We start from the raw sequence: 113,403 nt of genomic DNA on the forward strand, positions 1-113,403 counted from the left end.
AGGCGGGCAAAGTGGTTGGGAGGTTCGACATGATGTGACTCTGAAAATGGCAACGGCGCGCAGGCCGGATGATATCCGATTGCGCGCCGTTGTGCCGGGCATTGAAGCTGCAATATTGGCTATGCTATAACTTCGGCCGGCTGGTTTTGCAACAATGCCATCAGGCGGGCGATTTCTTCGCGCATCTTGCGGCGGTCGACGATCATGTCGACGGCGCCCTTGGTGACCAGGAACTCGGAGCGCTGGAAACCTTCGGGCAGCTTCTCGCGCACGGTGTTTTCGATCACGCGCGGGCCGGCGAAGCCGATCAGCGCCTTCGGTTCGGCGATCACGACGTCGCCCATGAAGGCGAACGAGGCGGACACGCCGCCCATGGTCGGATCGGTCAGCACGCTGATGAACGGCAGCTTCTTCTCGGACAGCTTGGTCAGCATGGCGGTGGTTTTCGCCATTTGCATCAGCGACAGCAAGCCCTCTTGCATGCGGGCGCCGCCGGTGGCGGTGATGCAGATGAACGGCACTTTCTGTTCCAGGGCCACTTGCGCGCCGCGCACGAAGCGCTCGCCGACCACGGAGCCCATCGAGCCGCCCATGAATTCGAATTCGAAGCAGGCCACGACGACCGGCATGCTCATGATGGCGCCGCCCATGACGATCATGGCGTCGGTCTCGCCGGTGGCTTCCATCGCTTGTTTGAGGCGGTCGGGGTATTTCTTGCTGTCTTTGAACTTCAGCGTATCGACCGGCAAGGTATCCATGCCGATTTCATAACGTCCGCCGGCGTCGAACAGGCTGTCGAGGCGTTCGCGCGCGCGGATGCGCATGTGGTGGTCGCACTTGGGGCAAACATGCAGGTTCGATTCCAGATCGGTGCGGTACAGAACGGCTTCGCACGACGGGCATTTGACCCACAGGCCCTCCGGCATCGTCTTGCGGGCGGCAACGTCGGAACGCTGGATTCTTGGGGGCAGCAGTTTTTCCAACCAACTCATAAATTCTCCTTGCAGCTAACTTGTGGCCGAAGTGTAGCCGTTTCTTGTACGCCTGTCGAACATTGCAATACAATAATTTTTAGCTTTCGTCATGGAATTCGGCGGGATTTAGAGGGAATCCCCTACTGCCGTAACCCCGGTTTCGTCGGCGGCGGGCGTATGGATAGGGATCTTGCACTCGGTATCGGCAATGTGACGAAGGTAGATCTCCATGATACGTTCCGGCGGCAGGTCCAGTCGTTCGCCAATTCCACCGAAGTACTCGATGACCCGGTAGGACAACTTCAGCTGCACGTCCCTGCCTATCCCCTTTACCCAAGGCGCATCGACAACAACACAATTTTTCATGTCAAAATCTTCGTCGCACATGTCTGGCCTCATCTATAAAGTTTAGACTCGGATCTCGTCGCTTTCCGAGCTGAGAAGATACGAATACGGTCTGAGCCGCGACAACAATGACAAACGAGCAAAATCCTGGTCGAGGTGCTTTGTCCGAGCGCCCAAAATCTATCTTCACTACCAGAATGCGCCAAGTCAGCCATGACGACGACATGCGGGTCATCAAAAACGGTGCAGGCTTCCTCAAAACTAATCCCGTGCTTGCGGAGATTGTCTGTTGCCTTGCGTTGATCCCATTCAAAGCGCACGACCGCTCCCCTTCAACATAGTCAGTACTTAACTATGTATCAAGGTGAGCGGCCGGAATTTGATGGCGGCCAAGCGGCCGGTGAGGCATCTGCGGATCGTGCCGCTTCACTGCGGCGGCGCTTTTTCTTCGTTTTGCATCGACAACTGAATCCGCTGACGTTCTTCCAAGGTGGGTTCGTTGATATCCAGTGTAAAACCCGCTCCTGCGAGATACCTCAGATATCGATGGATCATCTCCTCTGCGGAGTAGCCGTATGGCTTGCCAAGGTTCTCGAAGTAATCGATGGTGTGAAAATCCAAGCGGAAATTTATCTCCCTGCTGAGCCGTTCAAAATAGGGATTCGGGATCGCTTTAGAAAAATCAAATTTACGCATAGTCCACCTTACGCATTTAGTTGATCATGAAACGACGCTTTGCGAGCGGAGATAATGCGCACAACCTCGCCGTACCGATAGCAATGCGAAACGCGCAGCAGTCTGACCTTCTCGCTATACCCCTCAAGTACGAATCTGTCTTCCGCTTCGGCATGCTCGGAGTCAAAGCTCAAGCTAGCGTTTGGATCATCGAAAACAGTGCATGCCTCTTCAAAGCTCACGCCGTGCTTGCGAAGGTTGGCCTTGGCCTTCCGGGCATCCCATTCAAAGCGCACGACCGCTCCCCTTCAACATAGTCAGTACTTAACTATGTATCAAGGTGAGCGGTCGGAATTTGATGGCGGCCAAGCGGCCGGAGGGAGCTACGGCCGCCTAAGACCGGTCAGGCGTCGAGGGCGCTGCGGATGTCGCTGACGAAGGCTTGCACGGCCGCGACCGAACCTTCCTTGCCGTGCTTTTCGATCTCCTGCACGATGCGGCTGCCGATGACGACCGCGTCGGCCACCTCGGCCACGGCGCGCGCGGTGGCGCCGTCGCGGATGCCGAAGCCCACGCCGATCGGCAACTGCACGTGCTTGCGGATCTCTTTCAACCGCTCGGCCACCTGCACCGTGTCGATGTTGCCCGCGCCGGTGACGCCCTTGAGCGAGACGTAATAGCTGAAGCCGCCACCGACCTTGGCCACCTGCTGGATGCGTTCCTCGGTCGAGGTCGGCGCCAGCAGGAAGATCAGATCGAGCTCGGCCGCGCGCATGGCGGCCGCGAACTCCTCGCACTCCTCCGGCGGATAGTCGACCACGATGGCGCCGTCGGCGCCCGCTTCCTTGGATTTGGCGATGAAGGCGGCAGCGCCGATGCGTTCGATCGGGTTCGCGTAACCCATCAGCACCACCGGCGTGGTCTGGTTGGTCTTGCGGAACTCGGCGACGTAGCCGAACACGTCGCGGATGCCGACGCCGAACGCCAGCGCCCGCTCGCAGGCGCGCTGGATGACCGGGCCCTCGGCCATCGGGTCGGAAAACGGTACGCCGAGTTCAAGGATGTCGGCGCCGCCCGCGACCAGCGCATGCATCAGTGGAACGGTCAGCTCGGGACCGGGATCGCCGGCGGTGATGAAGGTGACGAGCGCGGTTTTGTTGTTCGCCTTCAGGGCGGCGAAGGTTGGTGCGATTCTGGACATGGTTTTTCCTTGGTGGAGTTGTTGGATGGATTAGTTGAAGTTCAAACCCATCCGCTCCGCCACGGTGTGCATGTCCTTGTCGCCACGGCCCGACAGGTTGGCCAGAATGATCCGGTCCTTCGGCAAGGTCGCCGCCAGCTTCACCGCGTACGCCAGCGCGTGCGACGATTCCAGCGCCGGGATGATGCCTTCGATATGACAACAATCGTGGAAGGCCTTGAGCGCCTCCTCGTCCGTGATCGAAACATACTCGGCGCGGCCGATATCCTTCAGGTACGCGTGCTCCGGCCCCACGCCGGGATAGTCCAGGCCCGCCGAGACCGAATGCGTCTCGATGATCTGGCCGTTCTCGTCCTGCAGCAGGTAGGTGCGATTGCCGTGCAACACGCCCGGATACCCCTTGGTCAGCGAGGCCGCGTGCTTGACCCCGTCGAGCCCCTCGCCGGCCGCCTCGACGCCGATCAGGCGCACCTGCTTCTGGTCGATGTACGGGTAGAAAATGCCCATCGCGTTGGAGCCGCCGCCGATGCAGGCCATCACGTAATCCGGCTGGCGGCCGGTCATCTCCGGCATCTGCACCAGGCACTCCTCGCCGATCACCGACTGGAAGTCGCGCACCAGCATCGGGTAAGGATGCGGGCCGGCCACGGTGCCAATGATGTAGAAGGTGTTTTCGATGTTGGTGACCCAGTCGCGCATCGCCTCGTTGAGCGCGTCCTTGAGCGTCTTGGAGCCGGACTCGACAGGCACGACGGTCGCGCCGAGCAGCTTCATGCGGTAGACGTTCTGTGCCTGCCGCTTGACGTCCTCGCTACCCATGTAGACCACGCATTCGAGCCCGAAACGGGCGCAGATGGTGGCGGTGGCGACGCCGTGCTGGCCGGCGCCGGTCTCGGCGATGACGCGCGGCTTGCCCATGCGCTTGGCCAGCAAGGCCTGGCCGATGACGTTGTTGATCTTGTGGGCGCCGGTGTGGTTCAGGTCTTCGCGCTTGAAGTAGATCTGCGCGCCGCCGGCCATCTCGGACCAGCGCTTGGCGTGGTAGATCGGCGACGGACGGCCAACGAAGTGCTTGAGTTCATAGCGGAATTCCTCGAGGAATTCGGGGTCCTTGCTGTAGCGCGCGTAAGCCTCGTTCAGCTCGGCCAGCGCGTAGGTCAAGGTTTCGGCGACGAAGGAGCCGCCGTAGGGGCCGAAGTGGCCGCTGGCGTTGGGCAGTTCGTAGTCTTTGGCGTGGAACAGGGGCGCGGCTGCGCCGATCTCAGGTAGTGCTTTCATGGTGGGTTTCGCTTTCAATCATGTCATCTCCGGCCCGCACCGCCGCGACGAAGGCGGCGATCTTGCGGGCGTCCTTGATCCCCTTGGACGCTTCGACACCACTGCTGATGTCGACGGCGTAGGGGCGTACACCGACCACCGCGTCAGTCGCGTTGTGTACGCTCAAGCCACCACTTAAAACGACCCGAGGCGCGAGATCTTTTGGAATGAGAGACCAATCAAAACCCTTTCCTGCGCCACCGTAGGCATCCACATATGTATCCAGCAACAAACTGGTGAACAGGGGACTGGCGGCGCGGCATAGTTGTTCGTATTCTAGCAAATCGGACGGCGAGGTGTCGGGTTTGACGCGAAACACGCGCATGAACTGTCGCCCGCAGGCGGCGGCGATGGCGGCCGACTGTTCCACCGTCTCGTCGCCGTGCAGCTGGATCAGCGAAATCGGCGCCACCTTGACGATGGCGGCCACCTCCTCCGGCGTGGCGTTGACGAACAAGCCGGTGCAGGTGATGAACGGCGGCACGGCAGCGATCAGCGCGGCCGCTTGCTCCGGGGTGACGTAGCGCGGGCTTTTCGGATAGAACACGAAACCGATCGCATCGGCGCCGGCGGCCACCACGGCCTGCACGTCTTCCACGCGGGTCAGGCCGCAGATCTTGATACGGGTGCGTGGCATGCGATGTTCCTTTTTAGAACCAAGGTAAGGCGCTGGTCGTCTCCAGCGGCAATTCCCATTTGGGGTCGTAGTCGATTTTAGCCAGGTACAGTCCGTCCGGCATGAAAGTGGGCGCGGCGGCGTGGCGGTCCTTGGTTTCCAACAGCTGGCCCAGCCATTCCGGCTTTTCGCGCCCGGTGCCGATGTAGACCAACGAGCCGACCAGGTTGCGCACCATGTGGTGCAGGAAGGCGTTGGCGGTGATGGTGAACACCACCAGCTCGCCGACGCGCTTGATCTGGATGTCGTGCATCAGCTTGACCGGCGACTTCGCCTGGCATTGCGCGGCGCGGAAGGCGGTGAAGTCGTGCCAGCCGATCAGCGGCTGCACGGCTTGTTGCATCAGTTCGACGTCGAGCGGGCGGAAGCAGAAACCGGCGCGGCCTTCCAGCAACGGCGAGCGGGTCGGGTTGTTATACAGCACGTAGTGGTAGGTGCGGGCACGGGCGCTGAAGCGGGCGTGGAAGAAGTCGTCGACCGTCGGGTCGCCCGGCAGTTGTTTGGCCCAGCGCACGGCGATCGACGGCGGCAGGAAGGCGTTGACCCCGCGCACCCAGGAATGGGCGTCGCGGGTCAGGTCGGTGTCGAAGTGGACCACTTGTTCGAGCGCGTGCACGCCGGTGTCGGTGCGGCCGGCGCAGGTGGTGGCCAGGCGCACCGTGGCGAATTTTTCCAGCGCCTGTTCCAGCTTGTCCTGGACCGTGTGGCCGTCTTCCTGCTTCTGGTAGCCGTGCCAGGCGGTGCCGTCGTACTGGACGCCGATTGCTATCCGTTTCAATTGCTGCCCGAGGTGATGTTTGAGGCTGGCATTATATCGTAGGGACGGACGTGGGCTTCGGCGGGGCCATCGGCGGAGCGTGGCGGATTACGCTGCGCTAATCCGCCCTACGTGCCTCCGCGTTCATTTGGGCGCCGCGTCCCATGTTTTTCAGCGGCGGCGGCGTCGTGGGATCACGTAGGGCGGATTAGGCGGAACGCCGTAATCCGCCACGCCGTAACAGCCCGCCTACCCCAGCTGCGCTTTCATGGCGTTGGCTTTGGCGATCTGGTCGTCGCTGCCGCCGCGCAGCACTTCGTCCAGCAGCTCGCGCGCGCCTTCCTTGTCGCCGATTTCCTGGTAGGCGATGGCCAGGTCGAGCTTGGTGTCCATCTCCATGTGGTGCGCCGACATGGTGTCGTCGCGCGCCGGGGTCGCCGCCGGTTCCGCCGGCTCCGCCCCCGCCGCCGTGCCGGTGAATTCATTGTCCAGATCGAGGTTGATGTCCGACAGGTCGAACTCGCGCGCGGGCGCCGGGGCGGCCGTGATCGATTCGGCGTCTTCCGGCAACTCCAGCGGCTCGTCGAAGTCCATGGCCTTCGGATCGACCTTCGGCGGCTCGGTCAGGGCAGGCACCTCCGGAATGTCGAAGCCCATGATGTCCATGTCCAGCGGATCGGTGCTGGCCGCCGGCACGCGCTCCGCCGGCTTGGAGGTCTCGGCCGTGTCTTCCGGCAGATCCAGGCTGAAGTCCATGCTCGGGTCGTCGGCCGGCGCGGGCGCGGCCGCCGGTATGGACGCGGCGGGCGCATCGAAGGCCAGATCGAACGGATCGTCGGCCGGTTCCTCGCGGGCCGGCGCCGGCATCTCGATCGGCGCCTTGGCGCTGGCGACCGGTTCGAAGCTCATGTCGCCCAAATCGAAGTCCATCAGGTTGTCCGATTGCGCGGCCACCGACGCCGGCGACACCGACGCGTCGGCCGGTTGCGGCAGCGCCGTTTCCATGTCGTTCAGATCGCTGCCGAAGTCCATCGCGCCGTCGGCCTTGGCAGACGCCGCATCCAGGCCCAGATCCAGATCGAGGCCGCTTGGCGCGGCGACCGGCGGTTCGGCGCCGAAATCGTCGCCGGTGCCAAAATCATTGGACGAGTACGCCGAAGCGGCCGCGGCGGCGGCCACCGCGCCCGCCGCGACCGGCACGGCGGCGGCCGACATGGCCGCGCCGCCGGCGTCGGGCGCCGCCGAGTACAGCGGATTGGTCGGATCGATCGACTGGCCCATGGCGGACGCTTGCGCCCACTCGTCGCCCTGGCCGCGCGTCATCGAATACAGTTCGGACGCCTGGCTTTCGAAGGCGCGCGCGTCCTTGCGGGTGGCGTAGATTTCCAGCAGCTTCAGGCGCACGGGATGGCGCTCGGGATGCGTGCGCAGCGCTTCCTTGAGGATGTCCTCGGCCTGCGCGTCGCGGCCGTAGGCGATGTAGACGTCGGCCTCGGCCACCGGATCGACCTCGTTGGTGTCGAGCTGGCTGGCCGATGGCGCGAAGTTGGAGTTGAATACGCTGTTGTTGGTGTCGACGTTCTGGGCGCCAGCCTCGGTGATGAACGGCTGTATCGGGGTGGTCGGATCGGGCGGCATGACGATCTCGCCCGGCACCACGACGAATTTCTTGCTCTTGCGGCGGCGCGCGAGGATGATGCCGTAGACCAGTGCCAGCAAGGCGGCGACGCCCAGGCCGACCAGCTGGATGTTCTCCATCATCACTTCGTACCAGCTCGGTTCGACCGGCTTCCTCGGCGGCACGGCCAAGGTGCGCTTCGGCTTGGGCGGGGTTTGCTCGGCGACCGGGGCCGGCGTCGGCGCGGCGGCCGGCGGAGTAGCCGGGGCTGCAGCCACGGGCGGCTTTTCGGCGATCGTCTTGTTCTTTACCGCCATCAGCTTTTCAAGGTCGTTGACGTTCTTTTCCAGTTCCTTGACGCGGGCGGCCGCTTCATCCACCTGCTTTTGCTTGGCGATGTTCTCTTCGGCGGCCACGCCCGTCTTGCCCGCGACCGGCGCGGCGGCGGTCGATTTGGACAAGGTCAGCTTGTCCTTGGCCTCGTTGACGGCGTTCGGTTTTTCCTCGACCTTGGCGGTGATCTTGCCCTTGACGTTTTGCGTCGTCTCCGCTTCCTTGGCCGGCGTGCTGTTGGCGACCTGGCCGGCCAGCTTGGCGCGGTAGGCGTTGAAATCGACCGCGTGCGCGACCACCACGCCGCGCGCCTCGCCGTCGGGCACGATGGAGCGCACGGCGCCCGAATCGGGCACCTTCAGGATCTGGCCCGACTTCAGGCGGTTCATGTTATTGCCGGAAAACGCCTCCGGATTGGCGCGGTACAGCGCCACCAGCATCATGTCCAGCGAAATGTCGCCCGGCTTGACCTGGTTGGCAATGCGGCTCAGGTTGTCGCCTTTTTTCACGACGTATTGCTCGGTCGACTTTTTGGGGGGCTGCGGCCTGGCCGCCGCAGGGGCGGCCGGTGCCGGATTTGCGCTCGTGCTTGCGGCCGGCGCGGAGGCGACCGGGGCGTTCGGCGCCGTCGCGGCCGGGGCATTGGCCTGGCGGCTCAGATCGACCGGCGCGGCCACTTGCGGCGAATTGGCCGAGCGCATGTCCGGCGGGTCGAGCAGGAAGGTATATTCGCGCACCATGCGGCCGCCATTCCACTTCAGTTCCAGCAGCATGTCGACGAAGGGTTCGTTGACCGGCTGGGTGGACGAGACGCGGATCAGTTGACGGCCGTTGCGTTGTTCCACTTCGAAGCGCAGCGACGTCAGCGCCGGATTGAAATCGATGTTGGCGGTACGGAAGGCGTCGGCGGAGGCCAACTGGGCAACCAGGCCGTTGGCCTCCTCGGGGGTGACGGCGGTCAGTTCGATCTCCGCCCGCAACGGCTGGCCCAGCGAGGACAGGACGGTCAGCTTGCCGAGTCCGGCGGCGTTCGCGGCGGCGGACAACAACACCGCACCGGCGACCGCGCTGGTGAGTGTTTTCAACGCGAACGAAACGATGCTGGTGCGATTGGTGAAGGGCATAGTGGGCGGCAGTAGGTTATCAGAGGGAAAATGTTACTTTCCCGGATATATCAACATATCACCATGCACATGAGCATGCAAGCTTTGCACGCCGTTTCTCAAGTGATACATGAGGAGTTGTCAGCTCTGTGCCTAATTTAAACCAAAAAAGGGGTTTTCCCTATGAGAGCACATAGAGAAAACCCCTTCTGCTACCACGATGGCGTGGCGCTTATTTATCCAGCACGATGCGCAGCATGCGGCGCAGCGGTTCGGCCGCGCCCCACAGCAGCTGGTCGCCGACGGTGAAGGCCGACAGGTAATCGTCGCCCATGCTCATCTTGCGCAGGCGGCCGACCGGAATCGTCAAGCTGCCGGTGGCGGCGGCCGGCGACAGGTCCTTGACCGACGCTTCGCGCGTGTTCGGCACCACCTTGACCCACTGGTTGTTGGACGCGATGATGTCGTGGATCTCGTCGATCGGCACGTCCTTCTTCAGCTTGATGGTCAACGCCTGCGAGTGGCTGCGCATGGCGCCGATGCGCACGCACAGGCCGTCCACAGGGATGGCTTTCGAGCCGAAGTCCGCGCCCAGGCCGAGGATCTTGTTGGTCTCGGCGCCGCCCTTCCACTCTTCCTTCGACTGGCCGTTGCCCAGGTCCTTGTCGATCCAGGGGATCAGGTTGCCGGCCAGCGGCGCGCCGAACTGCTTGGTCTCTTCAGGGGACAGGCCGTGTTGCGTCGCCAGCACCTGGCGGTCGATCTCCAGGATCGCCGAAGCCGGATTGTCCAGCAGCGCCTTGACCGACGAATTGATCGTGCCGAACTGGGTCAGCAGCTCGCGCATGTGCTGCGCGCCGCCGCCCGAGGCCGCCTGGTAAGTCATCGACGTCATCCACTCGACCAGGTTGTGCTGGAACAGGCCACCCAGGCCCATCAGCATGCACGATACGGTGCAATTGCCGCCGATGTAGTTCTTCACGCCCTTGCCCAGCGCGTCCTTGATGACGTGCAGGTTGACCGGATCCAGCACGATGACGGCGTCTTTTTCCATGCGCAGCGTCGACGCGGCGTCGATCCAGTAGCCGTTCCAGCCGGCCGCGCGCAATTTCGGGAACACCTCGGTGGTGTAGTCGCCGCCCTGGCACGAGATGATGATCTCGCACTTTTTCAGTTCGTCGATGTCGGTCGCGCTTTTCAGTTTGGTTTCATTCTTCGCCATCTTCGGGGCGTCGCCGCCCGGGTTCGACGTCGTGAAGAACACCGGTTCGATGTGGGCGAAATCGCCCTCTTCCTGCATGCGCTGCATCAGGACCGAACCGACCATGCCGCGCCAACCTACCAAGCCTACGAGTTTCATTTTTTATCCTTTGAATAGTTTAAGCCAGAGCCTTGACGACCGCGTTGCCCATCTCCTCGGTGCCCACCTTGGTGGTGCCCGGTTCGAAGATGTCGGCGGTGCGCAAGCCCTGCGCCAGCACGGACTTGACGGCGGTCTCGATGCGGTCGGCCTGCTCGTTCTTGTTGAAGGTGTAGCGCAGCATCATCGCGGCCGACAGGATCGTCGCCAGCGGATTGGCGATGCCCTTGCCGGCGATGTCAGGCGCCGAACCGTGCGACGGCTCGTACAGGCCCTTGTTGTTGGCGTCGAGCGAGGCCGACGGCAGCATGCCGATCGAACCGGTCAGCATCGCCGCGCAATCGCTCAGGATGTCGCCGAACATGTTGCCGGTGACGATGACGTCGAACTTCTTCGGCGCGCGCACCAGTTGCATGGCGGCGTTGTCGACATACATGTGGTCGAGCGCGACGTCCGGATATTCCTTATGGACGTCGGTGACGATGTCCTTCCAGAACTGGAACGTTTCCAGCACGTTGGCCTTGTCGACGCTGGTCAGGCGCTTGCCGCGCTTTTGCGCGGCCTGGAACGCCACGTGGGCGATGCGGCGGATCTCGCCTTCGGCGTAGCGCATCGTGTCGTAGCCTTCGCGCTGGCCCTTGAACGGACCGTCCGGGCACTCGCGTACGCCGCGCGGCTGGCCGAAATAAATATCGCCGGTCAGTTCGCGCACGATCAGGATGTCCAGGCCCGAAACGACTTCAGGCTTCAGGGTCGAAGCGCCGGCCAGTTCCGGATACAAAATCGCCGGACGCAGGTTGCCGAACAGGCCCAGGTTCTTGCGCAGGCCGAGGATGGCCTGCTCCGGACGCAGCGCGCGTTCCAAGGTGTCGTACTGGTAGTCGCCGACGGCGCCGAACAGCACCGCGTCGGAGGCCTTGGCCAGCGCCAGGGTGCCTTCCGGCAGCGGGTGGCCGTGGGCCGCGTAGCCGGCGCCGCCGACGGGGGCGGTCTCCAGCTCGAACGATTCGCCCAGCACATTGAGGACCTTGACGGCTTGGGCGACGATTTCCGGGCCGATACCGTCGCCCGGGAGGATTGCGATTTTCATGTGAGTTTTCGAGATTAGATGACGTTAGCCAACCAGGGTTGGTTTGCCAGATGGCGCTCTTCGAATTCGCGGATGGTGTCGGCGTGGCGCAGGGTCAGGCCGATATCGTCGAGTCCGTTCATCAGGCAGTATTTGCGGAAGGCGTCGATCTCGAAGGGATAGGAGACGCTGCCATTGCTGGTGGAAATGCGCTGCTGCTCAAGGTCGACCACCAGACGGTAACCGGGGAAGGCCTTGACTTCGTTGAACAGATGATCGATCTGCGCTTCAGGAATCACGATGGGCAGCAAGCCGCTCTTGTAGCAGTTGTTGAAGAAAATGTCGGCGAACGACGGCGCGATGATGGCGCGGAAGCCGTACTGGTCGAGCGCCCACGGCGCGTGCTCGCGCGAGGAGCCGCAGCCGAAGTTCTTGCGGGTCAGCAGGATCGAGGCGCCCTGGTAGCGCGGCTCGTTGAGCACGAAGTCCGGGTTGAGCGGGCGTTTGCTGTTGTCCATGCCGGGCTCGCCGTGGTCGAGGTAGCGCCACTCGTCGAACAGGTTGGGGCCGAAGCCGGTGCGATGGATGGACTTCAGGAATTGCTTCGGAATGATGGCGTCGGTGTCGACGTTGGCGCGGTCGAGCGGGGCCACCAGGCCTTCGTATATCGTAAATTTATCCATGATCTCGTTCGGGTTGTGCGACGGCGGACCGTCGCGGCCCGCCGTACTGCGGTTATTTTTTGGTCGAAGCGCCTTCCAGCGACTCACCGACTTTTTTCACGTCCTTGCCGAAGCCGTTGACTGTGTTGCAGCCGGTCAGGATCAGCGCGATGATGGACAGGGCGAATAGTTTTTTCATGTTGGTGTACTCGTGGTATCAATCAAAAAAATTCAGCGCAGCGTGCGCACGTCGACGAAGTGGCCGGCGATACCGGCGGCGGCGGCCATCGCGGGCGACACCAGATGGGTGCGTCCGCCCTGTCCTTGGCGTCCTTCGAAATTACGGTTGGAGGTCGAGGCGCAGCGCTCGCCCGGTTCCAGGCGGTCGGCGTTCATCGCCAGGCACATCGAGCAGCCCGGCTCGCGCCATTCGAAGCCGGCGTCCTTGAAGATGCGGTCGAGGCCTTCGCGCTCGGCCTGGTCCTTGACCAGCCCGGAACCCGGCACCACCATCGCTAGCTTGACGTTGGAGGCGCGCTGCTTGCCGCGCACCACGGCGGCGGCCGCGCGCAAGTCCTCGATGCGCGAGTTGGTGCACGAGCCGATGAAGACCTTGTCGATGCGGATGTCCTCGATGGCCGTGTTCGGCTTGAGGTTCATATAGACCAGCGCCTTTTCCATCGCGTCGCGCTTGACGCTGTCCTTTTCCTGGTCCGGGTCCGGCACGCGGCCGTCGATCGACGTCACCATTTCCGGCGACGTGCCCCAGGTGACCTGCGGCTTGATCTCGGCGGCGTCGAGCGTGACAACCAGGTCGAATTTGGCGCCGGCGTCCGAGTGCAGGGTGCGCCAGTAGTCGACCGCGCGGTCCCAGTGCGGGCCGACAGGCGAGAACGGACGGCCCTTGACGTAGTTGATGGTGGTGTCGTCGACGCCGATGATGCCGGCGCGCGCGCCCGCCTCGATCGCCATGTTACAGACGGTCATGCGCCCTTCCATCGACAGCGCGCGGATGGTCGAGCCGCCGAACTCGATACAGTAGCCGGTGCCGCCGGCCGTGCCGATCTTGCCGATGATGGCCAGCACGACGTCCTTGGCGGTCACGCCCACCGGCAGCGGGCCGTCGACCTGCACCAGCATCGCCTTGGATTTTTTTTGCAGCAGGGTTTGGGTGGCCAGCACGTGCTCGACCTCGGAGGTGCCGATGCCGTGCGCCAGCGCGCCGAAGGCGCCGTGGGTCGACGTGTGCGAGTCGCCGCAGACGACCGTCATGCCCGGCAGAGTGGCACCCTGCTCCGGCCCGATCACGTGGACGATGCCCTGGCGCTTGTCGTTCATGTTGAAATAGGTCATGCCGTAGGATTTGGCATTGTTGTCCAAGGTTTCGACCTGCAGGCGCGAGACCGGGTCGGCGATGCCGTCGGCGCGCGAGGTGGTCGGCACGTTGTGGTCGGCCACGGCCAGGTTGGCCGACAGGCGCCACGGCTGGCGGTTGGCGGCGCGCAGGCCGTCGAAGGCCTGCGGACTGGTCACTTCGTGCACCAGGTGGCGGTCGATATAGAGGATGGTGGTGCCGTCTTCCTCGGCCTTGACCACGTGCGATTCCCAGAGTTTGTCGTAAAGCGTCTTCATCATGATGTGTGCTGACTGCGGCTGCCTGTGTGAGTGATCCACTTCGATTATGCCATATTGTGCAATGCGATAGCGACCGCCGCCATCGGGCCTCGTGAGCCGATGCGGTTCCGCCTACCGATACACGTTTTATGACTCCTTTAAAAATTCGGTGTTGCAAATAAAACTAAGAGCGAAAAAAAAGCCTGCGTGGACGCAGGCTTTTGTGTTGTTGGCTTAATCTTTCGACTAGGCCGCCATGCGTACACTTCCCCTGCATCCGTCCATCAGGAACGATAGGCCCACCACTAGCACCAGTTCGCCCTCGGCCGAGCGCGCGGTGCCGGTGATGCCCTCGACGGTAATCGCGGTCATCGGCTTGATGACCAGGTCGGCGGTGCCGTCGACCGCTTCCACCGCCAGAATATACGGCTGTGGCGCGGCGACAACAATACCGACCTTCTCGCGGCAGCTCTCGTAGCCGAGCGAATCGGCCAGCGAGCGCACCGGCAGCGGACGGCCCTGGTCCTTGAGGACCGGGGCGCCGCCCACTTCCATGAACACGTCCGGCAACTCGACCACGCGCTGCACCACGGCCATCGGCAGCGCCAGCGCGGCGCCCGAGGTCGACACCAGCATGGTCGGCACGATCGACAGCTCGATCGGCAGGCGGATGGCGAACTTGGTGCCCTTGCCCAGCGCCGATTCGATGTGGATGGCGCCGCGGTTCTTCTCCACGGCGGTCTTCACCACGTCCATGCCGACGCCGCGGCCGGACACGCTCGAGGCCACTTCCTTGGTCGAGAAGCCCGGCAGGAACACCAGCTGGAAGCACTCGTCGTTGGTCAAATTGGCCGACTCGCTGATCAACCCCTTCTGCTGGGCCTTGGTGCGCAACACCACCGGGTCCATGCCCTTGCCGTCATCCTGCAGCACGATCATCACGCTGTTGGCTTCCTGCCACGCCTTGAGCGAGATGAACGACTTGGCCGGCTTGCCCGCCGCCAGGCGGTCTTCCGGCGACTCGACGCCATGGTCCAGCGAGTTGCGCAGCATGTGCACCAGCGGATCGTACAGGCTGTCGACGACCACGCGGTCGACCTCGGTCTCGGCGCCCTCGATGGTCAGCTCGACGTCCTTGCCCAGGTCCTTGGCCAGCTCGCGCACCAGGCGCGGGAATTTCTGGAACAGGCGCCCGACCGGTTGCATGCGCGTCGCCAGCGTGGCGCGCTGCAGTTCGGTCGAATACCGCGACGCCCGCTCCAGCGTTTCCGCCAGCGTGGCCATCAGGGTCTGGGCCTGGCCCTCGAATTTGAATTGCAGCAGGCGCTCGAGCAGCACGGCGGCCTGGTTGGCGGCCTGCACCGATTCGCCCGCCACTTCCAGCAAGGCATCCAGTTTAACAGCATCGACGCGGATCGACTCTTCTTTGGCCGGGGCCGCATGCGGACGCTCTTCGCGTTTCTCGGGCGCGTCGCGCTTGGCCGGGGCGGCCACGGCGGTGCCGGCGGCGGGCGCTGCGGCGGCCGTGGCCGGCGCTGCCGCCGCGACTGCGGCGGGCGCCGGGGCGGCGGCGACCGGTGCGGCCGAGACGGCCGGACGGGTGTAGCTGCCGGCCGGCATCACGGTTTCATACATGCCTTCCCAGTCGAGGCCGTCCTCGGACGTGATCGACACGGCGGCGGCCACCGGGGCGGCGGCGGGCGCGGCCACGGGGGCGGGCGCCGGCGCGGCGGCCGGGGCCGGCGCGGAGGCGCCGGTCTTGCCCTCGATGGCGTCGGTCAGGATCACTTCCAGGTCGTGCGGCATCGGCGCCAGGCTGTGCGGCTCGGCCCCGTTGTTCAGTTCGGCGAGCTGGTCGGCCACGAAGCCGGACGCCTGCAGCGCCGCCTCGATCGCGATCGGCGTGACCGGCGCGGCGCCGGTGCGCAACGCGTCGAACAGGTTTTCGGTCAAGTGGCAGGCCGCGACCATCGCCGGCAGGCCCATGAAACCGGCGCCGCCCTTGATGGTATGGAAGGAACGGAACACCGCGTTCAGTGTCTCTTTGTTATCGGGGTCGCGTTCAAGCCGCAGCAAGTGCTCTTCAACGTTGACCGCCAGATCCATCGCCTCGACGACGAAATCCTTCAGCATATCGTCCATTAGAATCCCAGATCAGCAAGCAGGTCGTCGACATTGTCCTGGTTCAGCGCTACGGCCGGAGCCGAAGGGCCGGACATCAGGGACACTTCTTTTTGCGCGATTTTCTCGCGTACCGCCGGCGGCGCGTTGTCGCGCAGCAGTTCTGCCAGTTCGTGCTCCACCGTCTTGGTGATGTTCACGACCTTCTTGATCAGTTGACCGGTGATGTCCTGGAAGTCCTGGGCCATCATGATTTCCAGCAAACGGGCTTTTTCGGCCTCGGTGGCGGCCGACACGGCCACCGCGAAGGCTTGCGAATCGCCGGCGAGCTGCTTGAACTGGTCCAGGCTGAGCTTGCCCGCGAACAGGTCGGCCCAGCGGTTTTCCATTTCCTTCGATTTCTTCGACAAGGTGTCCTGCTCGGGCATGCCCTCGTCGAGCGTGTTGAGCACCTTGTTGGCGGCCTGCTCGGTCAAGGTGGCGACGTATTCGAGGCGGTCCTGGGCGTCGTTGATCTGCGACGAGGCCTCGGTCAGCGCCTTGTCGTAGCCCAGTTCGCGCAGCGAATCGTGCAGCAGGCGCACGATGCCGCCGAGGCGCTCGAACATCGGCTTGTCGCCGCCCTCCTCGGCCTCGCCACCTTCGGCGGGCGCGGCCGCGGGAGCCGGCGCGGCCGCGGCGGGCGCCGGGGCCGGGGCAGCGGCGGCGGCGGACGACGACACCTCGTCGAACAGGCTTTCGAGGTCGTCTTCTGCGGCGGCTGGTGCGGGGGCAGGCGCTGGAGCGGGCGCTGCGGTCTTGCTCTGAGCGGACACTTCTTCAAATAATGCGTCGAAATCATCAGCGGCGTTGGTCATAATCCCTGCTTCTCCATAATTTGTAAAATTGCTGCCCTCAACCCTGCGTATTGATGACGCTCGGCAATAAAAAGCACTTATGCGAGTGTAGCAGGGCAACATGGAATTATTCAATCCCGGCGTCGGTCGGTTGCCCTGTTCTCCGTCCCAAGGCCATGTTTCGTTGTATTTGGAGATACTATCATCGGATACATTGCCAAAGGGAGCATAAAAGACACAAACGCAGTGCATGTGTAGTGCTTGTGTGCAAAAAAGCCGCCCAGCAACTGTGAACAACTGTTAAAGCGGCCGGCGGCGGTCACAACAAACCGCTTTTATTTGCGATTTTATTTGATCAACATCAAGTCTTTCCTTACTAACAATACTGTAAATCGCGACTACAATGAGAACTAGGTAGCGTCGAACAAGGAGGCTCGCCATGTACCGCAAAATCCTGATCACCACCGACGGCTCGGCCGTGTCGAGCAAGACCGCCTGCGCCGGCGTGGCGCTGGCCGAACAGCTCGGCGCCGAAGTGCTGGCCCTGTTCGTCGCGCCCGAGTACCAGTACCCGATCTACGTGGAAATCATCCCGCCCAGCTATCCGAGCGAGGACGAATATCGTGCCGCCATGCTGCGCGCCGGCAAGGAGCATACGAAGGACGTGGTGGCCTCCTGCGCGCGCCGCAACGTCCCGTGCGAGGCGCTGACGACGTTTTCCGAGAGCGCGGCGCTCAAAATCGTCGACGTGGCGGAAAACAACGCCTGCGACCTGATCTTCATGGGTTCGCACGGGCGCAGCGGCTGGGGCCAGCTGCTGCTGGGCAGCGTGACCAACAAGGTCTTGTCGCACTCGCGCATCCCGGTGCTGGTGCACCGCCTGATCAAAGAGCCGGACCACAAATAACATGCGGCCGATGCGCTTCTGTAGTAAGATCGCAAGGTTAATTCAAACATAACAGTATTTACTTTAGGTCACTTGAGATAGCTTCTTTATGATTCGAATAGTCATCGCGGACGACCACACCATCATGCGTGAGGGGCTCAAGCGCATCCTCGACGGCGCCCCCGACATCGACATCGTGGGCGAGGCGATCGACGGCTTCGAAGTGCTCGGCCACGTGCGCCAGGGCGGCTTCGACCTGCTGCTGCTGGACCTGTCGATGCCCGGGCGCAGCGGCGTCGACCTGATCCGCCAGATCAAGGCCGAGGCGCCCAAGCTGGCCATCCTGATCCTCACCATGCACGAGGAGGAACAGTACGCCGTGCGCGCCATCCGCGCCGGCGCCCAGGGCTATCTGACCAAGGAGAGCGCCGGCACCCAGCTGGTGGGCGCGATCCGCAAGGTCGCCTCCGGCCGCCCCTACATCAGCACCGAGGTGGCCGAGCAATTGGCGCTCAACATCATGATGCCCAACGAATCGCTGTTGCATAAACAGCTGTCGGACCGGGAATTCGAGGTGTTTTCTTTATTGGTCGCCGGAAAATCCATCACCGAGATCGCCAACAGCCTTCACCTTAGCGTCAAAACCGTGAGCACCCATAAAACCCGCATCATGCAGAAAATGGGCATGAACTCGCTCTCGGAAATGGTTCAATATGCCGTGGCGCATCGTTTGTTGTCCCCATTCAAAACCTGACAGGCGAACGGATCAGTAGGAGTCCTCCTACATCCGTGCGCTGACGCCTACTCCCATATTCAGCCATTGCTGATATCTATCTCCTCCCTCTGTTGGCATACTGAAACCACACGATTGATGCTGCAAGGCTACATGCAAAGCAGCGAGATGCCGTACGGCACAGTTGCTGTACAAAATGTCAAGCAATCAACCGCCCCGGCCTAACGAACAGAGTTACCTGATCAGGAGATCAACATGCTGTCAACGCAAACGTCTGAAATTCGCCCAGTCACCACCACGACGATGCAATCCTCGTCGATGGAAGCAGGCCGCCAGCGTCAGGGGCGGCTCTGGTCGAACCTGAAGGAGGTCTGCGACCTGCTGCACATTCCCGCAGCCGTCTCGGTCTCGACCGAGGAACTGCTGTTCCAGCACGTGCAGTTCAAGACCGGCCAGCGCATCCACACGATCGGCCAGCCGTTCGACACCTTGTACATCGTCAACTCGGGCTTCCTCAAGACCGTGCTGATCGACGAGTTCGGCAACGAACAGGTGCTCAGCTTCCCGATGAAGGGCGACATGCTCGGGGTCGACGGCATCCACACCCGCCACTACTCGTCGGAGGCGGTGGCGCTGTCGGACTGCGACCTGATCCTGCTGCCGTTCAAGAAGCTCACCGCCCTCGGCCGCGTGCACCTGGAGCTGGAAAACATGATGTACGGCGTCATGAGCCGCGAGCTGGTGCGCGAGCAGGCCATGATCGGCATGCTCGGCGCGCTCAGCGCCGAGGCGCGCGTGGCGCGCTTCCTGGTGTCGCTGGCGGACCGCTTCGCGCAGATGGGCTATTCGAGCAAGCTGTTCAACCTGCGCATGACCCGCCACGAGATCGGCAGTTACCTGGGCCTGACCCTGGAGACGGTCAGCCGCACCCTGTCGGCCTTCAATGAAATCGGCCTCATCAGCGTCGACCAGCGCACCATCGGCATCAAGGATCCGGAGGCGCTCAAGACCTTGCGGCGCCTGCCGCCGTCGCGCACCCGCGCCAAACAACTGGCCGCGGCCAAGAGCAAGGCGGGCGAGGTCACGCCCGGCCAGCTGCTCGCCGCGCTGTAGGCCCACCGGGCAATCACCCAGCCTTGGGCCCGGCCTCCCCGCCGGGCTTTTTTTTCCGTGCCGCGCGCGCCGCCGCAAACACCCCACCACTTTCATTTCAAATAAGGCTTGCATTCCGTCCCACCTTCCACAATAATGAATGCAAATACGAATCATTCTTATTTAAAGGAGAAACGACGATGACCACCACCCTGACCCTGCCCGTGTCGCAACCAGCCCGCCCCTCCCCCGCCCTGGTGTCTGCGGCGGTCTCGCCCGTCAAGCGCATCAGCAGCGCCGGCCTGATGGAGGGCGGCCGCGAACTCGAGATCGAACACGCGGGCCGCGTCTACCGCCTGCGCGTCACCCAGCTCAACAAGCTGATCCTGACCGCCTGATTCCCTAAATTCCGCTTGCCCGGGCGCCGCCGCGCCCACTCCCCGAGTCGCCAGCCACACGCCAGCCACACTCCCAATTCGACCCAGGAGCGTTTGATGGCCATAGACCGTAGCAATCCGATTTTTCTCGCCCCGCCACAGGGATCGGGTGGACACAATCCCGAACTGATGCTGTCCGCCGTGCTGCATCTGATGTCGCACTACACGGCCGGCGGCGACGCGGCCGGCGGCTGCGTCAAACTGGCCTCGGTGATCGAACGCCACCTGAAGGCGCTGGCCAGCCTGCCGGATCTGGCGCCGGTGCTCAGCGCCACCTGCCAGCAGCTGTCCGAACAGTGGGCCACGGTGGTCGAACGCAATATGCACGAGCAGGAGAAGACCAACTTCCTCAGCCGCATCATGGCGCGCGCCCGCAGCACGCCGGCCACCGCCTGAGGAGACGACCAGATGTGCGAAAAACACGATCCGCTGGCGGCCATCGTCGCCGCCGCCATGCCACGGCTCGGTACTGCCAACCCCGCCAATCCGGCGCCGGTCCAAGCCCACCCTGGCGCCGACCAGGCCGGCATGCGCCAAGTCGTCAAGCCGGTCATCAGCAACGTCGCGGGCATCCTCGCCGGCGAGCCGGAGGCGCAGACCTCGCGCCGCCGCCGTCTGTGGGAGCTGGGCCACGCCTGCCATTGCCCGCTGGTCGGCGTCGGCTTCCCGCTGGGCGTGCTGCGCAAGCTGGTCGATAAAGTTACCAGCGGCAAGGTCGTCGCCGATGATTACGAGGTGCACGTCGGCGCGGTCACCGAATGCGCCAACCGCAACCGCCTGTCCGAGGCGCTGCAAAAGGAACTGGAACGGCGCTACGCGGCCGTGCTGCTGCGCTTCCGAGCCGCCAAGACGACCGAGCAGGTCGGCGAGCTGTGGCGCACCGCCGTGGCCAACGGCGACGTCGCCGGCGCTTTCTGGGCCGGCCTGACGCACCCGCGCTGCAGCAGCGAGCTCGAGGAGCAAATGTGCCGCGACCTGCACATGGTGCAGCACCAGGCCGGCGCCTGCGTGCGCGCCGACATCGGCAAGTTCAACGCCACCCTGGCCGAGAACGCGCGTCTGACGCACGACCTGGGCAAGGCCCAGCAGCGCGCCGCCGCCCTGCTGGCCGACAAGAGCGCCGACGCCGAGCGCCACGCGACGCAATTGATGCAGCTGCGCGCGCAACTGGTGGGCAAGGACAGCATGATCGACTCGCTGCGCACCGAGCTCGAACAGTTGAAGGAATCGATCCCGGGCCTGGAGACGCGCGCCAAGCTGGCCGAGCGGCTGGCCCAGATGGACGAGCGCGAGCGCGCGCTGCGCCAGCAGATCGCCGAACTCAAGACCGAGGCGCTGCGCGCCGTCGAGCCGCCGGCGCCGATCCAGGAGGAAACGCGACAGGTGGTCGAGCACGTCATGAAGATGCCGCTGCGCCTCAGCGACCGGGCCGTGCTGTGCGTGGGCGGACGCTCCGGCAACGTCGCCACCTACCGCGAGCTGATCGAGCAACAGGGCGCCCAGTTCGCCCACCACGACGGCGGCCTGGAGGACAACGCCAACCGCCTCGACGCCAGCCTGGCGGCGGCCGACCTGGTGATCTGCCAGACCGGCTGCATCAGCCACAGCGCCTACTGGCGGGTCAAGGACTATTGCAAGCGCACGGGCACGCGCTGCGTGTTCATCGACAACCCCAGCATCTCGAGCCTGGCGCGCGGGCTGGAGCAGGCCGGCGCCGAGCCATAACGCCTCCGCCATAAAAAAAGCCCCACCCGCGCTGAGCCCGGTCTTGACCGGGTTCAGGCTGGTGGGGCTTTTCGCTTACCCTGCGCGCAGTGCGCTTAGAAGGTGTAGTTGCCGGTCATGTAGAACGTGCGGCCCATCGGATCGGCGTAGCGTGCGTCGTAGCCGATCTGGTGGCCGGACGAGGCGCGCAGCGACAGCGGTGGATTGCGGTCGGCGATGTTTTTCACGCCGGCGCGCAGACTGAACTGCTTGGTCGCCTGCCACTTGCCCTGCCAGTCGAACGTCAGGTACGAAGGAACTTCGATACGGAACGTTTCGTTCTTGTTCGTGCCCAGGTTGTACGAGGTCGCCGACGCGTCGGTGTAACCGTTGCGGTAGTTGGCGATCAGCGAGTTCGAGAACGCGCCGGTGTCGAGCGTGGTGGCCAGGCGGATCACGTGGCGGAACGCGACCTGGTCATCGATACCGAAGAAGTTCATGCTGTTGACCCAGTCGTTGCTCGTGCCCGGACGGGTGTAGTCCGACTTGAGCAGGTAGGTGCCGTTCAAGGTGGTGCTCAGGTTGCCGAAACCGAAGCGGTGACGGTAGGTCGTTTCCCAGTCGATACCCTGGTTGTGGGTCTGGCCTATGTTGACCGACAGCGTCTTCTTGGCCCACAAGGTCTGGCCGCTGCCTGGTTCCACGAAGGTGGTGAACAGGTCGCGGAACTGGACCGGATCGGCGAAGATCTGCGCCTCCGACACCGCCGAGACGGCGTCGCGGATCTTCACGTCCCACAGGTCGGCCTGGACGTAGAACGAGTTGGTCGGCTCGAAACGGAAGCCCACGGTGAACTGCTTCGACTTCTCGGGCTTGAGCTTCTCGTTGCCGCCGGAGATGACGTTGTACTGGCTCTTGCCAACGCGGCAGTAGGCCGAGTTTTCCGCCGCCAGGTTGGCCGGGCATTCCCATGGCGAGGCGGTGAAGCCGGCCGCCACCAGTGGCTGGCCGATATCGAGCATCGACGGCGCCTTGAAGCCGGTGCCGTACGAGCCGCGCATCAGGAACGACTGGGTCGGCTGCCAACGGGCCGACACCTTGTAGGTGCTGGCCGATTCCTTGTTGCCCATTTCGCGGTTGGCGATGTGGTTCTTGACCGCTTCGATGGTGTCGTAACGCGCGCCGGCGGTTACTTCGACGGTCTTGATGACCGGGATGATCATCTCGGCGAAGGCGCCGTAGTTGTCACGTTCCATGTCGTAGGCCGGCGAAGCGCTGAAGCCGTAGATGTCCGACGAGGTCGCGTTCGGGGTTTGCTTGTAGTGGGTGTTGCGGAAGTCGCCGCCCAGGCCGATGCTGGCCGCGCCGGCCGGCAGCTGGAACAGCTCGCGCGAACCGCGGAAGTCGATGCCCTTGAGCGTGGTCGACGCTTCGCGGATAGAACCCTTGAACACCGAATTGGCGATCAATTGCTTGGTGGCGGCGCTCTGCTCGCCGGCGGCCAGGAACGGGTTGAACTGGTTGTTGGCCAGCATGCTGCGGAACTCGGCGTTCTTCACATAGCCGCCCTGATAGCGCTCGTCGATCGAGTTCTCCGACCAGGTCAGGCCGGCGCCGACGCTCCAGGCGCCGATCTCGCCCTCGGTGCCCAGCACCAGGTGCTTCGCTTCGGTGATGGTCTGGCTGTCGCGGGTGCCCCAGTCGTAGGTACGGTAGCTGGCGGTGGCGCTCGTCAAGTTGGCGTCTTGCGCGGCGGTCAGGTACGGACGCACGTAGTTGTTGTACAGCTGCGAGCCTTTGGCCAGCGCGATCGACGCGGTGTTCGGCGCGATGCGGGCGGTCAGGTCCATGCGCGAGTACGCGGCCTCGGCGAACACTTCGAAGCTCTCGCCGACTTTGGCGGTGCCCTTGGCGAACACGGTGTCGCGCCGGCTTGCCGGGACGATTTCGACGGTCGATGCCGAATCGAAGCCGCAGTTCTGCACGGTGGCCGTGTTGTTCTTCTGCGGCTGGTTCATCGGGCCGCATTGGCCGTTGATGTTGCGGTACGGATTGAAGCCGATCGACGAGGTCGAGGTTGGCGTGCGGCCGTCGCGGTAGGTCGCGGCGACGTTGCCCGGCACTGCCGAGGTGCTCGAACGGTCGTGGATATAGTTCTGGCCGTTCCAGCTGAATGGCAGGAACGAGCTGTTGGCGAAGTCGCGGTCGGTCGCTTTGACGCGGCTGTTCTCGTCGTGGCGGGCCGACAGCAGGACGTTGTAGCGGTTCGTGTCCAGGTCGCCGAAACCGTAGGTGGCGCTGAAGTTGCTCGACTGGCCGGCGCGGCTCTGGCCGGGCTGGCTGGCGGTCGCTTCGATGCTGCCGCCTTGCAGGTTTTTCTTCAGGATGAAGTTGATCACGCCGGCGATGGCGTCCGAACCGTACAGGGCCGAGGCGCCGTCGGTCAGGATCTCGACCCGTTCCACCGCGCTCATCGGAATGGCGTTCAGGTTGATCGCCGAGCCCGAGCCTTGCGGGGCAATGCGGCGGCCGTTCAGCAACACCAGGGTGTAGCTTTCGCCGATGTTGTGGATCGACGCGGACACCCGGCCACCGGAGTTGGTGCCGGCCGCGATGGCGGCGACGGTGAAACCTTGCATCGACGGCAGGGCCTGGATCAGCTCGGCAACCGAGGTGGCGCCGGTCTTGGCGATCTGTTCCGAGCTCAGGCGCTGCACCGGCAGGGCGCCTTCGACGTTGATACGCTTGATGGCCGAACCGGTGATTTCCACTTTCTGGATCGCCTGCTCTTGTGCCGACGCCTGGCCTGCGAACATGGTGGTCCCGGCCAGGACTGCGAGTGCCAGGCGCACGGATCGGGCGCCGACTTTCTCTTGCAAAATCATTCACTACTCCCTGTAATGTGGTTGTATAAACTACATGAGCAAGGTGAATGCGTGCGCTTCGCGCTATGGCGGCCGAGACAGGCCTGGCGCGGATTCGGCCGCTGGGGGCCGCAACGCAGGACGGAAAAGGATCAGGCTAAGCGACGAGTGCGTAGGAACGGTCCTTGCTCATCAGGCGGGAATTATGTAACGGCTTTGTCACAAAATGGGGATGTTTCAGGGCAATTTTAAGAAACAATAAGACAAAGCAACGAGAAATGTGGATTATTTAGAAGTGAAGGATTCCGAATAAACTTTATTTTGAAAAACCATGCTTCCACCATACGCAAGCGTGGCGTTTTTACCACATCGATATATATAACTCATCGTCGAATATCACGATTTCAGTGCATAGACGCCGCGCCGATAACGCTTTTCGGTCACCAATGTATCAACTTGTATGCGGCCCCTGCTGCTGCCAGGAATGGTATGCGGCCCCGGCGGTCGGATTGTGCGCGGTCAAAGGGCGTCGGGTTCACCCGCCTACCATGACTTGAGCGGGCCGGACGGCGCCCGCTGCGGGATTACGATCCCGCACTTTCCAAGGAGATGATCATGGCTACCATATTCAAACCCGGCGACGAAGAATTGCAACAACTAGTCAGCGCACGACGCGAGGAGGTGCTGCGACTGCAGCAATCCGAAGCGCTGCACCTTCAGGACATCGAAAAAAGGGGCGCGGACCGCGTCAACGCCATACGTGACGGCTTGCCGGCGGAATTCGTCGCGTTCATGGACAAGCAGGGCAAGGCGGACGATGACGCCAGTGGCGAGGCCAGCCGCGAAGTGGAGGACATCAAGAACAGATTGATCGCCACGGCCATCTCCGCCGAGGAGGAAACCGCCGCGCACCCGGGCCTGGCCGGCGGCCAGTTGGTCGCGCCCAGCGCGCTGGGCTGGTTCACCCCGTACTATGGCGTGTTGCACTGGTCGGACGGCACGGTGGTCTGGGAAGGCTACAATCCGGGCAACATCGACTTGTGGGTCTACGCCCAGGGCGCCGGCTCCGGCCTGGGCGGCACCGGCGCCGCTTCCAGAACGCTGATCATGGACTGGTGGTTCACTTACATACCAACCACCAGCGGCCTTTACAACCATTCGATCTCGGTGCCCTATCACGGCTTCTACATCGTCCGGGCCTTCGACGATTTCTTCACCTCCAAGGAGGCGCATGCGCGGATCGACTTGTCGGCTGCGGGCTACCAATATGGCTACAAGCCCACGAGCAGCGTCAACCTGCTCAACGTGCGTGGCCAGAACATCAACGTCAACAGTCGCTTCGACGGCTGGCGCACGATGTACTACGCGGACCTGCTGGCCGCCGACCGGGCGTACCTGAGGGTGTCGTCCTCCTTCTACGTGTATGCCCGCGGTAGCGCCTCGTACGCGCAGCTCAACTTCAACGACGGCCCCGCCAACTACATCGGCGTCCCATGGGTGTACGTCTACTAAGGCACGCAACGGGGCTCGCGGCGGGCCCCGTTTTCATCCACCGCCGGCCGGCACTCGCCGTCGCCGCATTCCGCCGCTAGTACACATCGCGCTGATAACGCTTTTCGTCGGCCAAGCTGTCCAGTTGCACATTCCCCAGTATCGCCTCGAGCGCCTGATGGACGCCGGCCGCCATGCCCTGCAGGCTGCCGCAGACATAGATCGCGGCGCCGTCGGCCACCCAGGCCCGCAACTTGTCGGCGCGGGCCGGCAGCAGGTCCTGCACATAGCGCGCCGCCCCGCCGTCGCGCGACCAGGCCAGGTCCAGGTCGAGCCGCCCCGCCAGGCGCATCGCCTCCAGCTCGTCCCGGTAATGGAAGTCGTGGGCGCTGTTACGTTCGCCGAACAGCAGCCAGTTGCGCCCCTGCCCGGCCAGCGCGCGCGCCTTGAGGTGGCCGCGCAGGCCGGCGATGCCGCTGCCGTTGCCGATCAGGATCAACGGCCGCCCCGCGTTGTCCTCCAGCCGGAAGCGGCGGTGCTGGCGCAGCCGCAGCCGCACCGTCCGGCCCGGCTGGACCTGGCGCGTCAGCCAGCCGGAGGCCACGCCGTGGCTGCCGTCGTCGTGGCGGTGCAGGCGCACCAGCAAGTGCACCCTGCCGTCGGCGGGGATCGAGGCGATCGAGTATTCGCGCGGACGCGATGGCTCGGCCGGCGCGGCGATCTGCACCAGGTCGCCCGACTGCCAGTCCGGCGACACGCCGCCCGGCGGCGTCAGCTCCAGGTGGTAGACCGGCGCCCCGGCGCTGCCCGGGTTGAGCGCCACGCGCGCGCTCAACTCCCAGTCCTCGAAGTCCGGCGCGCTCCAGTCCGGCGCGTCGCTGGTGCCGGCCAGGTGGCTCAATTGCTGGCGCCATTGCGCGATGGCGGCGTCGGCGCTGCGGTCGACCTCGATGCGCGGGAACAGGCTCTGCGCGCCGCGCGCGGCCAGCCAGGCGTCCAGCGCCCGGCCGAAGCCGCAGAATTGGGCGTAGGCGCTGTCGCCCAGCGCCAGCACCGCGTAGTGCAGCCGCGCCAGCGGCAATTCGGTGGTCATCAGGCGGCCGGCGAAGGCGGCGGCGGCATCGGGCGCGTCGCCTTCGCCGTAGGTGCTGACCAAAAACAGGATGCGCTCGGCGCGGCGCAGGTCGTCGGCGTCCAGTTCGGACAGCTCGCTCAATTGGGCCGCGATGCCGGCCAGCCGCAAGGTCGCCAGGGTTTGCTGCGCCAGCGCCTCGGCGTTGCCGGTCTGGCTGGCATAGGCGACGATCCAGCCGGGGGAAGCGGCCGCCTCGGCCTTGGCGCGCCGCGCCGCCTGGCGCTTGCGCCGGTGGCGCAGGTACGGCATCAGGCACACCAGGCCATAGCTGGCGCCCAGGCCTGCCACCAGCAGCAATCGGGTAGGGTCGTCGGTCCAGATCATTCAGCTTATTCGTTTAACATGGCGCGTAAATGGGAACTCATGTGTTCGGTGAAGCCGCCATCGGCGTCGCGGGCGACCAAGCGCGCCGCCAGCCCGTGGCGTTCGGCCAGCGCCAGGCCCTGTTCGGCGCCCAGCACCGTCAGCGCGGTCGACCAGGCGTCGGCCGCCATGCACTGGCCGTGCACCACGGTGACCGAGGCCAGGTCGTTGGCGATCGGCATGCCGCTGCGCGGATCGATTGTGTGCGAGTAACGTCGGCCGTCGAGCTCGAAGTAGCGGCGGTAGTCGCCCGAGGTGGCCACCGCCAGGCCGTGCAGCGCCAGCACCAGCGACGCGGGCGCCTCCAGGCCGGAGGCATCCCCCGCCTCCTCCAGCGCCACCCACCACGGCTGGCCGTCCGGTTTGACGCCGGCGCCGCGCAATTCGCCGCCGACCTCGACCAGATAATGCCCGATGCCCTGGGTTTTCAGATAGTAGGCCAGCCGGTCGACGCTGTAGCCCTTGGCCACGGCCGACAAATCGAGCTGCACGCCGCCCGGCTGCAGGGCCTTGCGCCCTTCGCGCTCCAGCCGCACGCCGGCGGCGGCCAACTGGGTGCACGCGACGGCGATCTCGTCGGGTGAAGGGGGAATGAATCCAGGCTGGTCGAAGCGTCCGTAAGGCCCGAAGCCCCACAGGTTGACCAGGGTGCCGGCGCACGGATCGTAGGCGCCGCCGGAATCGCGCGCCACATCCATCGCGAACGACAGCACATCAAAAAAGGCCGGCGGCAAGGCCCGCCAGCTGCCGGCCCCGGCGCGGTTGAAGCGGCCGAGGTCGGAATCGGGTTCCCAGTGGCTCATTTCGGCCACGATGGCATCGAGCTGCTGTTGCAGCCCGTGCTGGAGATGGTCGAGCGCAAGGGCGGCGGGCGAGCCTTCCGGCGCGGCCACCAGCCGCACCGACCAGCTGGTGCCCATGCTGCGGCCGGCGAAATCGCGTATGGCGCCGCCCGCCGGCGCCGGGTCGTCGGAAATATGATGAGGCAGGAGAACCCGGCGCATGCGGACCTTGTCGACGTGGACGTGGGAGTAGCGGGCCGGATTACTCCGGCAGGATTTCCACCGTCGCCGCGTAGGTGGCGCGGCGCGGCGCCATCTGCGGTGGCTGGCCCTGCACCTGCGGCGCGGCCGCCGGCCAGCTGCTGCTGACCATGTACATGCCGGCCGCCGGCAGGGTGAACGTCAGCTCGCCCTTGGCGTCGGTGTTCTGGCGGATCTCGCCCAGGGTGCCGCGATAGCGCACACCGCCCGGGATCAGGCTCACGCCCTGGTTGGCCGCCGGCTTGCCGTCGAGCAGGAAACGCCAGGTCGCCTTCTCGCCGGCGCGCAGGTCGTTCGGATGGGTGACGGGTACCATCTCCAGGCCCACGCCGGTGGCCTTGAAGACCGCCATGTCCGGGTCGCCGGTGGTGACGAAGGTCTCCAGGCGGCTGTCGGTGCGGGTGAGCTTGACCTCGGTCGCATCGGCCGGCACGTCCTTGGCCAGGGTTTCCTCGGTGCCACGGAAGCGCTTCATCTCGCCGGCCGCGTTCTTGTAGCTGCCGAACACGTTCTTCGACACCAGCTCGATCTTATAGGTGCCCGGCTTGGGCAGCTTGAGGTCGAAGCTGTTGCGCATCTTGCCATTGGCGACGTTCTGCTTTTCCAGCTTGGCGCCGTCCGGGCCGGTGATGACGACGGTGTCGATCTTCAGCGGCTGGTGGTCGACATCGAACAGGCCTTCCGAGATGGCGGCGTCGATCGTGACCCAGGCTTCCTTGCCCTCGACCAGGGTCGATGTCGGCAGCAGCCACGGCTTGTGGGCGTGCGCGCTCAGCGCCATGCCGGCCAGCGCCAGCGCGACCAGTGATTTATTCAGTGTAGACATGTCCCCTGCTTTCTTATGGTTTCAGTTGTACAACCACGGCGCCCAGCTCTTCCTTGCCCTGGCCGGTGAGATTTTGCGCCGACTTCGGCGGCCACTGCAGCGGCACCTTGACCACCTCGCGTCCGCCCGCCTCGCGCGCCGCTTCCACCAGCAGGGTGTAATTACCCGCCGGCAGCTTGTCGAGCGCCGCCTTGGCGCCCGGGAAGGTCAACGATACTTCGCCCGGCGCCTTGGTCGCGCCGCTGACGCCGTCCATCGGCATGGCGACGTCGCGCCCGGTCTTGCGCCACCACTGGCGCATGTCCTTGAGCCACTTGGTGCCGGCGTTGTCCTTCTTCTTGGTGTCATACAGCACGGCCAGGTTGGTCACCACTTTCTGGTCGGCGTTCTCCAGCCACGCGGCGATGTAGGGACGGTGGTATTCGGCAACGTTCAATTGCGGCACGTCGAGTTTGAGGGCCAGATCGGCGCCCATGGCCGAGGCGCTGGCCAGCGGCAGGCTCAGTGCGATGGAATAACGTAATTTCATGGAGTACCCGTGCGAGGTGAAAGGGGTTGGAAAATTAGTGTATGAACAGCAAGGCGATGACAAACGGAATCAAGATACCCAGGCCGACCATCGGCCAGGTGAACGGCCGGTTGGCGGCGTGGAACTTCAGGATCAGCAAGCCGGTGATGCAAAACACCAGGCAGGCGCCGGCGAAGATGTCGATGAACCAGTTCCACGCGGCGCCCGTGTTGCGGCCCTTGTGGACGTCGTTGAGCCAGGAGATCCAGCCGCGGTCGGTCTTTTCGAATTCGGCCGCGCCGTCCTCCAGCGCGATGCGCACCCAGGCGTCGCCGCCGGCCTTGGGCATCGGCAGGTAGACCTCGTCGGCGGCCCATTCGGCGGCGCGGCCGCCGGCCTGCACCTTCCAGGTGTCGCTCAACCATTGTTCGGCCGCCGCCGGCAGCGGCTCCTTGGCGCCGTCGTGGTCGGCGGCGTAGGCGCGCAACTGCGCCGTCAGCGCCGCCGGCACGGTGGCCTGCTGGCGCACGATCGTCGGCTTGGCCTCGATCTGCGAGGCGTGGTTCAGGGTGATGCCGGTAATGCTGAACAAAAACATGCCGAGCAGGCATAGAGCCGAGCTGATCCAGTGCCACTGGTGCAGGTTCTTCAGCCATACCGCGCGGCTGGCATTGCTGGCTTGTGGAGCGCTCACTTCATGTCCTTAACTCATGTCCTCGGTGAAATAGTTGCCTTTGAGCAGGCACAAACACAAATGATAATTATTATCATTTACGTTGTCAACCTGTCCAATGTAACGCCTGTGTAAAGTTAGTTGGTTAAACTGCATTCACGCTAGCGTGAGAGCGCGTACAGACCGTGGCCCCGGCGACACGTATGCTGGGCCGAAATCATCCTTTTGTCATGGAGGCGCATCATGCCGCTGTATTCGCAAGACCAGATCAACACCATCTCCGCCAAGATCAAGGATGTGCGTTTCGGCATGTTCACCACCTTCGACGCGGAACACGTGCTCACCAGCCGGCCGCTGACCACCCAGCAGCTCGACAACGAGGGCAACCTGTGGTTCTTCGCCTCGGACGAGGCCGCCTTCATGCTCGACCTGCCGCAACATCCAGGCGTCAATATCAGCTACTCCGACCCGGAGCGCAACCTTTACCTGTCCATTTCCGGACGCGCCTACGTGCTCAAGGACCGCGCCAAGGCGCGCGAACTGTGGAGCGCGGCGGCCCGCAGCTGGTTCCCCGAGGGCGTCGACGATCCGCACCTGAGCCTGATCCGCGTGCGCATCGAGTCGGCCGAGTACTGGGACGCCGGTTCGACCAAGATGAAGCAGCTGGTGCGGATCGCCCGGGCCGCCATCACCGGCCGCGCGCCGGTGGCCATGGGCCGCCACACCACCATCTGCCTGTGATCCCACCCGCCTATGCGGGTGCCGCGGCGGGCGCGCAAAAAAAAGAGACCCGCGGGCGTATCGTCCGCAGGTCTTAAAACGGCCGGGCCCAGAGGAGAAGGCGCGAGCCGCACATCAAAGGTTGATCAGGATTTGGAACCGGCGCTCCCCGGGGAACCGGAACGGCTGCCACCACGGCCCGCCTTGCCGACGCCGCTTCCGCCCCGCTCGTCATCCTCCTCACGCGCACTGCCCTTGTTGCCGCCCCCCGAACCGCCGCGCGAGGCGCCTGTACTGCTTTGGCTGTTGGTATCGTTTTTGTGGCTCATCGCGCCGGCGCGGCGCGCTTCTTCCGAAGTGAATTCGTGGGCCGTGCCTTTTTCATGCGCCGCGCGGCCGCCTTCGGCCGCTATCTGCCGCTGCTGCTCCGGGTCCATCGACGCGAAGCCGCGCTTTTTAGGTTCGCTCTGCTCGTTGCCGGGTTTGTCGCCCTGCTTGCTGCCTCGACTGCCGCCGCTATTTCCACCGCTATTTCCACCGCTATTTCCACTTCTCTCGCTAGTAGCCATGATCGTCTCCTTGGATGAATCGCATCATCCCTGCTTGCTTCACAGGTGGAGCCATCGTAGTGCACGACCCAGCGGCGGAATATAGGACATGCGCAGCAGAGAATGTAGGACCACTCCCTGTACAGTCCCCCGGCGGCGGCTTCAACAACGCCAGCGTCGCCTAGGCCGGCGCGACATGCGGTTTGACAGGCACCTCGACGACGGTATCGCCGCTGGTGACGAACAGCCGCTCGCCCGGCTCCGGCAGCACGGGGTGGCCACCGGTGAAGGCGCCGAACGCGGGCAGCACCACCCTGCCCTCGCCGACCAGAAAACACGGCAGCAGCAGCGAATCCCAACCGGCGCGCAAGCGGTACACGGGATGCACGTGGCCGGCCATCAGATAACCGGACACCAGCAGGTCGGGATGGTGGCAGAACGCGAACGGCGCCTGCCGCAGCGGCTCGTCGACCATGTCGATGGCCAGCCGGGCCGGCGGATCGCCGGCGTGGGCGTCGTGGTTGCCGCGCACGACCGTCAGTTTCAGCGCCGGCCGCGCCAGGCGCCAGCCGTGGATCGCCGTCATCGTCGCCTCGGCGTGGGCCGCCTTCGCATGCAGGAAGTCGCCCAGGAACAGGATCTCGCGCACCGCGTGCCGCGCCAGCAAGCCGTCGAGCGCGCGCAGATTGGCCGACGTCGTCCCGCCCGGCACCGGCACGCCCAGCGCGCGGAACGAGGCCGCCTTGCCGAAGTGGATATCGGCGATGATCAGCATTTTTTCGCGCGGCCAGTACAGCGCCTTCTCCGGCAACAGCAGCACCTGCTCGCCCGCCAGCTCGATGGCCAGGGTGCCCGCCATGCCGGCGACGCCGGCTTCCTCCATCTGTTGTGCCTTGCTGATTGCAATTGTCATGGTCCGGCCGCCTTTTCAAGTTCGCGCACCAGCCTGGCGACGCGATCCGACAGTTTTTCGGTACTGAGCTTTTCGCGGAAGCGCTCGACCATCAGCGCGAAGCCGAACGGCGTCGCCCGTTTGGTTCCATGATAACTGACTTGACGCGTTTGCAACGCCTCTAATGTGGCGCGCAGGCGGTTCAATTCCAGTTCCTGCTCGAGCACCTCGCGCTGGGCCTGGGTTAGTAGCAAATTGCCAGCGTCGTGCTGGGTGAACACCGCATAGAACAGCGACGACGACGCCTGCAACTGGCGCGCGCTTTTGGGCTGTCCGGGATAGCCCTGGAACACCAGCCCGGCGATGCGGGCGATCTCGCGGAAGCGCCGCTGCGACAGCTCGGTCGCGTTCAGGCTGGCCAGCACGTCCTCCAGCAAATGGTCGGTGCTGAACAGCCCTACGCGCGCCCCGTCGCCCGGACCGATCAGCGCAGCCCAGTCGATCTCCTGCGGCGCCAGCAACTCGAAACCGTAGTCGTTGACGGCGATCGAAAACGTCACCGGCGTCACCCTGCCGACCCGCCACGCCAGCAAGGACGCCAGCCCGATGTGCACCGAGCGCCCGGCGAACGGGAACATGAACAGGTGGCGGCCCTCGCGGCTCCGCATGCTCTCGACCACGGTGGTGTCCGGCGTCGGCAGCGCCGACCAGCGCCGCTGGATCTCCAGCAGCGGCTTGATCGCCTGCATCTCCGGTCCCTCGTAGCGGTCCAATGTGGCGAGCCGCAGCTGCTCCAGCGCCGCGTGCGCCAGCTCGGACGACATCGGCATCTTGCCGCCCTGCCAGCGCGGCACCGCGCCTTTCTTGGCACCGGTGGCGCGCCGCACGTAGGCGGTCATCTCGTGCAGGCGGACGAATTCCAGGATGCGGCCGCCGAACAGGAAATGGTCGCCCTTGCGCAGGCGCGAAATGAACGATTCCTCGACGCTGCCGATGCGCCCGCCGGTCAGGAATTTAACCTGCAGCGAACTGTCGGAAACGATGGTGCCGATGCCCATGCGGTGGCGCCGTCCCAGCGCCACGTCGGGCACGCGGTAGACGCCCTCCTCGTCCGGCAGCACGCGCCGGTATTCCGGATACACGGCCAGCGTCTGGCCGCCGCGCGCCACGAAGTCGAGCGCCCACTGCCATTCCTCCCGGCCCAGATTACGGTACGACCAGGCGGTGCGCACCTCCGCATACAGCGCCTCGGAACGGAAGCCGCCGCCCAGCGCCATCGTCACCAGGTGCTGCACCAGCACGTCGAGCGGCTTGTCGGGCACCGGCCGCGCCTCGATGTCGCGCGCGGCCACCGCCTGTCGGGCGCCGGCCGCTTCCAATAGCTCCATGCTTTGCGTCGGCACCAGGGTCAGGCGCGAGATCCTTCCCGGCGCGTGGCCGCTGCGGCCGGCCCGCTGCAGCAGCCGCGCGATGCCCTTGGCGCTGCCGATCTGCAGCACGCGCTCGACCGGCAGGAAGTCCACGCCCAGGTCCAGGCTGGAGGTGCACACCACCGCCTTCAGCTGGCCTTGTTTCAAACCCTGCTCGACCCAGTCGCGCACCTCCTTGTCGAGCGAGCCGTGATGCAGTGCGATCAGCCCGGCCCAGTCGGGTCGCGCCTCCAGCATGTGCTGATACCACAGCTCCGCCTGCGAACGGGTGTTGGTGAACACCAGCGTGGTCGCGTGCTTTTCGATCTCCGCGATGACCGGCCCGAGCATCTGTATGCCCAGGTGGCCGCCCCACGGAAAGCGCGACGGGTTGGCCGGGATCAGCGTGTCGACCAGGATCTCCTTGGCGACATGGCCCTCGACGGTGACGCCGTCCGGCATCAACGCCCGCTTGGCCTGGTCCAGGTTGCCCAGCGTGGCCGACAGCCCCCACACCAGCAGCGACGGATTCCACATGCGCAGGCGCGCCAGCGCCAGCTGCGTCTGCACGCCGCGCTTGTTGCCCATCAGCTCGTGCCATTCGTCGATGATGATCATGTCGAGCTGGGCGAACTGGGTCGCCGCCTCCGCCTTGCTGAGCAGCAGGGTCAGGCTCTCGGGCGTGGTGATCAGCGTGTCGGGCAGCTTCTTGTTCTGCCGTGCGCGTTGCGCGGAGCTGGTGTCGCCGGTGCGCGCCTCGATTTGCCAAGCGCTTTTGCCGCCGGTCGCAAGCCCGGCTAGCGCCTCCAGCGACTCCTGCAACGCCCGCAAGGTATCGGCGGCCAGCGCCCGCATCGGCGTGATCCACAGCACCTTCAGTCCCGCCCTGGGTTTGGCCACAGCCGCCGCCCGTTGCAACGCGGCGAACCACACCGCGTAGGTCTTGCCGGCGCCGGTGCTGGCGTGCAGCAGCCCCGAGTGGCCGGCCGCCGCCGCCGCCCACACCTCGCGCTGGAACGGGAACACGCTCCAGCCGCGCGCGGCGAACCAGGCCTTCGTTTGCGCGACCGCCGCCGCGGTCTTCAGCTTCGCTGGCACGGGGCCTGGCAGACCGCTCATGATGTCGCCAGCAGGCTTTTCAGCGTATCGAGCGTGTCCGCTTCGTCGATCGATTTATCATCGCGCTGGCGCAGGATGCGGGGGAAGCGCACGGCGATGCCGGACTTGTGGCGCGGCGAGCTGGCGATGCCCTCGAAGCCGATCTCAAACACCATGCTGGGCGTGACGCTGCGCACCGGCCCGAATTTTTCCACCGTGGTCTTGCGGATGGCATGGTCCACCTTGGCGATCTCGGCGTCGGTCAATCCCGAGTAGGCCTTGGCGAACGGCACCAGCTTGCGCTCGCCGCCGTCCTCCTTCTCCCACACGGCGAAGGTGTAGTCGGTGTACAGCGACGCCCGCCGCCCATGGCCGCTTTGCGCGTAGATCAGCACCGCGTCGACGCTGTACGGATCGATCTTCCACTTCCACCAGGTGCCGACGTTCTTGGTGCGGCCGACGCCGTACTTGGCGTCGTTCGCCTTGAGCATCATGCCCTCGACGCCGCGCTCGCGCGATTCCCCGCGGATTTGCGCCAGGTGCTCCCAGCTGTCGGCGACGATCAGCGGCGACAGGCGCAGCTGCGGCGCCGCCTGCTGCGCGCGCAGCATGTTCACCAGCTGTTCGAGCATGCGCCGCCGTTCCGACTGCGGCAGCTCGCGCAGGTCGCGGCCGTCCATCTCCAGCAGGTCGTAGGCCACCAGCACGGCCGGCAGTTCGCCCAGCAGGCGCGCCGACACCTGCTTGCGGCCCATGCGCTTTTGCAGGTCGGCGAACGGCGCCGGCGCGTTGCCGCCATGCCAGATCAAAATCTCGCCGTCGATCACCACGCCGTCCGGCAGGCGCAGCGCCGCCAGTTCCGGGAAGCGCTCGGTGATCAAATCCTCGCCGCGCGACCACAGCCAGTTCTGGCCTTCGCGGCTGACCAGTTGCGCGCGCATGCCGTCGTATTTCCATTCGACCTGCCAGTCCGACAGCGCCCCCAGCGAGGCCGGTTCGCGGTCCAGCAGCGCGTGGGCCAGGAAGAAGGGATACGGCTGGCCGCCGCGCTGGGCGTGCTCCTCCGGCGTGTGGGCGGCGATCAGTTGCAGGAAACCGGCCGGCGTCGGGCTGACGCTGCCGTCGGTCCAGCCCATCAGGCGCTGCGCGATCAGCTTGCTGTCGAGGTTGGCGATGGCGCTGAGCGCGCGCGTCACCAGCAGCCGCGACACGCCGACGCGGAAGCCCCCGCCGATCAGCTTGGTGAGCAGGAAGCGCTCGCGCGTGTCGAGCTGGTCCCAGTACAGCAGCAGCGCCGCGCGCACCGCCTCCGGCGCGGCGCCGCGCAAGGGCGCGATGCCCAGCTCGATCCAGTCGGCCAGGCCGATGTCGCTCGGCTGGCTGGGCGGCGGCAGGATATGGGCGATGGTCTCGGCCAGGTCGCCGACCGCGTGATAGCACTCGTCGAACAGCCAGTCGTCCAGGCCCGAGTACTCGATGGCGAACTGACGCAGCAGCTTGGTCGGCACCGCCTGGCGCGGTTTGCCGCCGGCCAGGAAGTACACGGCCCAGGCCGCATCCTGCGGCGCCGCGCTGCTGAAGTAGGCTTGCAGCGCCGCCAGCTTGCGGCTGGTGGAGGTCGTTTCGTCGAGTTCCGCGTAAAGACGGGCGAAATCACGCATCGGCGGCTCCTTCCGTTTCGGTGACGCTGGTGTTGGCCCCGGCTGTCGCCACGGGGTCCGCCGCGACGCCGGCGGCGGCGACCTCGTCCGCCTCGTCGTCGCCGTATTCGGTGTCGAAGCCGCTGGCCTGCAAGCCCTGCTGCTGCAACCAGCGCACCAGCACCGGGATCGACCCGTGGGTGACGATCACCCGCTCGGCGCCCGTGGCCGAGATCGCCTGCATCAATCCCGGCCAGTCGGCGTGGTCGGACAGCACGAAGCCGCGATCGACGCCGCGCCGGCGCCGCGCGCCGCGCAGCTGCATCCAGCCGCTGGCGAAGGCGTCGCTGAAGTCGCCAAAGCGCTTGATCCACGGCGAGCCGGCGGCCGACGGCGGCGCGATGACCATGGCACGGCCGATGGCCTGCTTGTCGACCTCGCCCACCATGACGGTCGGCGGCAGCCACACGCCGTCGTCGCGGTAGACCTGGTTCAGGGTCTGCACGGCGCCGTGGCAGATGATGGGCCCGATCTCGGGGTCCAGTCCGCTCAGGATGCGCTGCGCCTTGCCGAAGCTGTAGCACTGCATGACGCTGGCGCGTCCCTGCTCGGCGTTGGACCGCCACCAGTCGTTGATGTCGTCATACACCTCCTGCTGCGGCTGCCATTGGTAGATCGGCAGGCCGAAGGTCGACTCGGTGATGAAGGTATCGCAGCGCACCGGCTCGAACGGCGTGCAGGTGCTGTCCGCCTCGACCTTGTAGTCGCCGGACGCCACCCACACCTGGCCCTGGTACTCCATGCGCACCTGTGCCGAACCCAGCACGTGACCGGCCGGGTGCAGCGAGATCGTCACACCGTTGTGCACCACCCGCTCGCCATAGGCCAGTCCCTCGATGTGGATCGGCCCCAGGCGCGACTTGACCACGTTCACACCGGTCTCGGCCGTCAGATAGTGCTGATGGCCGCCCCGGGCGTGATCGCCGTGCGCGTGCGTGATGACGGCCCGTTCCACCGGCCGCCAGGGGTCGATATAGAACTGGCCGGGCACGCAATACAGGCCTTCCTTGCGGACGACCACCAAGTCGGAGGAAGTAGATGCGGGTGTGGACATGAACAGCTCTCAGAAAACGGCTTTTAGCCACGATAGCCGATTCTGTCGCCCGTCATATGCCTCCGTCTGTCAGGCAACGCACCTTCATCAGGGATCGATGAACTCCGCCATGAAGCTGATGTTGTCGTCTTCCTGTCCGTTGATGACGACATGGTCGTCGCCTATCATCATCATGGCGGCGAGGTCGAGGCCTCTTACAGTTGGGCTTGGCTGTGCCGGCCCGCCCTCGCTGCCGGTGTGTCGTTGTTCTTGTTCTTGCTTATCATTATTTTTTGGCTTGCCCTGACGCTGTGAGTCGGCGTTCTTTTTTCTGGTCGACATAAATTTTCCGTTTGGATTGGTAAAAGACGCGTCCATACAAGTCGTGACGCACTGCGACAAGAGTAGCCTGCATGGCAGGCGCGCGCCATCGGAGACTGCCTACATTTACCGTAGGAGGGACGTGGCCCCAGTCAGGCGTTCACGCCCTGCCTGAACCTTGCCGGTGCGCGTCCGGCCCGCTTGGGCTACCATAGCGGCTTGGCCGAGGCCCACCCGCGCTTCGCGTATCCTCAATCGACAAAATTGATTAATAGATATTAAGAATATTATGACCTTTACCCTCAGCGACACCGCCTATAGCACCGACACCCCGGAAGCCAAGCTCGCCATGTTCGACGACCTGCGCTCGCAATTGACGGGCCTGGTGCACGGCGAGAGCGACTTGATCGCCAACACCGCCAACTTCAGCTCGCTGGTGTTCAACAGCATGCCGGGCTTGAACTGGGCCGGGTTCTACTTCCTCAAGGGCGACGAGCTGGTGCTCGGACCGTTCCAGGGCAAGCCGGCCTGCATCCGCATCAAGAAGGGGCGCGGGGTGTGCGGCACCACGGTGGTGGAGGGGAAATCGATCGTCGTGCCGGATGTGCACGCGTTCCCCGGGCATATCGCGTGTGATGTGAATTCGCGCTCGGAGCTGGTGGTGCCGGTGCGCGGCGCCGACGGCGAGATCGTCGGCGTGTTCGATCTGGACAGCCCGCTGCCGAACCGCTTCGACCAGACCGATGCCGAGGGGATCGAGGCGCTGGTCAAGGTGTTGGAAGCGACGCTGGCGGACGCATAATCCCGCGCATGGCGGTGGAAAAACCTCGGAAACACGTAGGTCGGATTAGCGCAGCGTAATCCGCCATGGTTGAGTCGCCGGCGGCCCATGCATTGGTGGATTACGGCGTTCCGCCTAATCCCCCCTACGTGCCTCCGTGGCGACTCATGCTCAGCTGACTGGCCCTGGCCAACAACAACGTCCGCTCGCGCTCGTTCTGCGTCAATTGCGCGGCGCGCTCCAGCTCCGCCCTCGCCTCCTCGTTGCGCCCCAGCTTGGCGAGAAAATCCCCCCGCACGCTCGGCAGCAGGTGGTAGTTCTTCAGCGCCGCCACATCCAGCAAGCCGTCCACCACCTCCAGCCCCGCCTCCGGCCCGAACGCCATCGACACCGCCACCGCCCGGTTAAGTTCGACCACCGGCGACGGCGCCAGCTGCGACAACGCGTCGTACAGCGCGGCGATCCGTCCCCAGTCCGTATCCGACGCCAGCCGCGCCCGCGCATGACAGGCGGCGATCGCGGCCTGCACGCCATACGGCCCCAGCCCCCGGCCGGTGCGCTCGGCCCGCGCCAGCGCCGACAAACCGCGCCGTATCAACAACTGGTCCCAGCGCGACCTGTCCTGCTCCAGCAACAGTATCGGCTCGCCGCCCGGCCCCACCCTTGCGCGGGCGCGCGACGACTGGATCTCCATCAGCGCCACCAGGCCGTGCACCTCCGGCTCCCGCGGCGCCAGCTCGGCCAGGATGCGCCCCAGCCGCAGCGCCTCCTCGCACAACGCCGGCCGCATCCAGTCGGCGCCGGCGCTGGCCGAATAGCCCTCGTTGTAAATCAGATAGACCACTTGCAGTACCGACGCCAGCCGCTCGACCAGCTCGTGCGCGCGCGGCGCCTCGAACGGCACCTTGGCCTCGGCCAGCGTGCGCTTGGCGCGCACGATGCGCTGCGCCACCGTCGATTCCGGCACCAGGAAGGCGCGGGCGATCTCCTCGGTGCTCAGACCACCCAATAGGCGCAACGTCAGCGCCACCCGGCCGTCGGTCGGCAGCACCGGATGGCAGGCCACGAACACCAGGCGCAGCAAATCGTCGCCGATGTCGTTCTCCAGCGCGTCGGCCACGGCCGCCTCCAGGTCCGGCGCGGCGTCCTGCAACATGCCCTCGATCTCGTAGCCGAGCGCCGCTTCCTTCTCCTGATGCAGCTGGCGCCGCCGCAGCACGTCCAGCGCGCGGTTCTTGGCGACCGTGGTCAGCCAGGCGGCCGGTTGCTCGGGCACGCCGGTTGCGGGCCAGCGCTCCAGCGCCAGCACCAGCGCGTCCTGCGCCAATTCCTCGGCTTGGCCGACATCGCGCAGCATGCGCGCCAGCACGGCGATGATCCTGGCGGATTCCATCCGCCACACCGCCTCGACGATCCGGGCGACGTCAGAGGCCACGGTTCTTCTTGCCGAAGGCGCCGCGCAGGCCCGCCTCCAGCAATTCGGCGCGCAGGCGCTCCTCGGCCGCGCGCATCTCGGGGGTGAATTCCTGGTGCTCGATGCGCTCGCACGCCTCGCGTATCTCCAGGGTCAGGTCGCCCCGGTGCGGATACGGATAGGCCTTGGCCCAGGCGATGGCTTCTTCCCGCGTGGCCGCCTGCACCATCCAGTAGCCGGCGATCAGTTCCTTCACTTCGGTGAACGGGCCGTCGACCACCGTGGTCTTCGAATTGGCGAAATGCACGCGCGCGCCGGTGCGGGTGCCGCGCAGGCCGGCGCCGGCCAGCAGCACCCGCTCGCGCACGGCCGCCTCGTTGCTCTCGTTCATACGGTCGATGACTTCCGGCGGCGGCGCCAGGTCGGCCTCCGCCTCGACGTCCGAACGCAGGAACACGACATAACGCTTGAGCGCCACGTCGCGCCGCGGCATGTTGCCCAGCACCGTGCCGCGCTCGTCGATGCTGTGGCAACCGCCGACGCAACCGGGATCGCGGATTTCATAGACCGCGCCGCTGTCGAACAACGGCCACCAGCGCACCTGCTCGATGACGTCCTCGCGCGAGGCGGCCTCGACCAGGGTGAAGCCGGCGACCAGCTCCTTGGGCGAAAACGGGCCGGTGCTCTGCAACCACTCGCCGTCGCGGCGCGTCAGGCGCACCGCCTCGGTGCTGGGACGCAGAAAAACGCCCGGTTCCAAAGCCGGCGGCTGCTCGCCCCGCTCCGTGCTCTGGTTGGCGCGGCGCAGTACCATGAATTCCATTGCTTGCTCCTGAAAAAGATTCAGCGTAAAGGTAGCAGCTTCACAAGCGTGCGCGCAAGGCCTCTTCCCGCGCCACGATCTCGGGCGTGGCGGCGTCGCCGAAATCCTCCAGTTCGAACACCTGGCGGATCTCGATCTCGGACGGGCCGTCGGACGGATTCGGGCAGCGCTTCATCCATTCGATGGCCTCCTCCTTCGACTTGACCTGGATCAGCCAAAAGCCCGCGACCAGCTCCCTGGTCTCGGGGAACGGGCCGTCGATGACGGTGCGCTGCGTGCCCTCGTAGCGGATGCGCGCGCCCTTGGAACTGGGTTGCAGGCCCTCGCCGGCCAGCAGCACGCCGGCGTTGACCAATTCCTCGTTGAACTTGCCCATGGCGGTCAGCAACTCGGTGCTCGGCATCTTGCCCGCCTCCGAGTCCCCGGTGGCTTTGACGATGATCATGAATCTCATGATTGCGGCCCGCATTCAGGGTTCATCGATTGCATCGCCTCGTTCATCTCTTCCGGCGTCATGTCCTTGACATGGGTGGCGATCGACCAATTGTGGCCGAACGGATCGACGACCTGGCCGTAGCGGTCGCCCCAGAACTGGTTCTCCAGCGGCATGCGCACGGTGGCGCCGGCGGCGACCGCCTGCGCGAACACCCGGTCCACGTCCGGCACGTAGACGTGCATGGTCACGGGACTGCCGTTGAGTTTTTTGGGGCCGACGCTGCCATAGTCGGGAAACTCGTCGACCAGCATCACGGTCGAGTCGCCGATGCGCACGCTGGCGTGCATGATCTTGCCGTCCGGCGTCTGCATGCGGGCAGTTTCGACCGCGTCGAAGGCTTTTTTATAGAATTCGATGGCGTCGGCCGCGCCGTCGCACACCAGGTGCGGGGTGACCGTGTGCATGTCGCGGGGGACGGGTTCTACTGGTGCAGTCATGGTGATCTCCTAAGTGTGGTTGAACCGAGTGAGACATCCCACTCTACCTCCACGACGAAGCAGCGCAAACCAAATCGACAGCTTTTTTTAAATATTTTGCGTTTTTTTAAACGACAGGAAAAAAACCGTGTTGACGCCCGGAACGCTATCGACCCGGATCTTTCCATCATGCAATTCCATGATCGCGCGCACGATCGACAGGCCCAATCCAGCCGAGTGCGCATGGTCCGAGCGGGCCGGATCGGCGCGGTAATAACGGTCGAAGATATGCGGCAAGTGTTCGGCGGCGATGCCGGGGCCGGTGTTACTGACGGCCAATTCCACGCCGTCGGCCGTGGCGCGCGCCGACAAGGCCACCTCGCCGCCGGCCGGCGTGTGGCGGATCGCGTTCGACACCAGGTTGCCCACCGCGCGCTGCAGCAGCACCGGATCGACGTCGATCCGCAGCGGCGGCGCTTCGACCGTCAGCCGCACGCCGACATCGTCGGCGAGGATCTCGAAATAGTCGTGGATGCGTTGCAGCTCGGCGCCCAGATCGACCGGTTCGCGCCGCAAGCCGAGCTGGGCGTTGTCGACCCGCGCCAGGAACAGCGTGTTCTCGATCATGCGCGCCAGCCGCTCGTATTCCTCGGAGTTGGAGGCCAGCAGCGCCTGGTACTCCTGCACCGTGCGCGGACGCGACAGCGCCACCTGGGTCTCCATCATCAAGGTGTTGACCGGCGTGCGCAGGTCGTGCGCGAGGTCGGCGGCAAAGCCGGACAGGCGCTGCACGCCATCCTCCAGCCGGTCGAGCATGGCGTTGAAGGCCTGGCCCATCTCGCGCAGCTCGACCGGCGCGTCCTCCACCGACAACCGCGTATTGAGGCGGCTGGTATTGATATCGTTGGCCTTGCCGATGACCGAGCGCAAGCGCCGCATGCTGTGGCGCACGATGGCGTAGCCGAACAAGGCGGCCAGGGTCGCGCCCACGCACAAGGCGACGAACAGGTCGACCGCGTAATTGCGCATGATGCGCAGCCGGTCCGAGCGCTCGCGCGCCAGGGTGATCTGCACCGGCTGGCCGTCCGCGCCCACCAGCCCGACCGCGCTGACCATGCGCCCGGTGCCCATGGCCGGCGTCCAGTCGTGCACGTCGGCCAGGGTCAACGCCCGCCGTGGCGGCACGCGCGCGACCTGCGGCAGGGGCCGCGACGTCAGCGAGGTACGCAGCAAGGTCATGCCGTCCGGGCTCCTGACGCTGAGCATGAAATCGTCATGGCCGAACAGCGCATCGGTCAGCGGCCGCGGATTTTGCGCGATCGCCTGCGGCGACGGCAGCTCGGCCAGGATGCGGCGGATCTGCGCCACCTTGCCGATCAACTCGATGTCGTCGCGCTCGGCCATCTGGCTGGCCAGGGTCTGGTACAGGTAGGCGCCCACGGCGAGGAAGGTCGCCACCGCCACCGCCGACAGCAGCAGCGCCACCCTCAGGGTCAGCGACAGCGGACGCGGCCTGCGCGCCCTGGGCGCGGGCGTGGCACGCGCCGCCGTCACGCGCGCTCCTCGACCAGGTAACCGATGCCGCGCACCGTCTGGATCAGCTTGAGCGGGTACGGGTCGTCGATCTTGGCGCGCAGCCGGCGGATCGCGACATCGACCACGTTGGTGTCGGAATCGAAGTTCATGTCCCACACCATCGACGCGATCTGCGTGCGCGACAGCACCTCGCCCTGGCGCTTGGCCAGCAGGTGCAGCAGCGCGAACTCCTTGGCCGTCAGCTCGATGCGCTGGGCCTGGCGCGTGACGCGGCGGCGCAGCACGTCGATCTCCAGATCGGCCACGCGCAGCACGTCGGCCTCGCGCACCGGCCCACGCCGCATCAGGGTCTTGATGCGGGCCAGCAGCTCGGCGAAGGCGAACGGCTTGACCAGATAGTCGTCGGCGCCCAGCTCCAGCCCCTTGACCCGGTCGGCCACGTCGTCGCGCGCGGTCAGGAACAGCACCGGCGTGTGCTTGCGCTCGCGCAGCTTGGCCAGCACCGCCCAGCCGTCCATTTGCGGCAGCATCACGTCCAGCACGATCAGGTCGTAGTCGTGTTCCAGCGCCAGCGCCAGGCCGTCGACGCCGTTGCGCGCCAGGTCCGCCACGTAGCCGGACTCGCGCAAGCCCTTGACCAGATAATCGCCCGCCTTGGGCTCGTCTTCCACCACCAGTATTTTCATGCTGCCATTGTCCCGGGTTTGAGGGCCGTTGTGGATTACAAATCCGTCATTCGACCGTCAAGGATACAGGATGGCCGGCGCGCGCCTCATCTGGCCGAACTGGCCGAACTGGCCGCACGGGCCGCCTCCAGGATCAGCTTGGCCACTTCGTCGGGGTGCGAGAGCATCGCCACGTGGCTCGATTCCAGCTCGACGGTCTTGGCGCCCATGCGCTTGGCGACGAAGCGCTCCAGCTCCGGCGACGTGGTGCGGTCGTTGGTGGAGACGGCATAGTAGGTCGGCTTGACCTTCCATGCCGCCTGCGTGGTGCGGCTGGCGAACAGGTTCTGCGCCACCCTTCCCTGGGAGGCGTACAGCACGCGCGCCCTGGCCGGGTCGATATCGCCGGCGAAGTCGCGCACGAAGGCTTCTTCGCTCAACTGCGCGAAGCCGTCGGCGGTCTTGACCAGGCCGGCGGCGGCCGGCGGCGCGGGGAACTTCGCCGCCAGCGCGCCGTAGTCCTCGCCGGCATCGGGCGCGCGCGCGGCCAGGTAGACCAGCGCCGCGACCTTGTCGTCGGTGCCGGTCTCGCTGATCACGGTGCCGGCCCACGAGTGGCCCACCAGGATGGTCGGGCCGTCCTGCTGCGCCAGCGCGCGGCGCGTGGCGGCGGCGTCGTCGGCCAGCGACGTCAGGGGGTTCTGCACCGACGTCACGTGCATGCCGGCCTGCTGCAAGCGCGCGATGACGTCGTTCCACCCCGAGCCGTCGGCGTAGGCGCCGTGCACCAGCACGACGTTGCGGATGGCCGGGACAACGGCGGACGGCGCCGCGGCCGCGTGGCCGGCGGCCAGCGCGGAGCTCAGGCCGAAGGCGGCGACGGCGGCGGCTAAGGAACGGTTTTTCATGACGGGCTCCATACAAGTTAAAAACCCAGTATAGAAACCGCACGATGACTTGAAGATGACGCCGGGATTACAAAATGATTACAGCGCGCCGTCGAACCCCGGCGTGGCCGCGAACACCCCGGCGATGTGGTCGATGAAAACGCTGGCGCGCAGCGGCAGCAGGCGCGCCGCCGAGTACACGGCGTAGACCGGCGCGAACACGCGGGCTTGCCCGGCCAGCACGTCGACCAGCGCGCCGGAGCGCAGCTGGCCGGCCACCATCCACCTCGGCAGGTAGCCGATGCCGAGGCCGTCGAGCGCCGCGCGGCGCACGCCCTCCAGGCTGTTGACCCGCAGCCGCCCGCGCACGTGGACCTCGCCATCGTCGAAACGCCACGCGCCGCTGCCCCCGAGCAAGGTGTAGACGATGCACTGGTGCCGCGCCAGGTCGGCCATCGCCGCCGGCACGCCGTGCCGCGCCACGTAGGCGGGGCTGGCGACGCACAAGCGCTCCGAATTACCCAGGCGCCGGGCGCGCAGGGCGCTGTCCTTGAGCTCGCCGCCCCGGATGGCCACATCGACGCCCTCGGCCACCAGATCGACATAGGCGTCGTCCATGCGCAGTTCCAGCTCGATGTCGGGGTAGCGCTCCAGAAAGGCCGGCAAGGTGCCGGTGATGATTTCCGTGCCCAGCGCGGGCGAGCAGGATACGCGCAGCAGGCCGCGCGGATTGTGCTGTCCCAGCACGTCCGCCTCCGCCTGGGCGATCAGGTCGAGCGCCTGCCGCGCCTGCGCGTAGTAGCGCTGCCCCTCCGGCGTGACCACCAGTTGGCGTGTCGAACGCAGCAGCAGCAATGCGCCCAGATCCGCCTCCAGCGCGGCGATGTGGCGGCTGACGTTGGGCTGGCCGATGTCGAGCTCGCGGGCGACGGCCGAAAAGCTGCCGGTCTCGACAACGCGTACGAAACAGCGCATCCATAGCAATTTATTCATTTTTTGAGCTTCGCCACTTTTTTTATGCAATTAAAGCATAAATCATATGCGCCGCGCCTGTCTTATCGCGGACGCGTTCCGGGCGCACACTGGTTTCCGTGGTCCTTCAGACCGAAACCCATCGCAAAGGAAAACATCATGTCCCAGAAACTCGAAGGAAAAGTAGCAGTCGTCACCGGCGGCACCAGCGGCATCGGCCTCGCCATCGCCAAGCGTTTCGCCAACGAGGGCGCGCGCGTCTACATCACCGGGCGCCGCCAGCCGGAACTGGACGCGGCGGTCGAGGCGATCGGCGCGGCCGCCGTCGGCGCGCGCGTCGATTCGGCCGACGCCGCGCAGTTGCAAGCGCTGTTCGAGCGCGTCAAGGCGGAACAGGGCCAGCTCGACGTGCTGGTGGCGAACGCCGGCGGCGGCTCGATGCTGCCGCTCGGCCAGATCACCGAGGAACATTTCGACGATACCTTCAACCGCAACGTCAAAGGCACCTTGTTCACGGTGCAGGCGGCGTTGCCGCTGCTGGGCGAAGGCGCGTCGGTGATCCTGACCGGCTCGACAGCCGGCAGCACCGGCACCGAGGCGTTCAGCGTCTACGCGGCGTCGAAGGCGGCGGTGCGCGCGTTCGCCCGCAACTGGATCCTCGACCTGAAGGGGCGCGGCATCCGCGTCAACACCATCAGCCCCGGCCCGATCAGGACACCGGGCCTGGTGGAGCTGGCCGGGCCGGACGCCGCCCAACAGCAAGGCCTGCTCGACCACCTGGCCGCGCAGATTCCGATGGGCCGCGTCGGCGAACCCGACGAGATCGCCAAGGCGGCGCTGTTCCTGGCCTCGGACGACGCCAGCTTCGTCAACGGTGTCGAGCTGTTCGTCGATGGCGGCGTGGCGCAGATCTAGTCAGCCGTCGAGCGGCTGCGGCTCGCCCAGCATGAACCCCTGGGCGTAGTCGACGCCGATCTCGGTCAGCTTGGCCAGCGTGTCGGCGTCATTCACGAACTCGGCGATCGTGCGCCGCCCCATGATGTGGCTGATGTCGTTGGTGAAGCGCACCATCTCGAAGTCCACCGTGCTGCTGGTCATCATCTGGATGAACGAGCCGTCGATCTTGACGTAGTTGACCGGCAACTGCTTCAGGTAGGCGAACGAAGCCATGCCGGTGCCGAAGTCGTCCAGCGCGAAGCGGCAACCGAGCCGTTGCAGCGCCAGCACGAACGACAGCGTGTTTTGCAGGTTGGCGAAGGCGCCGGTCTCGGTGATCTCGAAACACAGCTTGTGGGCCGGCACCGCCACCGCCTGGATGCGTCCTATCGCGTACTGTTGAAAACCCGGATCGGCCAGCGCCCGCTGCGACAGGTTGATGGTGCACAGCTCGAGCCGGGCGACATGCGCGGGATGGGCCTCCAGCCAGGCCAGGCTGCGGTCCAGCACCCAGCGGTCGACCTCCTGCATGATGTCGTAGCGCTCGGCGGCCGGCAGGAAGCTGGTCGGTCCCACCGGCCCGGCGCTGCCGTCCTTCATGCGCAGCAGGATCTCGTAGTGCAGGCCGCCGCCTCCCGCGGCGCCGAGCGCGCGGATCGGCTGGTGGTACAGCTGCAGGTCGTCGTTGCGGAAGGCGTCGCCGAGCCGCTTGACCCAGTACATGTCGTTGCGCCGCTGCGCGATCTCGGCGCCGCCCCGGTATTGCAGGAACACCCGGTTGCGGCCGCTCTCCTTGGCGATGTAGCAGGCGTGGTCGGCCTGGCGCAGCGCCTCCTCCATCGTGGTGGTGCCGCCGTCGAGCGGCGTCAGGCCGATGCTCACGCCCAGCCGGAACACCTGGCCGTTGCAGATGTAGCGGAAGTTGCGCGTGGTCTCGAGCAGCTTGTTGGCCACCACCTTGGCCTCCTCCACCGTGCAGTGCTCGACGATCAGCGCGAACTCGTCGCCGCCGATGCGCGCCAGCGTGTCGCGCTCGCGCACATGGGTGCCGTAGGCCACCGACAGCTGGCGCAGCAGGTCGTCGCCGGCCGCGTGGCCGCAGGTGTCGTTGACGATCTTGAACTGGTCCAGGTCCAGGTACAGCAGCGCGCTGCTGTTGGCGCCCGGCTGGCCGGTGCGGTCGAGCGCGCGCTGCAAGCGCACGCCGAACTCGCGCCGGTTCACCAGCCCGGTCAGCACGTCGTGGCTGGCCTGGTAGCTCAGGTGCTTGAGCAGCCCGCGCGACTCGGTGACGTCGTTGAGCACCAGCACGGCGCCGCCGGTGCGGTTGTCCGGCAGTTGCAGCGGCGCCGCCGCGTACTCGATCGTATGGCTGCTGCCGCTGCGCGACAGCAGCACCGCCGGCGCGGCCGACGTCACCGGGCGGTTCTCGCGCATGCAGCGCAGCACGGGATCGATGCCCGGGGCCGGCGCCGCGCCGGCCGGATCGGCCGCCGGCTCCTCGTCCAGCCGCAGCACCTGGTCGAGCGGCAGGCCGAACGCCTCCCGCTGGCTCCAGCCGGTCAACCGTTCGGCGGCCGTGTTCATGCTGTCGATGCGGCCGTCCAGCCCGGTGGTGACGACGCCGTTGCTGATGGCCCGCAAGGTCACCTCGGCGCGCTCCTTTTCCGCCCGCAGCGATTCCTGCGCGCGCTTGAGGTCGTCGATATCGTGGGCCACGGCCACGGCCATGCGGCGCTCGTCGCCCTCGGCCTGCACCGGCGTGGCGCCGACGCGGAAGTAGCGCGGCGCCGCGCCGGGCGGATGGAACACCAGTTCGCGCGCCGGCACCGGCCGTCCGGTGATGATGGCTTCGGCCAGCGGGAATTCGTGCGCCAGCAGGCGCCGGCCGTCGGGATCGCGGATGTCGGTGCGGGCGTAGTCGTGATAGCTGGCCATCTCGTCGAACGCGGTGCCGAAAATGCGCCTGGCCTTCAGGTTTTGATAGATCAGCTTACCTGACGGCACCTCCGCCACGAACACGCCGGACGGCATCTGGTCGATAATGGCGCGAAAGCGCAGGCGCATCGCTTGCAGCTCGTTGAGCAGGCGTTCGCGTTCCTCGGCCAGCAGGCGCATGTCGTGGATGTCGACGCAGACGCCGCTCAGCTCGCCCTGCCCCCCGCTATCGCGGGTCCAGTCGGCGCGCACGAAGAACCAGCGGCAGTTGCCGTCCTGGCGGCACAACCGCACCTCCAGGGTCAGCGGCTGCGCCGGCATGGTCGTCATCATGGTGCGCAACCTGCCGCACACGGCGGGCAAGTCCTGCGGGTCGACCAGCGCGCGCCAATCGCCGGCGTCGGGCCCCGCGCCACCGGCGTCGTAGCCGAGCAGTTGCTTGAGCACGGGCGACAGGTCCAGCCGGCGGCTGCCGGCGTCCCATTTCCAGGTGCCGGCGTTGGCGGCTGTCATGATGCGGCGGTTTTCCTCTTTCTCGTCGAGGCATCGCTCCAGCATCTTGTGCCGGGTCAGGTCCACGGTGACCTTGGAAAAGCCGACCAATTGGTTGTGTTCGTCGCGCAAGCCGGTCAGGGCGATGTGGGCCCAGAACAGGCTGCCGTCTTTTTTCCTGCGCCAGGTTTCCTCGCTGTAGAAGCCATGCTTGGCCGCCTCGGCCAGATTGTGGTCGGCCCAGCCGCGCGCGCGGTCCTCGTCGCGGTACAGCAGCGACAGGTGCTGGCCGATCGCCTCGTCGGCGCGGTAGCCTTTCAACACCTCGGCCGCGTGGTTCCATACGGTGATGAAGCCGTGCGGGTCCATCAGGAAGATGGCGCATTCCCTGATCTCCTCCGCCATCAGGCGGAACATCTCCGCCGCCTCGTGCGGCAACGGTCTCGACACTTTTGAAGATGGCGGCATAGGCTGCCCGGCCGGATCGGCGCGGCTCGACAAAATTAACGACTATTTTGCCGGATTTTCGCGGTGATGTTTGGTCGCGTTTTCTACCGTGCTGGCGGTTTTACCGCGGCCACCGACCGTTGCGACAGTCTACAACCACGTAGGGCCGATTACGCTTCGCTAATCCGCCCTGCGTGTTTTAGACTGGATCCAGCTCAACGGGCCGAGGCCAGCCTTCGCACCACGGCGATCAAGCGGTCGATCTCGTCGAACGTGTTGTAGAACGCCAACGACGGCCGCACCGTCGTCTCCACGCCGAAACGCCGCAGGATCGGCTGCGCGCAATGGTGGCCGGTGCGCACGGCGATGCCCTCCTCGTTGAGCGCGTGGCCGACCTCTTCCGTCGTATAACCGGCCAGCACGAACGACATCACGCTGGCCTTGTCGGCGGCCGTGCCGATCAGGCGCACGCCCTTGATCGCGCCCAGTTCCCGCATGCCGTACACCAGCAGATCGTGCTCGTACCGCGCGATGTTCTCGATGCCGATGCGCGTCACATAATCGATCGCAGCGCCCAGCCCGACGGCGTCGGCGATGTTGCCCGTGCCGGCTTCGAACTTGTTGGGGATGGGCTGGAACACGGTCTTCTCGAACGTCACGTCGGCGATCATATTGCCGCCACCCTGCCATGGCGGCATGTCCTCGAGCACTTCGCGCTTGCCCCACAGCGCGCCGATGCCGGTCGGGCCGAACAGCTTATGGCCCGAGAAGACGAAGAAATCGGCGCCGATGTCCTGCACGTCGATGCGCATGTGCGAGACCGATTGCGCGCCGTCGACCAGGGTCCTGGCGCCGGCGCGCTTGGCGAGCTCGACGATTTCCTTGACCGGCGTGACCGTGCCCAGCGCGTTCGACACCTGCGTGACGGCGACGATTTTGGTACGATCGTTGAGCAGCTTGCGGTACTCGTCGAGCAACACCTGGCCCGAGTCGTCGACCGGGATCACGCGCAAGCGCGCGCCCTTGGCGGCGGCCAACTGCTGCCAGGGCACGATGTTGGCGTGGTGCTCGAGGTTGGAGACGATGATCTCGTCGCCCTCGCCCACGTGCTGCCCGCCCCAGCTCTTGGCCACCAGGTTGATGGCCTCGGTGGTGCCGCGCACGAAGACGACCTCGTTGACGTCGGGCGCGTTGAGGAAGCGCCGCACCCGCTCGCGGGCGCCCTCGTAGGCGTCGGTCGCGCGGGCGGCGAGCTCGTGCGCTGCACGGTGGATGTTCGAGTTCTCGTGCGCATAGAAATACGCGATGCGGTCGATCACCGACTGCGGCTTGTGGGTGGTGGCGGCGTTGTCGAACCACACCAGTTGGCGGCCGTTGACCTTTTCCTGAAGGATCGGAAAGTCGCGCCGTACGGCGTGCACGTCGAACGGCGGATGGCGCTCGCCGCCGGCCAGCGGCGCGCTGCCGTGCGGCGCCGGCTTGGCCGGGGTGACGTAGCCGCTCGGCAGCACCACCGCGTCGACGAAGTAATACTGCGGCGCCGACGATGGCGATGGCGCCGCCGGCGCGGCCGCGCCCGGCAAGCCGGTGGCGGGCGGCGACAACGAAGGGCTCGCCGGCAGTTGGATGGGAGGGAACGATGGCGTGTAGCCCTGTGGCGACGGGGGCGAGCCCTGCGGCGAGGGCGACGACGGCGCGGAGCCGTGTGGCGCCTGCGCCGTGGCGCCCGGCTGGCCATAGCGTTCGCTCAAAAAATAGTACGACGACGCTTCGGCCGGCGGACCGGCGCTCGCGTTTGCCTCCGGCACGCCGAGCACGGCGCCGCCGTTGCGCGGCTCGTACGCGGGAATCGCGCCGAAGGCCTGGTCGGGCACGCCGTTGCCGGCCTGCGCGGCCGGCAACAACGCCGGCGCGCGGTTACCCAGCGACAGCACCTGGGTCGGCGACGCCGGAATCAGGTTGGTGCCGGGAATCTGTCCCTGCGGTATCGGCGTGCCGGGCACGCTGGGACCGAAGCCAGCCGGGCTGACCAGCGGCGAGCCGGGCGGCGCAATATTGGCCGGCGCCTGCACGCCGGGCACGCTCAATTGCCGGGCGAACGGCGGCGCCGAAAAGAACTCGTTGGCCAGGCGCGCCAGCGCGGCCGGATCGAACGGCGCGCCGGACGGTTCGGGAACGCCGGCGGCGCGGTCCGCCGGCAGGGAGATGGGGGGCGAAAGGAGGCTCACGTCGCGCGCTTACTTGTAGGTGTCCGGATAGTCGTGGTACTTGTTGATCTCGACGTCGTCGAGCACGGCCAGCGCGTCGGAGGTCAGCACCGCGAGCGAGCAGTACAGCGAGATCAGGTACGACGAGATCGCATGGTTGTTGATGCCCATGAAGCGCACCGACAGGCCCGGGCTTTGCTCGCCCGGCAAGCCCGGCTGGAACAGGCCGACCACGCCCTGGCGCTTGTCGCCCACGCGCAGCAGCAGGATCTTGCTCTTGCCGTCGGCCACCGGCACCTTGTCCGACGGGATCAAGGGAATGCCGCGCCAGGTGATGAACTGCGAACCGAACAGGCTGATGGTCGGCGGCGGCGTGCCGCGGCGGGTCGCCTCGCGGCCGAAGGCGGCGATCGCCAGCGGATGGGTCAGGAAGAAGGCAGGCTCCTTCCACACCTTGGTCAGCAGCTCGTCGAGGTCGTCCGGCGTCGGCGCGCCCGTCAGCGGGAAGATGCGCTGCTCGTCGGTCACCTGGGCCAGCAGGCCGTAGTCGGGATTATTGATCAGCTCGCTTTCCTGGTTTTCCTTGATGGTCTCGATCGTCAGGCGCAGCTGCTCCTTGATCTGGTCGTGCGGGCTGCTGTAGAGGTCGGACACGCGGGTGTGGACGTCGAGCACGGTCGAGACGGCGTTGAGGAAGTACTCGCGCGGATTTTCCTCGTAGTCGACATAGGTGCGCGGCAACTGGTTCTCTTGCTCGCGCGCGGTGCAGGTGACCTTGATCGCCTCCGGATTCTTGACCTTGTTGAGCCGATAGATGCCCGCCTCCACCGGCACCCATTGCAGCAGGTGCGTCAGCCAGCGCGGGCTGATGGTCTCGAGTTGGGGAACGGTCTTGGTCGCGTTCGCTAATTGCCGTGCTGCGTTATCGCCCAGCGCCGTGGTACCGCCTACAGTTGCCGACATCGTGACTCCATTTCAGTAAGGTGAAAAAACAAATAAGGTTATGCAGAAATCAACCGGGCCAGTATGGCGTTACTGATGAGTCAGCTCAACATGCTATCGCCACCAATCCCACCCGGGGGTCAGCACCCGGGGGTAACCCGGGGGTCAGTGCCGACATTCGGACACGGGCTGAACAACCCGGCCGCCGAGCTCGTGTCTGAATGTCGGCACTGACCCCGGGGGTACTGACCCCGGGGTAGCGATCAGCCGCCGGGCGGCTCGGAATGCGATGCCAGCGTATGGCCGACGCTCTCGCCGCGCGTCAGCAAGGCCGACGGCGTCAGCTTGAGCGCCAGCGCCAGCTTCTCCACCGTCAGCAGCGAGGCGATCACCCTGCCCCGCTCGATCTCGCCGACGTAGGAACGGTTCAGGTTGGAGTTCTCGGCCAGCTGTTCCTGCGACCACCCCTGCGCCTCGCGCAGTTGCCGCACGCCGATGCCGAAGCTGCGCACAAGGCTGCTCATGGGGCCGCCGCGCCGCTCATGCCGCCGCGATGCCGTTGGCGAAGGCGCCAACCCGCGACTCGGCCTGGGCGATGCGTCCGCCCGGCGGCACGTCGTGCGTCAGCCAGACGTTGCCGCCGATGATGGCGCCCTTGCCGATCGTGATCAGCCCGAGCACGGTGGCGCCGGCGTAGATGACGACGTCGTCCTCGACCACCGGATGGCGCGGCAAGCCCTTTTGCAGGTTGCCGTCGGCGTCGGTCGGGAAGCGCTTGGCGCCAAGCGTGACGGCCTGGTACAGCCGCACCCGGGCGCCGATGACGGCCGTCTCGCCGATCACCACGCCGGTGCCGTGGTCGATGAAGAAGCCGGCGCCGATGCGCGCGCCCGGATGGATGTCGATGCCGGTGGCGCCGTGCGCCAGCTCGGAGACGATGCGCGCCAGCAGGGTCAGGCCGAGCGTGTAGAGCTGGTGGGCGATGCGGTAATGGATCATCGCCAGCACGCCCGGGTAGCACAGCAGCACCTCGTCGACGCTGCGCGCGGCCGGGTCGCCCTGGTAGGCGGCCATGACGTCGCTGTCGAGCAGCGAACGGATCGCCGGCAGCGCGGCGGCGAAGCTGCGCACGGCGCTCAGGGCCTCGTGGTCGATATCGTTTTCAGCGCTGTGATCGAGTAACGCGCCGCGCAGGCCGGCGTTGTATTTCAACTCGCGCCGCACCTGCTTGAGCAGCGCGTGCAGCACACCGTCGAGCGCGTGGGCGACGTGGAAGTCCTCGCTTTCCTGGCGCAAGTCGGGCGGGCCCAGGCGCATCGGAAACAGCACGCCCTTGAGGCTGTCGATGATGGCCGCCAGCGCGTTACGCGAAGGGAATTCACGCCCGCCCGGTTCGCTGGCGCGGCTTTGTTCCTGGCGCCAGCGGTGGCGCGCCTCATGCAGCGATTGCACGATGGTGGTGATGTCGAAAGTAGCCACGCTGTCCTCGTCGGGAAATGTTGAATGGTGCGTTTCAGTCCTGCACCCACGGCAGGCCGTGGAAGCGCCAGCCGTCGGCCTTGCCGCGCTGTTGGCGTTCGTCGAGCTCGCCCTCGAAGCCTTCGAGGACATTGAAGACATTGGTGAACCCGGCCTTCGTGGCCGCCTCGGCCGCCAGGGCGGAACGTTTGCCGCTGCGGCACAGCAACAGGACCACGCTGTCCTTGCCGCCGATTTTGCTTTCCAGCTCGCGCGCGAAGCGCGGGTTGCGCGTCAGCGCGGTGCCGGTGGCCCACGGCACGTGCAGGCTGTCGGGAACGTGGCCGACGAATTTGCGTTCCTCGCCGGTGCGCACGTCGACCAGCAGCACGTCCTGGGTGGAAAACAGTTCCCACGCGACCGCCGGGCGGACGCCGCCGGCATACGGCAATTGGGACGCGGCCGCGTCGGCCTTGATCGATGCCAGCACTGGAGGCAGTGCCGGCGAGAGGACGTCAACTGACATAAAGAGACCTTATGATGGCTTTGAATGGGAGCGCTTGCGGGCCGTTTTGATGGCGATAGACGGCTTGCGAGATGAAATATACGTTTTGGCGAAGTGAAACAAAACGAATAAAATCAACTTCGTAAAGATGAAAACCGTATATGCGACGGAATGCCGTCGGCTGAAGAGGGCGCGGCGGGTGCCGGCCGCGGTGGCGGAGAGTCGGAAAGCGGCGGGGTCAGGCTTCGGCGTAGGCAGGCTGCGGCTGGGACTGATGATTTCCGGGTGTCGGCGCCGGCGACACCCGATTGCGGCCCTGGTGTTTGGCGTCATACAGCGCGGCGTCGGCCGCTTCGATCAGCGGGCCGCTGCCGCCGCCCGGAACGGGTACGCTGGCGACCACGCCGGCGCTGACGGTGACGATGCCGAAATCGCTGCCGCGATGCGGCTCGTTGAGCGCGCGCACCGCCGCGCAGATACCCTCGGCGACGACGCGGGCGCCGTCCAGCTCCGTGTTGGCCAGAAAGACCACGAATTCTTCCCCGCCGAAGCGCGCGGCGACGTCGGCGCCGCGCTGCGCGGCCCGCCCCACGACATCGCTGACCAGCTTGAGGCACGCGTCGCCGGCCACGTGGCCGTAGGTGTCGTTGTAGCGTTTGAAAAAGTCGACGTCGAGCATGATCAGCGCCACCGGCAGGGCGTCGCGCGCGGCGCGCGCGAGCTCGCTTTCCAGCCGCTCGTTGAGGTAGCGGCGGTTCTTCAGGCCCGTCAGCGCGTCGGTGGTGGCGATCAACTCCAGCTTGCCCACGCTGTCCTCCAGCGCGACCCGCGAGTTGCGCAGTTCGACCTCCAGACGGTCGCGCAGGCTGATCTGGCGGAACAGGCGCGCGCCCAGCCAGCCCAGGGTGGCCAGCAACAAGGCCAGCGCGCCGCACTGGCGCCAGGTGTCGATCCACCATTGGGCGAAGATTTCTTCCTTCGCCAGCGACGCCGCGATCACCAGCGGGTAGCCGCGCACGCGCCGGTAGCTGTACAGCCGTTCGACCTTGTCGACCAGCGCCACCCGCATGGCCGTGCCGCTGTCGTGCCCCTGGTCGATCAGGGTGAACACGGCCCCGCCTTTGAGGCTGCTGCCGATGACGTTGGTGAGCATCGGCCGGCGCGCGATCAAGGTGCCGTCGTCGAGCGCGACAAAGATGCCGCCGGCCTTGCCGATGTCGAAGCCGTTGTAGTACTGCTGGAAATAGTCGGTGCGGATGGTCGCCAGCACGACGCCGGCGAACGAGCCGTCGGGGTGGTTGATGCGCCGCGACACGGGCAGTATCCACAGGCCGGACGACCGGCTGCGCACCGGCGCGCCGATGTGCACGCCGCGATCGGCGTGCGTCTGGTGATACTTGAAATACGGACGGTCGGCGTTGTTGGCGTTGGGGTCCACCTGGTCGAGCGAGGTGATGACCCACCGGCCTTTTTCGTCGTAGACGAAGATGCCCAGCAGGCCTTGCGTATGCGCGACCCGCGCCTTCAGCAGCGCGTGCAGGCGCGGGAAATTGGAGGGACCGGTGCCGTCCACTTCGGCCCGCTCGACGACGCCGAACAGCACCGAGGCGACGATGTCCATCGTGCGCTCCGCGTGCTCGGCGGTCGCGCGGGCGATATTGACGGTGGCGCGCCGGCTCTCGTCGAGCTGGGTCTGGCGGGCGCTGCTGCGATAGGCGAACTGCAGGCCGCAGATGGCGCAGATGACGAAGATAAGGAAAAAGGACGCGGCACGGCCGACGGGCCGTTTCTTCCCCTCCAGCTGCACCAGTTTCGACGCGCCCGCCCCGCCACCGGCGCCGGCGGACGGTGGCGCGATGGGGTCGGACTCGTTGATGGTGGACTGCGGCATACTTCCCTCGGCTATTTTTGACAGGTAAAGCGCGGCGGGGATGGGGCCTCGTCATGGGATGATAACAGGATTACTTTCCATAAAGTAATTTGTGTGTCTTATTCCCCACAGCCGGCGTCACATGGCGTTGAGTGTCGCCAGTGTGTCGGCGTCGAGGCACAAGGCGCCGGCGGCCACGTTGTCGCGCAGATGCGCCACCGAGGAGGTGCCGGGAATGACCAGGATGTTCGGCGAGCGCTGCAACAGCCAGGCCAGCGCCACCTGCATCGGCTGCGCGCCCGACGCGGCCGCGGCCCTGCTCAGCGCGTCGGATTGCAACGGCGAGAAGCCGCCCAGCGGGAAAAACGGCACGTAAGCGATGCCTTCGGCCGCCAGCGTGTCGATCAACGCGTCGTCGCCGCGATGGGCCAGGTTGTACTGGTTCTGCACGCAGACGATGTCGGTGATCGAGCGCGCCTCGGCCACCTGCTCGGCCGTGACGTTGCTCACGCCGATATGGCGGATCAATCCCGCCTCCTTCAAGCGCACCATCGCCGCGATGGCCTCGCCGATCGACGAGCCGTCCGGGCCTTGCACGCCCGGCGCGCGGTAGTTGACCACGTCGAGCGCCTCCAGTTGCAGGTTGCGCAGGTTGTCGTGCACGGCGTCGCGCAGTTGTTGCGGCGACGCCGCCGGCAGCCACGACTGGTCCGCGCCGCGCACAAAACCGATCTTGGTGACGATGGTAAGGCCGTCGCGGTACGGGTGCAAGGCTTCGCGGATGATCTGGTTGGTGACGTGCGGTCCGTAGAAATCCGAGGTGTCGATGTGGTTGATACCCAGCCCGATCGCCTCGCGCAGCACGGCCACGGCGGCGGCGCGGTCCTTCGGCGGCCCCCACACGTGCGGACCGGCCAGTTGCATGGCGCCGTAGCCGACGCGGTTGAAGCGGATGCCGCTGCCGGCGGGGATGAACTGGTCGCTGGATGGGGAATACGTGTTGGTGGTCGTGCTCATGTCGATCTCCTGGTGTGTGGTGTGGGAAAGCATGGACACATGGTAGCGACAGGACGACCGTGTGATAATGGGGGCAATGCCGCACGGGCTGTACGAAATTCCGCACAATCGAGAACGCTGCCATGACCACAGATAACCCTTCGATGGCCGACCTGGCCACCTTCGCGCTGGTCGCCCAGCACGGCGGCTTTCGGCAGGCGGCGCGCGCCGGCGGGCAATCGGCCTCGGCGCTGAGCGAGGCGCTGCGGCGGCTGGAGAACCAGTTGGGCATCAGGCTGCTGCTGCGCACCACCCGCAGCGTCACCCCGACCGAGGCCGGGGCCTTGCTGCTGGCGCGCCTGCAACCGGCGTTGAGCCAGGTAGCCGGCGCCCTCGACGTGCTCAACGACCTGCGCGACAGCCCGCGCGGCACCTTGCGCCTCAACGTGCCGGTCAGCGCCGCGCGCTTCTTCCTGCAGCCGCTGGTCAACCGCTTCATGCGCGCCTATCCGGACATCGTGCTGGACGTGGTGATCGACAATAATTTCGTCGACGTCGTCGCCAGCGGCTGCGACGCCGGCATCCGCTACGGCGAGCGGCTGGAACAGGACATGATCGCCATCCCGATCGGCCCGCGCGTGCAGCGCTTCGCGGTGGCGGCCTCGCCCGACTATCTGGCGCGGCGCGGCGTGCCGGAACACCCGCGCGACCTGCTGCAACACGCCTGCCTGCGCGGCAGGTTTCTTAGCGGGGCCATCTATCCATGGGAATTCGCGCGCGACGGCCAGACGCTGACCGTCGAGCCGAGCGGACCGCTGGTCGTCACGCCGACCGTGTTCGACCTGGCGGTGGGCGCGGCCGTGGCCGGGCATGGGGTGATCTATCTGTTCGAGGAGTGGCTGGAGCCGTATATGGCCTCCGGCGAGTTGCAGCCGATACTGCGGGACTGGTGGGCGGATTTCCCGGGACCGTTTTTATACTATTCGGGCCGGCGCCACCTGCCGGCGCCGCTGCGCGCGTTTGTCGACTTCATCCGGTCGGACGAGACGGCGCCTGGCGACAAGGCCGCCCAACCTTAAAAAGAACCTAAAATGTCCGTGCCATAATCGAAGGCAAGCCCAACTTTGCCTATTGAAACAACCCGAATGCGACTCCTTCTTGTGGAAGACGACCCGATGCTGGGCGAGACCATCTGCGCCGGCGCGCGGCTGAGCGCGTGGAGCGTCGACCACGTCAGCGACGCCCCGGCGGCGCGCGCGGCCTTGGCGGACCACACCTACTCGGTGGTGCTGCTCGACATCGGCCTGTCGGGCGAGTCCGGCCTGACGGTGCTGCGCGCCATGCGCGAGCGCTACGACGCCACCCCGGTGCTGATCCTGACCGCGCGCGGCCAACTGAGCGAGCGCATCGCCGGCCTGGACGCCGGCGCCGACGACTACCTGGTCAAGCCGTTCCAGTTCGACGAGCTGTGGGCGCGGGTGCGCTCGGTGATCCGCCGCAGCCAGGGCAGCGTTGTTCCCGTGGTCACCTATGGCGACGTGCGCGTCGATCGCGGCCGCCGCGTGGTCCACAAAGGGGAAGCCGAAGTCGTGCTCAGCGCCAACGAGTACCGCACCCTGCTGGCGCTGATGGAACGCCCCGGCCACGTGGTCACGCGCGACCACCTGCACGACCTGGTCTACGGTACCGCCAGCACCGTCGAGAGCAACACCATCGCCGTGTTCATCCACCAGTTGCGGCGCAAGCTCGGCGACGATCTGATCCGCACGGTGCACGGCCTCGGCTACGTCATCGGACAGCCCACGGCATGAGGCCGCGCTCGATCAACGCGCAATTGCTGCTCGTCATACTCGGCGTCACGCTGCTGTGCTGGATAGCTGTCGTGGCCGTGGTCATGACCCATTTGACGCTCAACCGCACCAGCACCTGGGACGAAAAACTGGGGGCCATCGCGACCCAACTGCTCATCACGATACCCGCCGCCAGCCGCTTCGAGCGCAAGGACGGGCCGGGACTCGAACTGCCGGCGCCGGCGCGGCGCGACCTCGACGAGCTCAGGTTTCAGATCTGGCTGGACCGCGACAGGCTGGCGCGCCGCACGCCGGGCGCTCCCATCGAGCCGCTGCAACCCAGCTTCGCCGACGGCCCGGCGTCGACGATGGTCGAGGGACGCAGGTGGCGCGTCTACAGCGTTTCCGACAGCACCGGCCGAGTCACCGTTCAGGTGGGCAACCTGCAAAGCGTCGTCGACGCCGACCTGCGCCACGAGGCGTCGCAATCGCTGCTGCTAACGACGGTCCTGTTGCTGCTCGCGGGCGTCATCATGTGGTTTGTGGTACGCAGCTCGCTCAAACCGGTCATGGCGCTCGGCGCGGCCATGCGCCAGCGGCGCCACTTCGATCTCACGCCGCTGCCGCTGGAGCGCCTGCCCGGCGAACTGCATCCGCTCGTCACGTCGTTCAACCATGTGCTGAAGCAGCTCGACGAGGCCATCGAGGGCGAGCGCCGCTTCATCGGCGACGCCGCGCACGAACTGCGCACGCCGCTGTCGGCGCTGCAGGCGCAGGTCGAGATCGCGCTGCGCGCCGGCGACACCAAAGCCATGCGGGCGGAGCTGGAGAAGCTGCTGCTGATGGCCAGGCGCAGCACCCGCCTGTCGGAGCAATTGCTCGACCTGGCCCGGCTGAACGCGGGCGCGAAATCGCTCAAGCAAGTCGAGACCGACCTGAGCGCACTGGCACAACATGTCGTGCGGGAGTTCGAGGTGCTCGCCGCGCAGAACCGGCGCGCCATTTACCTGAACGTCCATGCCTGCAGTATCCTCTGCGACATCGATGAAATCGGCATCCTGCTGCGCAATCTGATCGACAACGCCTTGCGCTACACCGGCGCCGACGGCCGGGTGCTGGTCAGTTGCGGCTACCGGGCGGCGGACGTTCCCGGCGCCGCCCGGCAGGCGTACCTTGAAGTGGCCGACGACGGCCCCGGCGTGCCGGAGTCGGAACGCGCCGCCATCTTTGTGCGCTTCCACCGCGTCGCGGGCAATCCGATGCGCGGCAGCGGCATCGGGCTGTCGCTGGTGGCCGGCATCGCCGAGCTGCATGGCGCCGTCATTGAAACGGACTCCGGCCTCGATGGCGGCGGCCTTGCGGTGCGTGTGGTGTTTCCCGCGACATAAAGAGAATATTCCTAATGCTGCGAAAAACCTGCCGGCGCCGAACAATTCAACCGGATGGAGTATTTCAGTCTGCTCGGCCACCACATTGGACTTCCGTCTGCAACACGTAGGGAGGATTAGCGCAGCGTAATCCGCCAAGCGCCACCCGCGGCGACTGACATGCTGACGTCCTTAGCTCAAATCGCCGGTATAGATCAAGTAATAAACATAGATATTAACTGGTCGTGTCTCCGAGCTGAAGTCGCCAATGTTGCCCTGCACGTCGGTATAGCCGCCTCCAATATTGGCAAGATATACGCCGTAGTCACCCGAGCTTTTAAAGCCACTTTGCTGGCCAAGCTGATGGTTATGATTTTCCACGGCCGATTCTTGAACGGTTCCCACCTGATCGCCGATATTTCCCCCTGATGTTTGCGGCAGACGATAGGCCGCATCAGGGTCGACGCCTGATTGATCGCTGACTCCTCGCAGAAACATCCCACGCATGTCGGGCACGTTAAAATATCCGTCGCCTTGGGAGCCAAAAGCAGTTCCTATTGCCGCAAAAAGACCAGCGTATTGAAGCTGAGAATATGATGTTCCGTCGCAGTAAAGCCAGTTATTAGCAACCGAGTCGGGGCTTTCGCCTACGTAGCTAATGATAGTTCCAGGAGGAAGGTTGGCAGACATGATTATCCAATCGATAAATTTTAGGGATGTTCGTTTCTTCACCGAACATTTTTAGAGTATCTGGAATGCGAACCTGTCGTAAGTAACAGCGCGTATCACTGCAAGTAACGCAAGTTCGACGGCTACTGCCTAGGCCACTGGAGCAGGACGGGATCGTATTTCGGAGTGTTCGCGAAGCCGCCAACGGGGAGTATGAATTCAGCGACGAAGTTTCAATGTGGTGGCTACGGCTTCGATCGAGGAAATTCGAATGTGGCGGCCGTGGCGTCAGTTGGCGGCGTCTCAATGTGGTGGCCGTGGTGTCGATTGAAATCCTTGGGCCGGTCGCGAAAGCGGTAGAATGTCGGGTTAAGCGCCACGGGCGTTACGCCCCGGCAAAACCAGACTCATCGCACGCCGAAAAAGAACCAATGACCACCGTCCCCAACGAAATCAACGCCGCCGCCGTCAAGAACAGTCCCACAGAAAAAATCACGCCCATGATGCAGCAATATCTAAGCATCAAGGCCGAGTATCCGGACATGTTGGTGTTCTACCGCATGGGCGATTTCTATGAGCTGTTCCACTCGGACGCGGAAAAAGCGGCGCGCGTGCTCGGCATCACGCTGACGGCGCGCGGTTCGTCGGGCGGCCAGCCGATCAAGATGTGCGGCGTGCCTTTCCATTCGCTGGAGGGCTATCTGGCCAAGCTGGTCAAGATCGGCGAGTCGTGCGCCATCTGCGAACAAATCGGCGATCCGGCCACCAGCAAAGGTCCGGTCGAACGCAAGGTGATGCGGGTGGTCACGCCGGGCACCCTGACCGACGCCGACCTGCTGCCGGAAAAGGCCGAGCGCCCGCTGCTGGCGATGTGCATCATCAGCCAGCGCAAGGTGTGCACCGCCGGCCTGGCGTGGCTGTCGCTGGCCAGCGGCTCGCTCAAGCTGATGGAGTTCTCCGGCGACAGCCGCACCGTCAACACCCGCATGCAGCAGGAGCTCGAACGCATCGCGCCGGCCGAGATCCTGCGCGGCGATAACGCCGACCTGTTCGAGGAGGCCGTCCACTGCCACGTCAACCGGGTGCCGGACTGGCACTTCGACGTCGTCAGCGGCCACAAATCGCTGCTCGATCAATTGGGCGTGGCGACGTTGACCGGCTTCGGCGCCGACGGCCTGGGCGCGGCGTTCGGCGCGGCCGGCGCGCTGCTGCGCTACGCCCAGTCGACCCAGGGTCGCGGCCTGCAGCACGTGCGCAGCCTGAGCACCGAGACCGAGAGCGAATTCATCGGCCTGGACGCGGCCACCCGCCGCAACCTGGAACTGACCGAGACCATACGCGGCCAGGAGTCCCCTACCCTGTTCTCGCTGCTGGACCACTGCCGCACGGCGATGGGTTCGCGCCTGCTGCGCTACTGGCTGCACCACGCGCGCCGCGACCAGGGCATCGCCCGCTCGCGCCACGAGGCCATCGCCGCGCTGGCGCAGGCCGACGCCACCGGCGGCCTGTCGCACACCCTGGCGCAGGTGCCGGACATCGAACGCATCACCACGCGCATCGCGCTGCTGTCGGCGCGTCCGCGCGACCTGGCCAGCCTGCGCGACGGTGTGAAGCAATTGCCGGCACTGCGCCACGGCTTGCAGCGGGCGCTGACCGATCCGAACGGCCTGCTCAACGCGATCCACAGCGACCTGTCCTCGCCCGAGGAATGCCTGGACCTGCTGGTGCGCGCGGTGGCGCCGGAGCCGGCCAACATGGTGCGCGACGGCGGCGTGTTCGCGCGCGGCTTCGACGCGGAGCTCGACGAGCTGCGCGCGCTGTCGGAGAACGCCGGCCAGTTCCTGGTCGACCTGGAGACGCGCGAACGCGCCCGCACCGGCATCGCCAACCTGCGCGTGGAGTACAACAAGGTGCACGGCTTCTACATCGAGGTCACGCACGGCCAGACCACCAAGGTGCCGGACGACTACCGCCGCCGCCAGACGCTGAAGAACGCCGAGCGCTACATCACACCGGAACTGAAGGCCTTCGAGGACAAGGCGCTGTCGGCGCAGGACAAGGCGCTGGCGCGCGAGAAGATGCTGTACGACCAGCTGCTGGCCGACCTGGCGCCGTTCATCGGCTGCCTGCAAACGATCTCGAAGGCGCTGTCGCAGCTCGACGCGCTGGTGTCGCTGACCGACCACGCGCTGCGCCACAACTGGTGCGCGCCGCAGCTGGTCGATGGCCCATGCGTCAACATCGTCGAGGGCCGCCATCCGGTGGTCGAGAACCAGATCGAGCGCTTCATCGCCAACGATTGCCGCTTCGTCGACGACCGCCGCCTGTTGCTGATCACCGGTCCCAACATGGGCGGTAAATCGACCTTCATGCGCCAGGTGGCGCTGATCACCTTGCTGGCCTACGTGGGCAGCTACGTGCCGGCCACCAGCGCGACGATCGGCCCGATCGACCGTATCTTCACCCGCATCGGCGCCACCGACGATCTGGCCGGCGGCCGCTCCACCTTCATGGTGGAGATGACCGAATCGGCGGCGATCCTCAACGGCGCCACCGAGCATTCGCTGGTGCTGATGGATGAAGTGGGACGCGGCACCTCGACCTTCGACGGCCTGGCGCTGGCGTGGGCGATCGCGCGCCACCTGATCGACACCAGCCGCAGCTTCTCGCTGTTCGCGACCCACTACTTCGAATTGACGCAACTGCCGGAGAGCCATCCGACGGCCGCCAACGTGCACCTGTCGGCGGTGGAGCACAAGGACAGCATCGTGTTCCTGCACGCGGTGCAGGACGGCCCGGCGTCGCAGAGCTACGGCTTGCAGGTGGCGCAGCTGGCCGGCGTGCCGCAGACGGTGATCAAGGCGGCGCGCAAGCACCTGGCGCGGCTGGAGGCGCAGGCGCTCGACGCCACGCCGCAACTGGATTTGTTCGCGGCGCCCACTACAGACGCCAACGACGAGCCGCTGGACGCGCCGGCGTCCGCCGACGGCGCCGCCGGCAACGGCAATCCAACGCCGGCGATGCGCGAACTGCTCGACGCGCTCGACGATCTGGACCCGGACGCGCTGACGCCGCGCGAAGCGCTGGACCGCTTGTATCAGCTCAAGCGCCTGACGGAGACCGCGCAGGCATGACGCGCGCCGCGTCCAGGCTCGCCCTCGCGCCACGGATTGCGCTGACCGTCGCGCTGACCGTCGCGGCGGCGGTCGCGCCGGCGCACGCGCGCGAAGCATCGGCCGGCAAGGGCTTCCAGTTCGCGGTCATCGGCCATCCGTTCAAGAACGGCGCCGACGAGGCGCCCCTCAAGCGCGCCATCGCCGCCGCCATGCAGGCCAATCCTGCCTTCATCGTCGCCACCGGCATCAAGGGCGACAAGGAACCTTGCAGCGACCGGCTGTACGCGGCGCGCCACGCGATCCTGGACGACGCGGCCGCACCCGTGGTGGTGTCGCTGGCCGGCAGCGACTGGAGCGCCTGCCTTAATTCGGCCGGCCGCTCGAACGCCATCGAACGCCTGAACCGCTTGCGCGAACTGTTTTATGGCGAGCCCGAATCGCTCGGCGCGCACCGCATCCCGCTGTCACGATTGTCGAGCACCGCCAAGTTCCGCAGCTACGCCGAGAACGCGCACTGGGAATACGGCAAGGTGCTGTTCGCCACCATCAATCTGCCGGCGAACAACAACCACTACCGCCCGGAAGCTGGCCGCAACAGCGAGTACGAGGACCGCCTGGTCGCCAACCGCGCCTGGCTGCACCGCCTGTTCACCTTGGCCGCGCGCCAGAAGATGCACGGCCTGGTGCTGTTCTCGGACGGCGCCATCGGGGTGCAGGAGGAGCAAGGGTTTTCGCTGTTGCCGAGTTTCGAGTCGAAACACGACGGCTTCGCCGAGCCGCGACGTCAAATCAACACGCTGGCGAAAAAATTCAAGGGGAAGGTGCTGCTGGTGGATACCCAAATCCAGGCCCAGATCGGCGCGGCCGGCAGGACCGAGCCGGCCATCGATTGGCGCGGCAACGTGGGACATCTGAGCGTGGCGGCCGAATCGGCCAATGTGCGCGTCAATCCCGACGCCGCCGCCCTGTTCACCATCAAGGGCGGCGGCGCCGAAACGACGCCTTGATCGACTAGATCAGTGGATCGGGTGGATGGCGACGTGGTCGCCCTCTTCGCCTTCGTCGTCCTCGTCACCGTGGTGGTGACCGTGGGCGCCGTGCACGTGGCCGTGGGCGATTTCCTCGTCCGACGCTTCGCGCACTTCGGTGACGTTGAGCGAGAAGCGCAGCGCCATGCCGGCCAGCGGATGGTTGCCGTCCAAAACGACCTTGTCGTCGGCGATGTCGGTGACGGTGAAGATCATCGCTTCGTCGGCGTCGTCGCCGTCGGGCATGCCTTCGAACTGCATGCCCACTTCCAGCGGCTCCGGCAGGCGGTTGCGCGGCTCGACCTTGACCAGCGCGGCGTCGTAGTCGCCGAACGCGTCCTCAGGCTCGATCTGGATGATGGACGAGTAACCGACTTCCTTGCCGTCCAGTTCTTCTTCGATTTTTGGCAGGGTGTTCTCGTAGCCACCGTGCAGGTAGACCATCGGTTGACGGCCGTCTTCGATCAGATTGTCCTGTGCATCGGACAGTTTGTAATTCACAGTCACGACCGTGTTCTTGGCAATCTTCATTTGAATTTCCTTTCTGTTATGAGCAGGCAGATTATACCTGCAATCGCGTGCCGGACAGCGCCACCCCGGACGGCGACGATGGCGTTGAACCATGCGTGATTCAGAAGACTCATAATTTAACGGCCGCGGCCAAGGGTCTCCCGGGCGGCGGTTTATAATGCGGTATGAAAAAATTACCGCTCCTCGGCGACATCACGCCGGCGCAGTTTCTGCGCGACTACTGGCATAAAAAGCCACTGCTCATCCGTAACGCCATCCCCGGTTTCAAACCACTGCTGAGCCTGGATGCCCTGACCAAGCTGGCTTCGACCAACCACGCCGAATCGCGCCTGATCGCGGCCGTCGACGGCGCATGGTCGATGCAGCACGGCCCGCTGGAAAGCCTGCCGCCGATGACGCAAAAGGAATGGACCCTGCTGGTCCAGGGCGTCAACCTGTTCGACGACAAGGCCGACGCGCTGCTGCGCCAGTTCCGCTTCATCCCCGACGCCCGCCTCGACGACCTGATGGTCAGCTTCGCCACCGACGGCGGCGGCGTCGGTCCGCACTTCGATTCCTACGACGTGTTCCTGCTGCAGGCGCAGGGACAGCGCCGCTGGCGCATCGGCCCGCAGAAGGACCTGAGCCTGGTCGAGGGCCTGCCGCTCAAGATCCTGGCCAACTTCAAGCCGAACGAGGAGTTCGTCCTCAATCCGGGCGACATGCTGTACCTGCCGCCGCACTACGCCCACGACGGCGTGGCCATCGGCGAGTGCCAGACCTATTCGATCGGCTTCCGCTCGCCGTCGTACCAGGAGCTGGGCGAGGCGTTCCTGCAATTCATGGCCGATTCGATCGACCTGCCGGGCCGCTACGCCGATCCGGAACTGGAGGCGACGGCCAAGCCGGCCGAGATTCCGCGCCACATGCTGGACACGATCACCGAGGAAATCAACAAGGTCCGCTTTACCGAAGAGGACGTGACGATCTTCCTGGGCGAATATATGTCCGAGCCCAAGCACAACGTGTTCTTCACCGGACCGGCCAAGCCGCTGACGTTCGGCAAGTTCGGCGAAGCGGCCGCGAAGAAGGGCCTGTCGCTGTCGCGCAAGACGCAAATGCTGTATCGCGGCAAACACGTGTTCATCAACGGCGAATCGTTCGGCGTCGGCCGCGCCGACAAGGTGGCCCTGGAATTGCTGGCCAATCACCGCGCGCTGACCGGCGCCGAACTGGCGACGGCATCCGACGATGTGATGGACGCGCTGTACACGTGGTATCAGGACGGCTGGATCGAACTGGGCTAATCAAACTTGGCGGAGGGCGGGATGGACAGGCAAGTATTTCCCTTTACGACGAAGGGCGGGTTTGTCGAGCAATTGACCGCCTGCCTGGCCCGCGCCGAGCACACGCTGCGGCTGTTCGATCCCGACTTCGCCATCTGGGACCTGGGCGGCAGCGCCACGGATGCGGTGCTGCGCCGCTTTCTAAAGGACGGCGGACGGCTGCAACTGGTCGCCCACAACGGCCGCGTGATTGAGCGGGACGCGCCGCGTTTCTTGCGTTTGGTTAAGGATTACGGCCATGCGGTCGAAGTCCGGCGCACTAGTCAGTCGCTGCGGCAACTAACCGATTCTTTCTGTATTGCCGACGAGCGCCATATCGTGCGGCGTTTTCATTCAGATCATTTCCGTGGTGAAGCAGTTTTCGACGGTCCGGCCGATGTAAACACCTCTTTGGAACGTTTCCTTACAATTTGGGACGAATCCGGGCCCGGATTGTTTGCAAACTCAACAGGACTTTGACCGGTTGGGGGTAAAATGCGGTGTTCGAAGCGAACTCCGGTAGTGGCCGGCTTCCCTAAACTGAAGTCGAAAGCGAAATGTTGCGATACCGCAAAATAGTTGTGAGAACGGCTCTTTGTCCTATTGCGACGCAGTAAAAATCGCTATAATATTCGGTTAGGAAGTTTCCGTTGTCTGGCAGGCACCATGTCAGGTACGAAAAGCCTTCGAAGACGACCTAATGAGCGATAATTACCGGTAATTATTAATCGCAACACTGTGTTCAATTTTGTATTTACTAAGGAAAATCCATGAAAAAATCCCTGCTGATCGTTTCCCTGCTGGCCGTTGCTGCTCTGACCGCTTGCTCGAAAAAAGAAGAAACCACCGTTACCCCAGCACCAGTAGTGGCTCCAGAAGCTGCTCCAGCTGCTGCTCCAGCCGCTCCAGCCGCTGACGCTGCCGCTCCAGCCGCTCCAGCCGCTGACGCTGCTGCTCCAGCCGCTCCTGCTGCTGACGCTGCTGCTCCAGCTGCTTCGGCACCTGCTGCTTCGAAGTAATCAGTAAGGAAGAACCCGCCAGCGCTTATGGCGCCGGCGGGTTTTTTTTCGCCTGACGCTTTTGCGTCCAAATGGAAATCCCCATTTATTCGCGGCTATAAAAAAACCGGCATTGCGCCGGTTTTTTTATGTCCGGATATTCTCCGGGATATTCAGACGGCGGCGCCAATCCGGCGCCGCCACTGCTGTCGAACTTATCGCAATCGCGCTTATTTCAATTGCTCGTGCAGCAGGGTCAGGATCTTATCGCCGACCGGACCCGTTTCCGGTTTGCCGGCATTGTTCATGACGGTAACGATGCTGCTGTTACCAGCGCCGGCCTTCACCGAAATACGATAACGCTGCGCTTCCTTATCGGCTTCCGACGACGAGCCCCAGCTGAACAGCTTGCTGAAGAAGCCCTTGGTTTCGGTCGCGTCGTCGATGTAGCGGACGAAGTACGTGCCGCTGGTGCGGTCGCGGTCCTCGACGGTGAAGCCGGCGCGGTCCAGCGCCAGGCCGACCCGGCGCCAGGCGCGGTCGAAGCCCTCGTCCACCTGCACGGCGCGCTCGGCGCCGGTGCCGACCAGCGACGCGTGCTGCGGCTGGACGATGGCCGATTCGACGGCGGTCTTGGCTGGCGAGGTGTCCTCGCCGCCGTTGCCCAGCTTGTTCATCATGCGGGCCAGGAATTCGGCTTCCAGGCCCGGATCGTTCGGACGCGGGGTCCAGATCGTCGATTCCTTCTGGGCGCCGGTGACCACTTCCTGGGCGCCGCGATGGCTGATGTAGATCTCGCTGGCGCCGTCGGCGCGGCGTTCGATACGGGTGCGGAACTTGTCGCGCTCGCCGCTCGAATAGACCGAGTCGAACACCTTGCCGATGGTGTTACGGATGAAATCCTGCGGAATCTTGGCGCGGTTCTCGTTCCATTCGGTTTCCATGATGCCGGCGGTCGGCAGTTCCTGCGCCATGGTGAAGCCCGAATCCTCCCAGAACTTCTTCAGCTGCGGCCACAGCTGCTCGGGCGTCTGCTTGATCACCAGCCAGCGCTGGTTGCCGTCGCGTTCGACCTTGATATCGTTGACGCTGGTCGGCACCACGGTGCCGGCGGCCGGCTGGCCCGGCACGACCACGCCGGGACCGACACCGGCGGCGGCCGCCGCGCCCTTGGCGGCGTTGTAGCCGGAGGCGGTGGCGACGCCGTTGTTCGAGTCCGGCAGCGAGTAGCGGTTATCCTTCTGCAATTGCGTCAGATCCGGCGGCACGTCCAGGGTGCTGGCCTTCTTGGCGGACTTGTAGTCCACCTTGTCGTTGCCGATGACGGAGCTGATCATGCCGCAACCGGTCAAACTGGCCATCAATGCGCCCAGTACCAGCACGCGCTGCGAGGAAATGGAAGCTGTCTTGCGTATAGTCATGTCGTTACTGTTATAAGAAGCTGGAGTGCAGCAAAATATGATCCGATCGAGTCGGGGCTTGTTGCTCAGGCAGCTGCCGCGCCCGTCCGAAAGCGCGGGCGCCAGCATGCCTGCCGGGGTTTTACAGTACGCCGGCCTCTCGCAGGGCCGCGCGCACCGCGTCGTGGCAATCGGCGCCCAGCGGCACCAGCGGCAGGCGTATGCCGGCCGGCATCTTGCCCATTTCCGCCAACGCCCACTTGACCGGCACCGGGTTCGGCTCGATGAACAGCTTCTGGTGCAGCGGGAACATTTGATTGTTCAACGCCACCGCTTTCGGGATGTCGCCCGCGATCGCGGCCGCGCACATCTCGGCCATGGCGCGCGGCATGACGTTGGCGGTGACCGAGATGTTGCCGGCGCCGCCGCCAAGCATCAGCGCCATCGCGGTCGGATCGTCGCCGGAGTAGACGGCGAACGATTTCGGCGCCAGGCGCAGCAGGTCGTAGCCGCGGCCGATGTTGCCGGTCGCGTCCTTGACGCCGACGATGCCGGGCACCGCCGCCAGACGCAGGATGGTGTCGTTGCTCATGTCGGCCACGGTACGGCCGGGAACGTTATACAGGATCACCGGCAGGTCCACCGCTTCGGCGATGGCCTTGAAGTGCTGGAACATGCCTTCCTGGGTCGGGCGGTTGTAGTAGGGAACCACTTGCAGCGTGGCGTCTGCGCCCGCTTCCTTGGCGAAACGGGTCAGCTTGATCGCCTCGGCGGTCGAGTTGCCGCCGGCGCCGGCGATGATCGGGATGCGGCCGTTGGCGTGGGCGACCGTCGCCTTGATCAGCGCGCAGTGCTCTTCGACGCTGACGGTGGCCGATTCTCCGGTGGTGCCGGCGATGACGATGCTGTCCGTGCCTTCGGCGATGTGCCAGTCGATCAGGCGGTTCAGGCCCTCGAAGTCCAGACTGCCGTCCGGGTGCATCGGAGTGACGATTGCTACTATGCTGCCCTTAATCATAGGAAACCACTGCATAAAGTATTAAAACGACGATTGTAGACGATGAGTCGTGGTTATGGTGCATTCGGGGCGACAAATCGGGTTTCAAAATGGCGGCAACAGCGCCGCCACCCTTGGAAAATCGGGCTTCACGGCGCAGATTCGTTGCACCATGGCAGTTTTTGGAGCGTCGACGACGCCCTGCTCGAAAGCCACCACGCGCAGGCCGTGGTCGCGCGCCCAGTCCAGCAGCTCGCCCGGCTTGAGCAGGAAGTCCGGATTCGACGGTTTGCCGAACTGCGCGTTGCCTTCGGCGAAGGTTTCATAGATCAACACGCCGTCCGGCGCCAGGCCGGCGATCATCGCGGCCGTTAGCGGACGATGCAAGTAGTTTGTGACCACGATGCCGGCGAATCGCGCGGGGCCGAACGGCCAGGCGGCGCCGGCCTCCTCCAGGTCGATGTTGGAGGTGGTGATGTCGGGACCGGCCGCCAGCGCCAGCGCGTCCGGATCGCGGTCGACGGCGACCACCGAATGGCCGAGCGAGGCCAGATGGCGGGTATGGCGGCCGTTGCCGCAGGCCAGATCCAGCACGTCGCCGCCGGGGATCAAGGGGGCGTAGCGCCGCACCCAGGGGGAGATGTTATCGCTCATGATGTCTTTACCAGAATTTACGAAGGGTTACGAAGTTTCCAGCGCTACGTGTAGGCCAGGCCCATGGCCTCGCGCACGTCGCGCATGGTGTCTTGGGCCAGACGGCGCGCGGCGTCATTGCCGTCGGCGACGATGGCGCGCACCAGCGACGGGTCGTCCAGATATTGCTGGGCGCGCTCGTGCATAGGCTCCTGTTCCTTGACGATGGCGTCGATAACCGGCTGTTTGCACTCGATGCAGCCGATACCGGCCGACATGCAGCCGCGTTGCACCCAGGCCTGGGTCGGCGAATCGGAATACACCTGGTGGAATTGCCAGACCGGACAGCGGGCCGGGTCGCCCGGATCGGTGCGGCGCACGCGCGCCGGATCGGTGGGCATCGTGCGGATCTTCTTGCCGACCGATTCCTTGTCCTCGCGCAGCGCGATGGCATTGCCGTAGCTCTTGGACATCTTGCGTCCGTCCAGGCCCGGCAGGCGCGAGGCGGCGGTCAGGCGCGCCTGCGGCTCGACCAGGATCAGCTTGCGGCTGCCCTCCAGATAGCCGAACAGGCGCTCGCGGTCGCCCAGCGACAGGTTCTGGGCGTCGTCGAGCATGGCCTTGGCCTGCTCCAGCGCCTCGTCCTTGCCGTCCTGCTGGTATTCGGTGCGCAGTTCCATGTACAGCTTGGCGCGCTTGCTGCCCAGCTTCTTGACGGCCTTTTCCGCCTTTTCCTCGAAGCCTTTTTCCTTGCCGTACAAGTGATTAAAACGTCGCGCTATTTCCCGCATCATCTCGATATGCGGCACCTGGTCGTCGCCCACCGGCACCATGCTCGCGCGGTAGATCAACACGTCGGCCGCCTGCAGCAGCGGGTAGCCGAGGAAGCCGTAGGTGGCCAGGTCGCGGTGCGACAGGTTGTCGATCTGGTCCTTGTAGGTCGGCACCCGTTCCAGCCAGCCCAGCGGCGTGGCCATCGACAGCAACAGGTGCAGCTCGGCGTGCTCGGGCACGCGCGACTGGATGAACAGGGTCGTCTGCGACGGGTCGATGCCGGCGGCCAGCCAATCGATCAGCATCTCCCACGTGCTGCGCTCGATGACGCCGGGGTCGTCGTAGTGCGTGGTCAGCGCGTGCCAATCGGCCACGAAGAACAGGCACGGCTGCTCGGCCTGCAGCTTGATCCAGTTTTTCAGCGCGCCGTGGTAGTGGCCCAGGTGCATGGAGCCGGTCGGACGCATGCCGGAGACGACACGATCGGGATACATGGTTGCTTACGCCAAAAGAAAGATCAGCGGTTTCACCAGCACATGGAAAACGCCCTGCACCAGATGCATACCGCTGATGAGGAAGCCGGTCAGCAGGCCGAACTGCATCATCAGGATCAGGCCGATGAAGACGTAGACGCCGTAGCGCTCGATCTGCGCGTACTTGTTCGCCAACGGCATCGGCAGGATGCCGGTGACGATGCGCCCGCCGTCGAGCGGCGGCAGCGGAATCAGGTTGAACACGAACATGGCGGAGTTGACGCCGATGCCGGCCTTGGCCATCAGGATGAAGAAGTCATCCTGGTCGGCATGGAACACGAACGTCAGCACCACCCACAGCACCATCCAGCCCAGCCCCATGACGAAGTTGGCGCCCGGACCGGCGGCGGCCACCAGGGCCATCTGCTTTTTCGGGTTGCGCAGGCGGTTGTAATCGACCGGCACCGGTTTGGCGTAGCCCAGCGCAGGCAGGGTCAGCAGGCTCAGGACCAGCGGCAGCAGCACCGTGCCGAACGGATCGATATGACGCATCGGATTGATGCTCAGGCGGCCGAGGTCGGCGGCGGTGGAATCGCCGAAATAGCGGGCGACATAGCCGTGGGCGGCTTCGTGCAGGGAAATTGCAAAAAGAACTGGGATGGCGTAGACCGTGATGGTCCGGACGATGCTATCTATATCCATGATGGAGGAATTCTACCAGAGGCTGCTAAGTGATCTTGGGCGCCGTCGAAGGCCGGCGCGCTTGCCTTGTCGCAAAGGGAGAATCAGAGCCCGAACAAGGCGGCGTCGCCCCGGCCCTGGCGCACCAGTTCGGCGTCCGGTCCGGTCAAGTCGATCACGGTGGTCGGTTCCATGCTGCAGGCGCCGCCGTCGATGACCAGCTCGATCTGCTTGCCGAGCCGCTCGCAGATGGTGTCGGCGTCGTTGAGCGCGTCCTGCTCGCCCGGCATGATCAGGGTCGTGCCCAGCAGCGGCTGCTGCAACTGCTCCAGCAGCGCCAGCACGATCGGGTTCTCCGGCACGCGCAGGCCGATGGTCTTGCGCGACGGATGACTGAGCCGGCGCGGCACGATCTTGGTCGCCTCGAGGATGAAGGTGTACGGCCCCGGCGTGGCGCTCTTGAGCAGGCGGAACTGGCGGTTGTCCACGCGCGCGTAGACGCCGATCTCGCTCAGGTCGCGGCACAGCAGGGTCAAATGGTGCTTCTCGTCGATGCCGCGGATGCGGCGCAGGCGCTCGACGGCGCCCTTGTCGTCCAGGTGGCAGACCAGCGCGTAACAGGAATCCGTCGGCACGGCGACGATGCCGCCGCCGTCGATGATCTGCGCCGCCTGCTTGATCAGGCGCGCTTGCGGGTTGACGGGATGTACCTGGAAGAATTGACTCATGGTTGGCTGGCGCGGCCTGGCTGCGGGTCAAGCTGATCACAGCCGGCCGAGGCCGCTATTAATAACATCAGGATTGTACGCTACGCAAGGCGGCGATGCGCTGCTCGAAAGGCGGGTGCGTCGAGAACAGCGCGCCCCAGCCGCCACGGTTGGTGATGCCGGCGGCCGCGATCGATTGCGGCAAGGCGCCCGGCTCCATGCCGTTCAGGCGGGCCAGCGCGTGTTGCATCGGCACGCTGCTGCCAAGCAGCTTGGCCGAACCGGCGTCGGCGCGGAATTCGCGCTGGCGCGAGAACCAGGCCACGATCAGCGAGGCAACCAGGCCGAACACCAGTTCGCAGACGAACACCGTGGCCATGTAGCCGATGCCCGTGCCCTGGCGGTCGTTCTTGAGCAGCACCTTGTCGACGAAGAAGCCGACCACGCGCGCCAGGAACACCACGAAGGTGTTGACCACGCCCTGGATCAGGGTCATGGTGACCATGTCGCCGTTGGCGATGTGGGCCACCTCGTGGCCGAGCACGGCCTCGACCTCGTCGCGATTCATGTTTTCCAGCAAACCGGTCGACACGGCCACCAGCGCCGAGTTCTTGAAGGCGCCGGTGGCGAAGGCGTTCGGCTCGCCCGGATAAACCGCCACTTCGGGCATGCCGATGCCGGCACGCTCGGACAGCGCCTTGACGGTGTTGACCAGCCACAGCTCGGTGGACGACGACGGCGTCTCGATCACCCGCGCGCCGGTCGACCACTTGGCCATCGGTTTGCTGATCAGCAGCGAGAAGATCGCGCCGGTGAAGCCCACCACCAGCGAAAACGCCAGCAGGCTGCCCATCTCGAGGTTGCCGCCCGCGCCCGGACGGCCGATGCCCAGCAGCGACAGCACGATGGACAGCACCAGCATGACAGCGAGGTTGGTGGCGATAAACAGGACGATGCGTTTCATTGGTTGTTCTCCGATACGGACAAGTTTGCCCAGATCATAAGGTATGACCGGCTTTACGCAAAATCAAGATGGCAATATTAATTACCGCCGGCAATCAGCGAACGATATTACCGGCGACGCCTAGAACCAATCGTGCCAAACCGGCTTGACGTTCGCGGGCAATGGCGGCAACAACCCGAAATCGACGCGCGACTCGCCCGGCGCGTGGAAATCGGTCCCCCGCGACGCGAGAAATCCGTAACTATTCGCCAACTGCGCATACACCGGATACTGGTCCGGCGTATGGCTGCCGGTGACGACCTCGATGGCCTGCCCGCCCAATTGCTTGAACTCGTCGAACAACTGCCCCTGGGCCAGCTGGCTGAAGCGATAACGCCCCGGGTGGGCGATGACGGCGATACCGCCGGCCCCGCGTATCCACTCGACCGAATCGGCCAGGCTCGCCCAGCAATGCGGCACATAACCTGGTTTGCCCTCGGACAGGTACTTCTTGAACACATCCGGAATATTGGCGCAGGCGCCGATTTCCACAAGATAGCGGGCAAAGTGGGTGCGCGACATCAGGTCCGGGTTGCCGACATAGGTCAGCGCGCCCTCGTAGGCGCCTTTGATGCCCACCGCCTCCAGCTGGCGCGCGATTTCCCGGCCCCGGTTGTCGCGGCCCGAGCGCGTGCACGCCAGGCCGTTGACCAGCGCGGCGTTGGTCTCGTCGATGCGCAGGCCGACGATATGCACCGTTTCATTGGCCCATGTGATCGAAATCTCGACTCCGGAGACAAACTGCATCCCCTGCTCTTCCGCGGCGGCGCGGGCGGCGGGAATGCCGCCGACTTCATCGTGGTCGGTCAGCGCCCAGACATCGACACCGGCCTTGCGCGCGTGGGCGGCCACGGCGGCGGGGGCAAGAACGCCGTCGGAGACATTGGAATGGCAGTGCAGATCAACTTTTAACATGCTGTCATTGTATCCCGGATGCGCGCGCCCCTGCACAGCAGCTCCGCAAAGCGCGCGGGATCGATATTCGAGCCGCACACCAGCAGGGCCACGCGCTTGCCCTGGAGCCGCTCGCGCAGCGGCCCGAACAACGCGGCCGTCGCCACCGCCGCCGCCGGCTCGGCCACCAGCTTGGCGTCGCGGAACAGATACAGCATGGCCTCGCAGATCTGGTCGTCGTCGACCCGCACCACTTCGTTGACGAAGCGGCGGCAGACGTTGAAGCTGTACTCCATCGCATACGGCGCTCCCAGGCTGTCGGCGACGGTGTCGACCCGCTCCAATGTCTCCGGCGCGCCCGAGGCGAAGCTGCGGTACAGCGCGTCGGCGCCGAACGGCTCGACGCCGTACACGGCGCAGAGCGGATTGAGCTGCTTGACGGCGGCGGCAATGCCGGCGCACAAGCCGCCGCCACCGACGGGCACCACAACGGCATCAAGGTCGGACACCTGCGCCATCAGCTCCAGCCCGACCGTGCCGGTGCCCTGCGCGGTCAGCGGGCCGTCGTAGGGATGCAGCATGGTGCGGCCCTCGTCGCGCTCGATCTCGCGGCCGCGCGCGAACGCCTGGTGTACGTCCAGCATCAGCAGCACTTCGGCGCCGAACTCGCGGCAGGCGGCGATGCGCGCGGGGCTGGCGTGCGCCGGCATGACGACCTTGGCGCTACATCCGGCCAGCCGCGCCGTGTACGCCACGGCGATCGCATGGTTGCCGGCGCTGACGGCGACCACGCCGCGCTGGCGTGCCGCCGCGTCCAGCGCCTCGATGCAATTGAGCGCCCCGCGCAGCTTGAAGGTGCCGGTTTTTTGGAACAGTTCCAGCTTGAGCCAGACTTCGGTGGCGGGAAATTGTTCTTCGATGACGCCGGTTTGCCAGCGCCACACGGGGGTATGCAGAACTTTGCCTTGCAGGCGGGCGGCGGTGTCGCGGATCTGGGACAGCGAGGGGTACGGGTGGGACATTGTCATTGGGGTGCTCCAGTAAACTATTCAGGGAAGGCGCGGGCACGGCCCGCGCGCGGGGACGCGCTGGGCTGGGGGCGCCGAGCACCGGCGCAGCCGCAGCTCAGCGACCCTGAATAATTCGAATAATGGAGAAGGACTGACCGCAACCGGCGAACGCGGCCCGGCCGGCGTCGGCGGCGACGTGGCGGTGGTTCGTGACGGTGGTGTTATGCGGTTTCATGCGGTCAATAATGCCAAAGAAGTGGCGCGCTGGCAAGATGTTCGTAGGGCGGATTAGGCGGAACGCCGTAATCGGCCATCTTTGAGCCGCAGCGGCGCATGCATGGCCGATTACGCTTCGCTAATCCGCCCTACGTGGTTCAGATGAACGCGTGATTTTCAGCTCGTCAGGAATTCCTCGATATAACCCGCCAGCTCGACCGGCTGGTCGTGGTGCAGCATATGGCCGGCATCGTGCACCATCTTGCGGGTGACGTCGCGCAAAAAACCGAGGCGGCGCTCCAGCTCGACCTGCCCGCCCGGCTTAGAGCCGAGCCAGTCCCACATATTGGTCTGATCGGCCTCGACCCACAGCACCGGCGCCGTGATGGCTTTCCAGCACGCCATCACCTCGTCGACGTTATACGGCAGCGGGCCTTGTTGCTTGTGCACGGGATCGCCGAGGATTTCCCACTCGCCCTGCTCGTTCTGCGCGGACCAGTGCTGCGACAGGAAGGCGGCGCGCTCGTCGCTCAGCCGCGGATTGGTTTTTTGCAAGCGCGCCGCCACCGCCTGTTGCGACGGGTAGGTGCGCAACTCGGGCTTTTCCAGCAAGCCATCCATCCACTTGGCGTAGCGGCCCGGCGCCTGCTCGGGCTTGGCGGCGCGCAGGCCGGCGCCTTCCAGGTTGACCAGTTTACGGAGGCGCTCGGGCCGCGCGCCCGCATACAGACCCAGGATGTTGCCGCCCATGCTGTGGCCGACGATGTCGACCGCCGCGTCCGGCGAATAGTGGCGCAGGATCGCGTCCAGATCGGCCAGGTAGTCGGGGAACCAGTAAGTGTCATCGCCGCTGCGGTCGGACAGGCCGAAGCCACGCCAGTCCGGCGCGATCACGTGCCAGTCGCCCTTCAAGGCGTCGACGACGAACTGGAACGAGGCGCCCACGTCCATCCAGCCATGCAGCATGAAGATCTTGGGCGCGCCTTCCCTGCCCCAATGATGCAAATGGCAACGCAAACCGCGTATGGTCAGGAATTCGGAGCGGGATGGTGTCAGCGTCATGGTTCTTGTCCTTGTCTAGACGAGCTTGAAAACGGCGGAGTCGGCGCAATATCGGTACATTGCTGGCCGCAAAGCAAAATAATAGCACGACCGTTCGCTGGTCGTGCAAGCGTAAAATAGCGCCATCCCGCCGTTCCCATCATTCAACCGAAGGTTTCCAATGTCTATTTATCAACTGGGCGAACACGCGCCAGAGATCGATGCATCGTCATTTGTCGCCGACAGCGCGATCCTGGTGGGCAAAGTCAGCCTGCATGCCAACACTTCGGTATGGTTCGGCGCGACCTTGCGCGGCGATAACGAACGCATCACCATCGGCGAAAACAGCAACGTCCAGGAAGGCACCGTGATGCATACGGACCTGGGCTACCCGCTGAACGTGGGCAAGAACGTGACCATCGGCCACCAAGCCATGCTGCACGGCTGCACCATCGGCGACGGCGCCCTGATCGGCATCCAGGCGGTGATCCTGAACGGCGCCAGGATCGGCGCCGGTTGCCTGGTCGGAGCCGGCGCGCTGGTCACCGAGGGCAAGGAATTTCCGGACAACTCGCTGATCATCGGCTCGCCGGCCAAGGCCGTGCGCACCCTGACCGCCGAGGATACCGCGCGCCTGCTCGCCAGCGCCGACAGCTATGTGCAACGCGGCCAGCTGTTCAAGACGCAACTCAAAAAGATTGGATAAAAAATGAGCATTACCCTGACTACGGATGTCCTGCAGAAATTCATCTTCGAGAACGCCGCCGTGCGCGGCGAGTTCATCGACATTTCGGCCACATGGCGCGAGGTGTTGTCGCGCCATGTCTACCCTCCCGCGGTCAAGAAGCTGTTGGGCCAGATGGTCGGCGCCGGGGCGCTGCTGTCGGCCAACCTGAAGTTCAACGGGTCTATCATCATGCAAATCCACGGCGACGGTCCGGTGCAGTTGCTGGTGGTCGAGTGCGATGCCGACCTGCGTCTGCGCGCCACCGCCAAGCTGGCCGAGGGCGCCGTCATCGCCGACGACGCCACGTTGCCGGCGATGCTGAACGCCAATGGCAAGGGCCGCTTCATCATCACGCTCGATCCGGCCGACAAGGTACCGGGCCAGCAGCCTTACCAGGGCATCGTGCCGCTGGACGGCGACGATGTGGCGACCGTCATTGAAAACTACATGCTGCGCTCGGAGCAGCTGGACACCAAGCTGTGGCTGGCGGCGGACGACAACGTTTCGCGCGGGCTGCTGCTGCAAAAGCTGCCGGATCATGGCGGCAAGGCCGGCGCTCAGCCGCTGACGCAGGAAGACGCGCTGGAGACGTGGAACCGGGCGGTGATTTTGGGCTCGACGTTGAAGGAGCAGGAGTTGCTGGAAACGACCGTGGATGTGCTGATGCAGCGCTTGTTCTGGGAAGAGACCATTCGGGTGTTCGATCCGTTGAGCCCTTCTTTCCATTGCACCTGCACGCGGGAGAAGGTGGGCAACATGCTCAAGATGCTGGGACGCGAGGAAGTTGACAGCGTGCTGGAGGAACAGGGTCACGTTGGCGTGAATTGCGATTTCTGCGGGCAGCATTACGATTACGACAAGGTCGATTGCGCGCAGTTGTTCGCCAGCGACGAGCCGGTCGAGGCGTTGATACCGGCGAGCGATGTGAAGCATTGATTGGTGGTTTGAGGTCGCGTAATCCGTTTGGGCCGCTGGCGGCTCATGGCGGATTACGCTGCGCTAATCCGCCCTACGTGGATCACGTGTCGGTTCATGGTAGTGGTGAACGCATATGCCACCGAGCCGCCAGCGGCCTCACCCTTCCTCGCTACCCTTCGCATACCTCTGCGCCAGCACCGCGCACACCATCAATTGCAATTGGTGGAACAACATCAACGGCAACACCACCGCGCCCAGCGCGCCGCCCGCGAACAGCACCTTGGCCATCGGCACGCCGCTGGCCAAACTTTTCTTCGATCCGCAAAACACGATCGCGATCCTGTCCTCGCGACTGAATCCCAACCGCCGGCTCAACTGCGCGGCGATCAGCATCACCGATCCCAGCAACACGACGTCAATCAACATCAGCCCGCCCAGCGACGCCCATGACAGCTGGTGCCACAGCCCCTGCCCGACCGCCTCGCTGAACGCGGTGTACACCACCAGCAGTATCGAGCCCTGATCCACCATCCGCGTCAGCGGCTTGTTGCGCTCGACCCAGGCGCCGATCCAGCGCCGCGCGACCTGCCCGGCGATGAACGGCAGCAGCAACTGCAAGGCGATCTGCAACGCCGACTCCCACGGCGAGCCGCCCGTCATCTGCGCCGCCGTCAGCAACCCGACCATCAGCGGCGTCAGGAAAATCCCGATCAAATTCGACGCCGACGCGCTGCAGATCGCCGCCGGCACATTGCCGCGCGCGGCCGCCGTGAAGGCGATCGACGATTGCACCGTCGACGGCAGCATGCATAGGAACAGGATGCCCAGATACAGGTCCGGCGTCACCAGCGGCATCAGCAGCGGCTTGAGCGCCAGTCCCAGCAAGGGGAACAGCGCGAACGTGCACAACAACACCAGCAGATGCAGCCGCCAGTGCGTGATACCGGCCACCACCGCCTCCCGCGACAGCTTGGCGCCGTGCAGGAAGAACAACAGGCACACCGCGCCGTGGGTGACGCCGTTGAAGATGACGGCGCCCTGGCCGGTGCATGGAAACAGGCTGGCCGCGACGATGGTCACGATCATCGCCAGCGTGAAGTTATCGGGTAGGAATTTAGGACGGGTCATCGCCGGGTTACCACATCTTGATCTTGGCGCATTGGACTTCCAGAATGTCGACCGCGCCCAGCGTCTTGGCCGACGCCGTGCTGCGGATCAGATCGACGCGTTCGACGCAGTCGCCGCGCATCAACCGTTCCTGCGTGCGGGTGCACACCGTCACGGTGCCGGCGCTGCTGGTGTTGCAGGAAAAGCCCTCGACCCGCATGCGCGCCACCGCCTGCTCCAGTGGCATGCCGGGCTGCACGGTGCCGGTGACGAAGTTTCCCAGCCGTTCCTGGTTGACCGTATAACAGCCGGCCAGTGGCAACGCCAACGCCAGCATCAGAAGTATGCGCATCGTGTTCTTCCCTCTTATTTCCATACGGCAGTGTAACGCATCGGTCATCACCCGGTAACACACCGTCACTATCATGCGCAGCGTTGCTATTCCTGTTATCACTCTTTTAATCGGTTTTCCAAGGCAGAACATGAACAAGAAATTATCCGCAGTGTGCTTCGCCGCGCTGAGCTTCCCGATGCTGGCCATGGCCGCCAACGTTGCCGCCGCCGTCGCCGAAATGGCCGCCCCGGCCAACGCCGCCGACGCGCCCGCCGCCGCTGCCGATACTGTGGACACCGCCGCCGCAGCCGCCGCGCCGATGGCCACCGTGGAAATCGCCACCCGCAAGACCCGCTCGTCGGTCGCGATGACCAAGAGCGATATGCAGAAAATCCTGCCGGGCATCAACCCGTTGAAAGCGCTGCAAACCCTGCCGGGCGTGAGCTTCCAGACCGCCGACCCGTGGGGCAACAACGAACAAAACACCTCGCTGTTCATCCACGGCTTCAGCGGCCCGCAGCTGGGCTACACGATGGACGGCGTGCCGCTGGGCGACCAGCAATACGGCAACTACAACGGCCTGTCGCCACAGCGCGCGGTCATCAGCGAAAACGTCGGCAGCGTGATCCTGTCGTCGGGCGCGGGCGACCTGTCGACCGCCTCGACCAGCAACCTGGGCGGCACCATCGAGACCTTCTCCAGCGATCCATCGCAGACGCGCAACCTCGCGGTCCAGCAGACCGTCGGCAGCTACAAGACTTCGCGCACCTTCATGCGCTACGACACCGGCACCTTCGGCGAGGGCAACAGCGCCTACATCTCCGGCGTGCACCACGAACAGCGCGCCTGGGACTTCAAGGGCCGCCAGGGCGGCGACCAGTTCAATGCCAAATTCGTCAACCAGTCGAGCCTGGGCAAGCTGACCTTGTTCGTCAACTACTCGGACAAGATCGAACCGAACGAGGACAGCACCGTGCGCTCGGCCACAGAGAAGTTCCAGCCGTACACCCGTCCCTTCCTGTATCCGAACTTCCAGCAGGCGGTGTCCTACCTGTCGCCGACCGGCGCCACGCCGGCCGCCGAGGGCAACAACTACCGCAACTACTACAGCGACGCCCAGCGCACCGACTGGCTGACCTACGCCAAGTTCGACATGAACCTGGGCGAGTCGACCACCTGGTCGAACCAGATCTACTATCACAACGACGACGGCGTCGGCGTGGTGGCCGGTCCGATCGGCGTGGCCGGCCTGCCGGGCTTGTTCGCGGTCTACTTCCCGGGCCAGAACCTGAAGCAAGTGTTCGGCAACTCCGGCTACGCCACGCGCACCACCGAATACGTCATCAACCGCAGCGGCTACCTGTCGAGCCTGACCACCGAACTGGGCGATCACAAGCTGCAGGCCAGCCTCTGGCTCGAAAGCAACCGCTCGTCGGCCTACCGCCGCTGGTACGCGCTCGACGTCAACAACCCGAGCTCGCCGTACGACCGTCCGAGCAATCCGCTGATCACCCAGTACGGCAGCGAGATCGACAACAAGGTCGCGCAAATCTCGGTGCAGGACGAATGGCGCGTGCGCGACGACCTGGCGCTGCAGGCCGGCTTCAAGTCGAGCCTGCAATGGGCCGACGGCCAGTTCCCGGTGCAGCCGAAAGTGGGGGCCATCGCCAACGGTTCGACCGCCCTGCCGGTGGGCAAGATCACCACCAAGAAATGGCTGCTGCCGCAGATCGGCGCGCGCTGGGACATCACGCCGCAGGATCAATTGTTCGTCAACGTGCAAAAGAACATGCGCCAGTTCGTCACCTATGGCGGTGGCGGCGCCTCGCCGTGGAGCCTGGCGAGCCAGCAGGCGTTCGACCTGTTCCGCGACACCGCCAAACCGGAAACCTCGATCACCTATGAGGCCGGCCTGCGCACCAGCCACCAGCTCGATCTGGGCGCGCTGAGCGCCATCGACGGCCAGGTCAACGTCTACCACGTCAACTTCAAGGACCGCCTGTTGCAGATCAGCCCGACGCCGGTGATCTCGTCCATCATCGGCGGCAACCCGGTGCTGGCCAACGTCGGCAGCGTCAAGACCGACGGCATCGACCTGTCCGGCACGCTGCACTTCGGCCGCATGTTCTCGCTGTACAACGCGCTGTCGTACAACCGTTCCGAGTACCAGGACAACTACAGCAACGGCGCGGCGTTGGTGCCGACCGCCGGCAAGGCCGTGCCGGGCAGCCCGGAGTGGATGAACAAGACGGTCGCCACCCTGACCGTCGCCGACACCGAGTTCCAGCTGATCGGCGACTACGTCGGCAAGCGCTACGCGACATACACCAACGACCTGTCGGTGCCGAGCTACTTCCTGATGAGCCTGGGCGTGTCGGGCAAGCTGCCCTTCCTCAACGGCGGCTTGATCAAGAACGCGCGCTACCGCGTCAACATCACCAACCTGGCCGACCGCGAAGGCAGCTTGAATGTGGTGGTCGGCGCGGCCAGCGGGACTTACAATACATTCCCGATCGCACCACGTCAGGGCTTCCTGACTTTGATGGCTGACTTCTGATGAATAGACTTTATTTGCCTTCGCGCCTGTCGCGCCGGGGCTTTATCCAAACGGCGGCGTTGACCGCCGGCGCCTCGCTGCTGTTGCCGGCATCGTCGGTGCTGGCGGCGACCGGCGGCCTGGCTGACCAGTCCGGCCTACCGGGTGTCGCGCCGGTCGGCGCCGGCGGCATCGGCGGCGGCAAGAAGCCGCTGGTGTTCGCCCACCGTGGCGCCAGCGCGCTGCGGCCGGAACACACGCTGGCGTCGTACGCCAAGGCCATCGCCGACGGCGCCGACTATATCGAGCCCGATCTGTGCAGCACCAGGGACGGTGTGCTGGTGGCGCGGCATGAGGCGTATCTCAGCGAGACCACCGACGTCGCCAGCCATCCGGAGTTCGCCAGCCGCAAGACGCGCAAGACCATCGACGGCGAGCCGCATGACGGCTGGTTCGTCGACGACTTCACCTTGGCGGAACTGAAGACCTTGCGCGCGGTCGAACGCATTCCCGCTTATCGTCCGGGCAGCGCGCAATACAACGGCATGTTCCAGGTGGCGACGTTCGAGGAGATCATCGACTTCGTCGCGGCCGAGGCGGCGGCGCGCGGGCGCATCATCGGCATCGTGCCGGAGTTGAAGCACTCGACCTATTTCGCCAGCGTCGGCCTGCCGCTGGAGGACCGCTTCCTGTCGATTCTGGACGCGCACGACTACACGCGCCGCAATCCGGTCGAGATCCAGTCGTTCGAGGTGGCCAATCTCAAATACCTGCGCGGCAAGCTGGGACGGCGCGCCAACCTGCGCATCATGCAGCTCGTCATCGCGCAGGATGTGCGGCCGATGGACGTGGCGGCGGCCGGCGGCAAGCTGACCTTCGCGCAGATGTGCACGCCGGCCGGCCTGCGCGACATCGCGCAGTACGCCGACGTGGTGGCGCCGCCGACGCGCTCGATCATTCCGCTGAAGAAGGACGGCAGTCTGGCCGAGCCGACGTCGCTGGTGGACGACGCGCACAAGGCCGGCCTGCGCGTGGAGCCGTGGACGTTCCGGCCTGAAAACCAGTTCCTGGCGGCCGATTTCCGCGACGGCGGCAGCCTGCAGGCCCGCAACGAGGCCGGATCGATCGCCGAGATGAAGCGTTATATCGCCGTTGGGTTGGATGGCTTCTTCACCGACGATCCGGCCTTGGGCCGCGCCGCCGTCGGCACTTAAAAGCAACTCCGGGGTCAGGTCCTCATGCCGCTAAGTTAAGTGATGTTCGTAGGGCGGATTAGCGGGCGAGGCCCGCCAATCCGCCCCGGGGGCCCACCGAAGGAGGCGGCCTACCTGCCGGTAGGCCTTGAGAGGCGGAACGCCGTAATCGGCCATGAGCCGCCGACGGAGCATGGCCGATTACGCTGCGCTAATCCGCCCTACGTGATTTAGATGAACGCTTAACTTAGCGGCATTAAAACCCGTCCCCGGAGTTGCATCAGCGGCTGGCTTGGCGCGGGGCGTCGTCGGCTTTCGGCAAGGCTGCGGTCATGTTGATCCAGCTTTCGGGTTGCGGTTTCTTCGGTTCGCGCACGCCGAAGAAGCTGACCACCTGGTCGCTGTTGTTGTCGTAGAACTCGACCGAAGTGATGCCGGCGCGCTTGACCACCCAGCCGCTGGCGAAGGCGCCGTCACGCAGGTGCAAATTGAATTCCGGGTCGAGCACGTTGAACCAGCCCGGCGAGGCGGCGACCTTGCCTACCTTGCCACTGAAGATTTGGATCGTCGAGCCGTTGCCCAAAAAGACCATGATGTCGATCTTTTGCTTGGCCGTCTCCTCCAGCAACTGGCGCACCGCTTGCGGCGTGATGCGCTTGGCAGCGCCGGCCGGGGCGAGGCGCATCGCTTGCTGGCGCGAGACGCCGAACTCCGTCAGCAGGCGGTTGAACTGGTGGACGTCGTTGATTTCATTCCATGCCAGCTGGAATTCCTTGACGTCGATCTCGCTGTCCGGCTTTTCCTTGGCCTTCACGGTTTGCGGGGCTACCTTCAGGTCGGCGCTTTGCGACGGCGCGCGGAAGTCGGCCACCAGCTTGTCGAACACCTGCACGCCGGCGTCGTTCTTGAGGTACAGCTTGTGCACGGCGTTGCCGCTGGCGTCGAAGAATTGCAGGCTGCGCGAGACCACGCCGTCCTTGCCCGGCTGCGTCACCGCGAACGCGTATTTCCATTTGTCGAAGGTGAAGCGCAGGTCGATTTCGCCGCCCAGGTAGCCGCCGGCGATGTTGCGCAGGCGCGCTTCGCGCTCTTTCTGTTTGTCTTCTTCGAGGCCGACGATGTCGTCCTGCGACTTAAGCTTGCTGGCGACGCCGGTGCGCTCGAGCACGCCGTTTTCGTTGCGCGTCAGCGCCAGCACCTTGCCCAGGTCGAGCGCGCGGCGCATGATTTCACGCGGCACGGTGTCGCCTTCCTTGAGGCGGACGACGGTCTTGCCGATGCCGGTCGCCAGCAGGTCCGCTTCCGAGACGCTGAGCGTTTTGGCGGCGTCGCGCGCGGCCAGCTTGGGCTGCTCGGCGCGCAGGGTTTCCCAGCGTTCGGCCAGGCTGGCGGCGCCGCCCGGCAAGGTGGTGAACAGCAAGGCGGCGGTCAGCGCCAGAGTGAATCGGTGGTGAGGTTTCATGGTGGCTCCGTGGGTTGTTTAGTAGATGACTTTGAGGTTGACGGCGAAGTTGCGGCCGGGACGCGCCTGGCGTTCGATGTCGGCCAAGGTGGCCGCCGTGGTGCCCGCGACCAGGCTGCGCGAGGAGGCGTAGTCCCAGTACTTGCGGTCGGCCAGGTTGTACAGGCCGCCGCTGACGGTGGCGTGCTTGTTGATGTGCCAGTACGCGGTCAGGTCCATGACCGTGTAGCCGGGCACGGCGAACATGCCGGTCGTGGCGCTGGTGAATACGTCGGCAGTGGCGCGCTTGCCGCGCGCCGTGCTGACGATGAAGGCGCCGCCGCCGCGCTTGGCCGGGTCGTCATAGGCGAACGTGGCGTTGGCTTTGTACGGTTGCACCGAGGCCAGTTCGGCCTTTTTGCCGCTGTCCTTGTTTTCGGCCGTGCCGCGCGAGATGCCGCCGGCCAGCGCCAGGCTGTAGCCCCGCATCGGCTGCCACCATTGGCCCAGTGCGAAGCGGCTGCTCACTTCGCCGCCTCGGATTTTGGCCTTGCCGACGTTTTCCGGACGGAACAGGCCTTGCGTGATGGTCGGGTAGTTGACCGGGTCGGGCGCCTGCGCGGCGTATTCGATGAAATTGTCGTAACTGGTGTGGAACAGCGAGAAGCTGAGCTCTACACCTTGTGTCGGCGCGCCCTTCAGGCCCACCTCGAAGGCGTTGCTGGTTTCCTTTTTGAGGTCGGGGTTGCCCAGCACGGCGTAGCCGTTGCCGGCGCCGGTGTAGCTGAACGAGTCGTAGGTGCCGGTGCGCTCGGCAGCGCTCGGCAGGCGGGTGCCGCGCGTGTATTGGGCATAGGTGCTCAGCTGCGGGGTCAGCTCGACCGAGAAGTTCAGGCTCGGCGTGAGGAAGGTGTCCTTGTCCTGGCGGATTTCCCTGGCCGCGCTCGGCACGGCGATGACGTAGTTTTGCAGGTTTTGCGGCGTCAGCTTGCGGCGCTCGGCGCGCAGGCCCGGCGTCAACGTGGCCTGGTGGCCGGCCAGGTTGAATCCGAACTCGCCGCGCACATAGGCGGCCAGCTTGTCGGTGTCCATGTCGGCCATGCGGTTTTTCATCGTGATCTGGTGGGCGCCGGTGCGCACCACCGTGCGGTCCTCGATCCATGGACGGCGGCTTTCCAGTTCCTCGTAGAGCACGCCGTAGCCGAGCATGAGCGACGGGTTCAGTTGCTTGACGGCGTCGAATGCGATGCCCTTGCTGTCGTTGAAGTAGCCGGTCGTGATGTTGCGGATGTAGGGCTGGCCGCCGGTCACGTAGTCGGCATTGGTGTCGTCCTCGACCGAGGCGGTTTGTTTGTAGAGCTTGGTTTCGAGCTTGTCGAACAGCGGGTTGGCGGCCGGCGTGTAGCGGTGCTCGACGCTGTAGCGGGTACGCTCGGTGTTGGAGTTCTGCGTCGCGCCGGCCGGATACAGGGCGCCGACCTTGTTGTTGTAGATGCGGTCGTGCTCGGCCTTGTAGTGGTCGATGGTGAAGCGCAGTTCCTGGTCGCGCGCCAACTTCCAGTTGAGCTTGGCCAGCACGGCGTCCGAGGACCAGTCGTCCGGGTTGGGGACGGCGTCGCCTTCGGTTTTGATTTCCGCGCCGTCGCGGTGGACGGCGACGATCAGCGCTTGCAGGTTGTCGCCGAGCGCGGTGGCGGCGGTGACGGCGTGCATGCGCGAGGCCTGTTCGGACGCATAGCCGAACTTGTAGTCGGCGTAGAGTTTGCGGGTGCCGTCCAGGTACATTTCCGGCGATTTGGTGACGAACGAGACCGCGCCGCCCAGGCCTGGCGTGCCGCCGCCGGCCGGGCTGGCGCCGGAGCCGATGCCGACGTAGTGGAAGGTTTCAGGGTCGGTGTAATCGCGGCCGATGCCGAACGAGTTCATCGACGTGCTTTCCGGACGCGGCGCGGCGTCCGGCAGCGAGATGCCGTCGACTTCGAGGCTGACGCGGTTGCCTTCGACGCCACGGATATTGATGCCGGTGTTGCCGGCGCTGTCCCAGACGTTGGCGCCGCCGCTGGCGGCCGCCGGCACGCTGATCAGCGGCGAGTAGCGGGCGATCTTGGCCATGTCGATGGCGTTGTTTTGTTCCAGTTGCTCGGCTTTGATGACGGTGGTGGTGCCGTTGCGGGTGGAGGCGGCTTCGTCGCGCTTGGCCTGGACGACGATTTCGCCTAGGGCCGGGGCGCTGGCGGCGGCCGCCGCTTGGGCTTGGGCTTGCTCGGCGTGGGCCGGGAGCATGGCCGTGGCCATGAGGGTGATCAGCGCGGAGTGCACCGCGACGCCCATCAGGCAGGGGCGCGGGGTGTGGGGGTGCTTGGGCGCGGCCAGATGCCGGGCGCCCGTGGTGGTGGCAGCCATAGAGTTCCAAGAGAGAGTTGTGGACGGCTGGCTCTCGGAATGACGGCGATTGCTGGCAAAAACGCATACTAACAATAATGATTCTCATTTACAAGTGGTGGACGTGTAAAGATTGGTTATTGTCAAAGCGATTATGCCTAAGAACGGGTGGAAATTTTTTAGCTGTGTTGGCGGAGCTTGGCGGATTACGCGCTTTGCGCTAATCCGCCCTACGTGGTTCAGATTTTTATTCGGCGCTGCTGGCCTGACTCTGCGTTGCTTTGCTCTCGCTGCTGATGTGGTTGTTTTTTACGCGGACGTAGTGCTCGGCCGAGTACTTCAGGTAGGCGATTTCCTCGGGGCTTAGCTCCCTGACCTTCTTGACCGGACGGCCGACGTACAAGTGGCCGCTTTCCAGCACCTTGCCCGGCGAGACCAGGCTGCCGGCGCCGATCATGACGCGGTCTTGCACCACGACGTCGTCCATGACGATGGTGCCCATGCCAATCAGGCATTCGTTGCCGATGGTGCAGCCGTGCAGCAGCACCGAGTGGCCGATGGTGACGTAGTCGCCAATGATCAGCGGCGAGCCGTCCGGCTTGCCCGGGTGCTTGTGGGCGACGTGGCCCATGGCGAAGTCCTGCACGTTGCTGCAGTCGCCGATGACGATGCGGTTGACGTCGCCACGCAGCACGGTGTTGCACCAGATCGAGCTGTCGCGGCCGATACGGACGTCGCCGATCACTTGCGCCGTGGCGTGCAGATAGGTGTCGTCGCCGAGGACGGGGCTGGTGTCGAGATACGGGGATAAGGGCATGCGATGTCCGGAAAAGTCAGTGGGGGGAATAGGTGCTGTCGCCGTGCGGCGCGGCGGCGAACTGCGGCAGCGCTTCGGCGCGGCGCGACAGTTCATCCAGCGAAGGATAGTTCTCGGCGGCCACCAACTCGGGCAGCATTTGCCGCATGAAGTGCCAGGTGACGGCGGTCATGACCGCGCCGTGTTCCGTGCCGGCGCCGCCGAGGATCAGCGGGTTTTCCCGCTGCTCGGCTTCGAGCGCGTCGAAGGCCGACAGCATTTGCAGGGTGACCCTTTCAACCCACGGCTGGTGCAGCTTTTCGGCCGGACGGACGTTGCGTTCGTAGACGATCTGCACGCCCTTGTCGCAGGCGGCCAGCGCCAGCCCGAGCACGCGCAGCGAGCGCAGCAGCGCGGCCGGCTCGGACGGCGTCAGGCGCCGCTCCGGCGCGGCCAGCGTTTCGGCGTATTGCAGGATCAGGGTGGAGTCCATCAGCACGGTGCCGTCGCCGGTCACCAGGGTCGGCGCCTTGACCACCGGATTGATCTGGCGGAATTGGTCGAAGGTGCGGAACACCGACAGCGACTGGTGTTCGAACGGCACGCCGAGCAGTTGCAGCGACACGGCGACGCGGCGGACATAAGGTGAGTCGAGCATGCCGATCAGTTTCATTTTCTCTCCGGGGTATCGGGTGGAAGGCCGAGCGCACATTCGGCGGCCTTGCGGGCGTGGATGGCGGTGGTGTCGAACAGCGGCACCGCCGCGTCGGACTGGGCGATCAGCAGCGAGATCTCGGTACAGCCGAGGATGATGGCTTGCGCGCCCCGCTCCACCAGCGCGGCGATGACGCGGCGGTAGTCGTCGCGCGAGGCGTCGACGACGTTGCCGAGGCAGAGTTCTTCGTAGATGACCCTGTGGACGATATCGCGCTCGGCCGGCTCGGGGACGATCACGTCCAGGCCGTGCAGCTCGCGCAGCCGGTCCTTGTAGAAGGCCTGCTCCATCGTGAAGCGCGTGCCGAGCAGGCCGATCCTGGTGTGGCCTGCGGCCTTGATGGCGGCCGCCGTGGGGTCGGCGATGTGGAACAGCGGAATGCCGACCGCCGCTTCGATGGCCGGCGCGACTTTGTGCATGGTGTTGGTGCACAGCACGATGAAGTCGGCACCGGCCGCTTGCAGCGAACGGGCGGCGCCGGCCAGCAATGCGCCGGCCGCGTCCCAGTCGCCGGCGCGCTGCAATTTTTCCACGTCGTGGAAGTCGACGCTGACGAGCACCACCTTGGCCGAGTGCAGCCCGCCCAGGTGCTGCTTGACCGTTTGATTCACCTGCCGGTAGTACGGCACCGTCGATTCCCAGCTCATGCCGCCGATTAGTCCGATAGTCTTCATCAAATGCGTCCCGGAATGAAGCTGAGGAAGGAGAACTCGGCCTCGAAGCCGGCTTCCTTGGGGCTGCAGGCGTACAGGCCGCAGGCGACCGCCTCGGCGCCGGCGCGCTCGTGCAGGTGGGCCATGCGGATTTGCGTCCATTGCTCGCCGTCGAGCGACGATTCGACGATGCAGTCGTTGTCCTCGGCGCGCACGCGGAGCCAGACGGTGTCGATGTCCTTGGCCAGCGGCTGGGTCGACCAGTCCGAATAATGGCCGTTGGTGACGACGACGCCGAGGCGGTTGTCGCCGTCCGGCTCGAACTCGACCGAGGTCTTGAGCCAGCAGCCGGGCGACAGCCGCACCATCAGCCCGGCCTGGTCGTACTGGTGCGCCGGGCGCGAGGTGACCTTGGTCGTGAGCACGAAGTCGCCCTCGGCCTTCAGGTGCAGGAAGTGGCCGTTATCGACCTGGAAGCCGTAGTGCGTGCGCTGCCAGAAGTCGGTGGCGGCGTCGGTGTGGATGCGCAGGCGGTTGGCGCCGTAGTCGACCTGCCAGTGGGCGGGTTCGCAATCCCATTGCAGCCGAGGGCTGAGCATGGTGTCGGCGAAGGTTTCGTGCAGCGCGGTGTCGCTCATCCGGTGTCCTTGTCTGGTGCTGGCCGTGCGTAGCTGACGGTGAGCATTTCCCATTGGTGCCCGTCGGGCTCGTTCCAATAGACGATGCTGCCGCCGTGTTGCGTGTCGACGGCGAAGTCGGTCGGGCCATGCACGGCGCTGCGGTGGGCGATGCCGGCCGACCGGATGCGCGCGAGGATGGCGTCGAATTCGGCCTGGTCGACGCGGAAGCAATAGTGTATCAAAGGAAGGGGCTCGGCCCATTCATCGAAGTCGATGGTCAGGCCGTCGTTGACGTAGACCGGCGCGAACGGGCCGATGCCGGTGGCCGACCACGGCACGCCGAGCAGCTCGGCCAGCAGTTTGGCCGCCGCGAGCTTGTCGCGCGACGGCACCATCAGATGATCCAGGGATATGGCCACACGCACCTCCTGCGGCCATTTTAAATTAACTTAGCGACAATAGGCGCGGATATCGTTGTTGGCGACGTCGCGGTCGTGCCGGTCGATCGGCAGGTCGTTGACGTGGCGCACGGTGCCCTCGACGACGGCGCGCGCCAGCGCGCAGCGGGTGGCGTCGGTTTCCGGCTCGCCGCCGCGATGGACCACCGTCGCCGCCCCGCCGCCCGCCTCGTCGCGCGGGCGGTAGGCCGGCGCCATCAGCTTGTGCTGCTGGCGGCGCTGGAATTCGGCCTCGCGTTGTTGCCAGGTGCCGGCCGGATTGGCCGCCGGCGGCGCCGACGTTTTGAGCATCTGCACGCGCGCGCCGCCGGCCAGGTCGGGATTGTCGGTGTAGTTGGTGACGCCGTTGGCGTCCACCCATTTGTAGATGTCGGCGTGGACGGCGCCGCTGGCGCCCAGCAGGGCCAGCGATAGTGGCAATGTCAGCGATGCGGCAAAGTTTTTGGTCATGGAAGATTGTTCTCATGGAGAATCGACCAGCCCATTCTACGGATTATTTCCGCGCAGAATCTATTGAAATGTCACTAACCTTGCAACAACACCACCGCGCCGCGCGAGATGGCCCGCGCCACCGTGCGCGCGTCCCAGTTCGTCAGGCGGATGCAGCCGTGCGATTGGGTCTTGCCGATCTTGCCCGGCTCCGGCGTACCGTGGATGCCGTAGTGCGGCTTGCTCAGTTGAATCCAGACGGCGCCGACCGGGTTGTTGGGGCCGGCCGGGACGCGGGCGGCGGTGTCGCCGGCCCTGGCGTCCCAGAACAGCTTGGGGTTGTAGCGGTAGTCGGGGTTGACGGCGACGCCGCGCACCTCCCAGCGCCCTTCCGGCAACGGGTCGTGGGCGCTGCCGGTGCTGGCCGGGAATTGCGCGATCGGCATGCCGCCGGCGTCGAGCAGGGTCAGGGTGCCGTCGCTGGCGTCGACCAGGATCGAGGTGGCCTTGGGCAGCGGCTTGGCCGAGGCCACGTTGGGCACCAGCAGTTGCTCGCCGGCGCGGGAAAACGACTTGCCGGGATTGAGGCGGCGCAGCAGTTCGGGGCTGCTGTGGAATTTTTCACCCAGCGCCTCGGCCACGCTGGCGTAGCCCAGCGCCGGCAGCTTGGCCTTGTCGGCCATCGTCGACGGCACCGGCCGGTATGGGCCGGCCACGTCCTCGCCGGTGACGGTGTAGACGTCGAGCACGGGCGCGGTGTCGGTCGACAGCACGGCCCAGGTGGCCGCGTCGAGCACGCCGGTGAGCGGCAGCTGGTGCAGTTTCTGGAAGCCGATGACGGCCTTGCGCAGGTTGCTGCCCTTGTTGCCGTCGATCTCGCCGGACGAGAAATGGGCGCGGTCAAGCAGCACCTGCGCGCGCAGCAGGTCGTGGCCGCCCGCGGCCGGGTTCGCCGGTGTTGCGGTTGCCGGGGGTTTGGCGGCGGCGATGCCGGCCAGCGCCAGCGCGGTGGTCATTAACAGCGTCTTCAACAAATCAGGCCCGGGGATCGTTGATGACCGCTTCGATGCGGTGGCCGTCGGGATCGACGAGGAAGGCGGCGTAGTAGTGGTCGCCGTAGTCCTCGCGCAGGCCGGGGGCGCCGTTGTCGCTGCCGCCGACCGCCAACGCGGCGGCGTGGAAGGCGTCGACGGCGGCGCGCGACGGCGCGCTGAAGGCCATGTGGAAGCCGGCGCCGGGCGCGGCGGCGTCGGGCCGCAGCTTCAGGCACAGCAGGTCCTTGTCGTCCTCGACGCCGTAGCCGATGGCGGTGTCGTCCTCGAACACTCGGCGGTAGCCGAGGGCGCCGAGCGCGGCGTCGTAGAACAGGCCGGCGAGCCGCAGGTCGCGCACGCCGAAGGAGATATGGTGGAGCATGGGGAATCGATTCCGATGGTCGCGGTAAGGGACCCGGATTCTACCAAATCGGGGACCCGCATCGCGCACTACTACTGCTGCTTGCGGTATTTCTGCATGACGTAGCCGAGCCGGTGGCGGTTGACGTCGAGCCAGGTCCACAGCGCCTCGACCTGCGCCGGGTGGGCGCGGTAGAAGGTGTCGTTGAAGGCGAGCCAGACGCGCGTGTTGACCAGCGGCTGCGGCAGTTGCACGACGGCGCCCTTGTAGCGCGCCAGCGTGGCCTTCAGGTGCTCCGGCGAGACGGCGGCAACGACCACGCCGTCGATGCGCCCGAGCCGCAGTTTTTCGAGGTTGCGCTCGAGGTCGCGCGCGCCGTCGTCGATCGTCAGGCCGGCCTCGCGCAGGCGGGCGGCGTAGCTTTGGCCTTGCGCCACGCCGAGCAGCTTGCCCTTGAAGTGCCGCATCGGCTGGGTGGAGGCCGGCAGTTTGTCGCCGGCGCGCACCAGCACGATCAGGGCGTTGTGCATGGCGCGGTCGAGGTCGATGTTGCCGGCCTTGTCGCGTGGTAGCGCTATCTCCGGCGGATAAACCGGTAGCTCTCCCATCGGCGACATGTCGATGTCGCCGTTGACCAGCGCGACGCGCAGGCGGGCGATCGGCAGGCGCACCCAGACCGGCGGGCAGCCGAAACCGGCGGCGAGCACGGCGTCGTGCATCAGGTCGACGGCGGCGCCGGCCGGGTCGGGGACGTCGGTGCCTTCGCCCAGCCAGTATGGGGGACGGTGCTGGTCCATGTAGCCGACGCGTACGGGGATGCAGCTGGCGGTGGATGGCGCGGGCGCGGTGGCCAGCACGATGGCCGCCCAGGCGCAGGCGACGGCAAGGCGGCCAGTATGGCGGCGGGTCGCTGGCGCGGCGCTGGCTTGGGTGGGGGCTTGGGTCATGGCGGTATCGTCACTTCGCTGGGGGCTTGTCGGTATCATACAATTTATTTCCGAGTGGAAATCTAGCGAAATGTCACGGGTGTTGGCATGGACGTCGACGGAGCTTGGCCGATTACGCTGCGCTAATCCGCCCTACGTGTTTTAGAATTTTTCCGGGTTCAATGGTCATGGCCGGGTTCGATCGGCGGACGGGGGTTACTGGTCGGCCGGGGACGCTTCGGACGCGGGGGGCGCCGCCAGCGGTACCGGCGGCGCGGCTTGGCCTTTGCCGACGATCTGGATGAAAATTTCGTTTTGTTTGATCATGCTGAGCTCGTAGCGGGCGCGCTCTTCGACCGCGCCGGTGCCGTCCTTGAGGTCGCGCACTTCGGAGTCGAGCTTGGCGTTGCGGGCCAGCAGTTCGGCGTTCTTTTTGTGCGCCGTGTCGACCTGGGCTTCAAGGTCGGCCACGCGCAGCCAGCCCCCCTTCCCCAGCCAGAGCGGGTACTGTATCAGCAGCAGCAACACTGCCAGGGCGAGGGTGATCAGGCGCATGGTCGATTCGGTTCGATCGCGGCCGCCGGAAGCCGGCGGCCGCTTACCGCATTACTTCAGGTTGTAGAACGCGTCGCGGCCAGGGTAGGAGGCGATGTCGCCCAGGTCTTCCTCGATGCGCAGCAGCTGGTTGTATTTCGCCATGCGGTCCGAGCGCGACATCGAGCCGGTCTTGATCTGCAGCGCGTTCAGGCCGACGGCGATGTCGGCGATGGTCGAGTCCTCGGTCTCGCCCGAACGGTGCGAGATGACGGCCGTGTAGCCGGCGCGCTTGGCCATTTCGATGGCGGCGAAGGTTTCGGTCAGGGTGCCGATCTGGTTGATCTTGATCAGGATCGAGTTGGCGATGCCCTTCGAGATGCCTTCCTTGAGGATCTTGGTGTTGGTGACGTACAGGTCGTCGCCCACCAGCTGGATTTTCTTGCCCAGTTCCTTGGTCAGGATGGCCCAGCCGTCCCAGTCGCCCTCGTGCATCGCGTCCTCGATCGAGATGATCGGGTATTTGTCGCACCAGGTCGCCAGCAGGTTGGTGAACTCGGTGGCCGTCAGCGACAGGCCCTCGCCTTCCAGTTCGTACTTGCCGTTCTTGTAGAACTCGGAGGCGGCGCAGTCCAGGCCGATGGCGATCTGGGCGCCCGGCTCGTAGCCGGCTTCCTCGATGGCCTGGATGATCAGCTTGATGGCTTCCTCATGGTTGGCCAACGACGGGGCGAAGCCGCCCTCGTCGCCGACGGCCGTGCTCAGGCCCTTCTTGTGCAGGATTTTTTTCAGGGTGTGGAACACCTCGGCGCCGTAGCGCACGGCTTCCTTGAACGACGGCGCGCCGACCGGGATGATCATGAATTCCTGGATGTCCAGGTTGTTGTCGGCGTGAGCGCCGCCGTTGATGACGTTCATCATCGGCACCGGCAGTTGCATCGCGCCCGAACCGCCGAAGTAGCGATACAGCGGCAGGCCGGCTTCCTCGGCGGCCGCCTTGGCCACGGCCATCGACACGGCCAGCATGGCGTTGGCGCCCAGGCGGCCTTTGTTTTCGGTGCCGTCCAGATCGATCAGGGTGCGGTCCAGGAAGGCTTGTTCATTGGCGTCGAGGCCCATGATCGCTTCCGAGATTTCGGTGTTGATATTTTCGCAGGCTTGCAGCACGCCCTTGCCGAAGTAACGCTTCGGGTCGCCGTCGCGCAGTTCGATCGCTTCGCGCGAACCGGTCGAGGCGCCCGATGGCACGGCGGCGCGGCCCATGACGCCGGACTCGAGCAGGACGTCGCATTCGACGGTCGGATTGCCGCGCGAATCGATAATTTCACGGCCGATAATATCAACAATAGCACTCATGTCATTCTCCAAAGTTAGACGAAAACGTGTTTGTCCATCGTGTGTTGCATGATGGACAATTTAAGGATAACGGGAATATAACCCGGCGCAGAGGTGTTTGCCAACGCGCGCCGGGCATTTTGCCTGCGATTGCTTTAGTTGAAGCTGCTTTCCAGGAAACCAGCTTTTTTGGTGATGCGGTCCAGCTCGATCAGGGTCGACAACAATTCCTTCATGCGGCCCAGCGGCACGGCGTTGGGGCCGTCCGATAGCGCCTCGGCCGGGTTCGGGTGGGTTTCCATGAACAGGCCGGCCACGCCGACGGCGACGGCCGCGCGCGACAGCACCGGGACCATCTCGCGCATGCCGCCCGACGAGGTGCCGTTACCACCCGGCAATTGCACCGAGTGGGTGGCGTCGAACACGACCGGGCAGTTCGATTCGCGCATGATGGCAAGCGAGCGCATGTCGGACACCAGGTTGTTGTAGCCGAACGAGGCGCCGCGCTCGCACGCCATGAAGACGTCGTCCGGCAAGCCCTTGGCCTTGGCGGCCGCGCGTGCTTTGTCGATGACGTTTTTCATGTCGTGCGGGGCCAGGAACTGGCCCTTCTTGATGTTGACCGGCAGGCCGGACTGCGCGCAGGCCGTGATGAAATCGGTCTGGCGGCACAGGAAGGCCGGCGTTTGCAGCACGTCGACGACGGCCGACACTTCGGCGATCTCGTCGATCGAGTGGACGTCGGTCAGGACCGGCACGCCCAGTTCGCGCTTGACGTCGCCGAGGATCTCGAGGCCCTTGTCGCGGCCGGGACCGCGATACGAGGTGCCCGACGAGCGGTTGGCCTTGTCGAACGAGGACTTGTAGATGAACGGGATGCCCAGCGCGGCCGTCATTTCCTTGAGCGCGCCGGCGGTGTCGAACGCCATCTGGCGCGATTCGATCACGCAGGTGCCGGCGATCAGGAAGAACGGCTGATCGAGGCCGGCTTCGAAGCCACAGAGTTTCATGCCGCATCTCCTTGCAACGCAGTGCTCTCAGCGACGGCGTGCGGGCGGTTGCCGCCGGCTGCCTTGTGGGCCAGTGCCGCCTTGATGTAGGACGTGAACAGCGGATGGCCGTCACGCGGGGTGGATTTGAATTCAGGATGGTATTGCACGCCCATGTACCACGGGTGCGAATTGTCGCCGCTGCGCGGCAGTTCCATGATCTCGCACAGGTCCTCGGTCGGCGTGCGGGCCGCCACCACCAGGCCGGCCGCTTCGACGCGCGGCAGGTAGTGGTTGTTGGCCTCGTAACGGTGGCGGTGGCGCTCGGTCACGACCGGGCCGTAGATCTCGGCGGCCAGGGTGCCCGGCTTGATCGCGCAGGTTTGCGCGCCCAGGCGCATGGTGCCGCCCAGGTCGGAGTTCTCGTCGCGCTTTTCGACCTTGCCGTCCTGGCCCTGCCACTGGTCGATCAGGGCGACCACCGGTTGCGAGGTTTCCAGGTCGAACTCGGTCGAGTTGGCGCTGGTCAGGCCGGCCATGTGGCGCGCGTATTCGATCAGCGCGACCTGCATGCCGAGGCAGATGCCCAGGTAGGGGATCTTGTTTTCGCGGGCGAACTGCGCCGCCATGATCTTGCCCTCGACGCCGCGCTTGCCGAAGCCGCCCGGCACCAGGATGGCGTCGTATTTCGCCAGCGCGGCGCAGCCGGTCGTCTCGATCTCTTCGGAGTCGATGTACTCGATGTTGACCTTCGATTCGTTGTGGATGCCGGCGTGGCGCAGCGCTTCGGTCAGCGACTTGTACGACTCGGTCAGCTCGACGTATTTGCCGACCATGCCGATCGACACTTCGCTCTTCGGATGCTCGAGCGTGTAGATCAGGCGGCTCCAGACGGACAGGTCGGCCGGCGCCGGGTTGATGTCGAGCGCCTCGCAGATGATGGCGTCGAGGCCCTGGTCGTGCAGCATCTGCGGCACTTTGTAGATGGTGTCGACGTCCCACACGGAGATGACGGCCTGCTCTTCGATGTTGGAGAACAAGGAGATCTTGGCGCGTTCGTCGTCCGGGATCGGGCGGTCGGCGCGGCACAGCAGCGCATTCGGCGAGATGCCGATCTCGCGCAGCTTCTGCACCGAGTGCTGGGTCGGCTTGGTTTTCAGTTCGCCCGCCGAGGCGATGTACGGCACCAGGGTCAGGTGGACGAAGGCGGTGTTCTTGCGGCCGGCGCGCAGGCTCAGCTGGCGTGCCGCCTCGAGGAACGGCAGCGATTCGATGTCGCCGACGGTGCCGCCGATTTCGCACAGGGCAACATCGTAGCCTTCGGCGCCGCGACGGATGTAATCCTGGATCTCGTTGGTGATGTGGGGGATGACCTGCACGGTCTTGCCCAGGTATTCGCCGCGGCGTTCCTTGCGGATCACCGATTCGTAGATCTGGCCGGTGGTGAAGTTGTTCACCTTTTTCATGCGGGTCGAGATGAAGCGCTCGTAGTGGCCGAGGTCGAGATCGGTCTCGGCGCCGTCGTCGGTGACGAACACTTCACCGTGCTGCATGGGGCTCATCGTGCCCGGATCGACGTTGATGTACGGGTCGAGCTTGAGCATGGTGACTTTGAGGCCGCGCGATTCGAGGATCGCGGCGAGGGAGGCGGCGGCAATCCCTTTACCAAGGGAAGACACGACGCCACCGGTGACGAAGACAAATTTGGTCATTGCAGATAGTGCCGAACGGCACGTGCGGGAAATTGAAATTATACCCTAAAACGGTTATTTCTTCAGCATCGGCCCCGGAAAAATCCGCTACGGGCCGGAAAACTCCGCTTGCCTAACTTGCAAAAATGGACGGTTTGGCAATCCGATGCGACTGTGTTTCAGCGTACAGACGGTCATAAACAACCAAGTCAGAATAGCAACTCATTCTTAGAGGAGAACATCATGAGCTACACGGAACGCGATGCTTACGGTATGTATGTCGACAACGGCAACAAGGGTCCCGGCCCTGAACTGATGGGGGCGGACACGCTGATCGGCGACCACGTTCACAATCTGAAGAACGAACACCTGGGCGAGATCAAGGAAATCATGCTCGACATGCGCACCGGCAAAATCGCCTACGCGGTCATGTCGTCGGGCGGCATCCTGACCATCGGCGAGAAACTGTTCGCCGTGCCGTGGGAAGCGCTGACCCTGGACACGGTCAACAAACGCTTCACCTTGAACATCGACAAGGAGCGCATCGAGAACGCGCCCGGCTTCGACACCGATCACTGGCCCAACATGGCGAACCAGACGTGGGCCAGCCAGATCCACAGCTACTACGGCACCCGCTACGACAACCTCGACGCTGGTCCGCTGTGATGTCGGCCCTGATCATGCTGGCCGGCGCGGCCGCGCTGACCGCGACCTTGATGGTGCGGATCGCGCGCCGGCGCCAGGCGGAGGCGCGGCCGCCGGCCGGCGTGCCCGTCACGCTGGCGAGCTGGTCCGACAGTCGTGAATACCAGGTGGCGGACCACCTGCGGCGCAAGAGGCGATGAGTTGGAGGGATAACCACCTCCCAGGCATCGTTGTAGTACGGCTTCGGCCGCCCATTCGAATGGGCGGCCGAAGTCTTTTTTAATGGATATCCTCTAGTTCATCATATTCACGACGGCTTTTGGGCAAGCGGCGCTCCAGCGTATTTCGTGATTGCAAATCTACGTGTTCGATCAAAACCAGCGCGGCGTTCAGCGCGTTGCTCATTGTTTTGGCGGCATTGGCCATCGCCTCCGCCGGCGTTGGCGGCGTAATGGCGGCACGTTTTTGCAGGCGGGCGCGCAGTTGGGCGGCGTTCGCCCAGTTCTTTTCTCCCGGGAAGCGTATCCACAGATCGCGCCAGGCATTGCGACCGTCGCCGGCCACGGCCTGCGTCAACTGATGCGGGGAAACGGGTCGCCCGCGATACATCAAATCATCACCGACCACTTCGGCGCTGTGCCAGTCTTCCTCATATTGCATGCGTACGCGGGTTCCCTCCGGTAGAAATAAAATCTTCCATTGGTAGCCACGCAATGGCTGGGCGTTCGCCTTCTCGCGCTCGATCCACAATTTGACGGCGGCCGCCAGCGCCTCGGTGACCGATAGAGAGCTGCCGCTCTTGCGCAGGAATTCTTCGAGCTGGAGCTCCGTGGCTGGGGGTAGTAAACGAGTCCCTCGGGGATTCATACTCTTTCTCCTTGCGGTTTCTGTCGGTTTTTGTCTCTTCCTGTCTCTTTAGACCGCAAGACCGAACTGGAGTTCAAAAAAGACAAAAAGAGACAGAAACCGACAGCCAAAAGAGTAAGGTTCCCGCACGGAGTGGCGTGGGCTCACCCCATACACACACCGCTTACGCAGGCGCAGGCAAACGCATTGGAATGTAGGCGATGCCGTCGTGCTCGGCACGCGGGCTGGCGGGAACGAATCCCAGGTGACGGTACATTTCCAGCGCGAACGCCGACGAGTTGACGGTGAATGCGCCATCCGCGTTCTCGCCAAGCGCGCGTTCCCTGGCCGCCTGCCACAGTAGCCGGCCAAAGCCCCTACCTTGCCACTTGGCCGCCACGAACAAATGGTACAAATGCGCGTGGTCGCGCACCGCCACCACGCCGGCCAGCTCATCAGCGACATGGCCCAACTGGTAGTCGTAACGCTCGTCCGCCAACACACGTTCGATCGCGGGCGGCTGCATGGTTTCGATAAATTTCTCCGCGCCGGCGCCACTTGGCTCCAAGGTCAGCAATGGCAGCAGCGGGACGATCAACGCGCTGATGGCGGCGGCGTCGCCCGGCCGTGCCTGGCGTATGGTCAGTTTGTTCATCCGGCCATTCTGCCAGAACTTCAAAATCGCAGCTGATGGTCGACAGTCGGCCTGGCAAGTGCGACATGTCGACCAATCGCTTGGCTACCAAGTGGATCCTAGGCCGCGTCCCGCACCGCCTGCTGTGCACGCGCATAGCTCTCCGCCACGGCCGCGTAGTTTGGCGCGACCAGGCCATACAGCTTGGCCAGCTCCGCCGCTTCCGGGCGCGCCCAGGTGCGGTGCAGTTCCGATAACAACGCGTTGGTCGAGGTGGGTTTGACGCCACCCTGCACGAAGCGCGCGACGGAGACGCGGGAGGCCATCTCGCTCGGATCGCCGGAGGCGTCGATGACCGCATAGACATCGTAGCCCGCCGCGACGGCGTCAAGCGCCGGGAACATCACGCAAACACTGGTCCACACGCCCGCCATCACCAAGGTCTTACGGCCGCTGGCGCGCACCGCCCCGACAAAGTCGGCATTGTCCCAGGCGTTGACCTCGCCCTTGCGCGGCACATAGACGGCATGCGGGGCGTACTGGTGGATTTCGGGCATCAGCGGACCGTTGCTGCCGGCCGGCTCCGAGGCGGTGGTGATCACCGGAATCTTGAGCAAGGTGCACAGCCTGGCGATCGTCTCCACATTCCGTCGCAGGTCGGCCACGGCGATATCCTTGACGGTCTGGAAGAGCCCGGACTGGTGGTCCAACAGCAGCACCAAGGTATCGGCGGGATCGAGCAGCGCGGCGCCGCCGCCTGTGGGCAGTGCACTGGGTTTGGAATGTGGGGTGTCTTGCATGGGTCGTTCTCCTTGGTTGGGCAGTGGTGACAGTGATGGCGGACAATCGCGAATGCGCGTCCCAATCAGCTTGCCTGAATTTGCGTCCGCGGTGGCGGTGCGGCGCAAGTTCGCGCTCCGCACTCCCCCCGAAATGGGGGCGCCGTCGGGGCGGAAATTCCACCTCAACAAAAATCACGGCTGATGGTCGGCAGGCGGCCCAGCAGGTGCGACATGTCGACCAGCCGCTTGGCCACCAGGTGGCGCACGATGCCGTCCTGTTGCCAGACGCCGTACACGCCCAGTAGCGGCGCGCTCAGCACCTCTCGGCGCTGCTCCTCGACCAGCTTGGGCCAGATGATGACGTTGACGTTGCCGGTCTCGTCCTCAAGGGTGATGAACAGCACGCCCTTGGCCGTGCCGGGCCGCTGCCGCACCGTGACCATGCCGCAGGCGCGCGCCAGCATGCCGTTGGTGTAGGTGTTGAGGGTGGACGCGGGCAGGAAGCGGTGCTCGAGCAGCTTGGCGCGCAACAGCGCCAGCGGATGGCGGCCCAAGGTCAGGCCGTGCGAGCGGTAGTCGCCGAGGATTTCCTCGCCCTCGGTCGGTGGCGCCAACAGCGGCGCCTCCTCGTCCGGCGTGGTCGGACGCAGCAGGTCCTTGTCCGGCGCGGCGCCGACCGCCTGCCACAGCGCCTGGCGGCGGTTGCCGGCCAGGTGCACCAGCGCGTTGCCGGCGGCCAGCACCTGCAGGTCGTGGCGGTCCAGGTCGGCGCGCCGCGCCAGGTCGGCGACGCCGGCGAACGGCGCCTGCGCACGCGCCGCTTCGATGCGCTGGGCGGCGCCGTCGCGCATGCCCTTCATCATCGACAGGCCGAGCCGCACCGCAGGCTGCCCGTGCTTGCCCGCCGGCTCCTCCAGCGACGAGTCCCAGCCGCTGATGGTGACATCGATCTCGCGCACCACCACGCCGTGGCGCCTGGCGTCCTGCACCAGTTGCGACGGGCTGTAGAACCCCATCGGCTGGCTGTTGAGCAGCGCGCACAGGAAGGCGGCCGGTTCGTGGCATTTGAGCCAGGAGCTGGCATAGGTCAGCAGCGCGAAGCTGGCCGCGTGCGACTCGGGAAAGCCGTATTCGCCGAAGCCCTGGATCTGGCGGAAGATCGATTCAGCGAACTCCAGTTCATAACCGCGCTCGGTCATGCCGGTGACGATGCGCGCATGGTATTTATCGACGCCGCCCTTGCGCTTCCAGGCCGCCATCGCGCGCCGCAACTGGTCGGCCTCGCCCTCGCTGAAGCCGGCGGCGATGACGGCGATCTGCATCACCTGCTCCTGGAAAATCGGCACTCCCAGGGTGCGGCCCAGCGCCTCCTTCAGGCCGTGTGGATAGTCGATGAGCTTGGGATTGATGCGGCGCTGCAAATACGGATGCACCATGCCGCCCTGGATCGGTCCGGGCCGCACCAGCGCCACCTCGATGACCAGGTCGTAGAAGACCTTGGGCCGCAGCCGTGGCAGCATGCTCATCTGCGCGCGCGACTCGATCTGGAACACGCCGATAGTATCGGCCTGACACATCATCGCGTACGTGGGCTTGTCCTCGGCCGGGATGTCCTGCATGCGGAACGGCGTGCCACGCCGCCCGGCCACCATGTCGAGCGCGCGCCGCAGCGCCGACAGCATGCCCAGCGCCAGCACGTCGACCTTCATCAGCCCGAGCTCCTCCAAATCGTCCTTATCCCACTGGATCACGCAGCGCCCCTCCATCGTGGCCGCCTCGATCGGCACCAGCCGCGACAACTTCTCGTGCGAGATGACGAATCCGCCCGGGTGCTGCGACAGGTGGCGCGGAAAGCCCAGCAGCGTCATCGCCAGCGAGGCCCATTGCTGCGCCAGTTGCGAGTCCGGGTCGAGTCCGCACTCGGCCAGCCGTCCGAGCAGGTCGTGGCGGCTGTCGAACCAATGGTGCGCCTTGGCCACCTTCTCGACGATGGCCAGGTCGACGCCGAGCGCCTTGCCGCTGTCGCGCAGCGCGCTCTTGGGCCGGTAGCTGATGACGACGGCCGCCAGCGCGGCGCGGTCGGCACCGTATTTTTTATAGATGTACTGGATCACCTCCTCGCGCCGCTGGTGCTCGAAGTCGACGTCGATGTCGGGCGGCTCGTTGCGCTCGCGCGAGATGAAACGCCCGGTCAGCATGTTGCTGCGCTCGGGGTCGACCTCGGTCACGCCGAGGCAGAAACACACCACAGAGTTGGCGGCCGAGCCGCGCCCCTGGCACAGGATGCCCTGGTCGCGGGCGAAGCGCACGATGTCGTAGACGGTCAGGAAATACGGTTCGTATTCCAGCTCGGCGATCAGTTCCAGCTCCTTTTCGATCTGGCCGCGCACCTTGTCCGACAACCCTGCCGGGAAGCGCCGCGCCGCGCCGTCATAGGTTTCCTGGCGCAGGTAGCTGGCCGGCGTGTGGCCGGCCGGCACCAGCTCGCGCGGATACTCGTAGCGCAGCTCGGTCAGCTTGAAGGTGCACTCCTGCATGATGCGCAAGGTCTCGAACAGCGCCGCCGGCGGATACAGGTTGGCCAGCCGCAGGCGCGGACGCAAATGCTGCTCGGCGTTCTGCGCCAGAGCATAGCCGCACTCGCCGACCGGCTTGCCCACCCGCACCGCCGTCAGCGTGTCGTGCAGCGGCTTGCGCGAGCGCACATGCATGCACACCTGCCCCACCGCCACCACCGCCATGCCGTGCTGCAACGCCACCTCGGCTATGCTGAGGCGGTGCGCCTCGTCGAAGGCGCGCTGCAGCAGGTTCAGCCCCATCCACGCGCGCCCCGGAAAGGTCGCCTCCATCCATGCCGCCTGCGCGTGCAACCGGTCGACGTCGCCGGGCTGGTGCGCCGGATAGTGCGGCAGCAGTATCATCAGGCAGTCCGGCAAGCCCTTCAAATGCGCGTAGGCCGGCGCCGGCGCGGCCAGGTCTGCCGGTGTCAGCAGGTAGCTGCCCTTGGCGACCCGGTTGCGGGCGATGGTGATCAGCTCGCACAAATTGCCGTAGCCGTCGCGGTTCCTGGCCAGCGCGATCAGCGACAGCGCGGCGCTGCCGTCCGGGTTTTTCAGGTGGAAATGGCTGCCGATGACCAGCGGCAAGCCGGCCTCCTTGGCCGCCGCGTGCGCGCGCACCACGCCGGCCAGCGAGCACTCGTCGGTGATGGCCAGCCCCGCATAATCGAGCTCGACCGCGCGCGCGACCAGCTCCTCCGGCCGCGAGGCGCCCTGCAGGAAGGAAAAGTTGCTTATGCAGAACAGCTCGGCGTAGGCCGGCAGTCCCTGCGACGATGGTGGCGATGAAAAGCTCATGATGAATACTGTTTTTATATACAGTATTCTACACCCGGTACCCGCTTCCGCTGCGTAATCATTTTAATAGCGGGCGGCGCCGAGTTCATCCGCCCGGCCCGGCATCCGTAACACTACGTAGCCCGGACACCGCGCGGCGCCGGTTGGCGCGTCAAAACAACACTAAATAGTGTTTAAACGCAAAATTGGCAGAAAACCCATATCAATATAAATTATTTGAATAGAATCAAATTTTTCATGGGAGCCGAAACGTGCCAGCCAACACCACCTTACGCAACGCCGTCTTATTCACCCTCTATGGCGCGACCGCGCTGAGCCTGAGTCCCGCCGTCCACGCCCAGACCACGCCGGCCGAGGCCGCCGCAGCTCCCATGCAAACGGTCACCCTGGTCGGCTCGCGCCGCGCCACCTCGTCGGCCACCGACACGGTGGTGCCGGTCGATATCATTCCGATGAACAAGGTGTCCGAACAGGGCGGCCAGTTCGACCTGGCGCAGTCGCTGACCTACATCTCGCCATCGTTCAACTCGACCCGCCAGAGCGGCTCGGACGGCGCCGACCTGGTCGACTCGGCCGCGCTGCGCGGCCTCGGCTCGGACCAGACGCTGGTGCTGGTCAACGGCAAGCGCCGCCACACCACCGCGCTGGTCAACCTGTTCGGCGCGCGCAACCGCGGCAACACCGGCACCGACCTCAACGCCATCCCGATGCTGGCCATCAAGGACGTGCAGGTGCTGCGCGACGGCGCCGCCGCCCAGTACGGCTCGGACGCGATCGCCGGCGTCATGGACATCGGCCTCAAAAAGAGCCTCGGCTGCGAAGCCGTCGCCGGCTACAGCCAGTACTCGGCCGGCGACGGCGAGAACTGGCTCGGCTCGGCCTACTGCGGCTTTAGCATCGGCAACGGCGGCGTCGTCGGCATCACCGGCGAATACCTCGACCGTGGCCGCTCGAACCGCGCCGAGGCCGACAACCCGCGCATCATCGGCGACACCAAGACCGAGAACCAGACCATTTATCTGAACGGCGAGCTGCCGACCACCGGCACCGGCAAGCTGTACTTCACCGCCGGCGCCCAGAAGCGCGACGGTTCGTCGGCCGCGTTCGCGCGCGGCGGCGTCGGCTCGGACGACATCCCGAGCCGCAACTCGGCCGCCATGTATCCGAACGGCTTTGTCCCGTTCATCAACGCCAAGATCGACGACCGCTACGGCACCGTCGGCCACCGCATCAAGCTGGGCGAATGGAACACCGACTTGTCGCAGACCTACGGCTACAACAAGATGATGTACAACATCAGCAACACGATCAACGCCTCGATCGCCAACCAAGACCTGCTCGGCGGCGGCCGCGGCGTCAGCGCCAGCGCCTTCGACGCCGGCGGCTTCTCGTTCGAGCAACTGACCACCAACGTCGACCTGTCGCGCTACTACGACGGCGTGCTCGGGGGCGGCCTGAACGTCGCCTTCGGCGGCGAATACCGCAGCGAGGAATTCAAGATCTTCGCCGGCGAGCGCGGCTCCTACATCGACGCCGACGGCGTCGGCAACGGCGGCAACGCCGGCAGCCAGGGCTTCCCCGGCTTCCAGCCGGGCGACGAGACCAAGGCCAAGCGCCACAGCAACGCCGCCTACCTCGACCTCGAGGCCGACCTGACCGACGCCGTCAAGGCCCAGGCGGCGGTGCGCTATGAAAAATTCAGCGACTTCGGCTCGACCGTGACGGGCAAGCTGGCCGGCTCGGTGCGCGTGCTGCCGAGCACCCTGCTGCGCGGCTCGGCCAGCACCGGCTTCCGCGCGCCGTCGCTGCAGCAAAGCCACCTGTCGACCACCTTCACCGACTTCATCGGCGGCGTGCCGAAGGAAGTGGTGCTCGCGCCCAACGGCGGCGTGGTCGCCAACGCGGCCGGCATCCCCAAACTGAAGGAGGAGAAGTCGACCAGCTTCACCCTGGGCACGACCTGGACCCCGAACGACGCCATCTCCATCACCGCCGACCTGTACCGCATCAAGATCAAGGACCGCATCGTGCTGTCGGGCCGCTTCAACGCCGACAACTACCCCGACCTGGCCGACCGCCTGGCCGCGCTGGGCGTGGGCGAGGCGCAATTCTTCGTCAACTCGGTCGACACCAAGACGCAAGGCCTGGACCTGACCGCCTCGCACAAGGCCAACTTCGGCGCCAACCGCCTGACCACCTACCTGGCGCTCAACGCCAGCAAGACCGAGGTCACCGGCATCCACGCGCCGGCCGCGCTGCAAGGCTTCGAGGACGTGCTGCTGTCGGAGAAGGAGCGTTTGTATATCGAACAGGGCGCGCCGAAATCGAAGGTCACCCTGGGCTTCGACTTCGTCACCGGCGCGCTGGAGACCGACTTCAAGATCATCCACTTCGGTCCGCAGACCCTGGGCACCTTCGACGGCACCGCCAACGGCGTGGCGAACCAGCGCTACGAGTCGAAAACCTCGGCCGACCTGAGCTTCACGTACACGATCAACAAGAACATGAAGTTCACGCTGGGCGGCAACAACATCTTCAACGTCAAGCCGACCTCGCAGGACCCGGACCAGACCGACAACGGCTTCAAGTACGAGAGCGTGCAGTTCGGCCTGAACGGCGCCTCCTACTTCGGCCGCCTGTGGGTGCGTTTCTAATCCGCGAATGTCAAACGGGGCCACACCGCATGCGAGCCCACGGAAACACGTAGGGCGGATTAGCGAAGCGTAATCCGCCATGCATGCGCCGTCGGCGGCGCGTAGATGGCGGATTACGGCGTGCCGCCTAATCCGCCCTACGTGGATCCGAGGTCAAGCACTGGCTCAGGCCACGATGACAATGGCGCCCACTCGGCGCCGTTTTTCATCCGTTTTACGTTTGCTTACATTTCACTAACGCAATTGAACCCGATCGCGGCCTACACTTGTCTTAATTCCAGGCAACGGAGCACGCCATGCGCCACGCGATCGCCCTCATGTTCTTCCTCACGCTGCTGCAAGGCGCGCTCGCCTATGCCGCGCTGGGCGGTTCGCCGTCCGACTTCGGCGCCGCGCCGGCCACCGCCCGCCGCCTGGCCGCCACCGGCGCCGCCGCCGGCGCAACGGCCGCCGCCACCGACTCGGTCTACACCGTCAGCCAGAGCACCCTCGACAGCGGCACCGTCGTGCGCGAATACAGCGACACGGCCGGCAAGGTGTTCGCCGTCAGCTGGCGCGGCCCCACGCTGCCGGACCTGCGCACCTTGCTGGGCGAAAAATTCGCCGTGATGACCGGCGCCGCCGGCCAGCGGGCCCGCGCCGGCCACTCGCAGCTGGCGCTCAACCAGTCCGACGTGGTGCTGGTCTCGAGCGGCCACATGCGCGCATTCGCCGGCCACGCCTGGATCCCCAGCGCGCTGCCGGCCGGCTTCGACACCGCCACTATCGACTAGGACCGGCGCATGAGATCACCCCAGCACGGCGCCGGCGCGCCCCGGACCGCCCGCCTGGCCGGCGCCCTGCTCTGCCTGGCGCTGGGCGCCTGTGGCGGCGGTGGGGGCAGCGGCAATGCCGGCACCCCCACTGCCGCCACCCCGGTGGTGAGCATCGGCGCCACGCCGACGGCTACCACCGTCGGCCAGGTCGTCACCCTGAGCTGGAGCGTGAGCAATGCGCCGGCCGCCGGCTGCGTTGCCGCCGGCGCCTGGAGCGGCGCGCGCGCGGCCAGCGGCACGCTAACGGTCACCGCCGGCGCCGCCGGCACGGCCAACTACACGCTCACCTGCGGCGGCGCCAGTGGCACCGCCGCGGTGGTCGTGAGCACCCCGCCGCCGGCCCCCACCGCCAATCTGGCCCTGGCGCCGGCCAACATCAGCACCGCCCAAACCTCGGTGCTGAGCTGGTCGTCGGCCAACGCCACCGGCTGCGTGGCCAGCGGCGCCTGGAGCGGCGCCCGGGCCGCGTCCGGCGCGGTGACGGTGACCCCGGCCGGCGCCGGCAACTTCACCTACAGCTTGGCGTGCAGCGGCGACGGCGGCACCGCCAACGCCAGCGCCGCGCTGAGCGTGACGGCGGCGCTGTCGAACAGCACCACCATCAGCGTCGACAGCGGCCCGGCCGGCGTGGGCGGCGTCATCAACGTCCCCTACGTCACCGTGACGGTGTGCCGGCCGGGCACCGCCACCTGTCAGACGGTCGATCACGTGATGCTCGACACCGGCTCCTACGGCCTGCGCCTGCTGGCGTCCGCGCTCGACACGGGCCTGGCGCTGCCGGCCGTCAAGGCCCCGTCCGGCGCCAACGCCGCCGAATGCGGCAAGTTCATCAGCGGCTACACCTGGGGCGCGGTGCGCCGGGCCGACGTCAAGATGGCCGACGAGGTGGCCGCCGGCATCCCGATCCAGGTCATCGGCGACACCGGGGCCGGCTACGCCGCCACGCCGGCCGACTGCAGCAGCGCCGGCAACAACCTCGGCACCTTGGCCGCGCTGGGCGCCAAGGGCATCCTCGGCGTCGGCCTGTTCAAGCAGGATTGCGGCGCCGCCTGCGCGCGGGCGGCCATCGCCGGCACTTATTACGCGTGCGCCGGCGGCGCCTGCACGGCCAGCGCCATGCCGCTGGCGTCGCAGGTCGTCAATCCGGTGTCCGCCTTCGCCGTCAACAACAACGGCGTGCTGGTGAGCCTGCCGGCGGTGGGCGCGGCCGGCCTGACGTCGGTCAGCGGCACCTTGATCTTCGGCGTCGACACGCAAGCGAACAACACCATCGGCGGCGAGACGGTGTTCACGACCGACGGCGGCGGCGACTTCAGCACCACCTACAAGGGCAAGACGTACGGCTCGAGCTTCATCGACAGCGGCTCGAACGGCTACTTCTTCACCGACGCGACGATCCGCACCTGCTCCGGGGGCGACTTCTTCTGTCCGGCCGCGACATTGGCGCTGAGCGCGACCAACAGCGCCGCCGACGGCAGCGCCAGCGGCGCGGTCGCCTTCAACATCGTCAACCTGGTGCAACTGGCGTCGACCGTCCAGGCCGCGCAGGTGGGCGGCCCGCTGACGGGCATCTCCAGCGCCGGCAACGGCGACACTTTCGACTGGGGCCTGCCGTTCTTCTACGGGCGCCGCGTGTTCGTCGTCATGGAGGGCGCCACGGTCAACGGCAAAACCGGCCCGCTGTGGGCCTATTGACCCAACAGCGGGGTCAGTGCCGACATTCGGACACGTGCTGATGCGTGATACGGCTGCGCCTGTGTCCGAATGTCGGCACTGACCCCGGGGTTTGGGCCGGCAATTAAATGCGCAAACATTAACGCTTGTCACAGCGCGGTCATGTAGTTTCGTTAAAGTCGCCACCTTGATTTTTATACATTTTCGAGGGTGCGATGAGAACGAATTCGGTGATGGCGGCGGCGTTGGTGGCGGCGGGCGTGGTCGGTTGTGGCGGCGAGTCCAATCCGGCGCCGGCCGTTCCCGAAGGTAGCACCGTGACCCTGGCGTTGATGGAGACCACCGACATCCATGCCAACGTGATGAGCTATAACTATTACTCGCTGGCCGAGGACACCAGCCTGGGCCTCGAACGCACCGCCACGCTCGTGGCGGCCGCCCGCGCCGAGACCCCCAACAACGTGCTGCTCGACGACGGCGACACCATCCAGGGCACCCTGCTGGGCGATTTACAGGCCGTCACCAAACCGATCCCTTGTTCCGAGACGATGGCCGTGCACAAGGCCATGAACGCGATGAAGTACGACGGCGGCGGTTTCGGCAACCATGAGTTCAACTACGGCTTGCCGCTGCTGAGCCAGATCACCAACACCGACTTCGGCATCCCCGGCGTGGCCAAGCCGGGCGGCACCTGCGGCGCCCCGGCCTTCCCGCTGACCTTGACCAACGTCACCGGCGTGGCCAGCGGCAAGCCGATCGTGCAACCGTATGTCATGCTGCCGCGCACCTTCTCGGCCACCGCGCCCGACGGCGGCAAGTTCGACGTCAAAATGAACATCGGCCTGCTGAGCTTTGTGCCGCCCCAGATCCTCGAATGGGACCAGAAGAACCTGGCCGGCAAGGTCGCCGTCACCGGCGTGCAGGAGGCGGCCAAGCAATACGTGCCCGAGCTGCGCGCCAAGGGCGCCGACCTGGTCGTGGCGCTGTCGCACGGCGGCCTCGATCCGGGCCCGTACAGCCCGAAGATGGAGAACGGCAGCTACCACCTGACCACCACCGGCATCGACGCGCTGATGATCGGCCACTCGCACTTGATCTTCCCGAAAGGCAAGGAGCCGGGCGCCGCCGCCCTGGACGCCTCGTTCGCCGCCTTCCCGGCCAGCGCCAAAATCGACGCCGTCAACGGCTTCGTCAACGGCGTGCCGACCGTGATGGCGCAAAGCTGGGGCCGGCGCCTGGGCATCATCAAGATGACCTTGGCCTACACGGGCGGCAAGTGGGTGGTGCAGCCGGCCAGGACGACGGTCGAGTCGCGCGGCTTCAAGTACTCCGACGGCGCCACCATCGTCAAGGCCGATCCGGCCATCGCGCCGCTGGTCGCCGCCGAGCACGCCGCCACGATCGCCTACGCCAGGCAGCCGCTGGGCGTGGCGACCGACTTCGAGATGTCGGCCTACTTCGCGCTGGCCGGCGACGTCAGCGCGATCCAGCTGGTCAACCAGGCGCAGCTCGACTATGTGAAAAAATTCATCGCCGCCAGCACCGATACCACCCTCGCCAGCTACAAGAACATTCCTGTGATCTCGTGCAGCGCGCCGTTCAAGGCCGGCCGCAACGGGCCGTCGGACTTCACCGACGTCGCGCCCGGCGCCAGCGCCGCCGCGCCGATCGGTCTGCAGGTGCGCAACCCGGGCGACCTCTACCTGTACAGCAACAACAACCTGCAGGCGGTCAAGATCAAGGGTTCCGACTTGAAAGCCTGGCTGGAGACGGCCGCCAAGCAGTTCGGCCAGATCGACCCGGCCAGGACCTCCGAGCAGGACCTGGTGCCGAGCTACGGCACGATCTATAACTACGACGTGTTCTATGCCGAGAACAACGCGCTGACGTACCAGATCGACGTCACCAAACCGGCCGGCGCGCGCATCGTCAACCTGACCTACCTGGGCAAGCCGGTGGCCGACGGCGACGACTTCATCGTCGCCACCAACGATTACCGCGCCGGCGGCGGCGGCGCCGTGCCCGGCATCGACGGCAGCAAGACCATCATCAAGTCGCCGGACGCCAACCAGACCGTGGTGAGCAACTACCTGGCGGCGCTGGGCGCGTCGACCGGCAAGGTCACGCTGGCCGACAACGGCAGCGCGCGCAGTTGGAGCTTCGTCAAGACGGCCACGGCCGGTCCGGTGATCCTGCGCTCGGCGCCCGGCCACCTGGCGCTGGCGAAAAGCAGCGGCATCACCGCCGTCACCGCCGAGGGCGCGCTGG

General features: G+C 65.4%; 107 protein-coding genes (2 of these 107 only partly in view). 28 read left to right on the top strand and 79 right to left on the bottom strand.

Features of this window, described 5'->3' with window-relative positions; translation table 11 throughout:
* From folC to AC07P1_RS03020, 18 genes are all read right to left on the bottom strand, one after another.
* Positions 1-31, bottom strand: the start of a protein-coding gene (gene folC, locus AC07P1_RS02935; RefSeq protein ID WP_494694420.1) for a bifunctional tetrahydrofolate synthase/dihydrofolate synthase. 1,259 nt of this gene lie to the left of the window's left edge; the window shows 31 of its 1,290 coding nt (coding positions 1-31); the start codon lies at positions 29-31; its stop codon lies off the left edge, out of view.
* A gap of 88 nt (positions 32-119) precedes the next feature.
* Positions 120-992, bottom strand: a complete 873-nt coding sequence (gene accD, locus AC07P1_RS02940; RefSeq protein ID WP_090314808.1) for an acetyl-CoA carboxylase, carboxyltransferase subunit beta — start codon at positions 990-992, stop codon at positions 120-122.
* Between the two features lie 108 nt (positions 993-1,100).
* The gene (locus tag AC07P1_RS02945) at positions 1,101-1,361 is read right to left on the bottom strand and encodes a hypothetical protein (protein WP_494694421.1); all 261 of its coding nucleotides are present in this window, start codon (positions 1,359-1,361) and stop codon (positions 1,101-1,103) included.
* Between the two features lie 8 nt (positions 1,362-1,369).
* On the bottom strand, positions 1,370-1,639 hold the full coding sequence (locus tag AC07P1_RS02950; RefSeq protein ID WP_494694422.1) for a BrnT family toxin: 270 nt from the start codon (positions 1,637-1,639) through the stop codon (positions 1,370-1,372).
* A 106-nt stretch (positions 1,640-1,745) separates the two neighbouring features.
* Positions 1,746-2,015 (bottom strand): hypothetical protein, encoded by a 270-nt coding sequence (locus AC07P1_RS02955; RefSeq protein WP_494694423.1) that lies wholly within the window; start codon positions 2,013-2,015, stop codon positions 1,746-1,748.
* A gap of 8 nt (positions 2,016-2,023) precedes the next feature.
* Positions 2,024-2,290, bottom strand: a complete 267-nt coding sequence (locus AC07P1_RS02960) for a BrnT family toxin (protein WP_494694424.1) — start codon at positions 2,288-2,290, stop codon at positions 2,024-2,026.
* Between the two features lie 107 nt (positions 2,291-2,397).
* Positions 2,398-3,195 carry a tryptophan synthase subunit alpha gene (trpA, locus tag AC07P1_RS02965; protein WP_494694425.1) on the bottom strand — a complete coding sequence of 266 codons (798 nt, stop codon included), beginning with the start codon at positions 3,193-3,195 and terminating at the stop codon, positions 2,398-2,400.
* Between the two features lie 30 nt (positions 3,196-3,225).
* Positions 3,226-4,473, bottom strand: coding sequence for a tryptophan synthase subunit beta (gene trpB / locus AC07P1_RS02970; protein WP_494694426.1), 1,248 nt, complete (start codon positions 4,471-4,473; stop codon positions 3,226-3,228).
* Complete coding sequence (locus tag AC07P1_RS02975; protein WP_494694427.1) at positions 4,457-5,149, bottom strand: phosphoribosylanthranilate isomerase; 693 nt, start codon at positions 5,147-5,149, stop codon at positions 4,457-4,459. The genes trpB and AC07P1_RS02975 overlap by 17 nt, the downstream gene beginning before the upstream one ends.
* 13 nt (positions 5,150-5,162) lie before the next feature.
* A complete protein-coding gene (gene truA, locus AC07P1_RS02980) occupies positions 5,163-5,966 on the bottom strand; it encodes a tRNA pseudouridine(38-40) synthase TruA (RefSeq protein WP_494694428.1) in 804 nt (267 codons plus the stop codon).
* A 228-nt stretch (positions 5,967-6,194) separates the two neighbouring features.
* The gene (locus AC07P1_RS02985; protein ID WP_494694429.1) at positions 6,195-9,020 is read right to left on the bottom strand and encodes a motility hub landmark protein FimV; all 2,826 of its coding nucleotides are present in this window, start codon (positions 9,018-9,020) and stop codon (positions 6,195-6,197) included.
* A gap of 211 nt (positions 9,021-9,231) precedes the next feature.
* A complete protein-coding gene (gene asd, locus AC07P1_RS02990; RefSeq protein WP_494694430.1) occupies positions 9,232-10,359 on the bottom strand; it encodes an aspartate-semialdehyde dehydrogenase in 1,128 nt (375 codons plus the stop codon).
* A gap of 19 nt (positions 10,360-10,378) precedes the next feature.
* Positions 10,379-11,449 (bottom strand): 3-isopropylmalate dehydrogenase, encoded by a 1,071-nt coding sequence (gene leuB, locus AC07P1_RS02995; protein WP_494694431.1) that lies wholly within the window; start codon positions 11,447-11,449, stop codon positions 10,379-10,381.
* Positions 11,450-11,463: 14 nt separating this feature from the next.
* Positions 11,464-12,111 (bottom strand): 3-isopropylmalate dehydratase small subunit, encoded by a 648-nt coding sequence (gene leuD / locus AC07P1_RS03000; RefSeq protein WP_363505095.1) that lies wholly within the window; start codon positions 12,109-12,111, stop codon positions 11,464-11,466.
* 52 nt (positions 12,112-12,163) lie between these two features.
* Positions 12,164-12,289, bottom strand: a complete 126-nt coding sequence (locus tag AC07P1_RS03005) for an entericidin A/B family lipoprotein (protein ID WP_008450980.1) — start codon at positions 12,287-12,289, stop codon at positions 12,164-12,166.
* Between the two features lie 32 nt (positions 12,290-12,321).
* Positions 12,322-13,725 (bottom strand): 3-isopropylmalate dehydratase large subunit, encoded by a 1,404-nt coding sequence (leuC, locus tag AC07P1_RS03010; RefSeq protein ID WP_471707405.1) that lies wholly within the window; start codon positions 13,723-13,725, stop codon positions 12,322-12,324.
* A gap of 225 nt (positions 13,726-13,950) precedes the next feature.
* The gene (locus AC07P1_RS03015; RefSeq protein ID WP_494694432.1) at positions 13,951-15,846 is read right to left on the bottom strand and encodes a chemotaxis protein CheA; all 1,896 of its coding nucleotides are present in this window, start codon (positions 15,844-15,846) and stop codon (positions 13,951-13,953) included.
* On the bottom strand, positions 15,846-16,682 hold the full coding sequence (locus AC07P1_RS03020) for a protein phosphatase CheZ (protein ID WP_494694433.1): 837 nt from the start codon (positions 16,680-16,682) through the stop codon (positions 15,846-15,848). The genes AC07P1_RS03015 and AC07P1_RS03020 overlap by 1 nt, the downstream gene beginning before the upstream one ends.
* 418 nt (positions 16,683-17,100) lie before the next feature.
* On the opposite strand from AC07P1_RS03020, the gene AC07P1_RS03025 reads away from it, so the two are divergent.
* The 6 genes from AC07P1_RS03025 to AC07P1_RS03050 all read left to right on the top strand — a co-directional run bounded on the left by AC07P1_RS03025 (position 17,101) and on the right by AC07P1_RS03050 (position 21,534).
* Positions 17,101-17,568, top strand: coding sequence for a universal stress protein (locus AC07P1_RS03025; RefSeq protein ID WP_494694434.1), 468 nt, complete (start codon positions 17,101-17,103; stop codon positions 17,566-17,568).
* Between the two features lie 88 nt (positions 17,569-17,656).
* Positions 17,657-18,301, top strand: coding sequence for a response regulator (locus AC07P1_RS03030; RefSeq protein ID WP_090314830.1), 645 nt, complete (start codon positions 17,657-17,659; stop codon positions 18,299-18,301).
* Positions 18,302-18,598: 297 nt separating this feature from the next.
* The gene (locus AC07P1_RS03035; protein ID WP_494694789.1) at positions 18,599-19,393 is read left to right on the top strand and encodes a Crp/Fnr family transcriptional regulator; all 795 of its coding nucleotides are present in this window, start codon (positions 18,599-18,601) and stop codon (positions 19,391-19,393) included.
* A 179-nt stretch (positions 19,394-19,572) separates the two neighbouring features.
* A complete protein-coding gene (hemP, locus tag AC07P1_RS03040; protein ID WP_494694435.1) occupies positions 19,573-19,770 on the top strand; it encodes a hemin uptake protein HemP in 198 nt (65 codons plus the stop codon).
* Between the two features lie 96 nt (positions 19,771-19,866).
* Entirely contained in the window at positions 19,867-20,205 is a 339-nt protein-coding gene (locus AC07P1_RS03045) for a hypothetical protein (protein ID WP_494694436.1), read from the top strand.
* Between the two features lie 12 nt (positions 20,206-20,217).
* On the top strand, positions 20,218-21,534 hold the full coding sequence (locus AC07P1_RS03050) for a DUF2325 domain-containing protein (RefSeq protein WP_494694437.1): 1,317 nt from the start codon (positions 20,218-20,220) through the stop codon (positions 21,532-21,534).
* A gap of 95 nt (positions 21,535-21,629) precedes the next feature.
* Here the strand turns inward: AC07P1_RS03050 and AC07P1_RS03055 are convergent, their stop codons facing one another.
* Complete coding sequence (locus AC07P1_RS03055; protein ID WP_494694438.1) at positions 21,630-24,398, bottom strand: TonB-dependent receptor; 2,769 nt, start codon at positions 24,396-24,398, stop codon at positions 21,630-21,632.
* A gap of 594 nt (positions 24,399-24,992) precedes the next feature.
* Between AC07P1_RS03055 and AC07P1_RS03060 the strand changes: the two genes are divergently transcribed.
* Entirely contained in the window at positions 24,993-25,889 is an 897-nt protein-coding gene (locus tag AC07P1_RS03060) for a hypothetical protein (RefSeq protein WP_494694439.1), read from the top strand.
* 76 nt (positions 25,890-25,965) lie between these two features.
* Here the strand turns inward: AC07P1_RS03060 and AC07P1_RS03065 are convergent, their stop codons facing one another.
* Genes AC07P1_RS03065 through AC07P1_RS03085 form a run of 5 tightly spaced genes read right to left on the bottom strand, consistent with a single transcriptional unit; the run spans position 25,966 to position 30,437 of the window.
* Complete coding sequence (locus AC07P1_RS03065) at positions 25,966-27,327, bottom strand: sulfite reductase subunit alpha (protein WP_494694440.1); 1,362 nt, start codon at positions 27,325-27,327, stop codon at positions 25,966-25,968.
* A gap of 5 nt (positions 27,328-27,332) precedes the next feature.
* Positions 27,333-28,370 carry an FAD:protein FMN transferase gene (locus tag AC07P1_RS03070; protein WP_494694441.1) on the bottom strand — a complete coding sequence of 346 codons (1,038 nt, stop codon included), beginning with the start codon at positions 28,368-28,370 and terminating at the stop codon, positions 27,333-27,335.
* Positions 28,371-28,410: 40 nt separating this feature from the next.
* Complete coding sequence (locus tag AC07P1_RS03075; RefSeq protein WP_494694442.1) at positions 28,411-29,235, bottom strand: DUF4198 domain-containing protein; 825 nt, start codon at positions 29,233-29,235, stop codon at positions 28,411-28,413.
* A gap of 13 nt (positions 29,236-29,248) precedes the next feature.
* The gene (locus AC07P1_RS03080) at positions 29,249-29,764 is read right to left on the bottom strand and encodes a DUF2271 domain-containing protein (protein WP_363499459.1); all 516 of its coding nucleotides are present in this window, start codon (positions 29,762-29,764) and stop codon (positions 29,249-29,251) included.
* A 34-nt stretch (positions 29,765-29,798) separates the two neighbouring features.
* Complete coding sequence (locus AC07P1_RS03085) at positions 29,799-30,437, bottom strand: PepSY-associated TM helix domain-containing protein (protein ID WP_494694443.1); 639 nt, start codon at positions 30,435-30,437, stop codon at positions 29,799-29,801.
* Between the two features lie 222 nt (positions 30,438-30,659).
* Between AC07P1_RS03085 and AC07P1_RS03090 the strand changes: the two genes are divergently transcribed.
* Entirely contained in the window at positions 30,660-31,157 is a 498-nt protein-coding gene (locus AC07P1_RS03090; protein WP_494694444.1) for a pyridoxamine 5'-phosphate oxidase family protein, read from the top strand.
* Between the two features lie 125 nt (positions 31,158-31,282).
* Here the strand turns inward: AC07P1_RS03090 and AC07P1_RS03095 are convergent, their stop codons facing one another.
* The 6 genes from AC07P1_RS03095 to AC07P1_RS03120 form a co-directional block, all read right to left on the bottom strand.
* A complete protein-coding gene (locus AC07P1_RS03095; protein ID WP_494694445.1) occupies positions 31,283-31,705 on the bottom strand; it encodes a KGG domain-containing protein in 423 nt (140 codons plus the stop codon).
* 160 nt (positions 31,706-31,865) lie between these two features.
* Positions 31,866-32,543: a ligase-associated DNA damage response endonuclease PdeM gene (gene pdeM / locus AC07P1_RS03100; RefSeq protein WP_494694790.1), complete on the bottom strand. Its 678-nt coding sequence runs from the start codon at positions 32,541-32,543 to the stop codon at positions 31,866-31,868.
* Positions 32,544-32,593: 50 nt separating this feature from the next.
* Positions 32,594-35,104: a ligase-associated DNA damage response DEXH box helicase gene (locus tag AC07P1_RS03105; protein WP_494694446.1), complete on the bottom strand. Its 2,511-nt coding sequence runs from the start codon at positions 35,102-35,104 to the stop codon at positions 32,594-32,596.
* Positions 35,101-36,744, bottom strand: coding sequence for an ATP-dependent DNA ligase (locus tag AC07P1_RS03110; RefSeq protein WP_494694447.1), 1,644 nt, complete (start codon positions 36,742-36,744; stop codon positions 35,101-35,103). The genes AC07P1_RS03105 and AC07P1_RS03110 overlap by 4 nt, the downstream gene beginning before the upstream one ends.
* Complete coding sequence (locus AC07P1_RS03115; protein WP_494694448.1) at positions 36,737-37,837, bottom strand: ligase-associated DNA damage response exonuclease; 1,101 nt, start codon at positions 37,835-37,837, stop codon at positions 36,737-36,739. Before AC07P1_RS03115 ends, AC07P1_RS03110 begins: the two co-directional genes overlap by 8 nt.
* Before the next feature lie 87 nt (positions 37,838-37,924).
* Positions 37,925-38,158, bottom strand: a complete 234-nt coding sequence (locus tag AC07P1_RS03120) for a hypothetical protein (protein WP_494694449.1) — start codon at positions 38,156-38,158, stop codon at positions 37,925-37,927.
* A 268-nt stretch (positions 38,159-38,426) separates the two neighbouring features.
* Between AC07P1_RS03120 and AC07P1_RS03125 the strand changes: the two genes are divergently transcribed.
* A complete protein-coding gene (locus AC07P1_RS03125) occupies positions 38,427-38,939 on the top strand; it encodes a GAF domain-containing protein (protein ID WP_494694450.1) in 513 nt (170 codons plus the stop codon).
* Positions 38,940-39,063: 124 nt separating this feature from the next.
* Here the strand turns inward: AC07P1_RS03125 and AC07P1_RS03130 are convergent, their stop codons facing one another.
* The 8 genes from AC07P1_RS03130 to AC07P1_RS03165 form a co-directional block, all read right to left on the bottom strand.
* Positions 39,064-40,311, bottom strand: a complete 1,248-nt coding sequence (locus AC07P1_RS03130; protein ID WP_494694791.1) for an RNA polymerase sigma factor — start codon at positions 40,309-40,311, stop codon at positions 39,064-39,066.
* A 31-nt stretch (positions 40,312-40,342) separates the two neighbouring features.
* Positions 40,343-41,155, bottom strand: coding sequence for a YciI family protein (locus AC07P1_RS03135; RefSeq protein WP_494694451.1), 813 nt, complete (start codon positions 41,153-41,155; stop codon positions 40,343-40,345).
* 40 nt (positions 41,156-41,195) lie between these two features.
* Positions 41,196-41,609, bottom strand: a complete 414-nt coding sequence (locus AC07P1_RS03140; RefSeq protein ID WP_494694452.1) for a YciI family protein — start codon at positions 41,607-41,609, stop codon at positions 41,196-41,198.
* The gene (locus AC07P1_RS03145; RefSeq protein ID WP_494694453.1) at positions 41,606-42,088 is read right to left on the bottom strand and encodes a VOC family protein; all 483 of its coding nucleotides are present in this window, start codon (positions 42,086-42,088) and stop codon (positions 41,606-41,608) included. The genes AC07P1_RS03140 and AC07P1_RS03145 overlap by 4 nt, the downstream gene beginning before the upstream one ends.
* 87 nt (positions 42,089-42,175) lie before the next feature.
* Positions 42,176-43,621 carry a heavy metal sensor histidine kinase gene (locus tag AC07P1_RS03150; protein ID WP_494694454.1) on the bottom strand — a complete coding sequence of 482 codons (1,446 nt, stop codon included), beginning with the start codon at positions 43,619-43,621 and terminating at the stop codon, positions 42,176-42,178.
* Complete coding sequence (locus AC07P1_RS03155) at positions 43,618-44,289, bottom strand: heavy metal response regulator transcription factor (protein ID WP_315219247.1); 672 nt, start codon at positions 44,287-44,289, stop codon at positions 43,618-43,620. The genes AC07P1_RS03150 and AC07P1_RS03155 overlap by 4 nt, the downstream gene beginning before the upstream one ends.
* 86 nt (positions 44,290-44,375) lie before the next feature.
* Positions 44,376-45,176 (bottom strand): alpha/beta hydrolase, encoded by an 801-nt coding sequence (locus tag AC07P1_RS03160; protein WP_494694455.1) that lies wholly within the window; start codon positions 45,174-45,176, stop codon positions 44,376-44,378.
* 78 nt (positions 45,177-45,254) lie between these two features.
* On the bottom strand, positions 45,255-46,148 hold the full coding sequence (locus tag AC07P1_RS03165) for a LysR family transcriptional regulator (protein WP_494694456.1): 894 nt from the start codon (positions 46,146-46,148) through the stop codon (positions 45,255-45,257).
* Positions 46,149-46,286: 138 nt separating this feature from the next.
* Between AC07P1_RS03165 and AC07P1_RS03170 the strand changes: the two genes are divergently transcribed.
* On the top strand, positions 46,287-47,042 hold the full coding sequence (locus AC07P1_RS03170; protein WP_494694457.1) for an SDR family NAD(P)-dependent oxidoreductase: 756 nt from the start codon (positions 46,287-46,289) through the stop codon (positions 47,040-47,042).
* Here the strand turns inward: AC07P1_RS03170 and AC07P1_RS03175 are convergent, their stop codons facing one another.
* From AC07P1_RS03175 to AC07P1_RS03210, 8 genes are all read right to left on the bottom strand, one after another.
* Complete coding sequence (locus tag AC07P1_RS03175) at positions 47,043-49,961, bottom strand: bifunctional diguanylate cyclase/phosphodiesterase (RefSeq protein WP_494694458.1); 2,919 nt, start codon at positions 49,959-49,961, stop codon at positions 47,043-47,045. It abuts the gene before it with no gap.
* Between the two features lie 194 nt (positions 49,962-50,155).
* Positions 50,156-52,168, bottom strand: coding sequence for a family 2A encapsulin nanocompartment cargo protein cysteine desulfurase (locus AC07P1_RS03180; RefSeq protein ID WP_494694459.1), 2,013 nt, complete (start codon positions 52,166-52,168; stop codon positions 50,156-50,158).
* 9 nt (positions 52,169-52,177) lie between these two features.
* Positions 52,178-53,110, bottom strand: coding sequence for a family 2A encapsulin nanocompartment shell protein (locus AC07P1_RS03185; RefSeq protein ID WP_090314882.1), 933 nt, complete (start codon positions 53,108-53,110; stop codon positions 52,178-52,180).
* 242 nt (positions 53,111-53,352) lie between these two features.
* Positions 53,353-53,613 carry a helix-turn-helix domain-containing protein gene (locus tag AC07P1_RS03190; protein ID WP_494694460.1) on the bottom strand — a complete coding sequence of 87 codons (261 nt, stop codon included), beginning with the start codon at positions 53,611-53,613 and terminating at the stop codon, positions 53,353-53,355.
* Between the two features lie 16 nt (positions 53,614-53,629).
* A complete protein-coding gene (gene epsC, locus AC07P1_RS03195; protein ID WP_494694461.1) occupies positions 53,630-54,568 on the bottom strand; it encodes a serine O-acetyltransferase EpsC in 939 nt (312 codons plus the stop codon).
* 34 nt (positions 54,569-54,602) lie between these two features.
* Complete coding sequence (locus AC07P1_RS03200) at positions 54,603-55,073, bottom strand: rhodanese-like domain-containing protein (RefSeq protein ID WP_494694462.1); 471 nt, start codon at positions 55,071-55,073, stop codon at positions 54,603-54,605.
* 217 nt (positions 55,074-55,290) lie between these two features.
* Positions 55,291-56,943 carry a sensor domain-containing diguanylate cyclase gene (locus AC07P1_RS03205; protein WP_494694463.1) on the bottom strand — a complete coding sequence of 551 codons (1,653 nt, stop codon included), beginning with the start codon at positions 56,941-56,943 and terminating at the stop codon, positions 55,291-55,293.
* Positions 56,944-57,060: 117 nt separating this feature from the next.
* Complete coding sequence (locus AC07P1_RS03210) at positions 57,061-57,939, bottom strand: oxidoreductase (RefSeq protein WP_494694464.1); 879 nt, start codon at positions 57,937-57,939, stop codon at positions 57,061-57,063.
* Between the two features lie 122 nt (positions 57,940-58,061).
* Here AC07P1_RS03210 and AC07P1_RS03215 point away from each other — a divergent pair, with 122 nt between their 5' ends.
* The 3 genes from AC07P1_RS03215 to AC07P1_RS03225 all read left to right on the top strand — a co-directional run bounded on the left by AC07P1_RS03215 (position 58,062) and on the right by AC07P1_RS03225 (position 61,096).
* Entirely contained in the window at positions 58,062-58,997 is a 936-nt protein-coding gene (locus AC07P1_RS03215) for a LysR family transcriptional regulator (RefSeq protein ID WP_494694465.1), read from the top strand.
* Positions 58,998-59,063: 66 nt separating this feature from the next.
* Complete coding sequence (locus AC07P1_RS03220) at positions 59,064-59,729, top strand: response regulator transcription factor (RefSeq protein ID WP_494694466.1); 666 nt, start codon at positions 59,064-59,066, stop codon at positions 59,727-59,729.
* On the top strand, positions 59,726-61,096 hold the full coding sequence (locus AC07P1_RS03225; RefSeq protein ID WP_494694467.1) for a sensor histidine kinase: 1,371 nt from the start codon (positions 59,726-59,728) through the stop codon (positions 61,094-61,096). The genes AC07P1_RS03220 and AC07P1_RS03225 overlap by 4 nt, the downstream gene beginning before the upstream one ends.
* A gap of 171 nt (positions 61,097-61,267) precedes the next feature.
* On the opposite strand, the gene AC07P1_RS03230 is transcribed toward AC07P1_RS03225, so the two are convergent.
* Positions 61,268-61,765 (bottom strand): phage tail protein, encoded by a 498-nt coding sequence (locus AC07P1_RS03230; RefSeq protein WP_494694468.1) that lies wholly within the window; start codon positions 61,763-61,765, stop codon positions 61,268-61,270.
* Between the two features lie 410 nt (positions 61,766-62,175).
* Between AC07P1_RS03230 and mutS the strand changes: the two genes are divergently transcribed.
* Complete coding sequence (gene mutS, locus AC07P1_RS03235) at positions 62,176-64,878, top strand: DNA mismatch repair protein MutS (RefSeq protein WP_494694469.1); 2,703 nt, start codon at positions 62,176-62,178, stop codon at positions 64,876-64,878.
* Positions 64,875-65,867, top strand: a complete 993-nt coding sequence (locus AC07P1_RS03240; RefSeq protein WP_494694470.1) for a hypothetical protein — start codon at positions 64,875-64,877, stop codon at positions 65,865-65,867. Before mutS ends, AC07P1_RS03240 begins: the two co-directional genes overlap by 4 nt.
* A gap of 9 nt (positions 65,868-65,876) precedes the next feature.
* On the opposite strand, the gene AC07P1_RS03245 is transcribed toward AC07P1_RS03240, so the two are convergent.
* Positions 65,877-66,419: an FKBP-type peptidyl-prolyl cis-trans isomerase gene (locus AC07P1_RS03245; protein ID WP_315219230.1), complete on the bottom strand. Its 543-nt coding sequence runs from the start codon at positions 66,417-66,419 to the stop codon at positions 65,877-65,879.
* Positions 66,420-66,583: 164 nt separating this feature from the next.
* Between AC07P1_RS03245 and AC07P1_RS03250 the strand changes: the two genes are divergently transcribed.
* The 3 genes from AC07P1_RS03250 (at position 66,584) to AC07P1_RS03260 (ending at position 68,742) form a co-directional block, all read left to right on the top strand.
* The gene (locus tag AC07P1_RS03250; RefSeq protein WP_494694471.1) at positions 66,584-67,705 is read left to right on the top strand and encodes a JmjC domain-containing protein; all 1,122 of its coding nucleotides are present in this window, start codon (positions 66,584-66,586) and stop codon (positions 67,703-67,705) included.
* A 21-nt stretch (positions 67,706-67,726) separates the two neighbouring features.
* Complete coding sequence (locus tag AC07P1_RS03255) at positions 67,727-68,203, top strand: DUF7931 domain-containing protein (RefSeq protein ID WP_494694472.1); 477 nt, start codon at positions 67,727-67,729, stop codon at positions 68,201-68,203.
* A 290-nt stretch (positions 68,204-68,493) separates the two neighbouring features.
* The gene (locus AC07P1_RS03260; RefSeq protein WP_315219227.1) at positions 68,494-68,742 is read left to right on the top strand and encodes a hypothetical protein; all 249 of its coding nucleotides are present in this window, start codon (positions 68,494-68,496) and stop codon (positions 68,740-68,742) included.
* A gap of 209 nt (positions 68,743-68,951) precedes the next feature.
* On the opposite strand, the gene bamC is transcribed toward AC07P1_RS03260, so the two are convergent.
* From bamC to AC07P1_RS03310, 10 genes are all read right to left on the bottom strand, one after another.
* On the bottom strand, positions 68,952-70,142 hold the full coding sequence (bamC, locus tag AC07P1_RS03265; RefSeq protein WP_494694473.1) for an NlpB/DapX family lipoprotein: 1,191 nt from the start codon (positions 70,140-70,142) through the stop codon (positions 68,952-68,954).
* Positions 70,143-70,263: 121 nt separating this feature from the next.
* Positions 70,264-71,139 carry a 4-hydroxy-tetrahydrodipicolinate synthase gene (dapA, locus tag AC07P1_RS03270; RefSeq protein ID WP_494694474.1) on the bottom strand — a complete coding sequence of 292 codons (876 nt, stop codon included), beginning with the start codon at positions 71,137-71,139 and terminating at the stop codon, positions 70,264-70,266.
* Positions 71,140-71,223: 84 nt separating this feature from the next.
* A complete protein-coding gene (locus AC07P1_RS03275) occupies positions 71,224-71,772 on the bottom strand; it encodes a class I SAM-dependent methyltransferase (RefSeq protein ID WP_494694475.1) in 549 nt (182 codons plus the stop codon).
* 44 nt (positions 71,773-71,816) lie between these two features.
* On the bottom strand, positions 71,817-73,019 hold the full coding sequence (locus AC07P1_RS03280; RefSeq protein ID WP_494694476.1) for a tryptophan--tRNA ligase: 1,203 nt from the start codon (positions 73,017-73,019) through the stop codon (positions 71,817-71,819).
* 6 nt (positions 73,020-73,025) lie between these two features.
* Complete coding sequence (locus tag AC07P1_RS03285; RefSeq protein ID WP_494694792.1) at positions 73,026-73,703, bottom strand: site-2 protease family protein; 678 nt, start codon at positions 73,701-73,703, stop codon at positions 73,026-73,028.
* 80 nt (positions 73,704-73,783) lie between these two features.
* Positions 73,784-74,407 carry an L-threonylcarbamoyladenylate synthase gene (locus AC07P1_RS03290; RefSeq protein ID WP_090314919.1) on the bottom strand — a complete coding sequence of 208 codons (624 nt, stop codon included), beginning with the start codon at positions 74,405-74,407 and terminating at the stop codon, positions 73,784-73,786.
* A gap of 67 nt (positions 74,408-74,474) precedes the next feature.
* Complete coding sequence (gene htpX / locus AC07P1_RS03295; protein ID WP_315219220.1) at positions 74,475-75,350, bottom strand: protease HtpX; 876 nt, start codon at positions 75,348-75,350, stop codon at positions 74,475-74,477.
* Positions 75,351-75,470: 120 nt separating this feature from the next.
* A complete protein-coding gene (locus AC07P1_RS03300) occupies positions 75,471-76,304 on the bottom strand; it encodes a 3',5'-nucleoside bisphosphate phosphatase (RefSeq protein ID WP_494694477.1) in 834 nt (277 codons plus the stop codon).
* Positions 76,298-77,305, bottom strand: coding sequence for a threonine ammonia-lyase (locus AC07P1_RS03305; protein WP_494694793.1), 1,008 nt, complete (start codon positions 77,303-77,305; stop codon positions 76,298-76,300). The genes AC07P1_RS03300 and AC07P1_RS03305 overlap by 7 nt, the downstream gene beginning before the upstream one ends.
* A 381-nt stretch (positions 77,306-77,686) precedes the next feature.
* A complete protein-coding gene (locus AC07P1_RS03310; RefSeq protein ID WP_494694478.1) occupies positions 77,687-78,571 on the bottom strand; it encodes an alpha/beta fold hydrolase in 885 nt (294 codons plus the stop codon).
* Positions 78,572-78,731: 160 nt separating this feature from the next.
* Between AC07P1_RS03310 and AC07P1_RS03315 the strand changes: the two genes are divergently transcribed.
* Entirely contained in the window at positions 78,732-79,256 is a 525-nt protein-coding gene (locus tag AC07P1_RS03315) for a gamma carbonic anhydrase family protein (protein ID WP_494694479.1), read from the top strand.
* Positions 79,257-79,259: 3 nt separating this feature from the next.
* A complete protein-coding gene (gene hslO, locus AC07P1_RS03320; RefSeq protein ID WP_494694480.1) occupies positions 79,260-80,213 on the top strand; it encodes an Hsp33 family molecular chaperone HslO in 954 nt (317 codons plus the stop codon).
* Between the two features lie 138 nt (positions 80,214-80,351).
* Here hslO and AC07P1_RS03325 read toward each other — a convergent pair whose 3' ends face one another.
* Both AC07P1_RS03325 and AC07P1_RS03330 read right to left on the bottom strand, forming a co-directional pair.
* A complete protein-coding gene (locus AC07P1_RS03325; RefSeq protein ID WP_494694481.1) occupies positions 80,352-81,323 on the bottom strand; it encodes a bile acid:sodium symporter family protein in 972 nt (323 codons plus the stop codon).
* Between the two features lie 7 nt (positions 81,324-81,330).
* The gene (locus AC07P1_RS03330; RefSeq protein WP_494694482.1) at positions 81,331-81,654 is read right to left on the bottom strand and encodes a hypothetical protein; all 324 of its coding nucleotides are present in this window, start codon (positions 81,652-81,654) and stop codon (positions 81,331-81,333) included.
* A gap of 130 nt (positions 81,655-81,784) precedes the next feature.
* Here AC07P1_RS03330 and AC07P1_RS03335 point away from each other — a divergent pair, with 130 nt between their 5' ends.
* Together AC07P1_RS03335 and AC07P1_RS03340 are read left to right on the top strand one after the other, a co-directional pair.
* Complete coding sequence (locus tag AC07P1_RS03335) at positions 81,785-84,193, top strand: TonB-dependent receptor (protein WP_494694483.1); 2,409 nt, start codon at positions 81,785-81,787, stop codon at positions 84,191-84,193.
* On the top strand, positions 84,193-85,386 hold the full coding sequence (locus tag AC07P1_RS03340; RefSeq protein WP_494694484.1) for a glycerophosphodiester phosphodiesterase: 1,194 nt from the start codon (positions 84,193-84,195) through the stop codon (positions 85,384-85,386). Before AC07P1_RS03335 ends, AC07P1_RS03340 begins: the two co-directional genes overlap by 1 nt.
* A gap of 259 nt (positions 85,387-85,645) precedes the next feature.
* Here the strand turns inward: AC07P1_RS03340 and AC07P1_RS03345 are convergent, their stop codons facing one another.
* The 15 genes from AC07P1_RS03345 to pyrG form a co-directional block, all read right to left on the bottom strand.
* Positions 85,646-86,827 (bottom strand): hemin-degrading factor, encoded by a 1,182-nt coding sequence (locus AC07P1_RS03345; protein WP_494694485.1) that lies wholly within the window; start codon positions 86,825-86,827, stop codon positions 85,646-85,648.
* 18 nt (positions 86,828-86,845) lie between these two features.
* Positions 86,846-89,209, bottom strand: coding sequence for a TonB-dependent receptor domain-containing protein (locus AC07P1_RS03350; RefSeq protein ID WP_494694486.1), 2,364 nt, complete (start codon positions 89,207-89,209; stop codon positions 86,846-86,848).
* 226 nt (positions 89,210-89,435) lie between these two features.
* On the bottom strand, positions 89,436-90,005 hold the full coding sequence (locus AC07P1_RS03355) for a gamma carbonic anhydrase family protein (protein WP_494694487.1): 570 nt from the start codon (positions 90,003-90,005) through the stop codon (positions 89,436-89,438).
* A 16-nt stretch (positions 90,006-90,021) separates the two neighbouring features.
* The gene (locus AC07P1_RS03360; RefSeq protein WP_494694488.1) at positions 90,022-90,657 is read right to left on the bottom strand and encodes a glutathione S-transferase; all 636 of its coding nucleotides are present in this window, start codon (positions 90,655-90,657) and stop codon (positions 90,022-90,024) included.
* Positions 90,654-91,373, bottom strand: a complete 720-nt coding sequence (locus tag AC07P1_RS03365) for an aspartate/glutamate racemase family protein (RefSeq protein WP_494694489.1) — start codon at positions 91,371-91,373, stop codon at positions 90,654-90,656. Before AC07P1_RS03365 ends, AC07P1_RS03360 begins: the two co-directional genes overlap by 4 nt.
* Positions 91,373-91,990, bottom strand: coding sequence for a DUF1349 domain-containing protein (locus AC07P1_RS03370; RefSeq protein ID WP_494694490.1), 618 nt, complete (start codon positions 91,988-91,990; stop codon positions 91,373-91,375). Before AC07P1_RS03370 ends, AC07P1_RS03365 begins: the two co-directional genes overlap by 1 nt.
* Positions 91,987-92,391, bottom strand: coding sequence for a VOC family protein (locus AC07P1_RS03375; protein ID WP_494694491.1), 405 nt, complete (start codon positions 92,389-92,391; stop codon positions 91,987-91,989). The genes AC07P1_RS03370 and AC07P1_RS03375 overlap by 4 nt, the downstream gene beginning before the upstream one ends.
* A 30-nt stretch (positions 92,392-92,421) precedes the next feature.
* Positions 92,422-92,880 carry a DUF4124 domain-containing protein gene (locus tag AC07P1_RS03380; RefSeq protein WP_494694492.1) on the bottom strand — a complete coding sequence of 153 codons (459 nt, stop codon included), beginning with the start codon at positions 92,878-92,880 and terminating at the stop codon, positions 92,422-92,424.
* Between the two features lie 74 nt (positions 92,881-92,954).
* Complete coding sequence (locus tag AC07P1_RS03385) at positions 92,955-93,875, bottom strand: L,D-transpeptidase family protein (RefSeq protein ID WP_494694493.1); 921 nt, start codon at positions 93,873-93,875, stop codon at positions 92,955-92,957.
* Positions 93,876-93,894: 19 nt separating this feature from the next.
* Positions 93,895-94,275, bottom strand: coding sequence for a VOC family protein (locus tag AC07P1_RS03390; RefSeq protein ID WP_494694494.1), 381 nt, complete (start codon positions 94,273-94,275; stop codon positions 93,895-93,897).
* A 71-nt stretch (positions 94,276-94,346) separates the two neighbouring features.
* Entirely contained in the window at positions 94,347-95,201 is an 855-nt protein-coding gene (locus AC07P1_RS03395; RefSeq protein WP_494694495.1) for a hypothetical protein, read from the bottom strand.
* A 195-nt stretch (positions 95,202-95,396) separates the two neighbouring features.
* Positions 95,397-95,735 (bottom strand): cell division protein FtsB, encoded by a 339-nt coding sequence (ftsB, locus tag AC07P1_RS03400; RefSeq protein WP_494694496.1) that lies wholly within the window; start codon positions 95,733-95,735, stop codon positions 95,397-95,399.
* Positions 95,736-95,786: 51 nt separating this feature from the next.
* The gene (gene eno / locus AC07P1_RS03405; protein WP_494694497.1) at positions 95,787-97,070 is read right to left on the bottom strand and encodes a phosphopyruvate hydratase; all 1,284 of its coding nucleotides are present in this window, start codon (positions 97,068-97,070) and stop codon (positions 95,787-95,789) included.
* Between the two features lie 134 nt (positions 97,071-97,204).
* Positions 97,205-98,059 carry a 3-deoxy-8-phosphooctulonate synthase gene (kdsA, locus tag AC07P1_RS03410; protein WP_315221888.1) on the bottom strand — a complete coding sequence of 285 codons (855 nt, stop codon included), beginning with the start codon at positions 98,057-98,059 and terminating at the stop codon, positions 97,205-97,207.
* Positions 98,056-99,750 (bottom strand): CTP synthase, encoded by a 1,695-nt coding sequence (gene pyrG, locus AC07P1_RS03415; protein WP_494694498.1) that lies wholly within the window; start codon positions 99,748-99,750, stop codon positions 98,056-98,058. The genes kdsA and pyrG overlap by 4 nt, the downstream gene beginning before the upstream one ends.
* Positions 99,751-99,972: 222 nt before the next feature.
* Between pyrG and AC07P1_RS03420 the strand changes: the two genes are divergently transcribed.
* Together AC07P1_RS03420 and AC07P1_RS03425 are read left to right on the top strand one after the other, a co-directional pair.
* Entirely contained in the window at positions 99,973-100,395 is a 423-nt protein-coding gene (locus tag AC07P1_RS03420; RefSeq protein ID WP_315221884.1) for a PRC-barrel domain-containing protein, read from the top strand.
* Entirely contained in the window at positions 100,392-100,574 is a 183-nt protein-coding gene (locus AC07P1_RS03425) for a hypothetical protein (RefSeq protein ID WP_494694499.1), read from the top strand. Before AC07P1_RS03420 ends, AC07P1_RS03425 begins: the two co-directional genes overlap by 4 nt.
* Before the next feature lie 79 nt (positions 100,575-100,653).
* Here AC07P1_RS03425 and AC07P1_RS03430 read toward each other — a convergent pair whose 3' ends face one another.
* From AC07P1_RS03430 to AC07P1_RS03445, 4 genes are all read right to left on the bottom strand, one after another.
* Positions 100,654-101,241, bottom strand: coding sequence for a hypothetical protein (locus tag AC07P1_RS03430; protein ID WP_494694500.1), 588 nt, complete (start codon positions 101,239-101,241; stop codon positions 100,654-100,656).
* Positions 101,242-101,404: 163 nt separating this feature from the next.
* The gene (locus tag AC07P1_RS03435) at positions 101,405-101,875 is read right to left on the bottom strand and encodes a GNAT family N-acetyltransferase (RefSeq protein ID WP_494694501.1); all 471 of its coding nucleotides are present in this window, start codon (positions 101,873-101,875) and stop codon (positions 101,405-101,407) included.
* A gap of 98 nt (positions 101,876-101,973) precedes the next feature.
* Positions 101,974-102,654 carry an isochorismatase family protein gene (locus tag AC07P1_RS03440; protein ID WP_494694502.1) on the bottom strand — a complete coding sequence of 227 codons (681 nt, stop codon included), beginning with the start codon at positions 102,652-102,654 and terminating at the stop codon, positions 101,974-101,976.
* A gap of 164 nt (positions 102,655-102,818) precedes the next feature.
* Positions 102,819-105,992, bottom strand: coding sequence for an error-prone DNA polymerase (locus AC07P1_RS03445; RefSeq protein ID WP_494694503.1), 3,174 nt, complete (start codon positions 105,990-105,992; stop codon positions 102,819-102,821).
* A gap of 251 nt (positions 105,993-106,243) precedes the next feature.
* Here AC07P1_RS03445 and AC07P1_RS03450 point away from each other — a divergent pair, with 251 nt between their 5' ends.
* From AC07P1_RS03450 to AC07P1_RS03465, 4 genes are all read left to right on the top strand, one after another.
* Positions 106,244-108,646 (top strand): TonB-dependent receptor plug domain-containing protein, encoded by a 2,403-nt coding sequence (locus AC07P1_RS03450; protein ID WP_494694504.1) that lies wholly within the window; start codon positions 106,244-106,246, stop codon positions 108,644-108,646.
* A gap of 296 nt (positions 108,647-108,942) precedes the next feature.
* Positions 108,943-109,419 carry a DUF2844 domain-containing protein gene (locus AC07P1_RS03455; protein ID WP_494694505.1) on the top strand — a complete coding sequence of 159 codons (477 nt, stop codon included), beginning with the start codon at positions 108,943-108,945 and terminating at the stop codon, positions 109,417-109,419.
* Positions 109,420-109,428: 9 nt separating this feature from the next.
* Positions 109,429-111,156 (top strand): DUF3443 family protein, encoded by a 1,728-nt coding sequence (locus AC07P1_RS03460; protein ID WP_494694506.1) that lies wholly within the window; start codon positions 109,429-109,431, stop codon positions 111,154-111,156.
* Between the two features lie 194 nt (positions 111,157-111,350).
* A protein-coding gene (locus AC07P1_RS03465; RefSeq protein ID WP_494694507.1) for a bifunctional 2',3'-cyclic-nucleotide 2'-phosphodiesterase/3'-nucleotidase crosses the window boundary here: on the top strand, positions 111,351-113,403 show its 5' portion. The gene runs 44 nt beyond the window's last position; the window shows 2,053 of its 2,097 coding nt (coding positions 1-2,053); the start codon lies at positions 111,351-111,353; its stop codon lies beyond the right edge, outside the window.

Source organism: Duganella sp. GW821-FHT07F09, assembly GCF_059418705.1.

Bases quoted from the DNA above. Each gene is read 5' to 3' on its own strand.
- accD (WP_090314808.1), bottom strand. From the start codon at position 992: ATGAGTTGGTTGGAAAAACTGCTGCCCCCAAGAATCCAGCGTTCCGAC.
- AC07P1_RS02945 (WP_494694421.1), bottom strand. From the start codon at position 1,361: ATGTGCGACGAAGATTTTGACATGAAAAATTGTGTTGTTGTCGATGCG.
- AC07P1_RS02955 (WP_494694423.1), bottom strand. From the start codon at position 2,015: ATGCGTAAATTTGATTTTTCTAAAGCGATCCCGAATCCCTATTTTGAA.
- trpA (WP_494694425.1), bottom strand. From the start codon at position 3,195: ATGTCCAGAATCGCACCAACCTTCGCCGCCCTGAAGGCGAACAACAAA.
- trpB (WP_494694426.1), bottom strand. From the start codon at position 4,473: ATGAAAGCACTACCTGAGATCGGCGCAGCCGCGCCCCTGTTCCACGCC.
- AC07P1_RS02975 (WP_494694427.1), bottom strand. From the start codon at position 5,149: ATGCCACGCACCCGTATCAAGATCTGCGGCCTGACCCGCGTGGAAGAC.
- AC07P1_RS02985 (WP_494694429.1), bottom strand. From the start codon at position 9,020: ATGCCCTTCACCAATCGCACCAGCATCGTTTCGTTCGCGTTGAAAACA.
- asd (WP_494694430.1), bottom strand. From the start codon at position 10,359: ATGAAACTCGTAGGCTTGGTAGGTTGGCGCGGCATGGTCGGTTCGGTC.
- leuB (WP_494694431.1), bottom strand. From the start codon at position 11,449: ATGAAAATCGCAATCCTCCCGGGCGACGGTATCGGCCCGGAAATCGTC.
- leuD (WP_363505095.1), bottom strand. From the start codon at position 12,111: ATGGATAAATTTACGATATACGAAGGCCTGGTGGCCCCGCTCGACCGC.
- AC07P1_RS03005 (WP_008450980.1), bottom strand. From the start codon at position 12,289: ATGAAAAAACTATTCGCCCTGTCCATCATCGCGCTGATCCTGACCGGC.
- leuC (WP_471707405.1), bottom strand. From the start codon at position 13,725: ATGATGAAGACGCTTTACGACAAACTCTGGGAATCGCACGTGGTCAAG.
- AC07P1_RS03015 (WP_494694432.1), bottom strand. From the start codon at position 15,846: ATGGACGATATGCTGAAGGATTTCGTCGTCGAGGCGATGGATCTGGCG.
- AC07P1_RS03020 (WP_494694433.1), bottom strand. From the start codon at position 16,682: ATGACCAACGCCGCTGATGATTTCGACGCATTATTTGAAGAAGTGTCC.
- AC07P1_RS03025 (WP_494694434.1), top strand. From the start codon at position 17,101: ATGTACCGCAAAATCCTGATCACCACCGACGGCTCGGCCGTGTCGAGC.
- AC07P1_RS03030 (WP_090314830.1), top strand. From the start codon at position 17,657: ATGATTCGAATAGTCATCGCGGACGACCACACCATCATGCGTGAGGGG.
- AC07P1_RS03035 (WP_494694789.1), top strand. From the start codon at position 18,599: ATGGAAGCAGGCCGCCAGCGTCAGGGGCGGCTCTGGTCGAACCTGAAG.
- hemP (WP_494694435.1), top strand. From the start codon at position 19,573: ATGACCACCACCCTGACCCTGCCCGTGTCGCAACCAGCCCGCCCCTCC.
- AC07P1_RS03045 (WP_494694436.1), top strand. From the start codon at position 19,867: ATGGCCATAGACCGTAGCAATCCGATTTTTCTCGCCCCGCCACAGGGA.
- AC07P1_RS03050 (WP_494694437.1), top strand. From the start codon at position 20,218: ATGTGCGAAAAACACGATCCGCTGGCGGCCATCGTCGCCGCCGCCATG.
- AC07P1_RS03055 (WP_494694438.1), bottom strand. From the start codon at position 24,398: ATGATTTTGCAAGAGAAAGTCGGCGCCCGATCCGTGCGCCTGGCACTC.
- AC07P1_RS03060 (WP_494694439.1), top strand. From the start codon at position 24,993: ATGGCTACCATATTCAAACCCGGCGACGAAGAATTGCAACAACTAGTC.
- AC07P1_RS03065 (WP_494694440.1), bottom strand. From the start codon at position 27,327: ATGATCTGGACCGACGACCCTACCCGATTGCTGCTGGTGGCAGGCCTG.
- AC07P1_RS03070 (WP_494694441.1), bottom strand. From the start codon at position 28,370: ATGCGCCGGGTTCTCCTGCCTCATCATATTTCCGACGACCCGGCGCCG.
- AC07P1_RS03075 (WP_494694442.1), bottom strand. From the start codon at position 29,235: ATGTCTACACTGAATAAATCACTGGTCGCGCTGGCGCTGGCCGGCATG.
- AC07P1_RS03080 (WP_363499459.1), bottom strand. From the start codon at position 29,764: ATGAAATTACGTTATTCCATCGCACTGAGCCTGCCGCTGGCCAGCGCC.
- AC07P1_RS03090 (WP_494694444.1), top strand. From the start codon at position 30,660: ATGCCGCTGTATTCGCAAGACCAGATCAACACCATCTCCGCCAAGATC.
- AC07P1_RS03095 (WP_494694445.1), bottom strand. From the start codon at position 31,705: ATGGCTACTAGCGAGAGAAGTGGAAATAGCGGTGGAAATAGCGGTGGA.
- pdeM (WP_494694790.1), bottom strand. From the start codon at position 32,543: ATGGCGGGCACCCTGGCCATCGAGCTGGCGGGCGAGCAGGTGCTGCTG.
- AC07P1_RS03105 (WP_494694446.1), bottom strand. From the start codon at position 35,104: ATGAGCGGTCTGCCAGGCCCCGTGCCAGCGAAGCTGAAGACCGCGGCG.
- AC07P1_RS03110 (WP_494694447.1), bottom strand. From the start codon at position 36,744: ATGCGTGATTTCGCCCGTCTTTACGCGGAACTCGACGAAACGACCTCC.
- AC07P1_RS03115 (WP_494694448.1), bottom strand. From the start codon at position 37,837: ATGTCCACACCCGCATCTACTTCCTCCGACTTGGTGGTCGTCCGCAAG.
- AC07P1_RS03120 (WP_494694449.1), bottom strand. From the start codon at position 38,158: ATGTCGACCAGAAAAAAGAACGCCGACTCACAGCGTCAGGGCAAGCCA.
- AC07P1_RS03125 (WP_494694450.1), top strand. From the start codon at position 38,427: ATGACCTTTACCCTCAGCGACACCGCCTATAGCACCGACACCCCGGAA.
- AC07P1_RS03130 (WP_494694791.1), bottom strand. From the start codon at position 40,311: ATGGAATCCGCCAGGATCATCGCCGTGCTGGCGCGCATGCTGCGCGAT.
- AC07P1_RS03135 (WP_494694451.1), bottom strand. From the start codon at position 41,155: ATGGAATTCATGGTACTGCGCCGCGCCAACCAGAGCACGGAGCGGGGC.
- AC07P1_RS03140 (WP_494694452.1), bottom strand. From the start codon at position 41,609: ATGAGATTCATGATCATCGTCAAAGCCACCGGGGACTCGGAGGCGGGC.
- AC07P1_RS03145 (WP_494694453.1), bottom strand. From the start codon at position 42,088: ATGACTGCACCAGTAGAACCCGTCCCCCGCGACATGCACACGGTCACC.
- AC07P1_RS03155 (WP_315219247.1), bottom strand. From the start codon at position 44,289: ATGAAAATACTGGTGGTGGAAGACGAGCCCAAGGCGGGCGATTATCTG.
- AC07P1_RS03160 (WP_494694455.1), bottom strand. From the start codon at position 45,176: ATGAAAAACCGTTCCTTAGCCGCCGCCGTCGCCGCCTTCGGCCTGAGC.
- AC07P1_RS03165 (WP_494694456.1), bottom strand. From the start codon at position 46,148: ATGAATAAATTGCTATGGATGCGCTGTTTCGTACGCGTTGTCGAGACC.
- AC07P1_RS03170 (WP_494694457.1), top strand. From the start codon at position 46,287: ATGTCCCAGAAACTCGAAGGAAAAGTAGCAGTCGTCACCGGCGGCACC.
- AC07P1_RS03175 (WP_494694458.1), bottom strand. From the start codon at position 49,961: ATGCCGCCATCTTCAAAAGTGTCGAGACCGTTGCCGCACGAGGCGGCG.
- AC07P1_RS03185 (WP_090314882.1), bottom strand. From the start codon at position 53,110: ATGTCGGCAACTGTAGGCGGTACCACGGCGCTGGGCGATAACGCAGCA.
- AC07P1_RS03190 (WP_494694460.1), bottom strand. From the start codon at position 53,613: ATGAGCAGCCTTGTGCGCAGCTTCGGCATCGGCGTGCGGCAACTGCGC.
- AC07P1_RS03200 (WP_494694462.1), bottom strand. From the start codon at position 55,073: ATGTCAGTTGACGTCCTCTCGCCGGCACTGCCTCCAGTGCTGGCATCG.
- AC07P1_RS03205 (WP_494694463.1), bottom strand. From the start codon at position 56,943: ATGCCGCAGTCCACCATCAACGAGTCCGACCCCATCGCGCCACCGTCC.
- AC07P1_RS03210 (WP_494694464.1), bottom strand. From the start codon at position 57,939: ATGAGCACGACCACCAACACGTATTCCCCATCCAGCGACCAGTTCATC.
- AC07P1_RS03215 (WP_494694465.1), top strand. From the start codon at position 58,062: ATGACCACAGATAACCCTTCGATGGCCGACCTGGCCACCTTCGCGCTG.
- AC07P1_RS03220 (WP_494694466.1), top strand. From the start codon at position 59,064: ATGCGACTCCTTCTTGTGGAAGACGACCCGATGCTGGGCGAGACCATC.
- AC07P1_RS03225 (WP_494694467.1), top strand. From the start codon at position 59,726: ATGAGGCCGCGCTCGATCAACGCGCAATTGCTGCTCGTCATACTCGGC.
- AC07P1_RS03230 (WP_494694468.1), bottom strand. From the start codon at position 61,765: ATGTCTGCCAACCTTCCTCCTGGAACTATCATTAGCTACGTAGGCGAA.
- mutS (WP_494694469.1), top strand. From the start codon at position 62,176: ATGACCACCGTCCCCAACGAAATCAACGCCGCCGCCGTCAAGAACAGT.
- AC07P1_RS03240 (WP_494694470.1), top strand. From the start codon at position 64,875: ATGACGCGCGCCGCGTCCAGGCTCGCCCTCGCGCCACGGATTGCGCTG.
- AC07P1_RS03245 (WP_315219230.1), bottom strand. From the start codon at position 66,419: ATGAAGATTGCCAAGAACACGGTCGTGACTGTGAATTACAAACTGTCC.
- AC07P1_RS03250 (WP_494694471.1), top strand. From the start codon at position 66,584: ATGAAAAAATTACCGCTCCTCGGCGACATCACGCCGGCGCAGTTTCTG.
- AC07P1_RS03255 (WP_494694472.1), top strand. From the start codon at position 67,727: ATGGACAGGCAAGTATTTCCCTTTACGACGAAGGGCGGGTTTGTCGAG.
- AC07P1_RS03260 (WP_315219227.1), top strand. From the start codon at position 68,494: ATGAAAAAATCCCTGCTGATCGTTTCCCTGCTGGCCGTTGCTGCTCTG.
- bamC (WP_494694473.1), bottom strand. From the start codon at position 70,142: ATGACTATACGCAAGACAGCTTCCATTTCCTCGCAGCGCGTGCTGGTA.
- dapA (WP_494694474.1), bottom strand. From the start codon at position 71,139: ATGATTAAGGGCAGCATAGTAGCAATCGTCACTCCGATGCACCCGGAC.
- AC07P1_RS03275 (WP_494694475.1), bottom strand. From the start codon at position 71,772: ATGAGCGATAACATCTCCCCCTGGGTGCGGCGCTACGCCCCCTTGATC.
- AC07P1_RS03280 (WP_494694476.1), bottom strand. From the start codon at position 73,019: ATGTATCCCGATCGTGTCGTCTCCGGCATGCGTCCGACCGGCTCCATG.
- AC07P1_RS03290 (WP_090314919.1), bottom strand. From the start codon at position 74,407: ATGAGTCAATTCTTCCAGGTACATCCCGTCAACCCGCAAGCGCGCCTG.
- htpX (WP_315219220.1), bottom strand. From the start codon at position 75,350: ATGAAACGCATCGTCCTGTTTATCGCCACCAACCTCGCTGTCATGCTG.
- AC07P1_RS03300 (WP_494694477.1), bottom strand. From the start codon at position 76,304: ATGTTAAAAGTTGATCTGCACTGCCATTCCAATGTCTCCGACGGCGTT.
- AC07P1_RS03305 (WP_494694793.1), bottom strand. From the start codon at position 77,305: ATGTCCCACCCGTACCCCTCGCTGTCCCAGATCCGCGACACCGCCGCC.
- AC07P1_RS03310 (WP_494694478.1), bottom strand. From the start codon at position 78,571: ATGACGCTGACACCATCCCGCTCCGAATTCCTGACCATACGCGGTTTG.
- AC07P1_RS03315 (WP_494694479.1), top strand. From the start codon at position 78,732: ATGTCTATTTATCAACTGGGCGAACACGCGCCAGAGATCGATGCATCG.
- hslO (WP_494694480.1), top strand. From the start codon at position 79,260: ATGAGCATTACCCTGACTACGGATGTCCTGCAGAAATTCATCTTCGAG.
- AC07P1_RS03325 (WP_494694481.1), bottom strand. From the start codon at position 81,323: ATGACCCGTCCTAAATTCCTACCCGATAACTTCACGCTGGCGATGATC.
- AC07P1_RS03330 (WP_494694482.1), bottom strand. From the start codon at position 81,654: ATGCGCATACTTCTGATGCTGGCGTTGGCGTTGCCACTGGCCGGCTGT.
- AC07P1_RS03335 (WP_494694483.1), top strand. From the start codon at position 81,785: ATGAACAAGAAATTATCCGCAGTGTGCTTCGCCGCGCTGAGCTTCCCG.
- AC07P1_RS03340 (WP_494694484.1), top strand. From the start codon at position 84,193: ATGAATAGACTTTATTTGCCTTCGCGCCTGTCGCGCCGGGGCTTTATC.
- AC07P1_RS03345 (WP_494694485.1), bottom strand. From the start codon at position 86,827: ATGAAACCTCACCACCGATTCACTCTGGCGCTGACCGCCGCCTTGCTG.
- AC07P1_RS03350 (WP_494694486.1), bottom strand. From the start codon at position 89,209: ATGGCTGCCACCACCACGGGCGCCCGGCATCTGGCCGCGCCCAAGCAC.
- AC07P1_RS03355 (WP_494694487.1), bottom strand. From the start codon at position 90,005: ATGCCCTTATCCCCGTATCTCGACACCAGCCCCGTCCTCGGCGACGAC.
- AC07P1_RS03360 (WP_494694488.1), bottom strand. From the start codon at position 90,657: ATGAAACTGATCGGCATGCTCGACTCACCTTATGTCCGCCGCGTCGCC.
- AC07P1_RS03365 (WP_494694489.1), bottom strand. From the start codon at position 91,373: ATGAAGACTATCGGACTAATCGGCGGCATGAGCTGGGAATCGACGGTG.
- AC07P1_RS03370 (WP_494694490.1), bottom strand. From the start codon at position 91,990: ATGAGCGACACCGCGCTGCACGAAACCTTCGCCGACACCATGCTCAGC.
- AC07P1_RS03380 (WP_494694492.1), bottom strand. From the start codon at position 92,880: ATGACCAAAAACTTTGCCGCATCGCTGACATTGCCACTATCGCTGGCC.
- AC07P1_RS03385 (WP_494694493.1), bottom strand. From the start codon at position 93,875: ATGACCACCGCGCTGGCGCTGGCCGGCATCGCCGCCGCCAAACCCCCG.
- AC07P1_RS03390 (WP_494694494.1), bottom strand. From the start codon at position 94,275: ATGCTCCACCATATCTCCTTCGGCGTGCGCGACCTGCGGCTCGCCGGC.
- AC07P1_RS03395 (WP_494694495.1), bottom strand. From the start codon at position 95,201: ATGACCCAAGCCCCCACCCAAGCCAGCGCCGCGCCAGCGACCCGCCGC.
- ftsB (WP_494694496.1), bottom strand. From the start codon at position 95,735: ATGCGCCTGATCACCCTCGCCCTGGCAGTGTTGCTGCTGCTGATACAG.
- eno (WP_494694497.1), bottom strand. From the start codon at position 97,070: ATGAGTGCTATTGTTGATATTATCGGCCGTGAAATTATCGATTCGCGC.
- kdsA (WP_315221888.1), bottom strand. From the start codon at position 98,059: ATGAAACTCTGTGGCTTCGAAGCCGGCCTCGATCAGCCGTTCTTCCTG.
- pyrG (WP_494694498.1), bottom strand. From the start codon at position 99,750: ATGACCAAATTTGTCTTCGTCACCGGTGGCGTCGTGTCTTCCCTTGGT.
- AC07P1_RS03420 (WP_315221884.1), top strand. From the start codon at position 99,973: ATGAGCTACACGGAACGCGATGCTTACGGTATGTATGTCGACAACGGC.
- AC07P1_RS03430 (WP_494694500.1), bottom strand. From the start codon at position 101,241: ATGAATCCCCGAGGGACTCGTTTACTACCCCCAGCCACGGAGCTCCAG.
- AC07P1_RS03435 (WP_494694501.1), bottom strand. From the start codon at position 101,875: ATGAACAAACTGACCATACGCCAGGCACGGCCGGGCGACGCCGCCGCC.
- AC07P1_RS03440 (WP_494694502.1), bottom strand. From the start codon at position 102,654: ATGCAAGACACCCCACATTCCAAACCCAGTGCACTGCCCACAGGCGGC.
- AC07P1_RS03445 (WP_494694503.1), bottom strand. From the start codon at position 105,992: ATGAGCTTTTCATCGCCACCATCGTCGCAGGGACTGCCGGCCTACGCC.
- AC07P1_RS03455 (WP_494694505.1), top strand. From the start codon at position 108,943: ATGCGCCACGCGATCGCCCTCATGTTCTTCCTCACGCTGCTGCAAGGC.
- AC07P1_RS03460 (WP_494694506.1), top strand. From the start codon at position 109,429: ATGAGATCACCCCAGCACGGCGCCGGCGCGCCCCGGACCGCCCGCCTG.